Origin of the sequence: Micromonospora sp. NPDC048887 (assembly GCF_040649715.1) — a bacterium.
GTDB lineage: Bacteria > Actinomycetota > Actinomycetes > Mycobacteriales > Micromonosporaceae > Micromonospora.
In genome coordinates this window covers 71,296-183,515 of record NZ_JBEZGA010000012.1, presented here as the reverse complement: position 1 = coordinate 183,515, position 112,220 = coordinate 71,296, and the positions used below count along the sequence as shown (strand labels likewise).

General features: G+C 72.1%; 111 protein-coding genes and 3 tRNA genes (1 of these 114 running past the window's edge). 66 read left to right on the top strand and 48 right to left on the bottom strand.

The genetic code is table 11. The features are described from left to right. The 3 genes in view from AB0C17_RS19975 to AB0C17_RS19965 are tightly spaced (each overlapping or abutting the next) and all read right to left on the bottom strand, a layout consistent with a single transcriptional unit that may run on beyond the window. On the bottom strand, positions 1-1,133 hold the 5' portion of the coding sequence (locus AB0C17_RS19975) for an AAA family ATPase (RefSeq protein ID WP_357479777.1). 817 nt of this gene lie to the left of the window's left edge; the window shows 1,133 of its 1,950 coding nt (coding positions 1-1,133); its start codon is at positions 1,131-1,133; its stop codon lies beyond the left edge, outside the window. Further along, positions 1,130-2,497: a hypothetical protein gene (locus AB0C17_RS19970; RefSeq protein WP_357381868.1), complete on the bottom strand. Its 1,368-nt coding sequence runs from the start codon at positions 2,495-2,497 to the stop codon at positions 1,130-1,132. Before AB0C17_RS19970 ends, AB0C17_RS19975 begins: the two co-directional genes overlap by 4 nt. After that, on the bottom strand, positions 2,494-4,773 hold the full coding sequence (locus AB0C17_RS19965; protein ID WP_357479774.1) for a protein kinase: 2,280 nt from the start codon (positions 4,771-4,773) through the stop codon (positions 2,494-2,496). Before AB0C17_RS19965 ends, AB0C17_RS19970 begins: the two co-directional genes overlap by 4 nt. An 81-nt stretch (positions 4,774-4,854) precedes the next feature. On the opposite strand from AB0C17_RS19965, the gene AB0C17_RS19960 reads away from it, so the two are divergent. Together AB0C17_RS19960 and AB0C17_RS19955 are read left to right on the top strand one after the other, a co-directional pair. After that, complete coding sequence (locus AB0C17_RS19960) at positions 4,855-6,117, top strand: hypothetical protein (RefSeq protein WP_357381872.1); 1,263 nt, start codon at positions 4,855-4,857, stop codon at positions 6,115-6,117. Continuing rightward, positions 6,110-6,763, top strand: coding sequence for a 4Fe-4S single cluster domain-containing protein (locus AB0C17_RS19955; RefSeq protein WP_357479771.1), 654 nt, complete (start codon positions 6,110-6,112; stop codon positions 6,761-6,763). Before AB0C17_RS19960 ends, AB0C17_RS19955 begins: the two co-directional genes overlap by 8 nt. Positions 6,764-6,770: 7 nt before the next feature. Here the strand turns inward: AB0C17_RS19955 and AB0C17_RS19950 are convergent, their stop codons facing one another. Together AB0C17_RS19950 and AB0C17_RS19945 are read right to left on the bottom strand one after the other, a co-directional pair. Further along, on the bottom strand, positions 6,771-8,012 hold the full coding sequence (locus tag AB0C17_RS19950) for a hypothetical protein (RefSeq protein ID WP_357479768.1): 1,242 nt from the start codon (positions 8,010-8,012) through the stop codon (positions 6,771-6,773). Positions 8,013-8,098: 86 nt separating this feature from the next. Continuing rightward, positions 8,099-8,818: a hypothetical protein gene (locus tag AB0C17_RS19945; RefSeq protein ID WP_357381878.1), complete on the bottom strand. Its 720-nt coding sequence runs from the start codon at positions 8,816-8,818 to the stop codon at positions 8,099-8,101. Positions 8,819-8,853: 35 nt separating this feature from the next. Between AB0C17_RS19945 and AB0C17_RS19940 the strand changes: the two genes are divergently transcribed. Continuing rightward, positions 8,854-9,999 (top strand): OmpA family protein, encoded by a 1,146-nt coding sequence (locus AB0C17_RS19940; RefSeq protein ID WP_357479765.1) that lies wholly within the window; start codon positions 8,854-8,856, stop codon positions 9,997-9,999. Then, entirely contained in the window at positions 9,996-10,220 is a 225-nt protein-coding gene (locus AB0C17_RS19935) for a hypothetical protein (protein ID WP_357381882.1), read from the top strand. The genes AB0C17_RS19940 and AB0C17_RS19935 overlap by 4 nt, the downstream gene beginning before the upstream one ends. On the opposite strand, the gene AB0C17_RS19930 is transcribed toward AB0C17_RS19935, so the two are convergent. Beyond that, on the bottom strand, positions 10,193-11,242 hold the full coding sequence (locus AB0C17_RS19930) for a polysaccharide deacetylase family protein (protein ID WP_357381884.1): 1,050 nt from the start codon (positions 11,240-11,242) through the stop codon (positions 10,193-10,195). The genes AB0C17_RS19935 and AB0C17_RS19930 overlap by 28 nt on opposite strands. 376 nt (positions 11,243-11,618) lie before the next feature. Between AB0C17_RS19930 and AB0C17_RS19925 the strand changes: the two genes are divergently transcribed. After that, the gene (locus tag AB0C17_RS19925; RefSeq protein WP_357381886.1) at positions 11,619-11,843 is read left to right on the top strand and encodes a hypothetical protein; all 225 of its coding nucleotides are present in this window, start codon (positions 11,619-11,621) and stop codon (positions 11,841-11,843) included. Then, positions 11,834-12,250, top strand: coding sequence for a PIN domain nuclease (locus AB0C17_RS19920; RefSeq protein ID WP_357479762.1), 417 nt, complete (start codon positions 11,834-11,836; stop codon positions 12,248-12,250). Before AB0C17_RS19925 ends, AB0C17_RS19920 begins: the two co-directional genes overlap by 10 nt. A 325-nt stretch (positions 12,251-12,575) precedes the next feature. On the opposite strand, the gene AB0C17_RS19915 is transcribed toward AB0C17_RS19920, so the two are convergent. From AB0C17_RS19915 to AB0C17_RS19890, 6 genes are all read right to left on the bottom strand, one after another. Further along, the gene (locus tag AB0C17_RS19915) at positions 12,576-15,992 is read right to left on the bottom strand and encodes a DEAD/DEAH box helicase family protein (protein WP_357479759.1); all 3,417 of its coding nucleotides are present in this window, start codon (positions 15,990-15,992) and stop codon (positions 12,576-12,578) included. A gap of 39 nt (positions 15,993-16,031) precedes the next feature. Next, positions 16,032-17,231: a restriction endonuclease subunit S gene (locus tag AB0C17_RS19910; protein ID WP_357479756.1), complete on the bottom strand. Its 1,200-nt coding sequence runs from the start codon at positions 17,229-17,231 to the stop codon at positions 16,032-16,034. Continuing rightward, positions 17,228-18,799 carry a class I SAM-dependent DNA methyltransferase gene (locus AB0C17_RS19905; RefSeq protein WP_357479753.1) on the bottom strand — a complete coding sequence of 524 codons (1,572 nt, stop codon included), beginning with the start codon at positions 18,797-18,799 and terminating at the stop codon, positions 17,228-17,230. The genes AB0C17_RS19910 and AB0C17_RS19905 overlap by 4 nt, the downstream gene beginning before the upstream one ends. A gap of 392 nt (positions 18,800-19,191) precedes the next feature. Continuing rightward, positions 19,192-19,264: transfer RNA gene (locus AB0C17_RS19900), tRNA-Arg, on the bottom strand. A 36-nt stretch (positions 19,265-19,300) separates the two neighbouring features. After that, positions 19,301-19,391, bottom strand: a tRNA-Ser gene (locus AB0C17_RS19895). 377 nt (positions 19,392-19,768) lie between these two features. Next, entirely contained in the window at positions 19,769-20,026 is a 258-nt protein-coding gene (locus tag AB0C17_RS19890; RefSeq protein WP_357470832.1) for a hypothetical protein, read from the bottom strand. Between the two features lie 285 nt (positions 20,027-20,311). On the opposite strand from AB0C17_RS19890, the gene AB0C17_RS19885 reads away from it, so the two are divergent. Further along, positions 20,312-20,941: a hypothetical protein gene (locus tag AB0C17_RS19885; RefSeq protein ID WP_357470829.1), complete on the top strand. Its 630-nt coding sequence runs from the start codon at positions 20,312-20,314 to the stop codon at positions 20,939-20,941. 61 nt (positions 20,942-21,002) lie between these two features. Here AB0C17_RS19885 and AB0C17_RS19880 read toward each other — a convergent pair whose 3' ends face one another. Further along, positions 21,003-21,776, bottom strand: a complete 774-nt coding sequence (locus tag AB0C17_RS19880) for a CPBP family intramembrane glutamic endopeptidase (protein WP_357381894.1) — start codon at positions 21,774-21,776, stop codon at positions 21,003-21,005. 118 nt (positions 21,777-21,894) lie between these two features. On the opposite strand from AB0C17_RS19880, the gene AB0C17_RS19875 reads away from it, so the two are divergent. Then, on the top strand, positions 21,895-23,016 hold the full coding sequence (locus AB0C17_RS19875) for a globin domain-containing protein (protein ID WP_357479750.1): 1,122 nt from the start codon (positions 21,895-21,897) through the stop codon (positions 23,014-23,016). Between the two features lie 67 nt (positions 23,017-23,083). Here the strand turns inward: AB0C17_RS19875 and AB0C17_RS19870 are convergent, their stop codons facing one another. Then, complete coding sequence (locus AB0C17_RS19870; protein WP_357381898.1) at positions 23,084-24,613, bottom strand: peptide deformylase; 1,530 nt, start codon at positions 24,611-24,613, stop codon at positions 23,084-23,086. Positions 24,614-24,936: 323 nt separating this feature from the next. Between AB0C17_RS19870 and AB0C17_RS19865 the strand changes: the two genes are divergently transcribed. Next, positions 24,937-25,719 carry a hypothetical protein gene (locus AB0C17_RS19865; protein ID WP_357382292.1) on the top strand — a complete coding sequence of 261 codons (783 nt, stop codon included), beginning with the start codon at positions 24,937-24,939 and terminating at the stop codon, positions 25,717-25,719. 4 nt (positions 25,720-25,723) lie between these two features. Here AB0C17_RS19865 and AB0C17_RS19860 read toward each other — a convergent pair whose 3' ends face one another. Continuing rightward, the gene (locus AB0C17_RS19860) at positions 25,724-27,502 is read right to left on the bottom strand and encodes a hypothetical protein (protein ID WP_357470823.1); all 1,779 of its coding nucleotides are present in this window, start codon (positions 27,500-27,502) and stop codon (positions 25,724-25,726) included. 209 nt (positions 27,503-27,711) lie between these two features. Between AB0C17_RS19860 and AB0C17_RS19855 the strand changes: the two genes are divergently transcribed. Beyond that, complete coding sequence (locus AB0C17_RS19855; protein ID WP_357381903.1) at positions 27,712-28,416, top strand: class I SAM-dependent methyltransferase; 705 nt, start codon at positions 27,712-27,714, stop codon at positions 28,414-28,416. A gap of 53 nt (positions 28,417-28,469) precedes the next feature. Here the strand turns inward: AB0C17_RS19855 and AB0C17_RS19850 are convergent, their stop codons facing one another. Both AB0C17_RS19850 and AB0C17_RS19845 read right to left on the bottom strand, forming a co-directional pair. Continuing rightward, on the bottom strand, positions 28,470-29,003 hold the full coding sequence (locus tag AB0C17_RS19850; protein ID WP_357381905.1) for a YbhB/YbcL family Raf kinase inhibitor-like protein: 534 nt from the start codon (positions 29,001-29,003) through the stop codon (positions 28,470-28,472). A 40-nt stretch (positions 29,004-29,043) separates the two neighbouring features. Then, positions 29,044-29,733, bottom strand: a complete 690-nt coding sequence (locus AB0C17_RS19845; RefSeq protein ID WP_357479746.1) for a DNA alkylation repair protein — start codon at positions 29,731-29,733, stop codon at positions 29,044-29,046. Between the two features lie 360 nt (positions 29,734-30,093). Here AB0C17_RS19845 and AB0C17_RS19840 point away from each other — a divergent pair, with 360 nt between their 5' ends. Continuing rightward, positions 30,094-31,047, top strand: coding sequence for an ankyrin repeat domain-containing protein (locus tag AB0C17_RS19840; protein WP_357479743.1), 954 nt, complete (start codon positions 30,094-30,096; stop codon positions 31,045-31,047). An 89-nt stretch (positions 31,048-31,136) separates the two neighbouring features. On the opposite strand, the gene AB0C17_RS19835 is transcribed toward AB0C17_RS19840, so the two are convergent. Next, a tRNA-Ser gene (locus tag AB0C17_RS19835) sits at positions 31,137-31,223 on the bottom strand. 95 nt (positions 31,224-31,318) lie between these two features. On the opposite strand from AB0C17_RS19835, the gene AB0C17_RS19830 reads away from it, so the two are divergent. Both AB0C17_RS19830 and AB0C17_RS19825 read left to right on the top strand, forming a co-directional pair. Beyond that, entirely contained in the window at positions 31,319-31,858 is a 540-nt protein-coding gene (locus AB0C17_RS19830; protein WP_357381911.1) for an AAA family ATPase, read from the top strand. Positions 31,859-31,867: 9 nt separating this feature from the next. Then, a complete protein-coding gene (locus AB0C17_RS19825; RefSeq protein WP_357381913.1) occupies positions 31,868-32,842 on the top strand; it encodes an NAD(P)H-quinone oxidoreductase in 975 nt (324 codons plus the stop codon). 3 nt (positions 32,843-32,845) lie between these two features. Here AB0C17_RS19825 and soxR read toward each other — a convergent pair whose 3' ends face one another. Then, positions 32,846-33,298: a redox-sensitive transcriptional activator SoxR gene (gene soxR, locus AB0C17_RS19820; protein ID WP_013289249.1), complete on the bottom strand. Its 453-nt coding sequence runs from the start codon at positions 33,296-33,298 to the stop codon at positions 32,846-32,848. 46 nt (positions 33,299-33,344) lie between these two features. Between soxR and AB0C17_RS19815 the strand changes: the two genes are divergently transcribed. Next, positions 33,345-34,028: a transketolase gene (locus AB0C17_RS19815; protein WP_357381915.1), complete on the top strand. Its 684-nt coding sequence runs from the start codon at positions 33,345-33,347 to the stop codon at positions 34,026-34,028. A 14-nt stretch (positions 34,029-34,042) separates the two neighbouring features. After that, positions 34,043-34,918: a transketolase gene (locus AB0C17_RS19810; RefSeq protein ID WP_357382294.1), complete on the top strand. Its 876-nt coding sequence runs from the start codon at positions 34,043-34,045 to the stop codon at positions 34,916-34,918. Positions 34,919-34,987: 69 nt separating this feature from the next. Here AB0C17_RS19810 and AB0C17_RS19805 read toward each other — a convergent pair whose 3' ends face one another. The 6 genes from AB0C17_RS19805 to AB0C17_RS19780 all read right to left on the bottom strand — a co-directional run bounded on the left by AB0C17_RS19805 (position 34,988) and on the right by AB0C17_RS19780 (position 40,364). After that, positions 34,988-35,698 (bottom strand): glycosyltransferase family 2 protein, encoded by a 711-nt coding sequence (locus AB0C17_RS19805; protein ID WP_357470808.1) that lies wholly within the window; start codon positions 35,696-35,698, stop codon positions 34,988-34,990. A 79-nt stretch (positions 35,699-35,777) separates the two neighbouring features. Continuing rightward, a complete protein-coding gene (locus AB0C17_RS19800) occupies positions 35,778-36,365 on the bottom strand; it encodes a hypothetical protein (RefSeq protein ID WP_357479740.1) in 588 nt (195 codons plus the stop codon). A 58-nt stretch (positions 36,366-36,423) separates the two neighbouring features. Continuing rightward, on the bottom strand, positions 36,424-37,830 hold the full coding sequence (locus tag AB0C17_RS19795) for a HAMP domain-containing sensor histidine kinase (RefSeq protein ID WP_357479737.1): 1,407 nt from the start codon (positions 37,828-37,830) through the stop codon (positions 36,424-36,426). Next, complete coding sequence (locus AB0C17_RS19790) at positions 37,823-38,506, bottom strand: response regulator transcription factor (RefSeq protein WP_357381921.1); 684 nt, start codon at positions 38,504-38,506, stop codon at positions 37,823-37,825. The genes AB0C17_RS19795 and AB0C17_RS19790 overlap by 8 nt, the downstream gene beginning before the upstream one ends. Before the next feature lie 65 nt (positions 38,507-38,571). After that, positions 38,572-39,084 (bottom strand): hypothetical protein, encoded by a 513-nt coding sequence (locus tag AB0C17_RS19785; protein ID WP_357381923.1) that lies wholly within the window; start codon positions 39,082-39,084, stop codon positions 38,572-38,574. A gap of 107 nt (positions 39,085-39,191) precedes the next feature. Beyond that, positions 39,192-40,364 (bottom strand): acetyl-CoA C-acyltransferase, encoded by a 1,173-nt coding sequence (locus tag AB0C17_RS19780; RefSeq protein WP_357381925.1) that lies wholly within the window; start codon positions 40,362-40,364, stop codon positions 39,192-39,194. 98 nt (positions 40,365-40,462) lie between these two features. On the opposite strand from AB0C17_RS19780, the gene AB0C17_RS19775 reads away from it, so the two are divergent. Further along, positions 40,463-40,897, top strand: coding sequence for a PH domain-containing protein (locus AB0C17_RS19775; protein ID WP_357381927.1), 435 nt, complete (start codon positions 40,463-40,465; stop codon positions 40,895-40,897). A 3-nt stretch (positions 40,898-40,900) separates the two neighbouring features. Here the strand turns inward: AB0C17_RS19775 and AB0C17_RS19770 are convergent, their stop codons facing one another. Then, a complete protein-coding gene (locus AB0C17_RS19770; protein ID WP_357470793.1) occupies positions 40,901-41,842 on the bottom strand; it encodes a rhomboid family intramembrane serine protease in 942 nt (313 codons plus the stop codon). A gap of 25 nt (positions 41,843-41,867) precedes the next feature. Then, complete coding sequence (locus AB0C17_RS19765) at positions 41,868-42,398, bottom strand: peptidylprolyl isomerase (RefSeq protein WP_357381931.1); 531 nt, start codon at positions 42,396-42,398, stop codon at positions 41,868-41,870. Positions 42,399-42,482: 84 nt separating this feature from the next. Here AB0C17_RS19765 and AB0C17_RS19760 point away from each other — a divergent pair, with 84 nt between their 5' ends. Beyond that, positions 42,483-43,322 (top strand): hypothetical protein, encoded by an 840-nt coding sequence (locus AB0C17_RS19760; RefSeq protein ID WP_357381933.1) that lies wholly within the window; start codon positions 42,483-42,485, stop codon positions 43,320-43,322. 95 nt (positions 43,323-43,417) lie between these two features. Here the strand turns inward: AB0C17_RS19760 and corA are convergent, their stop codons facing one another. Next, complete coding sequence (gene corA, locus AB0C17_RS19755; RefSeq protein WP_357381935.1) at positions 43,418-44,566, bottom strand: magnesium/cobalt transporter CorA; 1,149 nt, start codon at positions 44,564-44,566, stop codon at positions 43,418-43,420. 339 nt (positions 44,567-44,905) lie between these two features. Further along, on the bottom strand, positions 44,906-46,000 hold the full coding sequence (locus AB0C17_RS19750) for a PLP-dependent aminotransferase family protein (RefSeq protein WP_357381936.1): 1,095 nt from the start codon (positions 45,998-46,000) through the stop codon (positions 44,906-44,908). 198 nt (positions 46,001-46,198) lie between these two features. Here AB0C17_RS19750 and AB0C17_RS19745 point away from each other — a divergent pair, with 198 nt between their 5' ends. After that, positions 46,199-47,077, top strand: a complete 879-nt coding sequence (locus tag AB0C17_RS19745; protein WP_357381938.1) for a 3'(2'),5'-bisphosphate nucleotidase CysQ — start codon at positions 46,199-46,201, stop codon at positions 47,075-47,077. Positions 47,078-47,178: 101 nt separating this feature from the next. Then, positions 47,179-48,723, top strand: a complete 1,545-nt coding sequence (locus tag AB0C17_RS19740; RefSeq protein ID WP_357381940.1) for a hypothetical protein — start codon at positions 47,179-47,181, stop codon at positions 48,721-48,723. Positions 48,724-48,781: 58 nt separating this feature from the next. Here AB0C17_RS19740 and AB0C17_RS19735 read toward each other — a convergent pair whose 3' ends face one another. From AB0C17_RS19735 to AB0C17_RS19720, 4 genes are read right to left on the bottom strand one after another with little or no spacing between them, the layout of a single operon-like run. Then, positions 48,782-49,696: a glycosyltransferase family 2 protein gene (locus tag AB0C17_RS19735; RefSeq protein WP_357381942.1), complete on the bottom strand. Its 915-nt coding sequence runs from the start codon at positions 49,694-49,696 to the stop codon at positions 48,782-48,784. Beyond that, complete coding sequence (locus AB0C17_RS19730; protein WP_357381944.1) at positions 49,693-50,694, bottom strand: sulfotransferase; 1,002 nt, start codon at positions 50,692-50,694, stop codon at positions 49,693-49,695. Before AB0C17_RS19730 ends, AB0C17_RS19735 begins: the two co-directional genes overlap by 4 nt. Further along, on the bottom strand, positions 50,691-51,266 hold the full coding sequence (locus AB0C17_RS19725) for a glycosyltransferase (protein ID WP_357470786.1): 576 nt from the start codon (positions 51,264-51,266) through the stop codon (positions 50,691-50,693). Before AB0C17_RS19725 ends, AB0C17_RS19730 begins: the two co-directional genes overlap by 4 nt. Next, positions 51,263-51,739: a UDP-N-acetylglucosamine--LPS N-acetylglucosamine transferase gene (locus AB0C17_RS19720; RefSeq protein WP_357381948.1), complete on the bottom strand. Its 477-nt coding sequence runs from the start codon at positions 51,737-51,739 to the stop codon at positions 51,263-51,265. The genes AB0C17_RS19725 and AB0C17_RS19720 overlap by 4 nt, the downstream gene beginning before the upstream one ends. Before the next feature lie 514 nt (positions 51,740-52,253). On the opposite strand from AB0C17_RS19720, the gene AB0C17_RS19715 reads away from it, so the two are divergent. From AB0C17_RS19715 to AB0C17_RS19675, 9 genes are all read left to right on the top strand, one after another. Further along, the gene (locus tag AB0C17_RS19715; protein ID WP_357479734.1) at positions 52,254-54,074 is read left to right on the top strand and encodes a Wzz/FepE/Etk N-terminal domain-containing protein; all 1,821 of its coding nucleotides are present in this window, start codon (positions 52,254-52,256) and stop codon (positions 54,072-54,074) included. Then, the gene (locus AB0C17_RS19710) at positions 54,071-55,078 is read left to right on the top strand and encodes a DUF3048 domain-containing protein (protein ID WP_357470783.1); all 1,008 of its coding nucleotides are present in this window, start codon (positions 54,071-54,073) and stop codon (positions 55,076-55,078) included. The genes AB0C17_RS19715 and AB0C17_RS19710 overlap by 4 nt, the downstream gene beginning before the upstream one ends. Next, positions 55,075-56,559 carry an O-antigen ligase family protein gene (locus AB0C17_RS19705; RefSeq protein ID WP_357381954.1) on the top strand — a complete coding sequence of 495 codons (1,485 nt, stop codon included), beginning with the start codon at positions 55,075-55,077 and terminating at the stop codon, positions 56,557-56,559. Before AB0C17_RS19710 ends, AB0C17_RS19705 begins: the two co-directional genes overlap by 4 nt. Next, positions 56,559-57,764, top strand: a complete 1,206-nt coding sequence (locus tag AB0C17_RS19700; RefSeq protein WP_357470781.1) for a hypothetical protein — start codon at positions 56,559-56,561, stop codon at positions 57,762-57,764. Before AB0C17_RS19705 ends, AB0C17_RS19700 begins: the two co-directional genes overlap by 1 nt. Before the next feature lie 17 nt (positions 57,765-57,781). After that, on the top strand, positions 57,782-58,645 hold the full coding sequence (locus AB0C17_RS19695; protein WP_357381958.1) for a sulfotransferase: 864 nt from the start codon (positions 57,782-57,784) through the stop codon (positions 58,643-58,645). Continuing rightward, positions 58,642-60,225, top strand: a complete 1,584-nt coding sequence (locus AB0C17_RS19690) for a polysaccharide biosynthesis C-terminal domain-containing protein (protein WP_357479731.1) — start codon at positions 58,642-58,644, stop codon at positions 60,223-60,225. The genes AB0C17_RS19695 and AB0C17_RS19690 overlap by 4 nt, the downstream gene beginning before the upstream one ends. Positions 60,226-60,253: 28 nt before the next feature. Further along, the gene (locus AB0C17_RS19685) at positions 60,254-61,186 is read left to right on the top strand and encodes a sulfotransferase (RefSeq protein ID WP_357381962.1); all 933 of its coding nucleotides are present in this window, start codon (positions 60,254-60,256) and stop codon (positions 61,184-61,186) included. Positions 61,187-61,328: 142 nt separating this feature from the next. Further along, positions 61,329-62,375, top strand: a complete 1,047-nt coding sequence (locus tag AB0C17_RS19680; protein ID WP_357479728.1) for a glycosyl hydrolase — start codon at positions 61,329-61,331, stop codon at positions 62,373-62,375. Positions 62,376-62,593: 218 nt separating this feature from the next. Beyond that, complete coding sequence (locus AB0C17_RS19675; RefSeq protein ID WP_357479726.1) at positions 62,594-65,650, top strand: malectin domain-containing carbohydrate-binding protein; 3,057 nt, start codon at positions 62,594-62,596, stop codon at positions 65,648-65,650. A gap of 92 nt (positions 65,651-65,742) precedes the next feature. On the opposite strand, the gene AB0C17_RS19670 is transcribed toward AB0C17_RS19675, so the two are convergent. After that, positions 65,743-66,135 (bottom strand): CBS domain-containing protein, encoded by a 393-nt coding sequence (locus AB0C17_RS19670; protein WP_013289279.1) that lies wholly within the window; start codon positions 66,133-66,135, stop codon positions 65,743-65,745. Between the two features lie 112 nt (positions 66,136-66,247). On the opposite strand from AB0C17_RS19670, the gene AB0C17_RS19665 reads away from it, so the two are divergent. The 4 genes from AB0C17_RS19665 to AB0C17_RS19650 all read left to right on the top strand — a co-directional run bounded on the left by AB0C17_RS19665 (position 66,248) and on the right by AB0C17_RS19650 (position 69,257). After that, positions 66,248-66,703, top strand: coding sequence for an NUDIX domain-containing protein (locus AB0C17_RS19665; protein ID WP_357381970.1), 456 nt, complete (start codon positions 66,248-66,250; stop codon positions 66,701-66,703). A 70-nt stretch (positions 66,704-66,773) separates the two neighbouring features. Beyond that, entirely contained in the window at positions 66,774-67,505 is a 732-nt protein-coding gene (locus AB0C17_RS19660; RefSeq protein ID WP_357479812.1) for a phosphocholine cytidylyltransferase family protein, read from the top strand. Continuing rightward, positions 67,493-68,560 carry an iron-containing alcohol dehydrogenase family protein gene (locus AB0C17_RS19655; protein ID WP_357479723.1) on the top strand — a complete coding sequence of 356 codons (1,068 nt, stop codon included), beginning with the start codon at positions 67,493-67,495 and terminating at the stop codon, positions 68,558-68,560. Before AB0C17_RS19660 ends, AB0C17_RS19655 begins: the two co-directional genes overlap by 13 nt. Continuing rightward, positions 68,535-69,257, top strand: a complete 723-nt coding sequence (locus AB0C17_RS19650) for a CDP-alcohol phosphatidyltransferase family protein (protein WP_357479720.1) — start codon at positions 68,535-68,537, stop codon at positions 69,255-69,257. Before AB0C17_RS19655 ends, AB0C17_RS19650 begins: the two co-directional genes overlap by 26 nt. 58 nt (positions 69,258-69,315) lie before the next feature. On the opposite strand, the gene AB0C17_RS19645 is transcribed toward AB0C17_RS19650, so the two are convergent. Beyond that, complete coding sequence (locus AB0C17_RS19645; protein WP_357381976.1) at positions 69,316-70,590, bottom strand: glycosyltransferase; 1,275 nt, start codon at positions 70,588-70,590, stop codon at positions 69,316-69,318. A 24-nt stretch (positions 70,591-70,614) separates the two neighbouring features. Here AB0C17_RS19645 and AB0C17_RS19640 point away from each other — a divergent pair, with 24 nt between their 5' ends. The 5 genes from AB0C17_RS19640 to AB0C17_RS19620 all read left to right on the top strand — a co-directional run bounded on the left by AB0C17_RS19640 (position 70,615) and on the right by AB0C17_RS19620 (position 76,077). Further along, positions 70,615-71,475 (top strand): DNA-formamidopyrimidine glycosylase family protein, encoded by an 861-nt coding sequence (locus AB0C17_RS19640; protein WP_357381978.1) that lies wholly within the window; start codon positions 70,615-70,617, stop codon positions 71,473-71,475. Between the two features lie 324 nt (positions 71,476-71,799). Then, positions 71,800-73,308, top strand: coding sequence for a sugar transferase (locus tag AB0C17_RS19635; RefSeq protein WP_357381980.1), 1,509 nt, complete (start codon positions 71,800-71,802; stop codon positions 73,306-73,308). A gap of 33 nt (positions 73,309-73,341) precedes the next feature. Further along, positions 73,342-74,565 (top strand): histidine kinase, encoded by a 1,224-nt coding sequence (locus AB0C17_RS19630; RefSeq protein ID WP_357381982.1) that lies wholly within the window; start codon positions 73,342-73,344, stop codon positions 74,563-74,565. Then, positions 74,562-75,329 carry a LytTR family DNA-binding domain-containing protein gene (locus AB0C17_RS19625; protein ID WP_357381984.1) on the top strand — a complete coding sequence of 256 codons (768 nt, stop codon included), beginning with the start codon at positions 74,562-74,564 and terminating at the stop codon, positions 75,327-75,329. Before AB0C17_RS19630 ends, AB0C17_RS19625 begins: the two co-directional genes overlap by 4 nt. A 49-nt stretch (positions 75,330-75,378) precedes the next feature. Beyond that, positions 75,379-76,077, top strand: a complete 699-nt coding sequence (locus tag AB0C17_RS19620; RefSeq protein WP_357479717.1) for a DUF5701 family protein — start codon at positions 75,379-75,381, stop codon at positions 76,075-76,077. Positions 76,078-76,119: 42 nt separating this feature from the next. Here AB0C17_RS19620 and AB0C17_RS19615 read toward each other — a convergent pair whose 3' ends face one another. Beyond that, positions 76,120-76,293, bottom strand: coding sequence for a hypothetical protein (locus AB0C17_RS19615; protein ID WP_357381988.1), 174 nt, complete (start codon positions 76,291-76,293; stop codon positions 76,120-76,122). 53 nt (positions 76,294-76,346) lie between these two features. Next, positions 76,347-76,898, bottom strand: a complete 552-nt coding sequence (locus tag AB0C17_RS19610; protein ID WP_357479714.1) for a Uma2 family endonuclease — start codon at positions 76,896-76,898, stop codon at positions 76,347-76,349. A gap of 310 nt (positions 76,899-77,208) precedes the next feature. Here AB0C17_RS19610 and AB0C17_RS19605 point away from each other — a divergent pair, with 310 nt between their 5' ends. The 5 genes from AB0C17_RS19605 to AB0C17_RS19585 all read left to right on the top strand — a co-directional run bounded on the left by AB0C17_RS19605 (position 77,209) and on the right by AB0C17_RS19585 (position 82,210). Beyond that, a complete protein-coding gene (locus tag AB0C17_RS19605) occupies positions 77,209-77,559 on the top strand; it encodes a hypothetical protein (RefSeq protein WP_354866788.1) in 351 nt (116 codons plus the stop codon). After that, positions 77,559-79,199, top strand: a complete 1,641-nt coding sequence (locus AB0C17_RS19600) for a cation acetate symporter (RefSeq protein WP_357381992.1) — start codon at positions 77,559-77,561, stop codon at positions 79,197-79,199. Before AB0C17_RS19605 ends, AB0C17_RS19600 begins: the two co-directional genes overlap by 1 nt. An 82-nt stretch (positions 79,200-79,281) precedes the next feature. Then, complete coding sequence (locus AB0C17_RS19595) at positions 79,282-80,046, top strand: ABC transporter ATP-binding protein (protein WP_357381994.1); 765 nt, start codon at positions 79,282-79,284, stop codon at positions 80,044-80,046. Beyond that, positions 80,031-81,719, top strand: a complete 1,689-nt coding sequence (locus AB0C17_RS19590; RefSeq protein ID WP_357381996.1) for an ABC transporter permease — start codon at positions 80,031-80,033, stop codon at positions 81,717-81,719. Before AB0C17_RS19595 ends, AB0C17_RS19590 begins: the two co-directional genes overlap by 16 nt. Then, positions 81,719-82,210: an SRPBCC family protein gene (locus tag AB0C17_RS19585; protein ID WP_357381998.1), complete on the top strand. Its 492-nt coding sequence runs from the start codon at positions 81,719-81,721 to the stop codon at positions 82,208-82,210. The genes AB0C17_RS19590 and AB0C17_RS19585 overlap by 1 nt, the downstream gene beginning before the upstream one ends. Before the next feature lie 21 nt (positions 82,211-82,231). On the opposite strand, the gene AB0C17_RS19580 is transcribed toward AB0C17_RS19585, so the two are convergent. After that, a complete protein-coding gene (locus tag AB0C17_RS19580; RefSeq protein ID WP_357382000.1) occupies positions 82,232-82,489 on the bottom strand; it encodes a hypothetical protein in 258 nt (85 codons plus the stop codon). A 56-nt stretch (positions 82,490-82,545) separates the two neighbouring features. On the opposite strand from AB0C17_RS19580, the gene AB0C17_RS19575 reads away from it, so the two are divergent. The 12 genes from AB0C17_RS19575 to AB0C17_RS19520 all read left to right on the top strand — a co-directional run bounded on the left by AB0C17_RS19575 (position 82,546) and on the right by AB0C17_RS19520 (position 94,393). After that, positions 82,546-83,079 (top strand): flavin reductase family protein, encoded by a 534-nt coding sequence (locus AB0C17_RS19575; RefSeq protein WP_357382002.1) that lies wholly within the window; start codon positions 82,546-82,548, stop codon positions 83,077-83,079. Positions 83,080-83,320: 241 nt separating this feature from the next. Then, entirely contained in the window at positions 83,321-83,689 is a 369-nt protein-coding gene (locus AB0C17_RS19570; RefSeq protein WP_357382004.1) for a DUF485 domain-containing protein, read from the top strand. After that, positions 83,667-85,340 carry a cation acetate symporter gene (locus AB0C17_RS19565; protein WP_357382006.1) on the top strand — a complete coding sequence of 558 codons (1,674 nt, stop codon included), beginning with the start codon at positions 83,667-83,669 and terminating at the stop codon, positions 85,338-85,340. Before AB0C17_RS19570 ends, AB0C17_RS19565 begins: the two co-directional genes overlap by 23 nt. Before the next feature lie 67 nt (positions 85,341-85,407). Beyond that, positions 85,408-86,385, top strand: a complete 978-nt coding sequence (locus tag AB0C17_RS19560; protein ID WP_357479711.1) for an NAD-dependent epimerase/dehydratase family protein — start codon at positions 85,408-85,410, stop codon at positions 86,383-86,385. Between the two features lie 74 nt (positions 86,386-86,459). Then, complete coding sequence (locus tag AB0C17_RS19555) at positions 86,460-87,707, top strand: LCP family protein (RefSeq protein ID WP_357382010.1); 1,248 nt, start codon at positions 86,460-86,462, stop codon at positions 87,705-87,707. 203 nt (positions 87,708-87,910) lie between these two features. Further along, a complete protein-coding gene (locus AB0C17_RS19550) occupies positions 87,911-89,122 on the top strand; it encodes an LCP family protein (RefSeq protein ID WP_357479708.1) in 1,212 nt (403 codons plus the stop codon). Positions 89,123-89,301: 179 nt separating this feature from the next. After that, positions 89,302-90,237: an LCP family protein gene (locus tag AB0C17_RS19545; protein WP_357479809.1), complete on the top strand. Its 936-nt coding sequence runs from the start codon at positions 89,302-89,304 to the stop codon at positions 90,235-90,237. Positions 90,238-90,265: 28 nt separating this feature from the next. After that, entirely contained in the window at positions 90,266-90,601 is a 336-nt protein-coding gene (locus tag AB0C17_RS19540; RefSeq protein WP_013289303.1) for a rhodanese-like domain-containing protein, read from the top strand. A gap of 16 nt (positions 90,602-90,617) precedes the next feature. Next, positions 90,618-91,409, top strand: a complete 792-nt coding sequence (locus AB0C17_RS19535; RefSeq protein WP_357479705.1) for a glycerophosphodiester phosphodiesterase family protein — start codon at positions 90,618-90,620, stop codon at positions 91,407-91,409. Between the two features lie 76 nt (positions 91,410-91,485). Continuing rightward, positions 91,486-92,940 (top strand): ATP-binding protein, encoded by a 1,455-nt coding sequence (locus AB0C17_RS19530; RefSeq protein WP_357479702.1) that lies wholly within the window; start codon positions 91,486-91,488, stop codon positions 92,938-92,940. 65 nt (positions 92,941-93,005) lie between these two features. Then, a complete protein-coding gene (locus AB0C17_RS19525) occupies positions 93,006-93,422 on the top strand; it encodes an ATP-binding protein (protein ID WP_357382299.1) in 417 nt (138 codons plus the stop codon). An 86-nt stretch (positions 93,423-93,508) separates the two neighbouring features. Next, complete coding sequence (locus tag AB0C17_RS19520) at positions 93,509-94,393, top strand: DUF5926 family protein (protein WP_357479698.1); 885 nt, start codon at positions 93,509-93,511, stop codon at positions 94,391-94,393. A gap of 10 nt (positions 94,394-94,403) precedes the next feature. On the opposite strand, the gene AB0C17_RS19515 is transcribed toward AB0C17_RS19520, so the two are convergent. Then, the gene (locus AB0C17_RS19515) at positions 94,404-95,618 is read right to left on the bottom strand and encodes an arginine deiminase (RefSeq protein WP_357479695.1); all 1,215 of its coding nucleotides are present in this window, start codon (positions 95,616-95,618) and stop codon (positions 94,404-94,406) included. Between the two features lie 162 nt (positions 95,619-95,780). Here AB0C17_RS19515 and AB0C17_RS19510 point away from each other — a divergent pair, with 162 nt between their 5' ends. The 4 genes from AB0C17_RS19510 (at position 95,781) to pheA (ending at position 98,705) form a co-directional block, all read left to right on the top strand. After that, positions 95,781-96,518, top strand: a complete 738-nt coding sequence (locus tag AB0C17_RS19510) for a hypothetical protein (RefSeq protein WP_357382025.1) — start codon at positions 95,781-95,783, stop codon at positions 96,516-96,518. Positions 96,519-96,662: 144 nt separating this feature from the next. Further along, the gene (locus tag AB0C17_RS19505) at positions 96,663-97,112 is read left to right on the top strand and encodes a hypothetical protein (RefSeq protein ID WP_013289310.1); all 450 of its coding nucleotides are present in this window, start codon (positions 96,663-96,665) and stop codon (positions 97,110-97,112) included. An 83-nt stretch (positions 97,113-97,195) separates the two neighbouring features. Beyond that, positions 97,196-97,738, top strand: a complete 543-nt coding sequence (locus AB0C17_RS19500) for a hypothetical protein (RefSeq protein WP_357382028.1) — start codon at positions 97,196-97,198, stop codon at positions 97,736-97,738. Between the two features lie 10 nt (positions 97,739-97,748). After that, positions 97,749-98,705 carry a prephenate dehydratase gene (pheA, locus tag AB0C17_RS19495; protein ID WP_357479692.1) on the top strand — a complete coding sequence of 319 codons (957 nt, stop codon included), beginning with the start codon at positions 97,749-97,751 and terminating at the stop codon, positions 98,703-98,705. 43 nt (positions 98,706-98,748) lie between these two features. Here pheA and AB0C17_RS19490 read toward each other — a convergent pair whose 3' ends face one another. The 3 genes from AB0C17_RS19490 to AB0C17_RS19480 all read right to left on the bottom strand — a co-directional run bounded on the left by AB0C17_RS19490 (position 98,749) and on the right by AB0C17_RS19480 (position 100,426). Beyond that, the gene (locus AB0C17_RS19490) at positions 98,749-99,468 is read right to left on the bottom strand and encodes an AIM24 family protein (protein WP_064448083.1); all 720 of its coding nucleotides are present in this window, start codon (positions 99,466-99,468) and stop codon (positions 98,749-98,751) included. Positions 99,469-99,563: 95 nt separating this feature from the next. Beyond that, complete coding sequence (locus tag AB0C17_RS19485; protein WP_262013027.1) at positions 99,564-99,908, bottom strand: metallopeptidase family protein; 345 nt, start codon at positions 99,906-99,908, stop codon at positions 99,564-99,566. An 89-nt stretch (positions 99,909-99,997) separates the two neighbouring features. Further along, the gene (locus AB0C17_RS19480; RefSeq protein ID WP_013289315.1) at positions 99,998-100,426 is read right to left on the bottom strand and encodes an OsmC family protein; all 429 of its coding nucleotides are present in this window, start codon (positions 100,424-100,426) and stop codon (positions 99,998-100,000) included. 117 nt (positions 100,427-100,543) lie between these two features. Between AB0C17_RS19480 and AB0C17_RS19475 the strand changes: the two genes are divergently transcribed. The 3 genes from AB0C17_RS19475 to AB0C17_RS19465 all read left to right on the top strand — a co-directional run bounded on the left by AB0C17_RS19475 (position 100,544) and on the right by AB0C17_RS19465 (position 103,080). Further along, positions 100,544-101,278, top strand: coding sequence for a hypothetical protein (locus tag AB0C17_RS19475; protein WP_357382034.1), 735 nt, complete (start codon positions 100,544-100,546; stop codon positions 101,276-101,278). Positions 101,279-101,446: 168 nt separating this feature from the next. Next, positions 101,447-102,268, top strand: a complete 822-nt coding sequence (locus tag AB0C17_RS19470) for an HAD family hydrolase (RefSeq protein WP_357382036.1) — start codon at positions 101,447-101,449, stop codon at positions 102,266-102,268. Continuing rightward, complete coding sequence (locus tag AB0C17_RS19465) at positions 102,268-103,080, top strand: HAD family hydrolase (RefSeq protein ID WP_357382038.1); 813 nt, start codon at positions 102,268-102,270, stop codon at positions 103,078-103,080. The genes AB0C17_RS19470 and AB0C17_RS19465 overlap by 1 nt, the downstream gene beginning before the upstream one ends. A 35-nt stretch (positions 103,081-103,115) precedes the next feature. Here the strand turns inward: AB0C17_RS19465 and AB0C17_RS19460 are convergent, their stop codons facing one another. After that, entirely contained in the window at positions 103,116-103,703 is a 588-nt protein-coding gene (locus AB0C17_RS19460) for a bacterial proteasome activator family protein (RefSeq protein WP_357479687.1), read from the bottom strand. A gap of 58 nt (positions 103,704-103,761) precedes the next feature. Here AB0C17_RS19460 and AB0C17_RS19455 point away from each other — a divergent pair, with 58 nt between their 5' ends. Continuing rightward, positions 103,762-104,589 carry an alpha/beta hydrolase gene (locus AB0C17_RS19455; protein WP_357479685.1) on the top strand — a complete coding sequence of 276 codons (828 nt, stop codon included), beginning with the start codon at positions 103,762-103,764 and terminating at the stop codon, positions 104,587-104,589. A gap of 48 nt (positions 104,590-104,637) precedes the next feature. Continuing rightward, a complete protein-coding gene (locus tag AB0C17_RS19450) occupies positions 104,638-105,861 on the top strand; it encodes an ABC transporter substrate-binding protein (RefSeq protein WP_357382042.1) in 1,224 nt (407 codons plus the stop codon). Positions 105,862-105,925: 64 nt separating this feature from the next. Here AB0C17_RS19450 and ddaH read toward each other — a convergent pair whose 3' ends face one another. Then, on the bottom strand, positions 105,926-106,759 hold the full coding sequence (gene ddaH / locus AB0C17_RS19445; RefSeq protein ID WP_357382043.1) for a dimethylargininase: 834 nt from the start codon (positions 106,757-106,759) through the stop codon (positions 105,926-105,928). Between the two features lie 59 nt (positions 106,760-106,818). On the opposite strand from ddaH, the gene AB0C17_RS19440 reads away from it, so the two are divergent. Next, a complete protein-coding gene (locus tag AB0C17_RS19440; protein WP_013289323.1) occupies positions 106,819-107,277 on the top strand; it encodes an Lrp/AsnC family transcriptional regulator in 459 nt (152 codons plus the stop codon). A 55-nt stretch (positions 107,278-107,332) separates the two neighbouring features. Then, entirely contained in the window at positions 107,333-108,289 is a 957-nt protein-coding gene (locus AB0C17_RS19435) for a zinc-binding dehydrogenase (RefSeq protein WP_357479682.1), read from the top strand. 6 nt (positions 108,290-108,295) lie between these two features. Here AB0C17_RS19435 and AB0C17_RS19430 read toward each other — a convergent pair whose 3' ends face one another. From AB0C17_RS19430 to AB0C17_RS19420, 3 genes are all read right to left on the bottom strand, one after another. Beyond that, positions 108,296-109,396, bottom strand: a complete 1,101-nt coding sequence (locus tag AB0C17_RS19430; RefSeq protein ID WP_357382047.1) for a hypothetical protein — start codon at positions 109,394-109,396, stop codon at positions 108,296-108,298. Positions 109,397-109,462: 66 nt separating this feature from the next. Next, positions 109,463-109,720 (bottom strand): DUF6457 domain-containing protein, encoded by a 258-nt coding sequence (locus tag AB0C17_RS19425; RefSeq protein ID WP_357382049.1) that lies wholly within the window; start codon positions 109,718-109,720, stop codon positions 109,463-109,465. Continuing rightward, on the bottom strand, positions 109,717-110,394 hold the full coding sequence (locus tag AB0C17_RS19420; RefSeq protein ID WP_357479679.1) for an NTP transferase domain-containing protein: 678 nt from the start codon (positions 110,392-110,394) through the stop codon (positions 109,717-109,719). Before AB0C17_RS19420 ends, AB0C17_RS19425 begins: the two co-directional genes overlap by 4 nt. Positions 110,395-110,637: 243 nt before the next feature. Here AB0C17_RS19420 and fdhD point away from each other — a divergent pair, with 243 nt between their 5' ends. Continuing rightward, the gene (gene fdhD / locus AB0C17_RS19415) at positions 110,638-111,489 is read left to right on the top strand and encodes a formate dehydrogenase accessory sulfurtransferase FdhD (protein ID WP_357382053.1); all 852 of its coding nucleotides are present in this window, start codon (positions 110,638-110,640) and stop codon (positions 111,487-111,489) included. Between the two features lie 65 nt (positions 111,490-111,554). On the opposite strand, the gene AB0C17_RS19410 is transcribed toward fdhD, so the two are convergent. Further along, positions 111,555-112,220, bottom strand: a 666-nt coding sequence (locus AB0C17_RS19410; RefSeq protein WP_357479676.1) for a DUF4192 domain-containing protein, incomplete at its 5' end; no start/stop codon positions are given.

Genomic DNA, 112,220 nt, shown 5'->3' with positions numbered 1-112,220 from the left:
ACGCCGGTCGGCCCGGCCAGGAACAGCACCCCGCGGGGCCGCTTCGCCGAGCTGGACGCCTGCGCCCCGGACAGGCCCAGCGCGGCGCGCTTGAGGATGTCGAACGCCTTCACCACGGCCGCCTCCTGACCGAAGATCTGGCCCGGGATCTCCCGCTCGCCTCGGACGATCTGTTCCCGGACGGTCTCCTGCCGCCACGGGTTCTCGTCCACGCCGATCCGGTAGATCTGGATCGCCTCGTCGAGGCGGGCGAACGGGATCTTCCGGTCCGCGCCCAGCCGGGCGATCTCCCGCATCGAGTGCAGCGTCATGTCGTCCGTGCGCTGCGCGAACCGGACCACGCCCGGGTCGGTCGCGGCGGGCGGATGAGGGGTGCCGGTGACGATCGGCGCGAAGTACCGGGCGGCCTTGATCCGGTCGGCCAGGCCGCAGTTGGACACGGCGATGGTGCGTACCCGTTCCATCCCGACGGTCAGCCAGGCCGGCAGGTCCCGCTCGCCCTCGGACAACCAGATGACCGGGTTGTAGAGGTCGGTCGGCCGCTCGGGCGGGCCGCCGAGGTGGGTCTCGGCGGTGGCCGCCAGCTTCTGGGCGAACAGGAAGAAGTCCCGCTCGACTCCCTCCAGCGCGGCCTGGCTGCGCGGGATCCGGGCCGCGTAGTCGATGACCAGGGCGGCCCGGGTGCCGGATGGATCCGCGGCCGGGGTGTCCTCGGGCTGCCGGTCGCCGGGGATGGCGTCGGCGTCGATCGGCGGCGGATCGGTCGCCCCGGCCACCCGCGCCATGCAGGTGCGCAACCGCTCAAGGGTCTGTTTCCGCCCGATCATGCGCCGGCCGAGGATCTGCTCGGCGGCCGCGCGCGCGTCCCGGTCATCGGGCGGATAGACGGTGACGCCGTCGACCTGGTCGGAGACGATCAGACAGCGGTAACCGGACGGTCGCAACGCCTGCCAGAGCACTTCGAGCAGGGGAACCGGACGGACACCGTCCGGGGTGGGACGTCGGGTCTCCGGCACCAGATAGAGATCGCGTACGTTGCCGTACAGGACGTACTGGGAGTGCACGGCGAGGGTCCCGGCCAGTTCCTGGGCGAACGACGGGAAGCCGGGCAGGAACTCGGACGATGTGCTCATCGATTCTCCTGGTTGGGGTCGATCTGTCGCAGGACGGGTTCGGGCACCTCGATCGGTGCGGGCGTGGCAGCCGACCGTGGATCGATGTCCACCAGGGCGCGAACCGGCTCGTCGGGCACGTGCACCCGGGCGGCGATGCCGCGCCGGCCCAGTTCCTCGCCGACGCGCCGCAGGCCGTCGTTGAGCTCGGCGCAGCGGACGGCTTCCCCGCCGGCTCCGGCGGCCACCTGGACCAGTTGCGAGTGCACCCGGCCGGCCTCGTCGAGCCACACGTCGGCGACGTGACCGCCCCGCCAGTCCGGCCGGGTCACCAACAGCGCGGCATGACGCCGCACCTGCATGCCGGTGGTGACCGAGTAGCCGAGCTTGCCGAACGCCTCGGCCACCCCCTCCAGCAGCCGCCGGCGGTCCAGCTCCACCTGCACCCGGTTCAACGCGTTCTGCGCATCCCGGCGATCGGCCGAGGTGAGGTCCGCCTCGCCGAGCACCACGGCTCGCAGCCGTTCGATCGCGTCGAAGCACGGGGGCCGCGGCGTACCGAAGTCGTTTATCACCTCGGCGACGAGCGGCTGCTCCAGCGCGGTCAGCAGATTCGCCGCCTCGCGACGGCGCGCGATGCGCGGGTTGAGATCCACGTCCACGGTCCGGGCGAGAGACTCCACGAAGGTACGCCCCATCGGGGAGTGCTTCTTCCGCTCCGCCTTCGCCGCCGCCTCCAGCGCCTGGATCCGGTCGTCCGACGTGGCGTCGGTGTGCAGGCGGCTCAGGATGGCGTCGATGTCGGCCTGCAACCGGCTCCCGTCGACCTTCGCCGGCGCCGGCGGTGCCGCGCTTTCGTGCCGCCCTCGCGAGGCGAGTACCGCCTGATAGCGGGCGAGCAGTTCGGTGGCGCTCGGCTCTCCCGCAGCGCCGGCGGCCATCCGGGACAACAGCTGCTGTCGCTCCCGTGCCGCCTCGGCCCGCTCGACCGCGGCCCGCGCTGCGGACAGCGCCTCCTGAGTCCGCGCCACCAGGCTCGGCGCGCCGGTCAGATGGCATCCGGTCAGATCCACCGGCCGGGGCAGGGCCAGCTGGACGCCCGCCCTCGCGGCGCGGGCGGACAGCAGGCGAAGGTCCTCATTGGTCCGGGCCACGGAACCCGCGGCCAGGTCCCAGAGTTGGGCCCGGATCTCCACGTCGTCCTGCGCGTCCGCCCTGCGCTCCATCTCTTCGCCGAATCGCTCCAGCGCCCGGCCGGTGGCCTCGGTGCCCGCCTGCGCCGCCCGGATCGCCAGCATCGCGGCCGCTCCGGCCCCGGCGGCAGCCAGCGCCACCGGGGCGACGATGAGGCCCACCGGCAACACTGCGATCTCTCCACCACTCATGAATCCGCTCCTTCTGCGGCCCGGGCCGGGCCGTCGTCGTTGTCTGACGGCCGGCGTCGCTCGGCTGCGGCGATCTGCTCCTCCTCGGCCGCCACCTGGCGGCGCCACGCCGCCCAGCGGCGCGACACCCACCCGAGGTGACCGATCGTCGTGGCGATCACCAGGTACTGCGGGAACAGGCTCGCCACCAGAGCGACCGCGGCCAGCGCCCCCAGCAGCGCCAGCGCCGCCGGGGCCCACGATCGCTGCATCCACCGGCCGAGCGGGCGCAGCACGATCGCACCCGCGCCAGGGATCGAGTACCGGTTGTGGAACCGGCCACCGATCTGGACGGCGAGGAGACTCTCGGCGAGCAGCGCGACGGAGAGGCAGCAGGAAGCGGCCACCCAGGCCAGGCCGATCACCCGGTCGTCGGCCCGGCCGGCGGCGTCGGCGCCGGTGATCGCCGCGACCCAGCCCACGGCGATCAGGCAGACGCCGGTCACCGCCCAGCCCAGGGCGACCGGCCGGTTCTGCCGGCGCGACCATTCCCGGAATGCGGCTATCGCGCGCGCGGACTCCTCGCCCAGCTCACGAACCTGGACCCGGTCGGCGATGGTCCGGGCGCGCGCGGTCGCGAGGTCGGCCAACAGCAGCGCCGCCCAGACCGTCTCGGGATCGTGGGCCAGGTCGGTGAACCACGGCACCTCCCAGGCAAGCTCCGCGTCGGTCCGCCGCGTCTCCTCCAGTACGGCGCGCAGGTCGTCCGGCTGGCGCAGTGCGACGCGCAGGCACACCGCCATCCGTTCCCGGTCGGTGACGGTGTCCCGCAGATGCCGCTGAGCCTCCGGGTCGGTCACCTGCCGCACCAGTTCGGGCCACTCCCGATAGGCGCGGCGCCAGGCCCGGTCCAGGTCGGTGAGGGCCTGACCGCCCTGCTCGCCGTCCTCCGGGGCCGACGTGTCGAACTCCCGCAGCAGCCGCCCGTTCCAGAGGTCACTGAGCACCTCGGCGTTGTCACCCTCGTTCGCCAGCGCCCGCTGGGCGATGGCGAGCAGGCCGCGGCGCGAGATGACGTGGTTGCGATAGACCGCTGGCCGGGCCGGATCGAGCGCGCGCAGGATCCGGAGCAGCCGCAGGTGCCCTGACTCCGTGGCCTCTCCGACGGCGGCCACCACCCGGCGGGCCTCGGCCGCGTCGTCGTCGCCGAACTGGCCGAGCCAGGCCGACAACCCGTCGAGCCCGCCGTCCCGCTCGACGATCGTCCGCACGGAATGGTTCCAGGCGGTCGTCATCGCCGTCGCCAGCTCGTCGCGCAGATGATACGAGCTGCCACGGAACCGGTACGGCTTCTCCGCCGCGTGCGGCGTCGACCCGGCCGAGGGTGCGGTACGGGGCGGCGCCGGCGCGCGGCGGGCCAGCCACAACCCGACCTTGGTGCCGCCCCAGCGGTCCGCCGGATCGGTCACCAGAAGCCCCTGGCACAGGGCGCGCAGCCGGTCGTCCGGCACACCGGAGACGTCTATCGGCCGGGTCTGCCCGAAGTGGCGCCGTACGTCCTCGTCGCTCAGTCCCTCGAACGGGTGCTCACCGGCGGCCAGCTCGAGGATCGTCAGCCCCAGGCCCCACCAGTCGGTCGCCGTGCCGACCTGTCCCAGGTTGCTCCACTCGGGCGGCTGATAGAAGCTGCTGATCGGCTCGGTCCACTCGGCCGCGCCGATCGGCCCGGCGATGCCGAAGTCGACGAGGGTCGCCTCCGACCCGTCGAGCATGACGTTGGCCGGCTTGACGTCGCGGTGCACGTACCCGTGACCATGCAGGTCCATCAGTGCCGCGGCGATCTGCCGCACCACGGGGGTGAGCTGGGCCAGCCCGAAACCGCGGGAATCCGCCCGCTGCCGCTCCCGCAGGGTCTGGCCCGGGACGAAGTCCATCACGCTGTAGTCGGCCTCGAACTCGAGGTGCCGGACCACCCGAGCATGCCGGCCGGCGAGGTAGTCGACCAGCCCCGGGTCGGGCCGGCGGGCGAGCTGGTGACGCTTGACGACCGCCTCGGTGCCGTCCGCGCGGACCCGTACGACGAACAGTCCCGGCCGCTCCAACCGCCGGAGCAGCTGGTAACGGGCGGCCAGCCGCACCGGCAGCCCGTCGGCGGGCCAGTCGTCCGGTCGGCTCCGACCGGCGTCCAGCAGCGTCTCGTCCAACGCGTCGCCGCCCCGCGCCGGCGGGAACAGCCTGGTCCGCCCCGCGTCCAGCAGGGTCTCGTCCAGCACGGCCGGTCGATCGGGCTGGCTCATCCGCCGCTCACACCTCCGCGCTCCGGTCCGCCAGAACTCTGGTGACCCACCAACCCCCGCCATAGAGGGAGTGACGGACCAGTGAGCTACGTGCAGCTGTGGGGCCGGCGTTTCGGCCAGGCCCTCACCGTTCTCCGCGACCCCGACGCGGGTCTGCTCGATCCGTTGCCCAGGCCCGCCGTCAACCCAAGGGTCGACGCCGCACAACTCGTCGCGCAGGCCAGGGAGAAGGGTCTGAGCGACGGCCGGCAGGCCCTGTACGACGGGTGGTCGTTCGGGCACGAGGGCGACCCACCGCACGCGGTGGGCGAGCCGAAATACGTCGAGACGCTGCGCCGGCTGCGCGACTCCGCCCTCAACGAGCTCCGTGACCGGCAGCAGAAGACCGCCGACCGGTTGGTCGACCTGCACCACACCGTGCGGGAGGCGGACCTGGCGATGCGGGCGGCCCGCGACCGGATGGCCCGGATCGCCACCCGTGACCAGCACGACGAGGACGACTCGCTGCGCGCCCACCTGCGCCGCCGGAACATCGACACCGACCGGCTGCAACTGCCGCCACTGAACAGCGAGGTGTGGGAGGGCGACGCGCCGCCGATGCGTCTGATCTGGCGGATCCTCGTCCTGATCTTCCTCGTCGCGGTGGTCTTCGAGATCGAGCACTACGTCGCCGGGGCGTACCTGCCGTTGACCGAGCTGGGACGGACCACGGGTCTGCTGCTCACCGGCGCGATCGCCGCCCTGACCGTCCTCGCGCCGCTGATGGCCGGGCAGCTCTTCCGCAACCGGCACGCGACCGGATTCGACCGGCTGCTGGCCCCGCTGACCTTCGTCCTGCTGCTGCCCACAATGGCGATCATCCTGGGCTTCGGACTGCTCGCCGCGAGCTTGTTCGACCGCGGCGTCACCGGCGGGGCACCGTTCGACGCCGCCACCGACCCGTCCCGCACGGCCGCGCTCGGGCTCACCCCGGCGACGCTGATCGTCGTCTTCGACGTGGTGCTGTTCCTGGCGTGCCTGATGGCGTACCTGTTGGGGCTCGCCCAGCCGCATCCGTTCCAGCAGGCCTTCGCCCGCAGCCGGCGGGTGCGCAACCGTACTCTCGGGGTGACCCAGCGGATGGGTAACCGGATCAACCCGGACTACCGGGCGATGACCACGATGGACGACGGGCCGGACGATCGGGACCCGGTGGTCGCGCCGGAACAGGAAGCGGCGATCAGGAACGCCTACCGCGCCGCCGAGGAGGCGTACTACCAGGGGTTGATCGAGGCGGTGGCGGATCCGACGTTCACCGAGGCCGTCATGCGGCATCGGCGAGAGCCGGAGCCGGCCGGTGAGTGAGCACCTGCGGCTGGCCCGCGCCCACTTCCCGGTGACCTCGCTGGGCTACGGTCACCGCCTGGTGCTCTGGGTGCAGGGCTGCCCGCTGGCGTGCCCCGGGTGCATCGCGAAGGACACCTGGGACCCCGAGGGCGGCGTCCCGGTCGATGTCGCGGACCTGCTCGGGGACGTCCGCCGGGCGGTCCTGGCCGGAGCCGACGGGCTGACCGTCAGCGGCGGCGAGCCACTGCGGCAGGCCGCCGCGGTCGGGTCGCTGCTCCGGGGCGTACGGGAGCTGGGCGCCGCCTTCGACGTGCTTCTCTACACCGGGTTCGAGCTGGACGAGTTGGACCCCGCGCAGCGGGAGACGGCCGAGCTCGCCGACGTGCTGATCACCGGGCGGTACGTCGCCACCGCCCCCACCGGGCTCATCTGGCGCGGCTCGGCGAACCAGCGGATGCACCTGCGTACGCCCTTGGCGCGCGACCGCTACACGGAGTTCGTCGAGTACGAGCCCGAACACCCGCCCATCCAGATCGAGGCCGACCGGGAAGGCCGGCTGTGGTGGGCGGGCGTTCCGAACCGTCCCGAGACCAAGCGTGCTCTCGACCGAGGACTGGCGGCGCTCGGCTACTCCGTCGAGTCGGCGAGCTGGCGCCGCCAGTAGCGGCACCTCAGTCCGTCTGGCTCGGCTCCCGCTGCGGCCCCGCGTCCGGCCCTGCGTCCGGCCTTGCGTCCGGGCCCGCGTCCGGCCCCGCGTCCGGCCCCGCGTCCGGGCCCGCGTCCGGGCCGGCGTCCGGGCCCGGCTCGGTGGGCTCGGTCACCGGCCGGCGCGGGCGGATCAGCCGACGCCAGCCCGACTCCGGCGGCGCCTGGAACCGCCGGACGAGCATCGCCGCCTCGGCTCGGACGCGCCGGGCCGCGGACTCGCACCGCTCGACCTCGACGATGTACTGCCGTTTGCGGCTGTCCCGCAGGTGGTCGAGTTGCTGGCCGAGGGTCCGCGCCTCGGCGACGTCGCGCAGCAGCGCCCCCTGCCGCGGCTGGGCCCGGCGGAGGCGCCGATCGCTGCGCCTGACCTGCCCGACCTCCTCGCGGGGCCGGCGATACCCCGCGGTGAACGCGATGGCCCCGGTGAGCAGATAGAGCAGGAGCAGCACCATGGCGCCCAGGCCCGAGCTGGGGTCGGTGGACTCCGTGGCACCACTGATGAACGAAGCCTGCGCGTCGTTGCCGGGCAGCGGGGGTGCGAAGAGGCGGAGGGCGAAGGCGCCCAGCCCCATCGAGAGCCACAGACCGAGGAGCGACCAGCCGGACACCGCGCGCCGGACGTTCCGTCGCTGCTCCCTGACGTGCTTGAACCCCTCACCGGCCCAGTGCGCGACATAGGTCGTGGTCACCGCCAGGGCGGCCACCAGCGGCCACACCCTCGCGTCGTTGAGAATCCGCTCGACGACCTGGTTGAAGGTGATGAGGTCCGCGACCATGGCGAACAGCAGCACGATGTAAAGAATCAACTGGCCGATCCACCCGCGACCGGCCAACTCGCCGACCTTGCCGGTCTGGTAGCTCGGTCCCGAGTCCTCCTCGCCGTCGGGACCGGCCGGTTCCGGGGTGTCACGCTGCTCGACGGCGCGGATCGCCCGCTGCTTCACGTACTCAAGCTCTTTGATCTTGCCGCCCCGGCCCTCCGACTCGTGGTCGAACTGGGTGACGAGGCCGTCGATCCGGGCCTGCAGGTCGCCCAGCTCGACCTCCTCGGCCGTGTGGTGGCGCAGGATCGCGGCCTTCATCTCGATCACGTGCGACTCGATGACCTCGTCGATCGCCTTCATCACACCGCCGTCGATGCCGAACGGCGCGACGGTTGCGAGGTGCCGCCTGACCCGGACCCTGAGCCGGTCTTCGTCGTCCATCGCCGGGACACGATGCAGGCTCAGTTGCCTGAGCCGCTTGGCGGTCCGACGCAACTCGGTACGGCGCTTCCATTCCTTTGGCGTCTTCACGACGAGCTCCCGGTGTCGGGGGAAGGGGACGATGTCTCGAGAACCCAGGTGGGAAGTTCAACCGGGGGGAGGGTGAGCAGCGGGTAGAGCGTCCGCCCGTGCGGGTGGGCCCGTGCCAGCGCCGCCAGATATTCGGCGGTACGCCGCTGGTACAGCTCTACCGCGCCGCGGGCGCGGGTGCCTGGACCGGAGGCCGCCGCCTGGTGCTGGCGCACCGCGGCGACCCGTTCGGCCCGCCGGCGGTCGACCTGGTCGCGGGCGCGGTCGAGTTCTTCCCGCGCTCGCGTGATCCGCCGGGAGCGGGCCACCTCCCGGCGGTGCCGCAACATCGCGTCCGACCAGCGCTGCTCCTCCCGGTTGCGGGGTAACAGCTCCTCATCGGTCAGCGGACGCCGTGCCGCCTCGACGCGCTGCTCGCACCGTACGACGTCCTCGCGAGCCCGTTCGAGCCGCTCGTCGCACCGGTCGAGCTCGATCGCCGCGGCCCGGCCCATCGTGAGGAACTCGGCGTGCAGCTCGTCGAGTTTCTCGTGCAGTTCGGCGAGCAGGACGAGCTGATACCCGACGGTGACGGTCTCCCCGGTGCCGGCCAGCTCCGCCTGGCGGCGCCGCACCTCGGCCAGGGCCGGGATGCCTTGCTCGCCGTCGTGCGTTCCCCGGTTCCGGTCCGCGCGGCGCAGCGCGGCCGGGTAGGACGTGTCGCTCGTGGCCACCATGTCCTGTGCTGACGGACGGTCCGTCAGCACAGGACATGACGACTCGCAAGTCTGCCCGAATCGCCGCCCTGGCACTGTGTGTGCCGCTGGTCGGTGCGATCGCCGGCTGCATCCCGCTGATAGGCGAAGAGTTCACGTTCAACTGTCCGCAACCCGCCGCCGCGGGCCTCGGCATCGCGGTCGGCGCCCGGGCCAACAGCCCCGCCCCGGCCCTGACCACCGACGTGCGCAAGCTGATCGTCGACACGATGAACGGCTGCGGCAAGATCACCACGATCCGGGTGGACGGGCGTCCCAGCATCGTCGACGACGCGGTTTTCGGCACCCAGGCGAAGACCAAGTCCAACTTCGCCATCGACCAGAAGGCGTTCCTGGACCGGGTCGGCGCGATGATCGCGAACGCGAAGGCAGGGGCACCAGAGGCGAATGTGCTGAAGGCGCTGAGCGTGGCGTCGGACGCGGCCGGCCCGGGCGGCACGGTGGTGCTCGTCGACTCCGGCGTGCAGACCACCGCCCCGCTCGACTTCCGCAGGAACGACCTGCTGTCGCGGCGTCCGGAGGCTGTCGCCAAGCTGCTCCGGCAGCAGCGTCTGCTGCCCGACCTCCGGGGCCGGAAGGTCATCATGACCGGCCTCGGCTACACGGCGATGCCGCAGGAGCAACTCGACGACCGCAACCGGTCGACCCTGGTGAACCTGTGGCGCGAGATCGTCCTCGCCGCCGGCGCGAAGGATCCGGTGATCGACTCGAGCGCCAACACAGCGGATTCCGCCGTGACCAGCCCGACCGTGAGCGTGGTGCGGTTCGTGGTCGGCGACATCCGGCCCGACTGCGACACGCTTGCGGTCTTCCCGGACAGCGGCGCGGTCGGATTCGTCCCCGACGAGGCGGAACTCCGTGATCCGGCCGGCGCCCGCAAGGTCCTCGCCACGTTCGTCGCGTTCCTGCGCGGTAACCCCACCGCGCAGGTAGTGGTCAGGGGATACGTAGCCCACTACGGCGCCGGCGACCTGTCCCAACGCCGCGCCGACCGGGTGAAGCGGGAGTTCGTCGCCCTGGGCGCCACCAACAGGATCACCGCGAAGGGAATGGGTTGGGGCCCGTACCCGAGCGTGAGTGCCCCTCCGGACGAACGGTACGACCAGAAGAACCGCATGGTCACGATCGAGGTGAGCTGTTGACCACCGTGGAACTGAGCGAGGCTGCGCCGGCCCCAGCGGCCTGGACGGACATCCCGAATGCCGGACCTCATCGACCTGGCCCGGCCTTCCTCACGGCGGTGGTGCCCGAAGCGAAGGGGCCGTCCCGGTTTCCCGAAACGGCCCCTCATCTGCTCGGGCGCCACGATCCCGTTCTGCGTCAGATGAGCGACGATCAGCCCGTGGTGCAGGAACGGATCTGAGCTCTGGCACCGCTGTTGCCGTTCATCATCGTGGTGAAGCCGAAGGTGTTGCCGCTGCCGTTGGACCGCATCGTCATCACGTAACCGGTGCTGTCCCAACTGGGGGAGCCGTTCCAGGTAGTGACGATCCGCTGCGGCGCGGTCACCGCCACGACCACCGTCCAGTTGCTGGCCCCCTGAACCGTCACCGACGTGTTGTACCGGTCACCCCAGACGTTGGGAGTCGTCGCCGTCGCTGTGCACCCGCTGGTGGGCGGTGGAGTGGTCGGCGTGCCGGTCGGCGGCGGAGTGGTCGGCGGCGGAGTGCCGTCCGGGGCCACCGCTCGGCCGGTGCTCGGTGAGATCATGCCCGGACAGAGGTTGCGGCTGCTCAGGTTGGCCATGATCTGCGGAATCGCGTCGCGGGTGTTCTGTATGCCGTCGTGCATCAGGATCACCTGGCCGGCCTGGAGGCGGCTGGCGTTGGAGACGATCTGGCTGACGCTGGCGCCGTTCCAGTCCTGGGAGTCGACGTCCCAGATCACCTGGCGCAGGCCAAGCGACGTGGCGACCGACTGAAGGGTCGAGTTGGTCTCCCCGTAGGGCGGGCGGAACAGCTGCGGCCGGACGCCGGTCGCCGACTGGATGGCTGAGTTGGTCTGGGCGAGGTCCGACTGCATCTGGCTCTGGCTCATCGAGGTCATGTGCGCGTGGTTCCAACTGTGGTTGGCCACCCACATGCCCGCGTCGACCTGGGCGCGCGCGGCGGACTGGTTGCTCTGCACGTTCTGCCCGACGTTGAACATGGTCGCCCGTACGCCGTTCGCGCGCAGCACGGAGAGCAGTGCGCTGGTGCTGCCGGTCGGCCCGTCATCGAAGGTGAGGCCGACGTACCCGTTGCAGACGGCGGCGCTGGACGGAGTGGCGGCGACCGCGAGACCGGCGGCGCTCAGCGCCACGGCAGAGGCGAGCACGGCCAACCGCGTGAGACGCGATGTTCGGGGGGTGGACGGGCGGCGGGAGCCGCCGATGCTGGAGTACATGCGCAGGTCCTCCTTGGGACGGGTGACACCTGACGACGCATGGCTTCAATCGACACAGGTTGATGTCGCCGTGTTCGGAGTATTGCAGCGGCGTTTCGAACAGGTCAATGATTTTCCGGAAGTTTTCCGGAAAGAGTCAGCCCCTAGTCAGTCGCCATGCATCCCGGTGCCGTGCTGTCCTTCGCTACCGTCAGCCTGGGGCAGCGCACGGCCGCTGGCCGACCTCCACGATCGCCTGGACGATGGTGCCGGCTCCCGTTCCGAGGTAGGCCGCGTTGCGTCGTTCCTGATCCGGCATGTGCGGTCAATCGCTTCGGATTCGTCTCACACTCACGTCACCGTGATATCGCGATAGCGCCACCTACGGAGGTGTCGAATGGCCAACATCCTCATCCGCGATCTCAGTCAAGAAGCGGTCGACCGCATCGACGCGGCGGCCGCCAGCCTGGGGCTGTCGCGCAACGAGTACCTACGCCGCAAGTTCGAGGAGAACATCATCCCCGCTGGCGACCGGACGGTCACCGCCGAGGACTGGCAACGGTCCGCAGAGGCATTCGCCGACCTTGCCGATCCCACGGTCATGGAGGCCGCGTGGCGGTGACGAGCTGGCTGATCGACAAGTCCGCGTACGTCCGGCTCCAACTCGGCCAAACGACCAACCGTGACCAGTGGAGCGCACGCATCAGCCGGGGGCTGGTCCGGCTCTCCACCATCACGCGCCTCGAACTCGGCTACTCGACGCGCTCCGGAGAAGCGGGGCGCCGACAGTTCGCCGCCCCACCGCTGTCACTGATGCCGATCGAACACCTCACACCCGCCATCGAGGACCGCGCACTGGAAGTACAGATGCTGCTCGCTGACCGTGGCCAGCACCGAGCGCCGTCTATCCCCGACTTGCTGGTCGCGGCGACCGCTGAGAAGACCGGCCTGACGGTCCTGGCCGTCGACGAGGACTTCGACCTCATCGCCGCGCTAACCGGCCAGCCGATCGAAACCCTGCCCAGCTGAGCGATGAGCCGGGCCTGTCGCGTTCGGCGTAAGCATGATCGACTCTGGCTTGTCCGGGGCGTAGCCTGTCAAGCCGGTGCGGGATTGAGTGGCCCGACGTTCCGCTTCGGCCCGGATGCGGTCGAGTGCGCTGACCTAGATTTATACGAATTTGCCCGAATTTGTATGTAGCATCTTCGACGGATCGTGACATCAGAGGGCGTTCCCCTCCCCCAGGCGCACCCATAGGTGCGCGATCAACCGGGGGACGCTGACGAAGCCGTGGGCGTAGGTCATCCTCGTCCTTGACCCCAGGCACTTTGCCCCTCAGCTTCGCTTCGAGGCACTACGCCACCTCCGCCTCAGGGGCGGCGGTGTCTCGGACAGAGTTGAGGATCGTGATCAGGCGGTCGACGTCGGCGGACGGGAAAATCGAGTCCGGCCCCTGCGGGGCGATGTCGCTGAACGGCGAATCGTAGAGCCGCTCGGGCTCCATGACCCCGTTCTGGGTCAGATGGGCGACGATCAGGTTCACGAAGTTGATCTGGCTCGCGGTGAGCGTCCGGCTGGTCAGCAAGTCACCGAACGCCTCGGTGGCGGCTTCCCGGTCGAGGCCGACCAGCGAGCGGATGAACAGGCCGAGCCCGTGGGCCGAGCGGCGGGCCTCGTCGATGTCCTCGGTGCCGCCGCCGCTGGCCGCCAGCATCCGCTCCAGCTCATCGAGGTCGGTCGGGGAGAGCTGCTTGTTGCGGCGCAGCTTCTGCAACGCCAGGTGGTCCTCGTGGGCGCGCAGGTACACCCGGGCCTTGGCGCGGAACCGCTCGAAGTCCGTGCCAATCTTGATGTCGTTCAGCGTAACGACGGAGATCTCGCCCAGCTCGTCGGTGAAGTCGGTGTAGACGATGGCCCGCTTGGCCCTCTCGATCAGCTTGACCAGCCCGCGTAGGCGGCGACGCATCAGCTCCAGCATCGGCAGGGTGACGTCCTGCCACCACTCGTCGCCGGCCACTTCGTCGAGGAGCTGCTGCTGGTCGCGGACCGCCGGGATGCTGGTCTGTTCCAGCAGCGTCGAGGCGATGTCCTGCACCTGCCGGCGAAGCCGGTCGTAGGCGGGTTCCACGTCGAGCTGGCCGAGCTGAAGGCGCAGCACCATCAGGTCGAACCGCTTGGCCGCCTCGTCTTCGTCCTTCACGGCGGTGGGCAGGCCGGCGAGGTTGCCGCCGATCTCGTCGACGGCCTCGGGGGTGAGACGGTGCCAGTGCTCGAAGTCGACGTAGTACTCCACCAGGCGCCGCTTGGGGCGGACGACGAAGTTGTCGAGGTGGATGTTCTCCACCCGCTGGTGGAGGTTGCGGGCGAGGTCCCAGCGCAGCGCCGCTTCGTTCTGCGTTCCGTCGGTCTCCGCCTCGACGCCGGTATCGGCCGGGCGGCGCTGGTCGAGACGGTAGATGAGTTCGAGCTGGGCCTTGAACAGCCGCTCGGTCAGCGACTCGCCCAGCTTGCCCTCGGCCGCCTTCGGGTTGTGGTTGAAGTACTCGAAGTTCTGGCAGAAGTCGAAGATGTAGAAGTTCTGCTTGTCCTGGCCGGGGCCGTAGAGGTCCTTGCAGAGCCGGGTGCCGCGGCCGATCATCTGCCAGAACTTCGACTTCGACCGCACGATCTTGAAGAAGACCAGGTTGACGACCTCGGGTACGTCGATGCCGGTGTCGAGCATGTCCACCGAGATCGCGATGTGCGGGTCCTTCTCCTTCTGCGAGAAGTCGTCGATCAGGCTCTGGGCGTACTCGGTCTTGTGGGTGATGACCCGGGCCAGGTGGCCACGGTGCATCGGGTACGCGAGGTCGAACCGCTTCTGGATGAAGTCGGCGTGGGCGTTGTTCTTGGCGAAGATGATGGTCTTGCCGATCCGGTCGCCGCCCGCGACGTGGTGGCCGTGGGTCATCAACGTCTCCAGCACCTTGTCCACGGTGTCGGCGTTGAACAGCCACTTGTTGACCGCGTCCGGGTCGACGCTGTCCGGCGGCCCGTCCTCACCCCAGTCGAGGGCGTCCCAGGCGTCCTTCTCCTCGTCGGTGAGGTCGTCGTAGCGGATGCCGTCGCGCTGAAACTTCAGGGGTACGGAGACCGCCCGCGGCGGGACGAGGAAGCCCTCGTTGACCGCGTCGTCGAGGTCGTAGTGGTCGGTGGGGACGCCGTCTTCGAGGTTGAACAGGCTGTAGGTGTTGCGGTCGATCTCGTTGCGCGGGGTGGCGGTGAGCCCGACCAGGAGGCTGTCGAACCAGGAGAAGATCGCCCGGTACTTCTGGTAGACCGAGCGGTGCGCCTCGTCGATGATGACCAGGTCGAAGTAGCCAGGCCCGAAGCGCCGCTCACCGCTCGCGGTCTCGTTGATCAGGCCCATCATCGTCGGGTACGTCGAGACGTAGACCCGGGCCTCTGCGGTCTTCTCCTCGACCAGGTTGACCGTGGCCGCATCGGGCAGGTGCGCTTTGAACGCGTTGGTTGCCTGCTTGACCAGCGCGTTGCGGTCGGCGAGGAAGAGCACCCGCTTGACCCAGTTCGCCCGCATCAGCAGGTCGACCAGGGCGATCACCGTGCGGGTCTTGCCGGCGCCGGTGGCCATCACGACGAGCGCTTGGCGCTGCCGCTGCGTCTCGAACGCCTCGCCGATGGCCCGGATCGCCCGGTGCTGGTAGTACCGCTCGACGATCTCCTGCCTGATCGGCACGTCCGCGAGCGGCTTGCGGCTGGCGCGGCGCCGGATCAGGAGTTGGAGCTCATCCTTCGTGTAGAAGCCCTGCACCGGCCGGGGAGGGTAGGCGGTGTCGTCCCAGAGCCAGGTCTCGTAGCCGTTGGTGTAGAAGATGACCGGGCGCTGGCCGTACCGCTGCTCCAGGCAGTCGGCGTACAGCTTGGCCTGCTGCTGGCCGACGGTGGCGTCCCGGCGGGTGCGCTTGGCCTCGACCAGCGCAAGCGGCTTGCCATCGTCACCCCACAGGACGTAGTCGACGAACCCGGTGCCCGTCGTGTTGGGCATGCCGGTGACCTCGAACTCGCGGTCCTCCGCGCGGTCGAGCCGCCAGCCGGCCTCCCCCAGCATCAGGTCGATGTAGAGGTCGCGGGTCTGCGCCTCGTCGTAGTCGTGATCGTCCGGTCGGGCCTCGTTGGCGGCCTTCGCGGCGGCGATCTCGGCGCGCAGCTTCGCCAACTCGGCGTCGAGGGTGGCGGACTTCTCCCGCTCGGCCGCCAGCGCTGCGTCCTGGGCAGCGAGCTTGTCAGCCAGCGACTTCAGCTCGGCCTGAGTCTGCTGCCGGACCTGCGACGGAATCGGCCGGGGGATCAGGTCCGGGTTGAAGGTCAGGGCGCTGGCCGGGACCTTGGCCTGGTCGCGGGTGTAGTGCCGGGCGATCCAGTACGTGACATGGAACAGCTCGCGAACAACCGGCACGGACTCCTTCGGCGTCACCGGCGTGCTCTTGTGAACGGCCGTGTTGCCCTGCTTGCGGATGATGTTCATCTTCGCCTGGAGGCTGTTACCCACCAGGTTGCGCAACGACGGCTCGTGGATCATCGCCGACAGGTCGTCCTTGTACGGCTTGGTGAGCGTGCCGTCGGCCTCGAAGAGCCAGGCGAGGGCAAGTTCGAGCGTGCGCCGGGCGTAGAAGCACGAGGCCCGCGGGTCGGCGACGGCCAGCCGCTCGGCCCGCAGGGCCTCGCCAAACAGTCCGGGCCACTCAGCCCGCAGAAACGCGAAGTTGCTCACGGCGGCAGATTCCCCTAATCGTCAACCGCGATCGTAGTCTTAGAGCTCACCACGATACGCGGCGTGCTGGAGCGATGCGAATAACTCGGCAAGGTCATCGATTTGGGCTTTCTGTTGCGCTTTAACCGCATCTACAACCGAAAGTCGATCAACGAACGAGCGCTGAAGCTCCATCGGTGGCACCGGAATCGGTGTTGATGCCAGCGACTTTTGATCAATTGTCGTCATCGTAGAGGTTTTAGACTTGGACTTGACAATCGATCGCATCGCGGGAATCCGGAGAGCCTGATTCACGTATGCCGGCAGGGATAGGTCGCTGTCCAGCCTGATTCGGATAATATGACACTCGAACAAGGCTTGATTGTCTGGCCCGGCATAAACATTAGGGTACGCAATTCCGTCGAAGTTAAGGGACGACCGACAGAACAGAAGGTCGCCTTGCGCGAGGCCGTACCTTTCCACATCAGCGCCCGTCGGTACGATACGGCGAGCGCCAGATAAATCGACAACGTTCCCTCGGAATAGGTTTTCCACCCAGGCCACGGGCAGTCCGCCAGAATCATCGGTGGAGTATTCCGCGCTTTTTCGGAAGAGTCCGTTGCTTGGATTTTCGCGAGCAAGAGCAGCCAGTGTGCTCTTCGCCCACCCTCGCGGGTTACCGACAGGGTCCCCGAACATGTCGAGGAAGATGGACTGGGAGAGGTCGTCGAGACGGGTGATGGCCTCGCGGCGCATGGCGCGCAACTCGTCCGCTCGATCCAGCACCTCCGCAATCCTCCGCTGCTCGTGAATGGGAGGAAGCGGGAGTGAAGAGTCATGGATGATGCGGTCAGACACAGCGGGGTAGCTGGCGCCTGTCGCCTTCCGCACCATGTCATTTACGAAATTTGGAGACCTGACCCAGTGGAAGAGGAAGCGGCCGTTGAGTTCTGCCCCCGGACGGAGAACACAGAAGCCGGTGGAGGCTGTAGCACCGTCTAGCTTCTGGGGCACTACGGCTACACCGTTGAGGTTGGGTCGGACGGTGGAGACCAGCACATCCCCAGCCCTAACGAGTTGCCTTGCCCGGCTTGGTGCTTCGCCCGTCGGTGTAGACCGTGCCCCCGTGATGACCTTACGGTCCTGATCCACGGCGCTTAGGTCGATGTAGTCGAACCGGCCGTCCTGCGATCGCTGAGGGTTCCACGTCGTGACCGGCTTGATGAGGTCGCGGAGCTTGCGATGCTTCGTCAGGCTCATGCGAGCAACGCCTTCAGGTCGGACATGCCCTGCTGGATCTCGGACTCTAGGCGTTCGAGATCGGCGAGGATCTTGAGTGGCGGCTGGTGCTCGATCTCCTCGTGCATGACCTCCTTGTAGCGGTTGAGACTGAGGTCGTAGCCCTGCTCGACGATATCGGCCTTGGGTACGCAGTAGCTCTGCTCGGTCCGCGCCCGCTGCAACTCGTCGCCGTTACGCCGGAACCACCGCGCCAAGGCGTCCGGAAGGTTGTTCTTCGCGTGCTCGTCGTCGGACAATGCCACGTCCGGCACCGGCCCGAGCTTTTCCGCCGGTAGCAGCGGGGTTCGCTTGTCGTCCAGACTCCAGCCGTCGGCGATGGCCTCGTAGAACCAGACGTTGTCGGTGCCACCGCTGTTGGTCTTCGTGAAGAGCAGAATCGCGGTGGAGACGCTCGAGTAGGGCTTGAAGGTGCCGCTGGGCAGCTTGATCACCCCGTCGAGCTTCTGGTCCTCGACGAGCACGCGGCGCAGTTCCTTGTGGGCCTTGCTGGATCCGAAGAGCACGCCGTCGGGCACGATGACGGCCGCCCGGCCGCCGGGCTTGAGTAGCCGGAGGAAGAGGGCGAGGAAGAGCAGCTCAGTTTTCTTGGTCTTGACGATCCGCTGCAGGTCCTTGGACGTGCTCTCGTAGTCGAGGCTGCCGGCGAAGGGCGGGTTGGCGAGGATCAGGGAGTACTTCTCCGACTCGTTGCTGACGTTCTCGCCCAGCGAGTCGCGGTAACGGATGTCCGGGTTTTCCACGCCGTGCAGCAGCATGTTCATGCTGCCGATCCGCAGCATCGTGCTGTCGAAGTCGAAGCCGTGGAACATGCTCTCGTGGAAGTGCTTCCGCTGCACCGCGTCGAACAGTGCATTCGGATGCGTTCGGCGGACGTACTCGCCAGCCTCGACGAGGAAGCCCGCGGTGCCGCAGGCGGGATCGCAGATCTCGTCGGTCGGCGTCGGCGCCATCATCTCGACCATCAGCTGGATGATGTGCCGTGACGTGCGGAACTGACCGTTGTGCCCGGCCGTGGCGATCTTGCCGAGCATGTACTCGTAGAGGTCGCCCTTCGTGTCCCGGTCCTCCATCGGGATCTGGCCGAGCATGTCGACCACGCGGGCGAGCAGCGCCGGGTTGGGGATGGTGAACCGGGCGTCCTTCATGTGGTCCGAGTACGTCGACCCGTCGCCGCCGAGCGTCCGCAGGAACGGGAAGACCCTCTCGCCGACGATCTCGAACATCTCGACCGGCGCGGTGCCCTTGAAGTGCGACCAGCGCAGGTCGTCGTACTTGCGTCCCTGCTCGTCGCAGCCCTCCGGGAAGATCCGGCGATCCATCGGCTTGCCCAGCCGGTTCGCCTTGTTCTCCTCAAGCGTGTGCAGGTCATCGAGCCGCTTGATGAAGAGCAGGTAGGTGATCTGCTCGATCACCTCCAGCGGGTTCGAGATGCCACCCGACCAGAAGGCATCCCAGACGCGGTCGATCTTGCTCTTCAGCTCACCGGTGATCACGTAGCTTCGGTCCCCACCCCGTCGTACTGTCAAGTCGACCTAGGCTAGTCCCGCCTCCCGCCCATCGTGATCGGACGTTGGGGCGAAGACTCCGCGAGCGGGGCACAGCAGCGTGGGGGCTATCCGGTGGCCCATCTCGCGGGCGCCTTGTCGTGCATGTCGCCATGTCGCGCCGGGTCTTGATCCCGGACGCGAAGCCCTGGAGCAGCGACCACCCGAGCATCTGACTCGCCGTCAGGCCCGCCACCACAAGTCCGCCAACTCCCACAGGCCGCAGCAACGATGCGGCTGGTGACTCTTGGCCGCGATCAGCCCGCTTCGTGCACCCATGGGTGCGCCTTGGGTGCACGGAAAAAACGCCCCCCGATCGCTATCTCTCGATAGCCGGAGGGCGTTTCCCCTGGTCAAACGCTTGTCAGACCCTGTGCGCCCGAAGGGACTCGAACCCCTAACCTTCTGATCCGTAGTCAGATGCTCTATCCATTGAGCTACGGGCGCCTGGTGCTCGGCCAGTCTACACAACCGGCTTTCGCGCGGAGACTCCGGGATTCGAACCCGGGAGGGGCTTTAAGACCCCAACCGCATTAGCAGTGCGGCGCCATAGACCAGACTAGGCGAAGTCTCCCTGGTGACCCCGAGGTCACCGCGCCCGAGGATACAGGGCCGTACCCGCCCGGGGCAAAGCGACTATCGGAACCCGCCCCCATGACCGTGTCTTGGTCGTGTGCCAGATCACGCCCACGGCTACGCTCCATCGGTATGCAGGAGCAGCCGCCGAGCGATCCGCCCCGTCGCGAGCCCGCCCCCAAGGCCCGGCGGAGCCGCTCCCCACGACCGACGTTCAGCCCGCCGCCCGCACCGGACCCCGCTGCGGAGAGCGCGACGAGCGACACACCGACGCCCAGGCGCCCGCGCCGGGCGGCGCCCACAGTCGTCTTCCAGCCGCCGACGCCGGCCGCCGACGCACCGCCGGCACCGCGCCCGCGTCCGGCCGCCGATCCTTCACCTGCCGATCCGGGTACGCCCGGCGAGCAGGCCGCCCCGGAGGCTGCTGGCAGCGGCCCGGATGCGCCGCCGGCAGACCAGGCCACTCCAGGGACTTCGACGACTCCTTCGGGTACGACCGCCGCCGAACGGACCGCCGCCGGAGACGGTGAGGAGCCGGTCCACGAGCCCCAGCCGGAAGCCGCGACGCCCGCGTCGAGCGCCGGGGAGGGCGCGCTCGCCACCGACGAGAGACCTGTCACAGCGGAGCAGCATCAGGCCACCGAACGTCCGGCCGAGGAGGAGGCGCCGAAGCGGACGCGCCGCGCTCCCGCAGCCAAGAAGGCCGCCCCGGTCGCGAAGAAGGCGGCTCCGGCGGTCAGGAAGGCCGCTCGGAAGGCGTCGCCGCCGAAGCGCGAGACGAAGGCCGCTCGGGCAGAGGTCACTGCCACCACCACCGCAGCCGACGCGGAGCAGTCCGACGAGACGACGCGCCGGCCGGCAACGCCCGCGGCCGTCGTCGGACAGGCGGCTGGACGACCTGACTCCTCGCGTACGCCGGTGGAGGGCTGGCGGGCGGTCGGGCCGAAGCTGCGCGACCACCCCGGGTTCGCGCCGGAGCTGCTGGCCCTTGCGGCAGTGGAGGTGCTCGGGCCGCGGGCCTCGGCCTGGGTGGAGCAGGTCCGGCGGGCCTACCCGGAGGCGGACGCCGACGGGGTGGCCCGGCTGGCGACCCGGCGGTTCGTCCGGATGGCCGGTACGGGTGGGGCGCTGGCGGCGGGCGCCGGGCTGTTCGCGCCGGTCGCGGAGCTGGCGACGGTGCTGTGGACGCAGGCGAACCTGGTGTTGCATCTGGCGGCGGCGTACGGGCGGGATCCGGCACATCCGGATCGGGCGGCCGAGCTGCTGGTGCTGACGTCGGTGCACCCGGACGACGGCACCGCGCGGGCGGCGTTGGCGGCGGCTCGGGCGGCGGACGCTCCGGCGGACGGTCAGTGGGGGCGGGTGGCGCAGGCGGCCTGGCGGCTGGCCACGCCGGTGGCCGCGCAGGCGGGTGGCTGGGTCGGGTTGCGGCTGGTCGCCCGGTTGCTGCCGGGTGCGGCGGCGCTGACGGCGGCGACCGGCGGTACGGCGGTGGCCGGGCGGGTGGCGGCGCGGGCTGTCGCCCGGTACCGGCCACCCCGCGCCTGACCGGCAGCGGCACCGAGCCCACCTCGCCTGATCGGCGGCGGGACGGCGAGGTGGCGACAGCCTAGAGCCAGTCGAACCAGGACTTCGGCAGCATCGCGTAGCCGACGAACGCGAAGATGTCGAGCAGCGTGTGCGCGACGATCAGCGGGGCGACCCGGCGGGTGCGCAGGTAGAACAGCCCGAAGATCACGCCCATCACCGCGTTGCCGACGAACGCCCCGAAGCCCTGGTAGAGGTGGTAGGAGCCGCGCAGCAGCGCGCTCGTGGCGAGCACCGCGCCGATCCGCCAGTTGAGCTGCCGCAGCCGGGTGATCAGGTAGCCGACCACGATCACCTCCTCCAGCACGGCGTTCTGCACGGCGGCGAGGATCAGCACCGGCACCGCCCACCACAGGTCCGGCAGCGCGGCCGGGACGAGCGTGGCGTTGAGCCCGAGCTGCGCCGCCGCCCAGAACAGCGCCAGCCCGGGCAGGCCGATGAGCGCGGTCAGGCCCGCGCCCCGGACCAGGTCGGAGCCGGGCCGCCGGAAGTCGACGCCGAGCGTCCGTGCCGGGTCGCCGGGGTCGCGCGCCAGCAGGTGTACGGCGAGCAGCACCGGCAGCAGCGCGAAGACGATCCCGAGCAGCTGGTACGTGAGATCGAGGTACGGCCGGGCCGACGCGGAGGTGTTCAGCGCGGCGGTCTGCTTGGACAGTCCCCCGGTCGCGGTCAGCTTGGCGATCAGCGAGACCAGCGCGTACACGGCCGACTGGCCGAGGGACAGACCGAGCACGAGCAGCGTCTCGGTGCCCAGCATCCGGCGGGAGACCGGGCGGGCCAGCTCGTCAACCGTCACCGGACCATGAAAGCACTTCGGTGATCGGGCCGGACGGTCGCACAGTCTGTGCGACCGGCGTACACGCTCCGTGGACATTCTATGGCTGCCGATCCGCCGTACGGAGGGAGCGTGCCCCGTGGAGAACTTCGCGCGGCTGCTGAAGGAGAGCTGGGCCCTGGTCGAGGAGGAGCGGGAGCGGCTCAGCGGTCATTTCTACGCCCGGCTGTTCCTCCTCGACCCGGAGCTGCGCAAGCTGTTCCCGGTGCAGATGAACGGGCAGGGGGACCGCATCCTGGAGGCCATCGTCACGGCCACCCAGACGGTGGGCGACCCGGAGAGCTTCGACGAGTACCTGCGCGCGCTCGGCCGGGACCACCGCAAGTACCACGTGGCGGCCGGGCACTACGCGACGATGGGCGTCGCGCTGCTCGACGCGCTGCGCAGCACCGCCGGGGACGGCTGGAACCTGGAGTACGACCAGGCGTGGCGGGAGGCGTACGCGAGCATCAGCGCGCGGATGCTCGCCGGCTCGGCGGCCGACGAGAACCCGCCGTTCTGGCACGCGGAGGTGCTGACGCACGAGCGGTACGGCCCGGACACGGCGGTGCTGACCGTGCGTGCGCTCCAGGATCCGCTGCCCTGGCTGGCCGGCCAGTACGTGAGCGTGGAGGTGCCCCGCTACCACCCGCGGGTGTGGCGGACGTACTCGGTGGCGAACGCGCCGAACGAGGAAAACGTGCTGGAGTTCCACGTGCGTACGCCGCCGGGCGCGGCCGGTTGGGTGTCCGGCGCGCTGGTGCGCCGCACCAAGCCGGGCGACCTGCTGCGGGTGGCCGCGCCGATGGGCTCGATGACGCTGGACCCGGACTCCACCCGGGATGTGCTCTGCGTGGCCGGCGGGGTCGGCCTGGCGCCGATCAAGGCGCTGGTGGAGGAGCTGACCCGGGTCAACCGGACCCGCTGGGTGCACGTCTTCTACGGCTCCCGCCGCCCGGACGAGCTGTACGGGCTGCCCGGCCTGGAGGACCTGGTGGCGTCCCACCCGTGGTTGTCGGTGACGCCCTCGTGCAGCGAGGACCCGGGATTCGGCGGCGAACTCGGTGAGGTCTCCGAGGTGGTCACCCGGTACGGCCCGTGGACCACGCACGACTGCTACGTCTCCGGCTCGGCGGGCATGGTCCGGACCACCCTGCGGGCGCTCGCCGCCGACGACGTACCGCCCGACCACATCCGGTACGACACGTTCGGCAGCCTCTGATCTTTCCTCCCCCCGAGCCGGGTCGCGTGCCCCCGCCCCCTGGGGCACGCGACCCGGCCCCCCGTTCTCAGTAGCGCCAGGGGTTTCCGGTCTCGCGGTACTCCTCCACCGGCACCAGCGGCACACCGGGCGCCATGCGGTCGACGTAGAGGCGCCCGTCCAGGTGGTCGATCTCGTGCGCGACCAGCCGCGCCATCGCGTACTCGAAGGACGTGATCACCCGGCTGCCGTCCCACAGGGCGTGTTCCACGTCGATCCGCAGCGGCCGGGGCACCAGGCCTCTGTGGTCGAAGAAGGAGAGACAGCCCTCGTACTGCTCGTCGGTCTCGGCGGCGGCGTCCACCACCCGGGGGTTGAGCAGCACCACCGGTTCGGCCGCGCGGTCGGCCGGGCGCACGAGCGCGGCGGACCAGCCGATGCCGAGCTGCGGGGCGGCCAGGCCGACGCCCTTGCTGAACGGGTGCAGCTCGTCCAGGCGGGCCAGCATCCCCGCGAGCCGGTCGATCACCTGCCGGGCGTGCTGTTCGTCGGCCGGGAGGTCGAACTGGCGGGCCCGCTGCCGCAGCAGGTCGTCGCCGCGCTGCACGATGCCCACCGCCCGCATCCGGTCGCTGGCCCGCACCCGGGCGCCACCGGTCGGCGCGCTGTCCGGTTCGGCGTCCGGCTCGGGGCTGCGGAACCGCCACTGCATCCGGTATCGGGCGTTCAGCGGCGGGTCGTCGGTCCCCCAGTCGAAGATCACCCGGTCGCCGTCCACCGCCCGCTGGATCGGGGTACGCAACGGCCCCTCCTCCGCCGACAGCGAGGTCTCCGCGCCCCACACCTTGGGGTCGAGGTCCGCGGGCAGGTCGAGCCGCACCGCCAGGTGCCGGGTGGGCAGGCGTACGGCCCGCTGGAACCAGGGGCCCCACTTGTCCCGGCCGACGCGGTACGCGTACTCGATGGTGACCCGGTCGCCGGGATAGAGCGGGAACCGTCCCTCGTCGTTCTCGAACAGCACCCAGATCTCCTTGAACGCGTCCCGGTCGTGCTTGGCCCGCCAGTGCATCGGCTCGCGTCCGTTTCCGTCGTCCCGGTAGGCGGTGAGCTGAAGCTCGGCGAAGGTGAGCGGGTGTTCCCGGTGGTGCCGGTTGGAGCGGCCCGGGTCGTTCGGGTAGCGGTCGACGGCGACCCGGACCAGGTAGCGGGTCACCGGTTCGGTGCCCGCGTTGTACAGCTCCCGGCGGATCGCGCAGTGGTAGCCGTCCCCGGTGTGGGTGAGCGTGGCCACCTCCTGTTCCACCACCAGGCCGGTGCCCGGCGGCAGCCACTGGCCGGGGACCGGGTCACGGTGCGCCGCGCCGGCCCGGCCGTGCCGCAGTTCGTCGTACTCCCGGAAGCGTTGCCAGATCGCGCCGCCGGCCTCCAGGACGGCCTCGGCCCGGCGGGCGAAGTCCTCGGTGGGGCGGTGCCGTCGCCCTTCGACGTGGCTGACGTAGGACGGGTCGAAGCCCATGAGCGTCGCCAGCTGCTTCTTGGACAGCCCTCGGCCGGTACGGTGCTGGGCGAGTGCCGTCGCGAACGAGTCGGCGGCACGCTCGATCGGTGAGGTCGTCATCAGCTTCCTCGTACGCGGGAAGACCATTTTCACGTTCAGTGGCCGAACGTGTACGGAAACTGCCTCGTATTCGACACTCACATTGACTTTTCAGCGACGTACGTCGATCATTACGTCGTCTGCCGCCGGGCTCCGGCGGCGTTTTTCGTCTCCCGGGCCGGGTAGTCCCCCGGCCGGAGCGGAGTGACCGGGACCTCCCCGCGACGCCCGGGACGCCACTTCCCCTCCCGCCCAGGGAGTGGTTAGGCTAGCCTTAGCTTTGGTCGACGGCCCGCGCCGACCGGCACGGCGAGCGGACAGGGGACGGCCAGGTGACTGCGGTGATGCCGGGGCGCGACGCCGCCACCCCGCTCGCCCCGGTGACAGCGACCCTGCGCGCCATGTTCGGCACCGACGACCTGCCCGGGCTCGCGCCCGGCCTGCTGGTCCACGACGAGCTGGACCGCTGGTCCCCGGCCACCCGGCTGATCGACGGCACGCTGCTGTCCGAGTTCCTGACCGCCGCCGGCCGCCGCTGGGGTGGCACCCCGCACGCCTGTGCCGCGCTGGCCTGGAAGTCCTACAGCTACTGGACCGCGCTGCCCGCCGTGCTCGGCTGGGCGTCCGCCCGCCGGGTGCCGCTGCTCGACGCGGCCGACGTGCTCGTGCACTTCGAGGACCACCACCAGCTCCTCACACTGGGGCTGCGCGCCTCGACGCCGGTGGCGGTGCTGCCCGGCGACCCACTGGCGCTGGCCGGCGCCCCGGGCGTACTGGTGGTCCCGGACGAGGCGGCGCTGCTCGGCGCGCTGCGCGCCTCACTGCTCGACGCCCACTTCGCCCCGCTGATCGCCGCCATCCAGGGCGAGGTCCGGATCGGCACCCGTACGCTGCTCGGCTCGGTGGCCTCCGGCATCGCGCACGGCATCCTGCGCGCGTCGGACGCGCTGCCGGGCTCGTCCACGGCGACCGTCGGCACGCTGCTCGACGCGCTCGACCTGAGCGACCTGATCGAGCTGGTGCCGGGCCCGGCCGGCGAGCCGACGGTGCAGCGACGCACCTGCTGCCTGGCGTTCACCCTGCCCCGGCCCAAGGTATGCCAGGGCTGCTGCGTCCGCCAGGCCTGACCGCTCAGCCGACCAGCGGCCGGACGTCCCACAACCACACCCCGCCGGTACGCCTCGGCGTGATCCCGCTCAGCTCCGTCATCGCCCGGCGCAGCGCCTCTGCCTGCGGCAGCCGGGGGTCGAGGATCACCGCCCCGGCTCGCCAGTGGCGCAGGTCGTCCACGGCGGCCACCCGGTCCTGCGGCGTGATCGGCGGCACCCCGTCGGTACGCCGTACCGTCTCGAAGAACGTGCTGGTGGGACGCGGCGGCGCGGTGAAGAGGGCGATCCGGTCCCCGCCGGGGCGGGTGTCCGGATAGAGGAAGTAGCCGCGCGCCAGCGGCATGTCCAGCCGGGTCTCGGCGGACCAGCGCAACGGGACCGCGTACGTGGTGTCGGGCAGCGGCAGCGTGACGATGCTCCGCCCGTCGGCGACGTACGGGCGCCAGGCGCCGGAGGTGACGAACGCCGGGGTCGGTTCGAGGCGCTTGGCGGGCAGCGGGGTCGGCAGGATCGGCACGAGCGCCATGGCGAGCACGGTGACGGTGGCGAACCGGATCTGACCGCGCGCGTCCGGGTGCCGCACGGCGAGCCGCCGGGCCCGGTCGGCGCCGAGCGCGAGCAGCACGCCGATGATCGGGGTGAGCGCCAGCGACCAGCGGGTGGGCACCACCGAGTGCAGGACCGGCAGGTTCTCCAGCGCGGCCCAGGGGCCGGGGATGCCGGTGTCCCGCCCGTCGTAGCGGATCTCCCGGCCGAGCGAGAAGAGGGCGAAGACGAGCCCGAGCGCGGCGAGCCCGAGCACCACCGCGTTGCGGCGCAGCCACCAGACCAGCGCGAGCACCAGGATCACCAGCGGCCAGCCGAAGAACGCGTTCTCCTCGGTGGCGTTCTTGACGAGCGGTTCGCTGCCCCGGGCGTCGCCCGCCACCGACTCCCGGGACCAGGCCACGTACGCGGCGAGGTCGGTGGAGTAGCCCCGGATCAGCGTGGAGAGCCCGCTGTACGAGCCGGGGCCGAAGAACTGGACCCAGAGCGGGTACGCGAGCAGCGCCCCGGCGACCACTGCGGCCACCGCGAGCCCGGCGGCGAACGGGCGGGCCGCCGACCGCAGCTCGGGCCGGCCGAGCGCCAGCGCGAGCACCACCACGCCGAGTCCGATGGCGGTCATCAGCAGGATCTCCAGGTTGAGGAACGCCTGCCAGACCACCACCAGGGCGAGAAGTAGGCCGTTGCGCAGCCACCGGCCGGGCTCGGCCAGCCGCAGCGTCCGCCAGATGATCAGCGGCACCACGAACTGGCTGACGATGTTGGGGTGCGAGTTGGCGTGCGAGACCATGGCCGGCGCGAACGCGCAGAAGGCCGCGCCGAGCCAGGCCGGGCCACGGGCCCCGACCACCACGCGGGAGAGCAGGAAATACCAGGCCACTCCGGTCGCGGCGAGCCCGAGTGTGAGGAAAATCAGGAATGACCAGCGCGGCCCGGCCCAGAGGGTTATCGGGGTGAGCGGTATGGATACGGATAATACGGACGTATTAGCCATCAGATTGACGACGTCCGGCACATTCATCCGGTCGGAGGTGAACGGATAGGCGAAATCAGTGACGACTCGCGCACCGTGCGCCATCATCCATTCGAATTGCGCCTGATCTGTCCGATTATCTCGAATGCCATTGCGGGGATCCACCCACAGGCGAGCCGTCACCCAGAGCGCGAGCAGCACGAAGCTGAGCACGGCCAGCGCGTCGATCCGCCTGCCCCGCCCCGATTTCGCCGAGTCCACGTCCGAATCCGGAGTAGTCATGACATTTCAGAGCGTAGTCACGGAATGGCGGTCAGGTGCGAGGTTCCGCAGACTCACGTAGTATGTGCCGGGTTCGCCGACCCGCCGATCCGACGCCCCTCCGGACCACAATTCGGCCCATCTGCGTCCCCCGATTTCCCCAACAGGCATCCAGATGGTTGACTCTGACGGTCCAGGCGCGGGTCAGTCATATCGTGAGGAATCGACGCATGGCAGAAATCACTGGGGATCAGCGCGTCCAGTCCGAGGTGCTCGAAGGCCTGGCGACAGCTGTCAACCACCGGCAGTGGTTCGTCGAGCTGGCGGTGCCCTACCTCGGTGACAACCCGATCGAGATCGGCAGCGGACTGGGCGACTACGCCTCCGCCTGGGCCGCACACGCGCCCCGGATCACCGCCACCGAGGCCGACCCCGACCGGCTGATCCAGCTCAAGGAGCGGCTGTCCGACCAGCCCCGCGTCGAGGTCCGCGAGATGCTGCTCCCGCACCACGAGCGCGGCGACTACAGCGCGGCCGTGTCCTACAACGTGCTGGAGCACATCGACGACCACGTCGGCGCGCTGCGCAGCATGCGGGAGCTGGTCCGCCCCGGCGGTGCGGTCGTCATCATCGTGCCGGCTTTCCAGTTCGCCATGAGCCCCGCCGACATCGCCACCGGCCACGTCCGCCGCTACACGAAGAAGACGCTCGCCGCGGCGATGACCGAGGCGGGCCTCACCGTCGAGCGGATCCACTACGCCAACGCGCTCGGACTGATCGGCTACTTCATGGCCACCAAGGTCTTCCGGCTGATGCCGAAGGAGGGCCCGATGGTCAAGGTGTACGACACCCTCGTCCTGCCGGTCACCAAGGCCGCCGAGCAGATCGTCCGGCCGCCCTTCGGCCAGTCCGTCTTCGCCGTAGCCCGCGTGTAAGGAAGGGCCCCTTGTTAACAGACGTCTGTTAACAAGGGGCCCTTCCTTACACCTCACTCCTTGATCTGGTACGTGGGGCGGATGACCGCCCGGGCCAGGGTGTGGAACGCCAGGTTGAAGCCGACGAACGCCGGGCTCGCCCCGGCGGGGATGTCGAGGCGGTCCACGTCCACCGCGTGCACCGCGAACACGTACCGGTGCGGGCGGTCCCCGGCGGGCGGCGCCGCGCCCCCGTAGCCGGTGTCGCCGTAGTCGTTGCGGACGCTGAACGCGCCGCCCAGATCGGCCTCGTCGACCCCGCTGGGAAGCTCGGTGACGGACGCCGGCACGTTCACCAGCACCCAGTGCCAGAAACCGCTGCCGGTCGGGGCGTCCGGGTCGAAGCAGGTGACCACGAAGCTCTTGGTCTCGGCCGGGAAGCCCGACCAGGACAGCTGCGGTGAGACATTCTCGCCGCCGGTGCTGCCGTGCGCGTACCGCGCGTCCATCGGCTCGCCGTTGTGCACGTCGTCACTGGTCAGGTCGAACGACGGCACCGTCGGCAGCAGCTCGTACGGGTCCGGGGCGATCGGTCGTTCCAGGGTCATCGAAACGGTCCTTCCGGGTACGCGAATGTCCTGCGCCCCTTCATACCCCGTTGTCCGCCCCGCCGTGCTGCCGGCGCACCATCTCGTTGATCCAGACCGGCGCGTACGGCGACGTGCAACCAGGCGGCGTCGGATAGTCCCTCAGCACACCGAGCCGCTCCCCGATCCCGATCGCGCGCTCCCGGTACGCCGGGTGCTCGATCCCGATCTGCGCCAGGCAGTGGTTCATCGCCCACTGGAGGCGCTCCGGCGCGCCCGCCATCTCCGCCTCGATCACATCGAGCAGACCAGCCAGGTCCAGCCCGTCCGGGTTCCGCGCCACCCGCTCGGTGGTCAGCGCCCAGCCGGCGCTCGCCACCACCGGATCCGGATCGGCCGACCAGGCCAGGCGCAGCGGCTCGGCGTGCGGGCTCTTCTTCACCACGTAGTTCACCAGCCAGTCGTGCACCTTCGGCGTCCGCGCCTCGCGCAGCATGGCGTCCAGCTCGTCCCGCCCGTACGCCTTCGGCCGGCAGATCAGCAGCGCCAGCAGCCGGGCCGCGCTGTCGCCGGTCGCCCACAGCTCGCGGGCCAGCTCCTGCTGCGTCTTCAGCCGCTTCGCGATCACCCGCAGCTTGCCCAGGTTGACCCCGTGGTCGTCGCCGTGGCGCTCGTTGACCGCGCGGATCTTCGGGTCGTCGAGCTCGGCCAGCTCGGCTGTCACCTCGGCCACCGTCGTCGTCTCCGCCACCAGGGCCTCCCGCCGTGTCCGTGTCCCGCAGCCTACGGCCGCACCCGGCGCTCCCGCTGTTCCGGCGCCCCGCCGTCCCTTCCCTTCGCCGCCCCGCCGCCGTCGCCCACATCCCGGCACCGCACATCCGTCGCGCTGGTCGCGACGCCGGGCTGACCGAGGGGCTACGCGACGTCGGACAGGCGGCAGAGCTCTCAGCGGGCCCTATCCCTGACGCGCTCAGGGCGCGGTGGTGGTTCCTGCCATCGACGTTTGCCCGGTACCCGGGTTTGCCTATACGTACCGCTTCGCGGGTCCGGCACGTGTACCCGTCTGTCGTCTCCTACTCTGACGCCTTCGGAGGGCATCGGGGAGGCATGGGTGACGGATGTCGATTGGTCGCGAATGGGGTACGGGTCGTGGTCGGACCTTGCCGTGGTGCGGGAACGGCTCGCGGCCGGCGCTGACCCGAACGCCCTCGTAGGCGGGCGCGGGCGGCCATTGCACCACGCGGCGCAGATGGGCTCGTCCGAGGTGGTGACGGAACTGGCCCGGGTCGTGGACGACGTGGACGCCGTGGACGACGGACGCACCGCGCTCTGGCTCGCCGTACATGCTGGCAAGCCCGCCAACGCCCGCGCGCTCGTGGCCGCCGGCGCGGATCCGGAGCTGCCAATGATGGCCGGCTGGTCACCGGCGCGGCTGAGCCTGGCCGGGGCGACGCCTGCTCTGTTCGACACGAGCGTGACGCTGACGGAGGCGGAGGCCGCCACGGTCGCAGAGGCGCGCAGGCTCATCGACGCGCTGGCCGATATCGACAGCGAAGGTATGAGCCTGTGCTGCGTGGCCGGGATCGACGCTACCAAGGCGGTGCGGCGTCTGGACGCCACGGTGATCGAGGATCAGATCGTCGTCGAGGACATGTGGGACGCTGACGAGGACGAGTCGATCCGGATACTCGGGGTCACAGACGTGCCGGGCGGCTTCGTCGTCAGCCAGCCCTGGGCGTACGGCGCATCAATGCCGTTGGTCGCGCTGCTGCTGTCGGCTGACACGGTGTGTTACGGCATGTACGTCAACCCCAAGAGCGGCAACCAGGGCGCGGCCGTGCACGATGGTGTCATCACCGGCTGGGGCCTGAACCCGGGCGGCGGCTGGTCTGAGGCGAACGCCTCCACGGCCGAAGTTCTGCGCGATTTCCTGTACCGGGGCCACGCCATCGAGTACTGCTGCGCCTACGCCGCGGTGCGCCCTGCCGACGCCCGCCCATTCACCGAGCCGGACCGGTGGGTGCGGCTGCCCGCCCGCGACTGGTGGGCAGTTTCGGTGAACTAACGGGACGAAGTGAGACTGACTCGCCATTCACGGAAGCGCCCCCGGCCAGCATTCGCGCTGGTCAGGGGGAGTTTGGCTGTCCAGGTGGGCGGAGGGTGTGGGATTCGAACCCACGAAGACATCGCTGCCTTACCGGTTTTCAAGACCAGCGCCATCGGCCACTAGGCGAACCCTCCCGGCACGCCCCCGAGGGGTGCGCGACCGGAACCAGTCTGCCACGAACCCCGTACCGGGCAAGCCGCCGTCCCACCTCCCCTGCGAGAATGGGTGCGTGTGGCAGAGCCCGGCAGTAGTGCTGATCAGCGGAATCATGGCGGCCGGCAAGTCCACAGTGGCCGAGTCGCTGGCCCGGCGGCTGCCCCGCGCGGTGCACCTGCGCGGCGACGTGTTCCGCAGCATGATCGTCAGCGGGCGGGCCGACATGACAGCCGAGCCCACCGACGAGGCGCTGCGGCAGCTCCGGCTCCGTTACGACCTGGCCGCCTCGGCCGCCGACCGGTACGCGGCGGCGGGCTTCACAGTCGTACTCCAGGACGTGGTGCTCGGCGCGGAGCTGCCAGCCATGATCGGCCGCATCCGGCACCGCCCGCTCGCCGTGGTGATGCTCGCGCCCCGGCCCGAGGTGGTCGCCGCCCGCGAGCGGGACCGGCCGAAGAACGGGTACGGCGACTGGCCGGTGGCGGACCTGGACGCCGGGTTCCGGGCCGACACGCCCCGGCTCGGGCTGTGGCTGGACACCTCCGAGCAGACCCCGGAGGAGACGGTGACGGAGATCCTCGCCCGCGCGTGGACCGACGGGCAGATCGGGTAAGACTGAGGCATGCGCGCGATCACGATCACGGAACCCGGCGGACCCGAGGCGCTCGTCTGGACCCAGGTGCCGGATCCGGAGCCCGGCCCCGGTGAGGTGATCGTCGAGGTGCGCGCGAGCGCGGTGAACCGGGCCGACCTGTTGCAGCGGCAGGGGCACTACCCGCCTCCGGCGGGCGCGTCCGCGTACCCCGGTCTGGAGTGTTCGGGGACGGTGCGCGCGCTCGGTCCCGGCGTGACCGGCTGGTCGGTGGGCCAGGAGGTCTGCGCGCTGCTCGCCGGCGGCGGGTACGCCGAACAGGTGGCGGTGCCCGCCGGGCAGTTGCTGCCGGTGCCGGCCGGGGTGGACCTGGTCGACGCGGCGGCGCTGCCGGAGGTGGCCAGCACGGTCTGGTCGAACGTGGTGGACCTGGCCCGGCTGGCCGAGGGGGACACGCTGCTGGTGCACGGCGGCGGCAGCGGGATCGGCACGTTCGCGATCCAGCTCGGCGTGGCGCTCGGCGCGACGGTGGTGACGACCGCCCGTTCGGCGAAGCACGAGCGGCTGCGCGAGCTGGGCGCCGCGCACACGATCGACTACCGCGAGCAGGACTTCGTCGACGAGGTACGCCGGGTCACCGGCGGCCGGGGCGCGGACGTGATCCTCGACATCATGGGCGCGTCCTACCTGCCCCGGAACGTGGCGGCGCTGGCGACCGGCGGGCGGCTCGTGGTGATCGGCATGCAGGGCGGGCGCAAGGGCGAACTCGACCTGGGGATGCTGTTGGCGAAGCGCGCGGCGGTGCACGCGACGGCGTTGCGGTCCCGCCCGGTCGAGGAGAAGGCGGCGATCGTCCGGGGCGTACGCGAGCAGGTGTGGCCCCTGGTGGAGGCGGGCCAGGTCCGGCCGGTGGTGCACGCCCGGGTGGACATGGCCGACGCCGCCGCCGCGCACCGCCTGGTGGAGACGAACGACCACCTGGGCAAGGTGCTGTTGGTCCGGTGAGGGTCAGCCCTGGCCGGGGCGCGGGAGCATGAGGCGCGGGCCGGGGCCCTCGGCGGCGAGCGAGTCCTCCGGGTTGTAGAGCGTGCAGCGCTGCAACGACAGGCAGCCGCAGCCGATGCAGCCGTCCAGGTCGTCGCGGAGCTTGCCGAGCAGCCGGATCCGCTCGTCCAGCCGGTCCCGCCAGGCGCGGGACAGCGCGGCCCAGTCGTCCGGTGTGGGAGTGCGCCCCGACGGCAGCGAGTCCAGCGCCGCCCGGATCTCCTCCAGCGACACACCCACCTGCTGGGAGATCCGGATGAAGGCGACCCGGCGCAGCTCGGTGCGGGCGTAGCGGCGCTGGTTGCCGCCGGTGCGGGCGGCGTGGATCAGGCCGAGCCGCTCGTAGTACCGCAGCGCCGAGGGGGCGACGCCACTGCGGTCGGCGAGCTGCCCGATGGTCAGTGTTGCTTCGTGCATCACACGGCCTTGAGTTGAAGTTCGCTTCAAGTCGGAGGCTATCGGTATGACGACCACCACCGCCAGCGACCTGGGCGCGCTCCTGGACCGGGTACGCGCCGGACGCGAGTTCGGCGCCAACGTGTACTCCACGCTCGACGTGCTCCAGGTGCTCTACGACCGGGTGCTCCGGATCACCCCGGCCACAGTGGCCGACCCGGACCGGGACCGCTTCCTGCTCTCCAAGGGCCACGCGGTCGCCGGGTACTACGCGCTGCTCGCCGCCCGTGGCTTCGTACCGCCCGAGTGGCTGGACGACCAGGGCGGCCCGGCGAGCCGCCTCGGCGACCACCCCGACCGCACGCTCGTGCCGGGCGTCGAGATCGGTTCCGGTTCGCTGGGCCACGGCCTCGGGCTGGGCGTGGGCACCGCGCTCGGGCTGCGGGCCCAGGGCCGCACCGAACCCCGGGTGTACGTGCTGCTCGGCGACGCCGAACTCGACGAGGGCTCCAACCACGAGGCGATCGCGTACGCGGGCGCGACCGGGCTGGGCAACCTGACCGCGATCGTGCTGGACAACCGCTCGGCCACGTACGGCTGGCCGGGCGGCGCGGCGAGCCGGTTCACGGTGAACGGGTGGAGCGCCGCCACCGTCGACGGGCGCGACCACGACGCCCTGCACACCGCCCTCACCGGGCACGACGAGCACCGGCCGCACGTCGTCGTCGCGGTCGTCACGGACGGGGAGTGACAATGACCAGCACCATGCGGGACGCGTTCGTGACAAGCACCGAGGAGGTTCTCGCCGATCCGCGTACGACAGTCGTGCTCGCCGACATCTCCGCCGCCGCGTTCGAGCCGGCCGCCGCCCGGTACCCGGACCGGGTGGTAAACGTCGGCATCCGGGAACAGCTGATGATCGGGGTGGCCGGTGGGCTGGCGCTGACCGGGCAGCGGCCGATCGTGCACAGTTACGCCCCGTTCCTGGTCGAGCGGGCGTACGAGCAGATCAAGCTGGATCTCGACCACCAGGACGTCGGCGCGGTGCTCGTCGGCATCGGCGGCTCGTACGACCGGGCGGCGGCGGGACGCACCCACCTCGGGCCGGCGGACGTGGCGCTGCTCGACACGCTCGACGGCTGGACGGTGCACGTGCCGGGGCACCCGGACGAGGTCCGGCCGCTGCTGCGTGACGTGGTGTGCGGGCAGGACTCGGCGTACCTGCGGCTGTCCGTCCGGACCAACGCGCGGGCGTACCCGCAGGCGGGTGACCTGCGTGTGGTGCGGGACGCCGGGCCGGGCGCGCCGCTGCTGGTGGCGGTCGGTCCGGTGCTGGACGCGGCGGTGGCCGCCGTCACCGACCGGCCGGTCACAGTGGCCTACACGCACCGGCCGCGCCCGTTCGACACCGCCGGGCTGCGGGCACTCGCCGGCACCGAGGTGATCCTGGTCGAGCCGTACCTGGCCGGCACCTCGACGCGGGTGGTGTCCGAGGCGCTGGCCGACCGGCCGCACCGGCTGCTCGCGCTCGGGGTGGGCCGCGGGGACCTGCGCCGCTACGGCAGCGCCGAGGACCACGAACGCTGGCACGGCCTGGACGCCGCAGGGCTGCGCCGCTCGGTCGACGCCTTCCTCACCTGAGCGTCCCGGACACGGCGGAACCCCGCGACCTCGGCTCGTGCCGGGCTCGCGGGGTTCCGTCGTTCAGGCTCAGTGCGCGGCGGCGGGACCGGCCGGGCGGCGGCGGGCGCGCTCGCGGGCCAGGATCCAGATCGCCTCGACGCCGTCCTTCCAGGTGATCTTCTTGCCCTCCTCGCGGCCCCGCGCGCGGTAGCTGATCGGCACCTCGTAGGGGCGGATCCGGCGGCGCAGCAGCTTGCCGGTGACCTCCGCCTCCATGCCGAAGCCACGGGAGCGGACCTGGAGCGAGCGGTACAGCTCCAGCGGCATCAGCTTGAAGCAGGTCTCCAGGTCGCCGATGTAGGAGTTGTAGAGGACGTTCGCGGCGAGCGTGACGCCCTTGTTGCCCATCACGTACCAGAAGCTGTACGAGCTGTGGCTGCCGAAGGTCCGATTGCCGTAGACGACTGTCGCCCGGCCGTCGAGCACCGGCTCCAGCAGGCGCGGAATGTCCTGCGGGTCGTACTCCAGGTCGGCGTCGAGGATGACCATGTACTTACCCTCGGCGCTGTCGACAGCCGTCTTGATGGCCGCGCCCTTACCGGCGTTGCGCTGGTGGGTGATCACCCGCAGGCGGGCGTCGTCGACCCGGCCGAGGATCTCGCCGGTGCCGTCCCGGCTGCCGTCGTCCACGACGACAAGCTCGATCTCGCAGGGGTAGTCGACGGCCAATGCCTGCTTGAGGGCATCCGCGATACGTTCTTCCTCGTTGTAGACCGGCATGAGGATCGAGAGCTTCACGGAATCTCCACGGAGGCGATGGCAGGTCGGGGCATAGCGTAGCCTGGCACATTGCTCAGGTCACGACAGGCCAGGCACTCTATTCCTGGCGAAGTGGCACCACCACGAGCCGGGCCACGCTCCTGTCGCCGTCCTTCGCGCCGGCCACCCCGACCGTCGTACCGATCTTGATGTCGGTCGATCGGATCGTGGTCCGCCGCTCGACCACCCGCAGCTTCTCGCCGAACGTCCACGTCACCGTGAACCCGTCGGTGGACTTGACGGTCATCGACCTGCCGTCGATCGCTGTCACCTCGCCGCGCTGGACCGCCACCGTCTTCGTACCGCCGTCCCTGGTCCGCACCACCGCCTCGCCGTGCAGCGTGCCGCGCCGCAGCAGCACCCGGGCCCGGTGGCGCTTGTGCCCCTCCTTCGCCCGCTCGCCCTTACCGTCCGGCCCGGCCTGGGGCGTGCCCGACGGCGCCGGCGCGGCGACCGGATCCACGTCCAGTTCGCCGGCGTCGACGCCGAGCGCGGCGAGCGCCTGCCCGTCTGCCCCCAGCGCGGCGCTCACCTCGACCGCGTCGCCGGACGCCGGTCCGGACCGGGCCGCGCCGCACCCGGCGAGCCCGAGCGCCGTGGCGGCGAGCAGTGCGGCGGCGCCGGTGACGATTCGCTGACGTGTCATCTGTGGTCCTCTCCTCACGGTGGTGGACCGAGCGTCCCGCACCGACGCGAGAGGACGGTCAAGCCGATGTTCGAGCCCGGTAAGGATCCGCGGGCACCCGGACCGTGAACGCGGCCCCGCCCTCCGGGGCGTGCCCCGCGGCGATGTCCCCACCGAGCCGCCGGACCAGCCCGGCGGCGAGCGCCAGGCCGAGCCCGCTGCCCACCTTGCGCACCCCCCGGTACCGCTCGTGCAACGCACCGCGCTCGAACGCCACCATCAGGTCGTCGTCGGTGAAGCCGGGTCCGCCGTCCCGGACCTCCAGCACCCCGCCGCCCGCCGGGCCCGCCGCCCGCACCGCGAGCACCACCGGCGCCCCCGGGGGTGCGACCCGCAGCGCGTTCTCCAGCAGCCCGTCCACCACCTGCCGGATCCGGCCCGGATCGGTGTACGCCGGCACCGGCTCACCCGGTGTCTCCAGCCGGAACGGCACCCCGAGCGCGGCGCACCGGCCGGACCAGGTGCGCTCCGCGTCGGCGGCGACCCGGCTCAGGTCGACAGGGACCGGTTCCAGCGGGAAGTCGACCGCTTCCAGCCGGGCCAGCGCCAGCAGGTCGCGGACCAGCCGGTCCAGGTGCTCGGCCTCGGCGAGCACGGTACGGCCGGTCGCCGGCACCGCGTCGGCCTCGATCACCCCGTCGGCCAGCGCCTCGGCGTAGCCGCGGATGGCGGTGAGCGGCGTACGCAACTCGTGCGAGACGGAGAGCAGGAACTCGCGCTGCCGTCCCTCACTCGTGGCGAGCGCGGCGGCCAGGCCGTTCAGCGCGTACGCCAGGTCCGCCACCTCGTCGGGCGGCTCGACCGGTACCCGGACCGCCCGGTCCCCGGCACGCAGCCGGGCGGCGGCCGTGGCGGCGGTACGGATCGGCCGGGCCAGCCGGCGGGCCAGCAGCGCCCCGGCGGCCGCCCCGGCGGCGAGCCCGGCGAGCAGCGGCAGCCAGAGCCCGCGCAGCACCTGCCGCCACGGTCCGGTGCTCCGGGCCCGGGTCAGCACCACCCCGTCCCGGCCGGGCAGCGCCCGCGCCTCGACCAGCCGGCGTTCCCCGTCGACCAGCCGCCGGCCGGAGACGTTCTCGCCGCCCGCCACCCGGGTCACGAGCGCTCTGGGCAGGCCCGGCCGGTCGGCCCGGCCGTCGCGGATCACGTACACCTCGATCCGCTGCTGGCGCAGTTGCCGCACGAGCCGGTCCCCCGCGCCGTCGCGCCGGCCGGCCGGCCGCACCCGGAGCACGTCGGCGGCGAGCCGCGCCTGGGCGGCGAGCGCCTCCTGGTCCCGGCGCTCCGCGCCGCGTATCGCCAGGGGCACCGCGACGAGCGCGGTGACAAGCACCGACACCAGCGCCACCGCGCAGGTGGCGAGCACGGCGCGGGCGGTGAGCGTCCGCCCGGGGCGGCGCCGCGTCGGCTCGTTCGGTTGTTCAGGCATCGGCGGCGTACCCGACGCCCCGATGGGTGCGGATCACGCTCGCCGCGCCGAGTTTGGCCCGTACCTGCGCCACGTGCACGTCGACGGTCCGGGTGCCGCCGTGTGCCGCGTACCCCCACACGCCGGCCAGCAGTTCCTCCCGGGTGAACACCCGGCCGGGGCGGGCCATCAGGTGGGCCAGCAGGTCGAACTCGGTGGAGGTGAGCTGCACCGGCGTACCGGCGGCGGTCACCGTCCGGCGGCCCGGATCGAGCGTGACGGCACCGAGCGTGCGGGGCTGACCGGCGGGCGTGCCGGCGGTGCGGCGCAGCACCGCCCGGAGCCGGGCGAGCAGTTCACGGGGGCTGAACGGCTTTGTGACGTAGTCGTCGGCGCCCAGTTCCAGGCCGACGACACGGTCCACCTCGTCGTCGCGGGCGGTGAGGAAGATGACCGGTGTCCAGTCGCCGTCCGCGCGCAGCCTGCGGCAGATCTCGGTGCCGGCCAGGCCGGGCAGCGCGATGTCGAGCACGCAGGCCACCGGGCGCAGGCGCCGCGCGGCGGCCAGCCCGGCCTCGCCGTCACGTTCCAGGTGTACGCCGAACCCGTCCCGGGTCAGGTAGAGCCGGACCAGGTCGGCGATGGCCGGCTCGTCCTCCACCACGAGGACGAGCCCGGGCGGGGCGGCGATGGTCACCGGCCCATGATGACCGACCGGTGGCCGCCCGGCCGGTCACCGAATGTTCGGATCCGGTAAGGACGTCAGCGGGCCGGTGCCGGACGCAACACCGAGGGCCGGGTGCCCGCCGGCTGGTCGCCGATGGTCGCCACCACCCGCTCGGCCGGGGTACGCAGGCGGGTCCGGAAGGCGTGGTTGAGCAGGGCGTCGAGCTGCCACACCTGCTTCGGGTGGTGGGTACGCAGGACGAAGCGCTCGCGTACCCCGTCGATCGCGGTGGCCGCCAGCTCCACGCGGTGCGCGCGGGCATCCGGGCTCCACGTCACGTTGCTCAGCTCGCGCAGTTCGGTGTTGAGGTGCAGGCGCAGCCGGTGCAGCACCCGGGTCTGCCGGGTGACCACCAGGCGGCGGTGGGTGAGCAGCATCAGGTAGTCGCCGCCGACCGGGTCGTCCGGGCGGCTGCATCGGGTGACCAGGATGGTCGCGTCGCCGGAACCGACGCACCGGCGGAACACCGGCATGTGCCGGGTGACGGTCTGGGTCGCCAGGCCGGTGTCGGCGGCGGCCGGAAGGAACGTTCGCGAGAACACGTCCATGTGAGGTGCAACGAGCCGATGACCTGGGGTGATATGGGTCACGGCCGATTTCTGGAACTTCCACACCTGCAAGTCGCACCAGCGGTGCGACTCCGCCGCCGGTCGGATCAGAGCAGCTCGACGATCGTGGCGTTGGCCATGCCACCGCCCTCGCACATGGTCTGGAGGCCGTAGCGGATGCCGTTGTCCCGCATGTGCTGGAGCATCGTGGTCATGATCCGGGCACCGGACCCGCCGAGCGGGTGACCGAGCGCGATCGCACCGCCCCGGGGGTTGAGCCGCTCCGGGTCCGCCTCGGTCTCGGCCAGCCAGGCCAGCGGCACCGGGGCGAACGCCTCGTTCACCTCGTACACCCCGATCTCCTCGATGCCCAGCCCCGCGCGGCGCAGCGCCTTCGCGGTGGCCGGGATCGGCGCGGTGAGCATGGTGACCGGGTCGTCGGCGGCGACCACGGCGGTGTGCACCCGGGCCAGCGGGCGCAGGCCGTGCCGGCTGGCCCACTCGGCCGTGGTGACCGCGAGCGCGGCGGCGCCGTCGGAGATCTGCGACGCGGACCCGGCGGTGACCACGCCGTCGGCGCGGAACGGGGTGGGCAGCTCGCCCAGCTTCGCCAGCGAGGTGTCGCGGCGGATGCCCTCGTCGGCGGAGAACTTGCCGCCGTCGGCGAGCGCCACCGGCGCCAGCTCGGCCTCGAACGCGCCCGCGTCCTGCGCGGCTGCCGCCTTCTCGTGGCTGGCCAGCGCGAACTCGTCGAGTTGGGTACGGGACAGACGCCACCGCTGGGCGATCAGCTCGGCCCCGACGCCCTGGTTGAACGGCAGTGGCGAGTCCTCGGCGACGCCCTCGACACCGCGGTAGCGCTCCAGGATCGCCGGGCTGAACGGCATGCCACCGGCGACGCTGGAACCCATCGGCACCCGGGTCATCGACTCGACGCCACCCGCGACGACCAGGTCGGCCTGGCCGGAGAGGACCGTCGCGGCGGCGAAGTGCAGCGCCTGCTGGCTCGACCCGCACTGGCGGTCGAGCGTGGTGCCGGGGACCGACTCCGGCCAGCCGGCCGCGAGCACGGCGTTGCGGGCCACGTTCCAGGACTGCTCGCCGACCTGCGACACGCAGCCCCACACCACGTCGTCGACCTGGCCGGGATCGATGCCGGTGCGCTCGGCGAGGGCGCGCAGCACGTGCGCCGAGAGGTCGACCGGGTGCACTCCGGCGAGGCTGCCCTTGCGCCGCCCGACCGGGGTCCGTACCGCGCCGACGATGACCGCGTCACTCATGTCTACTCCCCGGTAACCTCGCTTGCCCCGATAGTACGTGCTGACCCGACCGCCGTCCTCCCCCGGCGTGCGGCCGGGACGGCTGGCATGCTGGGCGGATGGATCCACAGTCACCGCCGGCCCGGCAGTGGCGGGTGCCGCGCGAGGTGCCGGTGCTCAAGGCGCTCGGCGCGCTCGGGCTCGTCGCTCTGGGGCTGGTCTTCGCCGGCGGTGACCCGGTCCGTCCGGGGCTGGCCGGGCTGGCCGCCGCCGGTCTGCTCGGCTGGGCGCTGCGCGACGTGGTCGCTCCGGTCCGCCTCGCCGTCGACCCGGACGGGCTCACCGTGCTGCGGGGGTTCGCGGGGCGACGCCGGCTGCCGTGGGACGCGGTGGAGACGATCCGGCTGGACCGGCGCAGCCGGCGTGGGATCACCGCCGAGACGCTGGAGATCGACGCCGGGGAGTCGCTGCACCTGTTCGGCCGCCGCGACCTGGACGCGCCGCTGGACGAGGTGGCGGCGGCGCTGACCGAGGCCCGCCCGACGGCGGGCTGACGCTCAGCCGAGCAGCGCGGCGGTGCGGACGAGGGTCAGGCCGATCAGCGCGACCAGCACGATCGCGCAGCCCGCCACCTGGAAGACGGTCCGCCGCGACCGTGGCGCGTACGCGAGGACCAGCGCCACCAGCGCGCCGGCCACCAGCCCGCCGAGGTGCCCGGCTACCGAGATGCTCGGCACGGTGAACGTGAAGATCAGGTTGATCACCAGGATCGGCACGATCGCCGAGGTGTCCCGGCCGAGCCGCCGCATGATCACGAAGATGGCGGCGAACAGGCCGAACACGGCCGTCGAGGCACCGGCCGTGAACCGGTTCGGCTCGGTGAAGACGTAGGCCGCGACGTTGCCGCCCAGCCCGGCGAGCAGATAGAGCGCCAGGAAGCGCAGCGGCCCGAGCACCGCCTCAAGCGTCCGGCCGAGCACCCAGAGCGCCCACATGTTCAGCAGCAGGTGCAGCACGCCGTAGTGCAGGAACATGGCGGTGACCAGCCGGTACCACTCACCGTCGGCCACCCCGCCGACGTGCCCGTCGGGGAAGCGCGCCAGGCCGAGCACCGCCCCCCACTCGGTGAGCGGGGTCCCGCTGCCCATCAGGCCGCCCAGACCGCCGCCGGCCACCGCGGTCCCGCTGCGGGCCGAGAGGATGGACAGCAGCATCGTCAGCACGTTCAGCGCGATCAGCGCCTTCGTGACGTTGCCCTGGCGGCCGGCGGCACCGCCACCGAAGGCGGTACGCGCCGGCCGCACGCTGCGGCGTCCCTCGGCGACGCACTCCGGGCACTGGTGGCCGACGGAGGCGTCCCGCATGCACTCGGTGCAGATGGGCCGGTCGCACCGGCTGCACCGGATGTACGTCTCCCGACCGGGGTGCCGGTAGCAGACCGGAGTGGTCGGCACCGGGCCCCCGGTGGCGTCGCCTGGCTGGCCGGAGCGCTCAGTCATGCGAGCAAAGGTACAGGTGTGCCGCTCAGGACTGCTTGCGCTCGATCTCGACCCGCTCGATCACCACGTCCTGGACCGGCCGGTCGCTCGGGCCGGTCGGGGTGTTGGCGATCGAGTCGACCACCTTCGCGGACTGCTCGTCGGCCACCTGGCCGAAGATGGTGTGCCGGTTGTTCAGGTGTGGCGTGGGCGACACCGTGATGAAGAACTGCGAGCCGTTGGTGCCCGGCCCGGCGTTCGCCATGGCCAGCAGGTACGGCCGGTCGAAGCGCAGCTCGGGGTGGAACTCGTCGGCGAACTTGTAGCCCGGACCACCGCGACCGGTGCCGGTCGGGTCGCCCATCTGAATCATGAAACCGCTGATCACACGGTGCGAGACGGTGCCGTCGTAGTACGGACCGCTGCCCGGCTGGCCGGTGCGCGGATCGGTGTACTCCCGGGTGCCCTCGGCCAGCTCCACGAAGTTGCGGACGGTCTTCGGCGCGTGGTTCGGGAAGAGCTCCAGCCGGATCGGGCCGGCGTTGGTGTGCAAGGTGGCGTAGACAGCCTCGGCCACGGGTACTCCTCACTCGTAGTTCAGTTCCTTGCGGATCCTCCCATGTGCCCGATCTGGCCATGCGGAGGCATTCGAAGGTGGAGGATGACGAAGGAACAACTCCCAGGAGGTGGGACCGTGTTTGGAATCGGGCGGCGAAAGACCCAGGGCCAGCTCGCCAAGGTCGAGTTGAACCAGGGCATCGGTCACCTGCGGCAGGCCGCGACGCACGCGGCGAAGGGTGCCGGCGCCACTGTCGGCCCGCGGGTCCAGGCAGCCCGGGTCGCCGTCGCGCCGACCGCGGTCATGGTCCGGGACCGGGCGTCCAGCGGCTTCGCGTCGACCGCCGCGGCGCTCGCGCCGGTGATGCTGGCCGTGCGCAACGCCCGGGTCGAGGCCGCCGGCAAGGCGTCGAGCGGCCGCAAGGTGATGGCCGCGAAGCAGGCCTCGGTGACGAAGAAGGCGAAGAACATGAAGGCCGGAAAGAAGAAGCAGCGCAGGTCGCGGGGCATGACCGCGGGCCTGCTGGTGGCCGGCACCGTCGCCGGTCTGGCCGGCGCGATGGCCATGCGCCGCCGCCGCGAGCAGCAGGAGTGGGCCGAGTACGACCCGACCGGCACGCTCGACACGACCGGCACGCTCGGCGCGAGCGGGCGGGACAAGCTGGAGCCGATGCGGGAGGACGTGGACACGATCGTGGTGGAGACCCCGGACGCGAGCGCGAAGGTGACGCAGGCCGGCCCGACCGGTGCCGGTTCCTCGGCGGTGGCCAAGGGCAGCAGCGCGTCGACCGCCACCTCCGGCAGCCAGCCGGTGATCCACCCCAACGACCAGGTCCCCTCCGTCGCCGAGGGTGCCCGGGACGTCACCGGCCGTCCGGCCGACGACATCACCAAGGCCGTGCAGGCCGGCAAGAACGCCGCGAAGGCCGGCGGTCGCCGCTGACCTCGTACCGTCGGATCAGCGCCGGCACGCGGGACACCCCGCGTGGCCGGCGCTTCCGCGTATACGGCGGCCGGGCCGGCGCGGAGTGACGATGGCTACAGCCAGCCGTTGCGGCGGAACAGGCGGTAGAGCGTGAAGGACGCCGCGAGCATCAGCGCCCAGACGCCCGGATAGCCGTACGTCCACTTCAGCTCGGGCATGTTGTCGAAGTTCATGCCGTAGATGCCGGCGATCGCCGTCCACACCGCACCGATCGCGGCCCAGGCGGCGATCTTGCGCATGTCGTTGTTCTGGTCGACTGTGACCTGGGCAAGCCGGGCCTGGAGGATCGAGTTGAGCAGGTCGTCGTAGGAGTTCACCTGCTCGACGGTGCGGCTGAGGTGGTCCTGCACGTCCCGGAAGTAGCGCCGCACCTCCTGCGGCACCGCGCGGTTGACCTGCGAGGTCAGCGTCATCAGCGGGCGCTGCAACGGCACCACCGCCCGCTTGAACTCGACCAGTTCCCGCTTCATCTGGTAGATCCGCTGGATCCGGCCGCTGCTCTGCCGGTCGAAGACGTCGGCCTCCAGCACGTCGAGGTCGTCCTCCAGCCGGTCGGCCACCTCCAGGTAGAGGTCCACCACCCGGTCGGTGATCGCGTACGCGACCGCCCACGGGCCGTGCCCCAGCAGATCCCGCTTCGCCTCCAGGTCGGCGCGGACCGGAGCCAGCCGGCAGGCGTCACCGTGCCGCACGCTGATCACGAAGTGCGGCCCGATGAAGAGCATCACCTGACCGGTCTCCACCACCTCGGAGTTCTCGGTCAGCTCCGCGTGCTCGCAGTAGCGGGCGGTACGCAGCGCCAGGAAGGCGATCTCACCGAAGTGTTCCAGCTTCGGGCGCTGCTGGGCCTTGACCGCGTCCTCCACCGCGAGTTCGTGCAGGCCGAAGGTGGCGGCGATCTCGGTCATCTCGACGAGGTCCGGTTCGTGCAGGCCGAGCCAGACGAAGCCGTCCCGCTCCTGCCGGGCGGCGGCCAGGGCGTCGGCGTACTGAGGGCGGCCGGGGCGGCGCTCGCCGTCGACGTACAGCCCGCAGTCGACGATCCCGCTGCGCTCCGGGCCGGCCGGCTCGGTCGTACGCGGGGAGCCGTCCGCGTTGAGGATGCGGGACATCGCGCGCACCGGGGCCGACCAGGCGCGGGGGCGTAGTGGCCGGCTGCTCTCGGCGCCGGCGGTTCGGTCGCGTGCCACCCGGTCCGTCATCTCTCGCCCCCTTTCCCTGAAGCTGCGGCTTGCAGGTTACGCCGACCGGCGGGAAGCGCAGCGCGGGCGCGGGAAGGGCCGGTTGCGACCGGCCTCACGCGGCGGCGCCGGGCGGGCCGGGCCGCGTCAGGGGGGTGAGGGGCGACACGGCCCACCCGGCACCCCTTGGGGGCGGGAGTGATGCTGGGCGTGCCGCCGGGCCCGGCCGGGTCGTGCCGGCGCACGGACCGGTCACCGGCAAAAGGTGAGCGGCACTCGCAGCATTGTGGGGGTGCCGGCCGGTCCGGCGGGAGAGCCGAACCGGCCAGCGGGGCCCTTTTGTCAGAAACCCGACAGAAATCAGCCGCGCACGGCGGCCATCGCCTCGGCGAGACGCCGCACACCCTCGTCGATCCGGTCGGCAGTCACCGCCGAGTACGCCAGCCGCAGCGCGTGCCGGCCGCCGTCGATCATGAAGTCGCTGCCCTTCACCACCGCCACCCCGCGCTCGGCGGCGGCCGGCGCGAGCCGGTCGACGTCGACGTCCTCCGGCAGCTCGACCCAGAGGAAGTAGCCGCCGTCCGGCTCCACGAACCGGGCCTCCGGGATGTGCCGGCGCAGCGACTCGGCCAGCACCGCCGACCGCTCGCCGAGCGCCGAGCGGACCGTCCGGATCGACTCCTCGATGGCGCCGGAGACGCAGAACTGGTGCACGATCGCCTGGGCCACCATGCCGGGCGAGATGTAGAGGTTGGTGGCCCGCTTGGCGATCGCCGCGATCAGCTCGGCCGGGCCCACCAGGTAGCCGACCCGCACGCCCGGGCAGACCGTCTTGGTGAAGCTGGAGGCGTGCACCACCACGCCGCGGGTGTCCATCGACAGCATCGAGGGCAGCGGCTCGCCCCGGAAGCGGATGTCCGCGTACGGGTCGTCCTCGAAGATCGTGAAGTCGTACTCGGCGGCGAGATCCAGCAGCTCACGACGCTTCTCCAGGGAGAGGGTCACGCCGGCCGGGTTCTGGTAGTTGGGGATCACGTGCGCCAGCCGCGGGCGTACCCCGGACTCCAGCAGCTTGCGCAGCTCGGCGGTGTCCAGGCCGTCCGGCTGGATCGTCACGCCGTGCACCTCGCCGCCCATCTGCTTGAGGTTGAGCAGCGTGCGGTCGTACGTCGGGCGCTCGACCACCACCGCGTCACCCCGGCGCACCAGGTGGTCGAAGAGGAACGCGTCGGCCTGCAACGAGCCGTTCGTGATCAGCACCTGGTCGGCCTCGACACCGTGCTTCTCGGCGATCCACTTCCGCAACGGCGGGTAGCCGACGGAGGTGCCGTACGCGGTGACCCCGGCGGGGTCGGCGTCGAAGGCGCGGACGGCGGCGGCCTTGAGCCCTTCGACATCGACGATGTCCAGCGAAGGCGCGCCACGGGCGAACGAGATCAGCTGCTCGGCGGTCATGCGCAGAGCCTAGGGCCTGGCTCGGCGGGTCCGACCGCGATACACGCGAAGTTCAACATGCGGGCGGCCGGCCGGGTCACCGGTGCGTCCGGAGGATCCGAGAACAGCTCGCACCTGTCTACGATCCGACGGACGCTGGCGCCGGTCCGACCGGACGCCGAAGGATGACGGGTCACGGCAGACCCGGGAGAACAAGGGATGGGGCTCGTGACCGAGGACGAGGCGGGACGGCTCGACGACCAGCGGTTCGCGCAGTGGCTGGCGGCCGAGGCCGGTACGGCGCTCACCGCGCTGCGGGACCGGCAGGGCTTCGCCGACCCGAAGGCGCTCAAGGACGCCGGCGACCGCGCGTCGCACGAGGTGATGACGGCGGCGCTGGCCAGGCTTCGGCCGGACGACGCGGTGCTCTCCGAGGAGGAGGCCGACGCGCGCCGCGCGTGGGCCGACGGCGAGCGCGCGCCCCGGCACGAGGCGGACCGGGTCTGGATCATCGACCCGCTGGACGGCACGCGCGAGTTCTCCGAGGCCGGACGCGACGACTGGGCGGTGCACGTGGCGCTCTGGCAGCGCTCCGCCGCGCCCGACGGCGCGCTGATCGCCGGTGCGGTCGGCATGCCGGCCCGGACCACAGGGGACGGAACGCAGCTCGTGCTCGGCACCGACTGCCCGCAGCCGAAGCCGTCCGACGGCCCGATCCGGATCGCGGTGAGCCGCAGCCGCCCGCCGGCGTTCGTCGGCGAGCTGGTCGAGATGCTCGGCGCCACCGCCGTCCCTATGGGCTCGGCCGGTGTGAAGGTCTGCGCGGTGGTGACCGGCGAGGTCGACGCGTACGTCCACGCGGGCGGTCAGTACGAGTGGGACAGTGCCGCCCCGGTCGCCGTGGCGCTCGGTGCGGGCATGCACGCGTCCCGGATCGACGGCTCGCCGCTGCGCTACAACCGCGCCGATCCGCGCCTGCCCGATCTGCTGGTCTGCCGGCCCGAACTGGCCGACCAGTTGCTCGACGCGATCGCCCGGACCGGGGTCGAGATGCCCGCTTCGACCGTCACCGGCAGGCAGGGTGAAGCGTTCGGCTGAGTGTCACGGTACATACGGCCGGGTGGATGAGGGTTATCGTCGGGCAGGGACGCATGACGATCTGAGCCCTCGACACGGGCCGCCGACAGCCAGGGAGGGTCATGCCGGTCGACCGAGAGCCGCACAATGCCTTCGGGCAGCCGACCGGCCTGTGGCCGGGTCAGGACATTCCGCGCCAGGGAGGCGGTCCTTCGCTTCCCTGGCCGGAAGCCGAGAGCACGCCGCCGCCGGCCCGTTCCGACGGTGACCTGCCCTGGCCCGAGCGGGACCGGCCCGACGCCGGTCACCCGGACGGGCCGGTACACGACACGACGAGCTGGGAGCCCGTGCCCGCCACGGCGAACGGCTGGGCGCCGCAGCGTGACGCGCACGACGACGCCTGGCCGGCGCAGGCCGGCCACGCCGGCTGGGCGCCGCACGACGAGCCCGGCCGGGCTGGCGAGGCGGGCTGGGCCGCGGGCACCGCGGCGACCGCCACCCTGACCGGGCCGCCCCCGGTGGACGTTCCGCACGGACCGGCCGCCGGTGGGCCGGGCCAGCCGCCCGCACCACCGCTCGTCCCGGCACCGCCGCCGTCGTCCGGCGGCTCCCGGCGGCGCTGGCGCGTCGCCCTGGCGGCGGCCCTGGCGCTGGCCGTGGCCGGCAGCGGGGTCGCGGTGGCCGCGCTGCGGCCCGACGCCGCGAACCCGCAGGCCGGCGAGGCACCGGGCGCGGTCGGGCCGGCGACCTCGATGGGCCCGGGCAAGCCCGGGACACCCGGCGCCTCTCCCGGCGCCGACCAGGGTCTCGGCGGCAAGCCCTCGGCACGTCCGTCGGCCTCCGCGAACGCCGGGCCGGGCTTCACCGGTACGCGACTGACGCTCCCGGGCGCCTCGATCGGTGTGCAGAACGGGGAGACCTTCGGCCAGGCGCTGGCCCGTTCCGACCGGACCTTCGGCAAGCTGCGGATGGCCCGGATCTTCTTCCCCGGCCTGCCGCCGGCCTGGTCCGGCAGCCGCGCCGACGTGGTGGACCGAACCGTCGTGGTGTCCTTCAAGGCGTCGCCGCAGGAGGTGAACACCGGCAAGTTCGACTCCCGCCTGGCCTCCTGGTTCGCCTCGATCCCGCGTGAGCACAACGTCTACTGGTCGTACTTCCACGAGCCGGAGGACGACGTCGAGCGCGGCGCGTTCACCACGGCGGCGTACCGGACGGCGTGGAAGCGGATCGCCGGCCTGGCCGACCGGACGGGCAATCCCAAGCTGATCAACACGCTGATCCTGATGTGCTGGACGCTCGACTCGAAGTCCGGGCGCAGCTTCGACGCGTTCTACCCGGGTGGCGACGTGATCGAGGCGCTCGGCTGGGACTGCTACAACTGGGGCAAGAAGTGGAAGCGGTACGCCTCGCCCCAGGAGATCTACGGCCCGATGATCAGCAAGTCGAAGGCGCTGGGCAAGCCGTGGGGCGTCGCCGAGACCGGCAGCGACCTGGTGCCCGGTGACGCGGGCACCGGCCGGGCGGCCTGGATCCGGTCGATGACGAACTTCCTCAACGGCCAGCGGCCGGAGTTCGTGGCGTACTACAACCAGACAGTCAGTCAGGGTGACTTCCGGCTGCTCGACCAGCCGAGCATCCAGGCGTGGAAGTCCTTCTGCACGGCCTGATCACAGCGGAACGACGACGGGCGGGCGACCGAGGTCGCCCGCCCGTCTCGCGTACGGCTCAGATGCCCCGGCCGCGCTTGTGCAGCGTGCGCAGCACCCGGTCGGCCTGCACCGCCCGGCTAGCCACGGCCAGCGCCAGGTAGGCGCGCGGCTCCTTCGGGTTGCGGGCCAGCGTGCGCCGGGCCCAGCGGACCGCGTCCCGCCGGTTGCCCATGGCGGCCTGCGCGAACGCGATCTGACCGGCCACCCGCGCCTCGCCGTGCGGCACCGTGGCGAACTCCGGGTAGCGGCGCAGCAGCCACTGCAACGCGGTCGAGATGGTCTCCCAGCGCTGCGCGAAGTAGGACCGCTTGTGCCAGCGGACCAGCACGTACGGGCTCTCCACGTTCACCAGCGGGGCGTACCGGGCGGCGCGGAGCAGGAACTCGTAGTCCTCCGCGTAGCTGCCCGGGATCTGCTCGTCGACCAGGCCGATCGCGTCGAGCAACGCGGCCCGGCGGATCAGGAACGTGGACGGGTGCAGCTCGGTGAGCCGGTCGCGCAGCAGCGCCTCCAGCGAGATCCGGGCCCGGTCCAGCGAACGGTCCACCGTACGGTCGTCGTAGCTGACCCGGATGCCGCAGCTCACCAGCGCGCCGTCCGGGTGCGCGTCGAGCGCGCCGAACTGGGCGGCCAGCTTGCCGGGCAGCCACTCGTCGTCGTCGTCGCAGAACGCCACCCAGTCGCCGACGGCCGCCTCGATGCCGGTGTTACGCGCACCGGCCAGCCCGGCGGTACGGGTGTTCGTGATCACCCGGACCCGCCGGTCACCCCGGTCGGTCTCCAGCGACCGGTCCGGCTCGGACTGGTCGTAGACCACGATCGCCTCGATCAGGCCCGGGTGCGCCTGGCTGAGGATCGCGTCGAGCGCCGCACGCAGCAACTCCGGACGGTCCCGCGTCGGTACGACGACCGAGATGCTCGGCCCACTCATGCTCTCTCCACGGACTCGTCGGATCCCCGCTGGCCCAGATAGCCGTAGCGGACCCGCAGGGGAAGCGTGGCCAGGCTGACCACGGCACGGCTGCGGCGCGGCAGGCGGTCCCGCCACGCCTCGTCCCGCCGCACGGTCAGCGGTCCGCCGCTGAACCGCAGCGGGTTGCCGGCGACGCTGTGCGCGCGGAACGGCGCGGCGGGCTCGGGCGCCGCGCCGGTCCCGTCGGCCCCGGACAGGATGCGCAGCGCCGCCGGGTCGTCCGGCAGGCCGGCGAAGTCCCGTACCCGGCGTACGGTGCCGGCCGGGTCGGCGGTGAAGTCCTCGTACCGCAGCCGCAGCACCTTCGCCCGGGAGGCGAGCAGGTGGAACGCGGCGTTCTGCGCGGTCCACAGCTTGCTCACCTCGAACGGCGAGAAGGTCGGCATGAAGTCCTCGCCGTCGACCACCTCGGGGCGGCGCACCTGCTTGCCCCACGAGTAAGCCACCGCCCGGCTGTCCCGGACCAGGTGCAGCACCCGCAGGTCGAGCCCTTCGGCCCAGCGCAGCGCGAAGGCGAGCGAGGCGTGCTTGCTGGAGTCGACCACCACCCGCGCGCCGGTCGCCGACAGCGCGGCCCGGTAGATCCGGGTGTACAGGTCGGCGTATCGGCGCACGTCGGCCAGCTGGTCCGGCGGGAGCGCGTCCTTCGCGAGCCGGGGGATGTGCCGGGTCCGGTCGACCCGGTCCTTGAGGGCCAGCACGTCGTCCCGGTCGACGGCGGCCCAGCCGCCGAACGCCTGGTCGCCGACCTGCCGCCAGAACGGGCAGGCGGTGAACCGCTCACCGCAACCGCACCGCTCGTCCGCGCCGAGCGCCCGTTCCCACAGGTGCACGACCTCACCGACGGCGCACACGTCGGCACTCTGCGCCAGCAGCAGCTCCAGCAGCGTGGAGCCGCTGCGGCCGAGACCGCCGACGAAGAGGACCCGCGGCGGCGCCGGATCCGGGGCGCTCATCCGCGACGTCCGACGGCTCGCTGCCGTACCCGGCGGGCCACCAGCTCGTCGATCACGGCGCCGACCCGGGCGACCGCCTCGGCGCGCGGGTCCGGGCGGTTCGGGTCGGCGGCCAGCACGAAGCGGCTCGGGTCGGCCAGCCCCTCGTCCAGCGCGGCGACCAGCTCGGCCTCGGACTCGCACAGCCGCACCATGCCCGCCGCGCCCAGCCGGCGGGAGAACAGCTGCTGGTGGTTGTCGACGTGCTCGTCGTGCGTCGGGTCGCGGGGCACCACGATCGGCAGGTGGCCGTTGCGCCGGGCCTCGGTGATGGTGGCCGGGCCACCGTGGCTGACCACGAGCGTCGACTCCGCCATCGCCCGCTGGAGTTCCTCGTGGCCGAGGAACGGGGTGGCCTCGGGCAGGGCCGGGGTGCGGCTGTGGCCGTACTGGAGGACCAGCCGGACCTCCGGCCGGTTCGCGTGCCAGCGCTCCAGCCAGCCCACCAGCCGGTCGAAGCGGTGCACGTCGGTGCCGACAACGACGAGCACGTACGGCGTCGCGGAGCGCCGGTCCCGCTGCCGGGGGATCACAGGAGGTTCCCCACGACAGTCGCCTCCGGGTACATCCGGCGCTGCTCGTCCCACTGCACGAGCATCGCGGAGAGGAAGGGGCGGCAGAGCCGGGCGGTGAGGGTCGCGCTGTCGATCCGGTCGTACACCTCGATGTAGACCGTGGGGATCCGGCGCATCCGGGCCGCCACCACGAACGGCAGGGCGACCCCGGCGCCGGTGGTGACCACCGCGTCGACCTGACGCCGGCGGATCACCTTCAACGCGAGGAACGCGTTGCGTACCAGGTTCTTGACGTTGCGTGTGGTGGGGTGATGCGCCCAGACCACGTCCTCACCGGCGAGCAGCGAGCGGGCGTCGGGGGTGTCGAACGTTACCCACGCGCGGCGCCGATCCCGGTACCACGGTTCCAGGGCCAGGAGCTGGGCCAGGTGCCCGCCACTGGAACCCACCAGCAGGACCTGCCCCGAGTCCTCGGTTGACCCGCTCACCACAGACTTCCTCCCGTACGCGGACGACCGCGTCCGGAATTTTGTGAATGCCCCTCGGACGCGTCCTGACAACCTACTGGCGCGGCCATGGGCAACTGAAGGGGCCATTGGACGGATACTGACGCGCCGGTCGGCTCACTCCTCGATTCCCGTCACTGGGACATGCACCGATTGGCCACTGTCCAGGTCAGCCCGGTTCGCCCGGGACGCCGGGCCGGGCCACCGGGAGAAAGTGAGATGTGTCAGGATTCCGTCACCGCTCCGCACGAGAGCCGTCGGTGACGCCGGCTGTCCGGGGGCAGGTCGGGCCCGACACCGGGAAACCCGCCGAATGGTCAGCGCCGATCGACCATTTCTACGCGGGCTGCCCACACCCGGGCAGGCTTACCGGAACGTGAGCAGACTTTCCCTCGCCGTTCGGATCGGGGACACTCAAGGCCACGGTCAGGTCCAGCTGCGCCGTGGACTGCCCGGCTCGGTCGAAAGGGAGCGACAGACTCTGATGCCCTCACCCCATTTGGCCGAGAGCGACGCTGACGGTCTTGCCCTGATGGCCTACCTGGGCTGGCTGCGCCGCCGCTGGTGGATCCTGCTGCTCGCCGCGGCCCTCGGTCTTGGTGGTGGGCTGGCGCTGAGCCAGATCCAGGAAGCGCGCTACACCTCGACCACCTCGCTGCTGGTGCGCCCGCTCGGCTCGGGCGCGGAGAGCAACCCCAACGCCAAGGTCAACCTCGACACCGAGGCCCAGGTGGTCCGCTCGCTCGTGGTGGCCGAGCGGGCCAAGACGCTGATGAAGGTCGACACCGGCGCGGATCAGCTGGTCAAGTCGGTCACCGTCAAGGTGCCGCCGAACAGCCAGATCCTCCAGGTGGTGTACGAGACGAACAGCCCCGAGGGCGCCCAGTCGGGCTCGCACGCGTTCGCGCAGGCGTATCTGGACCTGCGCAAGGCCACCGCGCAGAAGACGCTGGAGAACGAGACGAACGCGCTCAAGCAGCAGATCGCCGCGTTGAACAAGGAGCTCAGCGCCGTCGCCGGGCGGATCGCGGCGGCGCCGTCCAACTCGCCGGAGCGGGAGCGGGCCGAGGCCGAGCGGAGCGTCCTGACCAACCAGATCACCGGCCTGAACAACCGGCTCAGCCCGCTGGTCTCGGCCGGCTCCGACCCGGGCGAGATCATCTCTGACGCCCGGCTGCCCGATTCGCCCAGCTCGCCGAACCGCACGCTCAACCTCGCCAGCGGCATGGGCGCGGGTCTGCTGCTCGGCATCGTGCTGGCACTGGTGCTGGACCGGCTGGACACCCGGATCCGGCGTGGCCGCGACATCTCCGACCGGGTCGGCCTGCCGCTGCTCGTCGAGCTGCCGTCGCGGACGCCTTCGCTGGCCGTCCTGCCGCCCACGCACCGGGTCTCCCGCGAGCTGGGCCGGCTGCGCAACGTGCTGCTGTCCGCCGTGCCCGAGCCGGCGCAGGGCGGACGCGGCCGCCAACTGCTGCTCTGCGACGCCTCGGCCGGCACGGCCGCCGGGTTCGTCGCCGCCAACCTCGCCGCCGCGTACGCGCGCACCGGCCAGCAGGTCGCGCTGATCACCACCAAGCCCGACTCGACGGTGGCCGCCATCACCGGCGTGGCCGAGGGGCGGCACAACCTGGCCTCGGTGCTCCGCCGCGACGTCCCCCCGCTCAAGGCGCTGGCGCCGGTGCCGGGGCTGGGCCAGCTCCGCGTGCTGGTGCCGGGCGACCTGGACGCGGAGGTCGAGCTGCCGGTCGCCGGTCTGCTGGAGATCCTGCACGAGCTGTCGGCGCGCTTCGACCACGTGATCATCGAAACCGCGCAGCCCACGTACGCGGTGGAGGCCCAGGCCCTGGGCCGGTACGTCGACGCGGTGATCATGGTGGCCGAGGCGGGTAAGACCCGGAGCGGCGAGATCACCGCCGCCCTGCAGCAGTTCGAGCAGGTGAACGCGCCGGTGATCGGCGCCGTGCTGGCCCCGCGCCTGCCCGCCCCGGCGGGCGACGCCGCCCGGCCGGCGCCCTCGGGCGGGTCGAGCGCGCCGGCGACCCCGGCGGCACCGGCGAACCGGCCCAAGCCCCGGCCGAGCCCCGGCCCGTCCGCCGAGTCGACGATGGTCCTGCCGCGCATGCAGTCCTCCCGCCCCGCCCCGGCGAAGCCGGCTCCCGGCAAGGCCGCCCCGCCGCCGCCTGCCCCACCCGCCCAGGGCAGCCAGGGCCGGCCGGGTAAGCCGGCCCCGCTGAACGGCACCGGCGGCACGTACCGCTCCCGGGGCGACGGCGACGGTCGCAGCTACGCCCTCGACTCCGGCGAGGACCTGGGGTGAACCGCCGGCAGATGCTCCGCGCAGCCCTCGCCCCGGCCGTCGTCCTCGGCGTCGGCACGGGATGCAGCGAGCCCGAGCCCAAGCCGGGCAAGATCCAGGTGGTGGACCCGGGCGACGTCACCGCCTCGCCGTCGGCGGCCAGCGCCTCGCCGAGCCTGCCCACCGGCCCGCTGACCGGTAAGCCGGTGAGCACCCCGGCCGCGGCGGCCCGCCAGGCGGTCGCGGTGCCGCTGCGGGTGAGCCCCGCCACCACCCCGGCCGGCCTGGAGGCCGCCGACCTGGTGTACGCCGAGTTCGCCGAGTCCGACACGCTGCACCTGACCGCCGTGTTCCACTCCAGGGACGCCGCCAAGATCGGCCCGGTCACCGAGATCCGGCCGGTCGACATCCGCTCGCTGTCCGTGCTGCGCCCGTTCGTCGGCTACGACGGCGGCCCCACCGGCTTCCTCACCCAGTTCGAGAACTCCGACCTCGACGGCGTCACACCCGACGACGACAGCAAGGTCTTCTCCGGCGACTACACGTCGACGGCGGCGCTGCTGAAGGCCGCCCCGAAGGGCGGCCAGCCGCCCACCCCGCCGATCGACCACGCCGGTGAGGGCGACGCGCTCGCCGTCCGCGACGTCGCGCCGGCCACCGAGCTGACCGTCACCGTCGCCGGTGGCCCGCCGATGGTCTGGCGGTACGACCAGGCGAAGTCCGTCTGGGCCGGCAAGGTCGGCAAGGTCACCGTGACCGCCGCCTCCGTCATCGTGCTGACGATGGAATACCGCACGCTCGACGTACGCAAGCCATCCCCGCGCTCGCTGCCCTCGGCGAACGTCTTCGGTGAGGGCGCCGTGCTCGCCGTGTCCGGGCCGAACAGCGCGAAGGGCCGGTGGCGCAAGCCTGGCCTGGGCATGGTCTGCACGTTCGCCGACACCGGCGGCGACCTCCTGCGTCCGCAGCCCGGCAACGCGTGGGTGATCTACGCGCCGACCACCGCCAAGGTTTCCGTGAAATGAGCACCGCCACCCCGCCCCGCACCGCGCGCGGGACGGTCCCGGTCGGGGCGGTCTCGCCGCCCGGCGGGAACCGCCTCCGGTCGGTGACGGTACGGCCGGAGAGCTGGTCGTGGCGGCTGCCGACGGCATGGCCGCTGATCTCGCTCTTCCTGCTGTACCCGCTGTGGTGGGTGCTCGGCGTGTCGAGCTTCGTCTTCGTCATCTTCGCCGTGCCGATGGTGGTGCAGATGCGCCGGCGCGGCCCGGTCCGGGTGCCGCCCGGCTTCGGGATCTGGATGGTCCTGCTGCTCTGGGTGTTCCTGTCCGTGCTCACGCTCGACCTCACCGCGCCGAACACGCTGCCCCCGGGCGGCAGCGGCAAGTACATCGGCTGGGGCATCCGGCTCGCCAACTACATCGCGATGACAGTGACCATGCTCTACGTCTACAACCTGCGGGAACGGGAGCTGTCCCAGCGCCGGATGGTCCGGCTGTTCGGGTTCATGGGCGTGGTCGTGGTGCTCGGCGGCTGGATCGGCTCGCTCTTCCCGAACCTCACGTTCGTCGCGCCGCTGCGCTTCGTCCTGCCCCAGTCGATCGCCGGCCACCCGTACGTCTCCTCGCTGATGGAGATCAAGTTCGCGCAGGTCCAGCAGGTGATCGAGGGGGAGGCCAGTTCACCCCGCCCGTCCGCGCCGTTCACCTACACGAACTCGTGGGGCGAGAACACCGCGATCCTGCTGATCTGGCTGATCGTCGGCTGGGTCGTGCTGGGCAAGCCGCTGCGCCGCACCGCCGGGGTGGCCATCGCCCTGGCGGCGATCTTCCCGATCGTCTACTCGCTGAACCGCGGCCTGTGGATCGGTCTGGGTATCGCCGCCGCCTACGTCGCGCTGCGGCTCGCGCTGCGCGGCCGGATGGTGGTGCTCGGTGGGCTCGCCCTCGCGGTCGGGCTGATCGGGGTGCTGATCGTCGCCACACCACTCGGCCGCACCTTCGACGAGCGCCTCCAGAACGGGCACAGCGACGACATCCGCACCACGCTGTCCCAGGGTGCGGTCGCCGCGGCGAACCACTCGCCGATCCTCGGGTACGGCGGCAACCGGGCACTGATCGGCAGCAACCGGTCCATCGCGATCGGCAAGTCCGAGGACTGCAAGCAGTGCGGCAACCGGGAGCTGGGCAGCAACGGCCAGCTCTGGGCGCTGCTCGTCGGGCAGGGCTGGGTCGGCGCGATCTGCTACAACGCCTTCTTCGTCTACGCGATCTGGCGCTACCGGCGCGACCACAGCGCGATCGGGATCGCCGGCACGCTCGTCCTCATCCTCATGCTGTTCTTCCAGTTCACCTACGGGGTGATGGAAGCGACGCTCGCCTACGCCCTGATCACTGTCGCCCTGCTGGCCCGTAACGACCGGATACGCCGGTCGCTCGCACCGGCGGCACCGCAGGGCACGATCGCCGGGCTACGGGCCCGACTGGAAAAGACCGGTGACCGCTGATGGTGTTCCGCGTACCCCCGGACGGCGACGGCCGCGCCGCGTACCTCGGTGACCTGGCCGGGCTGATCTGGCCCGCGCCGGCCGAGCCCAGCCTGCGGCGCGGCGGCGCCGGCTGGGTGGTGGTGCCCTCGGCGGCCCGCCCCCGGCTGCTGGTGCCGACCGGCTCGGGCCGGGCTGCGGCGAGCGCGGTCCGGCACTCCACCGAGGCGGTCGGCCGCAAGGCCAAGCTGGTCCGGCAGGGGCTGGCCACCGCGTTCCGGCTCGGGCTGGGCCCGCTCGTGTTCCGCGACCGGCTGGTGGTCGACGGCGGCGGGCTGGACGCCTACCTGACCGAGGTGCTCGGCGAGCCGGCGCTGGTGAGCCTGCACATCGGGCCGGCGCGGGCGAACCGCAAGCCGGTGCTGCAACTGCTCGCCCCGGACGGCCGGGCCCTCGGTTACGCCAAGCTCGGCGTTGACCCGCTGACCCGTGCCCTCGTGTACGCGGAGGCCGACGCGCTGCGCCGCCTCGCCGAGGTGCCGCTCGGGCCGGTGGTAGTGGCCGGGGTACGCCATCACGGCGACTGGCACGGCCACGCGCTGCTGGTGCAGGAGGCGCTGCCGGTACGGCTGCCCCGGGCGACCCCGGCCGCCGCGGAGGCGGCCGAACGCGCCGCCATGGTGGCGGTCGCCGGCTGTCTCGGCGTACGCAAGCAGTCGTGGGCGGGCAGCGGGCACGCGGCCCGGCTCACCGCCGCGGTGGACGCGCTCGGGCCCCGGCCGGAGGCCGGGCGGCTGCGCGCGGCGCTGAAGTCGGTAGCGGACGCCGACCCGGTGGTGGCCTTCGGCGCCTGGCACGGCGACTGGAACGGCGGCAACAGCGCGGTGCTCGCCGACGGCCGGGTGCTGGTCTGGGACTGGGAACGGTTCGAGGCGGACGTGCCGGCCGGATACGACGCGCTGCACCTGGCGGTGCAGGGCGCGATGAGCCACGACGGGGTGGAGCCGGTCGAGGCGGCCCGGGCGCTTGTCGCCGGCGCCGGCGCGACCCTGGCGCCGTTCGACCAGACCGGTGGGGGCGCCGATCTGGTCGCTGTGCTCTACCTGGTGGAGCTGGCTACGCGCTATCTGCGCGACCGGCAGGCGGAGGCGGGTGCGCGGCTGGGGCACGTCGACACCTGGCTGCTGCCCGCCGTGGAGGAACACCTGGCCCGCCGGGCCCGGTGAGAGTGAGGAGTGGGGACGTGACGGTGGCCAGGGAGCAGGCGCTCCGCGCGGTGAAGTCGGTGAGCCGGACGGTCGGTCGATTGACCGCCGGCTCACGGATGGTGCCGGGATTCCTGATCGTGGGGGCGCAGCGCTGCGGCACCACCTCGCTGTTCAAGACTCTCTCGCAGCATCCCGGTGTGCTGCCGCCCGCGTACCACAAGGGCGTGCACTACTTCGACATGGACTACCACCGGGGCATGAGCTGGTACCTCGGGCACTTCCCCACCACCGGCAAGGCCGAGGCGGTGAAGGCCCAGATCGGGGTACGCGGGATCACCGGCGAATCGAGCCCGTACTACATGTTCCACCCGCTGGCCGGGCAGCGCATCGCCCGGGACCTGCCCTCGGTGAAGCTGCTGGTGCTGCTGCGCGACCCGGTGGAGCGGGCCTACTCCGCGCACTCGCACGAACTGGCCCGGGGCTACGAGACCGAGGCGGACTTCGAGCGGGCGCTGGCGCTTGAGGAGTCGCGTACGGCGGGCGAGCGGGAGCGGATGATCAGCTCCGCGTCGTACGCCAGCGAGCACCTGCAGCACAACGCGTACCTGGCGCGGGGCCGCTACATCGAGCAGTTGGAGCGCCTGGAGGCGCTCGTCGGCCGGGACCGGATGCACGTCATCGACAGCGACGACTTCTTCGCCGACCCGCGTCCCTCCTTCGACGCGGTCTGCGACTTCCTCGGGCTGCCCCGCTGGGCGGACATCGCGTTCGGCAAGCACAACTCGCGCTCGCGTTCGCCCATGTCGGCGGAGCTGCGGACCCGGCTGGAGGACCACTTCGCGCCGTACGACGAGCGGCTGGCGACGTGGTGGGGACGCGTACCGTCGTGGCGGCGGTGACCCGGGCGGACGCCGGCGGCACCCCGACGCTCACCGCACCGGCCCCCGGGCCGGGCGCGGGACTGGGCGGCGCGGCCCGGCAGGGCTTCGCCAACCTGGTCGGGGTCGCGCTGGCCGCGGTGGCCGGTTTCGGCCTGAACATCGTCATCGCCCGGGGCTGGTCGGTCGGCGAGGCGGGCATGTTCTTCGCGGCCACCAGCGCGTTCATGATCGCCGCCTCGGCGGCCCGGCTCGGCACCGACGTCGGCACCGTCTACTTCGTCAGCCGCCAGCGCACGCTCGACCGCCGCGACCAGATCCGGGGCACGATCCTGGCCGGGTTGCTGCCGGTGCTCGTGGTCGGCGCGGTGCTCGGGCTGGCCGGCTGGCTGGCCGCACCGGCGCTGGCGCGGGCCACCATGCCGGAGGCCGGTCCGGAGGCGGTGACCGCGCTGCGCATCCTGCTGGCGTTCGTGCCGCTGGCCGCGCTCAACGACTACGCGCTCGCCGCCTGCCGTGGCTTCGGGCAGATGCGCCCGCTGCTGACAGTCGAGCGGCTCGGCCGCACGCTCGTGCAGTTCCTGGCCGTGGCCGTGGCGGCCTGGCTCGGCCTGTCCGCCACCGTCGCGCTGCCGCTGGCCTGGGTGGTGCCGTACCTGTTCGCCGCGGTGGTCGCGCTGCTCTGGCTGAGCCGGCTGGTCGGCCGGGCCGGACGGCAGGTGACCCGGCCGGTGCCGGCGCGCGAACTCGTCGGGCCGTTCTGGCGGTTCACCGGCCCTCGCGCGATCAGCAGCCTGGCCGCGATCGTGGTGCAGCGGCTGGACATCGTGCTGCTCAGCGCGCTGCGCGGGCCGGCGGACGCGGCGATCTACACGGCCGCGACCCGGTTCCTGGCGCTGGGTCAGCTCTCCAGCGTCGCGCTGTCCAGCTCGGTGCAGCACCGGCTGGCCGCCGCGTTCGCCCGCGACGACCGGGCCGAGGCTCGCCAGCTCTACCAGGCCGCCACCGGCTGGCTGGTGCTGCTCTCCTGGCCCGCGTACCTGATCTTCGCGGCGTTCGCCACGCCGATGCTGGCGCTGTTCGGATCCGACTACGGCGACGGCCGCCGGGTCGTGGTGCTGCTGGCGCTGACGATGCTGCTGGCCACCGGCTGCGGCATGGTCGACATGGTGCTCAACATGGCCGGGCGCACCGCGTGGACGTTCTACAACGCGATGACCGGCACCGTGCTCAACGTGGTCGGAAACCTGGTGCTCATCCCGCGTTACGGCATCCTCGGCGCGGCCCTGGCCTGGATCGTCTCCATCCTGGTCACCAACCTGGTGCCGCTGACCCAGCTCTGGTGGTCGATGCGGCTGCACCCGTTCGGCGCCGGCACCCGGGCCGCGATGGCGCTGGCGGTGGTCACGCTGGGCCTGCCGCTGGGCGCGGCGAGCCTGCTCGGCGCCGGTCCGCCGGTGCTCGCGCTGGTGACCGCCGCCGGTCTGGCCGCGTACCTGGCGGGCGCCTGGCGCTGGCGGCGCACCCTGCACCTCGACGCGCTGCGCGCCCTGCGCCGTGGCCGCAACCGGGCCGGGGCGGACCCGGCCGCCCAGTCCTGACCGATTCTGCGCACCGATGGGATCTTCGATGACAAGCGACTCCCCCCTCGCCCCGCACTCCGGCCTGTCCGCCGTGAAGGCCGCGAAGCTCGCCGCGGTCGGGCTGCTGGCGGACCGCAAGGAACGCCGCGAGCTGGAACGGCCGGTCGAGGCGGGTGGCCGCCGGCTCACCCTGAAGGTGGAGCGGCCGATCTTCATCCTGGGCGCCCCGCGTTCCGGCACCACGTTCCTCGGCAGTTGCGTCGGCGCGCTGCCGGACGTGTCGTACCACTTCGAACCGCGGCTGACCAAGGCGGTCGCCCGCTGTGTCTACGAGGGAAGCTGGACGCCGCAGCGGGCCGCCCGCTACTTCCGCGGCTACTACGGCGCGTTGCTCGCCGCGTCCGGACACGGTGGACTGCGTTTCGCCGAGAAGGACCCGGAGAACTGCTTCATCGTGCCGTTCCTGACCGAGGTGTTCCCGGACGCAGTGTTCCTGCACGTCTACCGGGACGGGCGGGACGTGGCCGTGTCGCACGCCGAGCAGCCCTGGCTGAACGCGGCGTCCACCGGGAGCGGCCGCAGCGGCCGGGGCGGCACGCCGTGGGGGGCCGCGCCCCGGTTCTGGGTGGAGCCGGAGCGGCGCGAGGAGTTCACGCAGGTCTCCGACCTGGGCCGGTCGGCCTGGATGTGGCGGCGGTTCACCGGCAGCGCGCTCACCCAGCTCGCCGAACTGCCGGCGGACCGGGTGCGGCACCTGCGGTACGAGGACGTCGTCACCCGCCCGGCGGAGGCGGCCGAGACCGTGGCCGACTTCCTGGAGGTCGGAGACCCGGCCGGGCGGGAGGCGCTGCACGCCCGCTTCGCCAAGGCGCGGCCCGGCTCGGTGGGCCGCTGGCGGCAGCGACTGACCGAAAAGGACCTTGCCGACGTGATGGCTCAGGCCGGACCGCTGCTGGCGCAACTCGGCTACCCCGCCTGAACGCCGCGTCACGGGTAGAGTGCCAGGGGTCGCCCGCCAGGCCCGGCGTGCCTCTCCGCCCCCGCGGATCGTCAGGGCCTCATGCCGTGGCCGGCGACCGTCCTGGGGAGAGGTTGCGGTGGTACGACGGTTACGACTGACGATGGCTGCCGTGCTGGGCCTGGCCCTTCTGGCTCCGGCGGTGGCGGCCTGTGACTCCGGTTCCGAGCGGTCCGACGGGACGGCGACGACGGCGGCGCCGCCCCCGCCGACAGTGACACCGCGGACCGCTCCGGTCCGCACCACCGGGCGTGGGCCGGAGCCGCCGGCGGAGGGCGCCTGGCTCGGCACCTGGGTCAAGCCGCAGAACCACAACGCCGCCGGGCGGGCCGCGGCGTTCGACGCGTTCAACCAGGCGGCCGGCGGCAAGCTCGCCATCGCGCACATGTTCCACGAGTGGAACGAGCCGTTCCCGACCAACACCGAGAAGATGTTCCAGTCCCGGGGCAGGCTCCAGATGATCTCGTGGCAGGGCACCGACACCCGGTCCACGGTCAGCGGCGTCTACGACGCGCTGATCCGGGAACGCGCGAAGGACGTCAAGGAGTTCGGCGTTCCGATGCTGCTGCGCTACCGGTGGGAGATGGACCGGCCGAACCTGGCCGCGAGCATGCACTCACCGGAGGACTACGTCGCCGCCTGGAAGCACGTCCGCGGCATCTTCACCGAGATGGGCGTCACCAACGCCGGGTGGGTGTGGTGCCCGCACGCGGACGGGTTCGCCGAGCCGCAGCGCCGGGCCGCCGACTACTACCCCGGCGACGACCAGGTCGACTGGCTCTGCGCGGACGTCTACCCCAGTCCGGAGTGGAACAGCTTCTCCAACCGGATGGACCACTTCATGGCGTTCGCCAAGAAGCACCCGCGGCCGGTCATCATCGGCGAGTACGGCCTGACCCAGGACGGGCGGCCGGGCCAGCGCGCCGACTGGATGCGCGAGGTCGGGCCGTACCTGAAGAAGCACCCGCAGATCAAGGCGGCGGTCTATTTCGCGGCCCGGCAGACGGAGAAGCCGATCTACGACAGCACGTTCGGCGACGACCCGGAGAGCGAGAAGGTCTTCCGGGAGATGGCGACCGATCCGTACTTCCAGGCGCCCCTGCCAGACCTGAGTGTTCCCTCAGGGCAACCCTCCGTGTCCACCAGGTGATCGTCGCTCGTCTTTTCGTGTGACCCGGGCCGTTTCCTCGGCCAAAAAGGCCGAACCCGGGTGGACGGGCGATGCCCGAATGCGAGAAGGTATTGCTCTCACGTCTGCGGTCGGTCGAGTGACGCCCCGCCTCATGTCGGCACCGACCACGATCGCAGCGCCTCCGACGTTTCCCCCCGGAGTAGCCTGTGGCTTCCTCGATCCTGAGACACCGCTCGGTGTCCGCCTTCGGCGCTGCCGTGCTCGGCATCGCCACCTTGTTCACACCGGTGCCGGCGCTGGCCGCGCCGGCCTCGGCACCCGCGCCCGACCACAGCACGATGGTCGGCGAGGTGCCCTCGGACAAGACGCCGAACATCAACGACGGCAACGTCGTGGCCATCTACGACGCCGGTAGCAAGGTGATCGTCGGCGGCTCGTTCACGAACGCGCAGAACCGTGGTTCCTCGCCCACTCCGGTCGACCGCCGCGGGCTGCTCGCCTTCGACAAGGCGACCGGCAAGATCGACAACGCGTTCGCGCCGGTGCTGGACAACGACGTCACCGCCATCATCGCCGGCCCGACGCCGGGCACCGTCTACGTGGCCGGCAAGTTCAACAAGGTCGGTGACAAGAACTTCCGCAAGCTGGCGCTGCTGAACGTCGCCGACGGCACCCCCGTCGACGGGTTCAAGGGTCCGGCCTTCAACGGCACCGTCAACGACATCGCGCTCGTCGACGGTCACCTGCTGGTCGGCGGCATCTTCACCACGGCGACCGCGACGATCAACCGCAACGGGCTGGCGTCGCTGAACCCGACCACCGGCGCGGTGGACGACTACCTCACCGTGTCGCTCACCGAGAACCACAACTGGACCCCGACCAACAACGGCGCCTCGGCCGGTGTCGGTACGGAGAAGCTCACCGTCTCCCCGGACGGCAAGCACCTCGTGGTGATCGGCAACTTCAAGAAGGCCGACGGGGTCGTGCACGACCAGATCGTGCGGATCAACCTGGGCGCGAACTCCGCGACCGTCGCCGACTGGAACACCGACGGCTACTCCGCGGCCTGCAAGTACACCGCGTTCGACTCGTGGGTGCGCGACGTCCAGTTCTCCCCGGACAGCAAGTACTTCGTGGTGGTCACCACCGGCGCGTCGTACCCGGGCACGCTCTGCGACTCCGCGGCCCGCTGGGAGACCGCGGCCACCGGCGACGGCCAGAAGCCGACCTGGACGAACTTCAGCGGCGGCGACACCTTCCTCTCCGTCGGCATCAGCGAGAAGGCCATCTACGTCGGCGGTCACTTCCGCTGGTCGAACAACCCGCTCGCCCGCGACAAGGCCGGACCGGGCGCGGTGCCGCGGGCCAGCATCGCCGCGCTCGACCCGGTGAGCGGCCTGCCGCTGTCCTGGAACCCGGGCCGCCACCCGCGCGGCTACGGCGTCACCGAGATGCTGGTGACCCAGGAGGGCCTCTGGCTCGGCAGCGACCAGGAGTACATCGGCAACTTCGACTACCAGCGCAAGCGGCTCGCCTTCTTCCCGCTGGACGGCGGCAACGCCCCGCACTCGACCAGCACGAAGGGCCTGCCGGGCAACGTCTACCAGGCCGGTCGGGCGGCGCAGACCGAGGTGCTCTACCGGGTCAACGCCGGTGGTCCGGCCATCCCGGCCACCGACGGCGGACCGGACTGGGCGGCCGACAGTGCCACCGAGCCCAGCCCGTACCACAACACCGGCAACCAGGTCACCAGCTACACCACGAACGCGACGTTCGACCCGACAGTGCCGGCGAGCACGCCGGCCACGCTGTTCAACACCGAGCGGTGGGACGAGTCGACCGCGCCGGACATGCAGTGGGACATCCCGGTCGCGGCCGGCACCCGGGTCGACGTCCGGATCTACATGGCCAACCGCTGGTCCGGCACGAGCAAGCCGGGCGCCCGCAAGTTCGACGTCAGCATCGACGGCGTGCTCAAGCTGAACGACTTCGATCCGGTCGCCGCCGCCGGCGGCACCGACCGCGGCACCATGCAGTCCATCTCCGTGGTCAGCGACGGTGTGGTCGACATCGACTTCGGCCGGGTGCTCCAGAACCCGCTGCTGCACGGCATCGAGATCGTCAAGACCGCGCCCACGCCGGACGCCTCCGACGTGCTCTACCGGGTGAACGCCGGTGGCGACCAGCTCGCCGCGCCGAGCGGCCCGGCCTGGGCCGCGGACACCGCCGCCGCGCCGAGCACCTACCACAACGCCGGCAACCAGGTGACCAGCTACACCACGAACGCCTCGCTGGACGGCACGGTTCCGTCGGGCACGCCGGTCGAGCTGTTCAACTCGGAGCGGTGGGACGAGTCGCCCGCGCCGGACATGCAGTGGGACTTCCCGGTCCCGGCCGGCACGCCGGTGCAGGTGCGTCTCTACCTGGCCAACCGCTGGGCCGGCACCGCCACCGCCGGCAAGCGCAAGTTCAACGTGACCATCGACGGCGTGGTCAAGCTGAGCAACTTCGACCCGATCGCCGCGATCGGCGCCACCAACCGGGGCACCATGCGCGCGTTCCCGATCACCAGCGACGGCAACATCGACATCGACTTCGGTCGCGTCCTGGAGAACCCGCTGGTGCAGGGCATCGAGATCGTCAAGCTGCCCCCGGTGCCGCCGTCCACCACCGTCGACAGCATCACCAAGCGCACGTACGACGGCTCGACCTCGGTCGGCAACGCGATGTCGGTGCCGAACGCGGACAACACCCGCTGGTCGGGCGTCAAGGGCGCGTTCTGGGTCGGCGGTGACCTGTTCTACGGCGTGGGCGGCGACCTCTACAAGCGCTCGTTCGACGGCAGCGAGTTCGGCACGCCGAAGAAGCTGGACCCGTACCACGACGCCAAGTGGGACCTGGTCGTCACCGGCTCCGCGCCGGAGGGCTCCACCTACGCCGGCATGACCGGCAACTTCGCCGCCGAGCTGCCGAACGTGACTGCGATGTTCTACTCCAAGGGCCGGGTCTACTACTCGCTGGCGGGTCAGAGCACGCTGTTCTGGCGTGGCTTCGCGCCGGACACCGGCACCGTCGGCGCCGAGCGCAACACGGTCACCGGCACCACCGCCTTCGCCGACGCGGGCGGCCTGTTCCTGGACGGCGACACGCTCTACGTCGTGTCCCGGAGCAACGGCAACCTGTCCACGATGGCGTGGTCCGACGGCGTGCCGACCGGCTCCGCCACGCTGCGCAGCGGCCCGTCGGTCGACGACGTGGACTGGCGCGGCACCTCGGTCTTCGTCGGCCCCTGACGGGCGGGCACGACCGAAACAGCACGACGATGGCCCGGCCGGTATCGGCCGGGCCATCGCCCTTTCTCCGGCGCCTGTCGCGCCGGACCACATCAGGTACGGGTCGGCGCGTGCTCTCCCGCCCAGACCCGCATCAGGTCCCGTACCGAGATCACTCCCGCCACCTCCCGGCCGTCGAGCACGACCAGGTGCCGGAATCCGCCCCGGGCCATCGCCGCGGCCGCCTCCTCGACCGTCCAGTCCGGGCCGGCGTAAACGACGTCCCAGGTCAGGTGCGCTCCGGTGCGTTCGACATCCGGGTCGAGCCCGGCGCCGATCGCCTTCAGCACGTCGCGTTCGGTCATGATCCCCACTCCTTCGGAGTCCGGGTCGATCACGACCGCCGACCCGACACCGCGGGCCGACATCATCCGGGCCGCCTGCCGGAGCGTGTGCTCCGGCCCGACCACGAGTACCTCGCTGGACATCGCTTCCCGTACCTGCATCACACATCACCCCTGTGGGACGGCGACTGAGTACGGACATGGTGGGCCATCGATGCGTACCGGGACAAGAACGGGCATCGCCGGAGACGGCGCGGATGGCTACTGTCGGAGGGTGCCCACCGAGCCCCTCCGCTGCGCCGGCGCGCTGATCGTCGACGACGACGGCCGCATCTTCATCCAACGCCGATCCCCCGAACGACGCCTCTTCCCGAACTGCTGGGACATCGTCGGCGGCCACCTCGAACCGGGCGAGGAGATCGACGACGCGCTGCGCCGGGAGGTCACCGAGGAGACCGGCTGGGCCGTCTCGCACGTGCTCGGCCTGGTCGGCGAATACCGGTACACCGCCGACGACGGGCTGACCCGGGTGGAGACCGACTTCCTGGTCCGGGTGGACGGCGACCTGAGCCGGCCCCGGCTGGAGGCCGGCAAGCACACCGAGTTCCGCTGGCTGGCGGAGTCGGAGGTCGCGCTGCTCGACGAGCACCGGGACGTCAACGACGGGCTGATCCGGCGGATCGCCGAGGACGGCTTCGCGGCGCTGCGCTCGATCGGGCTGACGGGCTGAACCACTGCGGGTCGGTGGCCGACGATATCCTCGCCGGGTGGAATCGGGTCGAGAAGAGGAGCGTGTCGGCATGATCGGGATGGTGCTCGCCGCCGGTGCGGGGCGCCGGCTGCGGCCGTACACCGACACCCTGCCCAAGGCCCTGGTGCCGGTCGACGGGGAGACCACAATCCTCGACATCGCGCTGCGCAACCTCGCCGAGGTGGGGCTGAACGAGGTCGTGATCGTGGTCGGCTACGCGGCCGACGCGGTGCGGCAGCGCCAGGCCGCCCTGGAGGAGAAGTACGGCGTCACGATCAGCCTGGTGCACAACGACAAGGCCGAGGAGTGGAACAACGCGTACTCGCTCTGGCTGGCGCGGGAGCACTTCTCCCGGGGTGTGCTGCTCGTCAACGGCGACACGGTGCACCCGGTGAGCGTGGAGAAGACGCTGCTGGCCGAGCGCGGTCCGGGCATCCTGCTCGCTGTGGACACGCTCAAGCCGCTGGCCGAGGAGGAGATGAAGACCACCTTCGACGCGGCCGGCCAGCTCACCCGCATCACCAAGCTGATGGACCCGGGCGAGGCGTACGGCGAGTACATCGGCGCGACGCTGATCGAACCGCAGGTGGCGGTGCCGCTCGCGGACGCGCTGGAGGCGACCTGGCGGCGTGACCCGAACCTCTACTACGAGGACGGCTACCAGAAGTTCGCCGAGCGCGGGGGCGAGGTACGGGCGGCCCCGATCGGTGACGTGTCCTGGGTCGAGGTCGACAACCACGCCGATCTGGCCCGGGCGCGGGAGATCGCGTGCCGCTACTAGCCCGCAGCGTCCTCACCCCGCTGCACATCGACGTGCGGCGGGGCGCGGTGGCCGACCTGGCGTCGATCCTCTCCGACGGGCGGATCTCCGCCGGTGGCGACGTCGCCGTGGTGGTCGGGCCGGGGCAGGGCGAACGGATCGCCGAGCTGATCCGGCCGTCGCTGCGCTCGGCCGACGTGTTCACGGTGGCCGGGGGGACGCTCGACGCCGCCGACGACCTGGGGGCGAAGCTGCGCACCCGGTCGTACGACGCGGTGGTCGGCATCGGCGGCGGCAAGACGATCGACGTGGCCAAGTACGCCGCAACCCGGCGCGGTCTGCCGATGGTGACGGTGGCGACCGCGCTGGCGAACGACGGCATCGCCTCGCCGGTGGCGAGCCTGATCACCGAGGGCCTGAAGGGCTCCTACGGCGTGCACATCCCGATCGCGGTGATCGTGGATCTGGACTTCGTGGAGGCCGGGCCGGAGCGGCACAACCGGGCCGGCATCGGCGACGTGGTGAGCAACATCAGCGCCCTGGCGGACTGGGACCTGGCCCGGCGAGTACGCGGTGAGCCGGTCGACGGGCTGGCCGCCTCACTGGCCCGGGCCGGCGCGGAGGCGGTGCTCAACCACCCGGGCGACATGAACGACGACGCGTTCGTGACGGTCCTGGCCGAAGCACTGATCTCCAGTGGGCTCGCCATGGCCGTCTGCGGCACCAGCCGTCCGTCCAGCGGCGGCTGCCACGAGATCATGCACGCGATCGACGCGCTCTTTCCCGGCACCGCCTCGCACGGCGAGCTGGCCGGGCTCGGCGCGCTGTTCTGCACGTTCCTGCGCGGCGACGAGCGCCGGTTCGCCGAGATGGCGGCCTGCCTGACCCGGCACGGACTGCCCCGGCTGCCCGCCGAGGTCGAGCTGACCGACGACCAGTTCGTCGAGGCGGTGCAGTTCGCGCCGGCCACCCGGCCGGACCGCTACACGATCCTCGAACACCTCACGATGTCGGCTACCGAGACTCGGGAGCGGCTGGCAGACTACGCCGGTGCCCTCCGCGACCACATTGGCTGAGCCCCGTCCCACCGTCGCCGACTTCCACCGGGTCAACCGGGGAGGCGGCCTGTTCAGCGAGTCGATCAGCCAGTGGATCGGGGCGGCGTTCGCGCTTGCGGCCCAGCGGCTGGGGCTGCGCCCGACCGCGCTGACGCTGACCAACCTGGTGCTGGGGCTGGCCGCCTCGGTCACTGTGGTGGCGCTGGCCGACGAGGTGGCCGCCGGCACCGTACCGGCCTGGGCAGTGGGGCTGTTCGCGCTGGTCGCGTGGCAGATCGCGTACGCGCTGGACTGCGCCGACGGGCAGCTCGCCCGGGTGACCGATCAGCGCAGCGCGGCCGGTGCCCGGATCGACGTGCTCTGCGACGTGGCCGCCCAGATCGCGCTGGTGGCCGCCATCGGCGCGACAGCCGTGGCGCAGCGCCCGTCCACGCCGGTGTGGCTGGTGGCGGTGTTCGCGGGCACCTGGATGGTCAACCTGGTGACGTCGGTGATGCAGGCCGGGCCGAACGCGGCGAGCATGGTCACCTCGACCTCGCTCCCGGTACGCCTGGTGAAGCTGGTCCGCGACTACGGCGCGGTGATCTTCGTGGCCGGCCTGGTGCTGGCCTTCGCGCCCGCGCTGGCGTTCTGGCTGATGATCGCGTTCACCGTGGTGAACGGCGGCTTCCTCCTGGCCAGCATCGCCTTCTCCGCCCGCGCCTCCCTGCGGTAAGGAAGGGCCCCCTATTAACGCCTCGTGCATAAAAAGGGGCCCTTCCTAACACCTGGGCTCAGCGCGCGGGACGGCCTCCGGGAGCGGCCAGGCCGGCGTACACGTCGATCAGGCGCTTGGTGATCACGTCGGGGTGGAACGTGCGCTCGTAGCGGCCGCGAGCCGCCGGGGCCAGCGCGGTCGCCTCGGCGGCGGCCAGGGGCAGTGCCGCCGCCAGCGCGTCGGCCTCGGGCGCCACCACCCAGCCGGCCTCGCCGCGCCGCACCCCGGACGGCAACGCGACCCGACCGTCGCCCGGCGCCGCGGTGGCCACCTCGGCCGGTCCGGTCCCGGCGGGCTCGCGCGGCCCGTCCGCGCCCACCAGGTACGGGATCCCGCCGAGCGCGGTGCCGAGCACCGGACGACCGGCCGCCAGCGCCTCGATGATCACGGTGGGCAGCACGTCGTGCCAGGTGGAGGTGGCCAGCACCACGGAGCTGTCGGCAAGCGCCGCGCGTACCCCGGAACGGTCGAGCTGGCCCAGGTAGAGCACGTCGGGCCGTTCGGCGGCGGCCGCCTCGGCGAGCGGACGCAGCTCGCCGTCACCGGCGATGCGCAGCGGGCCGAGCGCGCCCACCGGATGCCGCCGCCATGCCGCGAGCAGCAGGTCCAGGCCCTTCTCCGGGCTGAGCCGCCCCATGAAGAGGAAGCCGTTGCCGACCGGCGCCGGGGTGCCCGGGTCGGGCACGGCGTTCGGCTTGACCACGATCCGGTCGTCCGGGATGCCGTAGTCGCGCAGGTGGTCGGCGACCGCCGTGGTGAGCGCGATGTACCGGTCCACCGACTTCCAGGTGGGGCGGTGCACGGCGAGCGTGGTCGCCATCAGCGCGCTCTGCACCCGCGAGTTGCGGTAGCAGCGGTGCACGATCGCCGGCACGCCCAGCGTCCGGCCCCGGCAGTCCTGGCAGATCACGCCGTCGCGGAAGTAGAGGCCGGAGGAGCAGACCTGCCGGTAGTTGTGCACCGTCTGCACCACCGGCACCCCGCGCTTGTGCGCGGTCCGCACCACCCAGGGCGAGAGCAGAGGGTACGGGTTGTGCAGGTGCAACACGTCCGGCCGGTGCTCGGTGAGCAGGCGGTCGAGGTCGTGCTGGGCCTTCGGGGCCCAGATCGGCGAGATCGGCAGCAGCGCCTTGGCCGGCTTGGACATCGACGGGATCTCGTCGGAGCTGCGCAGGAACGGCAGCACCTCCACGCCGGCGGCGGTGAGCTGGGCGATCTCCGCGTCGACGATGGTGTTCTCGCCGGAGGGCTGGGCTTCCCGGTACCGGTTGTGCGCCACCACGATTCTCACGGGAAAGAAGGCTACCGTTGGACGATGCCCGAACTACCGGAGGTGGAAGCGCTCGCCGGTTACCTGCGCGAGCGTGCGGTGGGCCGCCGCGTCGAGCGGTTCGAGGTCGCCGCGATCAGCGCGCTGAAGACGTACGACCCGCCGCCGAGCGCGGTCACCGGCCGGGCGGTCACCGGCGCGGGCCGGTACGGCAAGTTCCTGGACGTCCGGTTCGACGAGGGACTGCACCTGGTGGTCCACCTGGCCCGGGCGGGCTGGCTGCACTACCGGGAGGCGTTCCCGTCGGCGGCCCCGCTGCGACCGGGCAAGGGCCCGATCGCGGTGCGGGTACGCCTCGACGACGGCTCCGGCTTCGACCTGACCGAGGCGGGCACCCAGAAGAAGCTGGCCGCCTACCTGGTCACCGAGCCGGCGCAGGTGCCGGGTGTGTCCAAGCTCGGGCCGGACGCGCTGGAGGCGGACCTGCCGACCTTCGCCGAACGGCTGCGCAGCCGACGGGGTCAGGTGAAGGGTGTGCTGACCGACCAGTCGGTGCTGGCCGGCGTCGGGAACGCGTACTCGGACGAGATCCTGCACGCGGCGCGGCTCTCGCCGTTCGCGATCACCGACCGGCTCACCGACGATCAGCTCGCCGGTCTGCACGCGGCGACGCGCGCGGTCCTGGGTGACGCGGTGCGCCGGTCGATGGGGCAGCGGGCCGCCGAGCTGAAGGGTGAGAAGCGCTCGGGCCTGAAGGTGCACGCCCGCAAGGGACTGCCGTGTCCGGTCTGTGGCGACACCGTGCGGGAGGTCTCGTTCGCCGATTCGAGCCTCCAGTACTGCCCCACCTGTCAGACCGGCGGCAAGCCGCTGGCTGACCGAAGGTTGTCCCGCCTCGTACGGTGAGTAATGGCATTCGCCGGTTACCGAGCGGAATCGGCCCGCGATCACCGAAGGTCCGGTCCGCCCCTCTACCCGAGCCGTCATCCATCGGTATAGTGGCTCGGTCCCCGGCTTCACAACTGATTCGGAGCCGGCCAGATCTCACCGAGCACCAGCGGAACGGCTTCCTCGCGGGGGCCGGTCCGGGCCGGGCCCGCGTGGGAGACTGGGACGGTGAGCGACCCGGGCCCTCACGCCGAGTGAGGACGCGGGTCATGCGGGAGGACATGGGTTGAGGTGACGACAAGCCTCCAGCGCCCGGTAACCGAAAGAGGCCGGAGCAAGAGCGTGCGGCACGTCGACAGCTTTGAGATCCAGCCGCCGACTCCGCCGTCGCACAACGGCGTGCCCCGGTCGGCGTGGGCCCGCGCCCGGCGCCGGGTGTCCCGGTGGCACCGGCCCTACATCTTCTTCTTGCTGCTGCTCGACTTCGGCGCGGCCGCGCTGGCCAGCTTCCTGGCCGTGCAGATCTTCGAGCAGGCCGACTCCGGCTTCCGCAACTCGCCGCAGGCCTGGTTCTACACCGTGGCGTTCGTGCTCCTGCCGCTCGGGTGGCTGCTCTTCCTCTGGGGCAACCGGGCCTACGACCGGCGCTACCTGGGTCTCGGCCCGGACGAGTTCAAGCGGGTGACCCGGGCCGGCGTCGCGGTGGCGGCGGCGGTCTCGTTCATCGCCTTCGCCACGAAGACCTACTCCCTGTCCCGGTGGACTGTCGGCTTCGCGCTGCTCGGCGCGATGCTGCTGATCCTGCTCGGCCGCATGATCGCCCGGGCCTGCCTGCACGCGCTGCGCCGCCGCGCCGGCCACGCCGGGCACCGGATGGTGCTCGTCGGCACGCTCCCGGAGTGCCTGGAGGTCTACACCACGGTCACCCGGAACCCGTCGGTCGGCCTGGTGCCGGTGGCCATCCACCTCACCGACGGGTACGCCGCCGCGCGCGGCCTGGAGACCCCGGTGCCGGTGTACGCGGGCCGCGACGTGCTGGCCCTGGTGCGGGAGGTCGGCGGCGACACCATCGCGGTCTGCGGTTCGGCCAGCGCCGAGCCGGGCGAGCTGCGCCGGCTGGCCTGGCAGCTGGAGGGCTCCGGTGTCGACCTTGTGGTCGCACCCCAGCTCACCGACATCGCCGGTCCCCGGGTGCACATCCGCCCGATCGAGGGCCTGCCGCTGCTGCACGTCGAGGAGCCGACCCTGTCCGGGCCGGCGCTGCTGGCCAAGAACCTGATGGACCGGGTCGCCGCCGGGCTGGGCCTGTTGCTGCTGGTCCCGCTCTTCCTCGCCATCGGCCTCGCCATCCGCATCTCCGACCCCGGGCCGGTCTTCTTCCGTCAGCCCCGGGTCGGCCACGAGGGGCGGACGTTCCGGGTCTGGAAGTTCCGCACCATGTACGTCGACGCCGAGGAGCGGCTGGCCGGCCTGGTCGACCGGAACGAGACCGACGGCATGCTGTTCAAGATGAAGCAGGACCCCCGTGTCTTCCCGGTGGGCCGCTTCCTGCGGGCCACCTCGCTGGACGAGCTGCCCCAGTTGATCAACGTGCTCTGGGGCGAGATGTCGCTGGTCGGCCCGCGCCCGCTGCCCGCCGACGACGGCGACTTCCTCGGCGACGTCCGGCGCCGCCTGCTGGTCCGGCCGGGCATGACCGGCCTGTGGCAGGTCTCCGGCCGCTCCGACCTGTCCTGGGACGAGGCGGTCCGGCTCGACCTCTACTACGTCGACAACTGGTCGCTGGCGTACGACCTGAGCATCCTGTGGCGGACCGTCGGCGTGGTGCTGGCCCGTAAGGGCGCGTACTAGCGCTATCGGGCCGGCACCCGGCAGGATCGCTGCGTGGGTGGCAACCTCTCCGCCGTCTTCGCCGTCGTCTCGCTGGTCACCGCGCTGGCCGCGGCGCTCTGGGCGGTGCTGCGGCTGCGCGGCCGGCGGGGCATCGCCACCGCCACGCAACGGGCCACGTACGAGGTTCTGCACACCGCGGGGCTCGCGGCCGAGCCGCTGCGGGCTGGCCTGACCGCGGCGGACGCGGCGAAGGCCGTACGCCATCTGCGGGCCCTGGTGGGTGCGGCCGGGCTGGCGCTGACGGACCGGGACGCGTTGCTCGCGATCGACGGGCAGGGGGCGCACCACGGCGACCAGCTGGTCGCGGCGGCCCGGCGGGCGGCCGACAGTGGGCGCTCCACGGTGCTGGGCGAGTCGGAGCTGCGCTGCGACCTGGTCGACTGCCCGGTACGCGGCGCGGTGGTGGCGCCGCTGCGCGCGGACGGGCGGGTGGTCGGCGCGTTGGTGGCGGTGGCCGACGAGCGGCCGGCGCCGGGTCTGGTGCAGGCGACGCTGGAGACCGCGCACTGGGCCGGTGACCAGCTCGCGCTGGCCGAGCTGGAGTCGTCGCGGGAGCGGCTGGCCCGGGCCGAGGTACGCGCGCTGCGCGCCCAGATCAGCCCGCACTTCATCTACAACGCGCTCACCGCGATCGGCTCGTTCGTGCGCACCGACCCGGAACGGGCACGGGAGCTGATCCTGGAGTTCGCCGAGTTCACCCGCTACTCGTTCCGGGCGCACGGCGAGTTCACCACGCTCGCCGAGGAGCTGCGCTCGATCGACCGCTACCTGACCATCGAGCGGGCACGCTTCGGCGAGCGGCTCCAGGTGCGCCTCCAGATCGCGCCCGAGGTGCTGCCGGTGACGCTGCCGTTCCTCTGCCTCCAGCCGCTCGTGGAGAACGCCGTCCGGCACGGGTTGTCCCGCAAGCCGGGCACCGGCATGGTGAGCATCGAGGCCCGGGACGCGGGCGCCGAGTGTCACATCACGGTGGAGGACGACGGGGTGGGGATGGATCCGACGACGCTCACCGCAGGCATCGCCGAGGTGTCCGGCGCGGCCGGTGACCCGGCCGACGACCCGGGGCAGCACGTCGGCCTGTCGAACGTCGACGAACGGCTCCGGTCGGTCTTCGGGGACGGGTTCGGCCTGGTCGTGGAGACCGGCCTGGGTTCGGGTACGAAGGTCAGCATGCGTGTGCCGAAGTTCCACCCCGGGGTACGGGTGTCGTCATGACAGTCACCGGCACCGGGTTCCTGCGGGTGCTGGCGGTGGACGACGAGCCGCCCGCGCTGGACGAGCTGGCGTACCACCTGCGCGCCGACCCCCGGGTGGCCCGGCTGCACACGGCCGGCGACGCGACCGAGGCGCTGCGCGTGCTGCGCGACGACGACGTGGACGTGGTGTTCCTGGACATTCGCATGCCGGGGCTGGACGGCATGGAGCTGGCCCGGGTGCTGCGCCGGTTCGCCCGCCCGCCCGCGATCGTGTTCGTCACCGCGTACGACGACGGCGCGGTGGACGCGTTCGACCTGGGTGCCACCGACTACGTGCGCAAGCCGGTACGCGCCGAGCGGCTGTCCGAGTCGCTGCGCCGGGTGATCGGTTCCCGGGTGGTGGCGTCGCATCCGGCCGCGCTGGCCCGGGCGGAGGAGGATCCGACCATCCCGATCGAGCTGGCCGGCACCACCCGGATGCTGCCCCGCTCGGCGGTGCGGTGGGTGGAGGCGCAGGGCGACTACGCGCGGCTGCACACGGCGGAGGGGTCGCACCTGGTCCGGGTCTCGCTGGCCACGCTCGCCGAGCGCTGGGCCGATGCCGGGTTCGTCCGCATCCATCGCTCCTATCTGGTGCAGCTGCGGCTGATCGCCGAGCTGCGGCTGGTCAACTCCGGCTACGTGGTGGTGATCGACGGGTCGGAGCTGCCGGTGAGCCGCCGGCACACCCGGGAACTGAAGGACAAGCTGGTCCGCGCCGCGAAGCAGGACTGGAACCGCTGAGGGCCGGGTTCGCGTCCGGCGGCTCGCCCTCGCCCGACGCTGGCGTACAATGTACGGCAGACCGTACGACAGCATGGGGGACCGCATGTCCGACGCCCGCTTCGACGCCGCCACCGAATTCGACAGCCAGCTCGACCGCCTCGTGCGGCTCGGCTACCCGGCGCTGGCCGGTCAGACCGAGGAGGAGTTCCGCGCGCTGCTCAGCCCACTGCGCGACGCGGCCGTCACCGGTGCCGCCGGGCTGGCCGCCCCCACCGACGCGCGCGTGCCGTTCCTGCTGGTGACCACGCGGGAGCTGGTGCCGGTACCGGAGCGAATCGCGCTCACCACGCTCGCCGGCAAGCGCAAGACCGGTGTCCTGGACCGCAACTTCCCCGCCGACGACCTGCCCACCTTCCACCCGATCAAGGAACTGGAGGTGCCGGCCGGTCCCGCGTACCTGCTCTTCGACGTGGACCGGGGCGAGGAGTACCGCAACGTGCCGCCGTCCGCGGCGCTGGAGGACATGACCACGAAGGACCGGCTGCCGATCACCATCGACGAGGGACTGGCGTTCGTCACGCTGCACCCGGCGGCGCTGGCGAGCAACAGGTGCTTCTCGCTCGTCGGATCGCGCTGCCGCGACCGGCGGGTGCCGGCGCTCTGGATCAGCCAGGGTGCGCCGAAGCTCGGCTGGTGCTGGTTCGGCAACCCGCACACCTGGCTCGGCTCGGCGACCGCCAACCCGGTACGGGTGGGGCTGGACTGAGCGGTGGCCGGGGCGGGCCGACACCGTCCCGCCCCGGCACGGTCAGGAGGACACCAGCAGGATCCGCGTCCAGACCTGTCCGTCAGGCGTGAGGACCAGATGGTCCGCCTCCCGGGCCTCGCTCAGGTCACCGGTCACCGCGTAGAGCTGGACCACCAGCCGGCGGAAGGACCCCGCGTAGAGCTCCGCGATCAGATCACCGTCGGGCACTGTCACCCCCTCTCCCCACCTGTCCACTTACGGGACGGCGGGAAGGTTCCGGGGTTCTTTCAGAAGATCTCGCCGACCGGCAGGACGAGCGGGAACGGCCGATCGGCGCGGTACACGTCGGCCGTGGAGAGCACTGCGGACTCGCGGTAGCGACCACCGACGTTCTCCAGAACCGTCACGGTCTCCTTGCGCGGCTCCACGAGCCAGTAGTTCGCGATGCCGGCCACGCCGTACTCGTGGCGCTTGAGCACCAGGTCACGGCCGGCGTTGCCGGGCGAGACGACCTCGACCACGAGCAGCACGTCGGCCGGGGTGAGCGCCGGGCCTCCACGCTCCAACGCCTCCTCGCGGGCGACGAAGACGTCCGGCACGAAGTAGGACGAGCGGTTCGCGCTGACGCCGACGTCCTGCCCGACGAGCAGACCGGGCGGCGCCTGCCGGTCGAGGAGGCGACGGAGACGGTTGGCGATCGCCCCGTGGCGGACGTCCGCGTGTGGGGACACGAGCAGGCTCCCGTCGAAGATCTCGTAGTCCTGACCGTCCTCGGGGAGATCCTGGAGGTCGTCCACCGTCCAGACGTCGCCGCTGCCGGGCCGTGCCGGGCTGGTCACTGTCACACCTCCTCTCTACCGGCTCACCCTGACACCCCGTCCGGTCGTCCACAACGACTCCGCGCCATCCACCGGGTTATCCACAGGCGTGAAGCGTTATCCACAGGTTGTGCACAGGGCTCGGAATTGTGCCCTTGACATTCCCGCTGAGCGGGCGAGACTGCCGGGGGTGACCGGAGCCGAGGAACAGCACCCTCCGGGCCGGGCCGCCGAGGCCGCCCCGGTTCCGGGCCCTCGCACGTCCCGCACGCCCGGCCATCGCGAGCCGGAAAGCGGGCCACAGCCGGCCGCCGCGCCGAAGCGGACCCGGATCGTGCTGGCCGAGGTCTCCCGGGTGGGCAGCCCGGCCGACCGCGCCCGCTCCGAGCTGACCCAGCAGACCCCGGTCGGCGAGACGCTCGTACGTGGGCTGATGCGCGCCCAGCTCTCCCTCGCACTGCGGCTCAGCCTGCTGGTGCTGATCGGGCTCGGCGGCCTGCCCTGGCTGTTCGCCATCGCGCCCACCGTCGGCCGGGTGACGGTGCTCGGGGTCAACCTGCCGTGGCTGCTGCTCGGCGTCGTGTCGTTCCCGTTCCTGATCGTGGTGGGCTGGGCGTACGTGCGGCTGGCCGAACGCAACGAGCAGGACTTCGTCGACCTGATCCGACGGCCGGAACGCTGATGTCGAACGACTACGTGGTCCCGGCGATCGTCGCCGTCACACTGGTCACCGTCGGCATCGGCTTCTACGGGCTGCGGCTGGCCCGGACCACCTCGGACTTCCTGGTCGCCTCCCGGGCGGTGAGCCCCACCTGGAACGCCGCCGCGATCGGCGGGGAGTACCTGTCGGCGGCGAGCTTCCTCGGCGTCGCCGGGCTGATCCTGAAGTACGGCGTGGACGTGCTCTGGTACCCCGTCGGCTTCGCCGCCGGATACCTGGCGTTGCTGCTGTTCGTGGCCGCGCCGCTACGCCGCTCCGGCGCGTTCACGCTGCCCGACTTCTGCGAGGTGCGGCTCGGCTCGCGCCGGCTGCGGACGCTCGCCACCGTCTTCGTGATCTTCATCGGGTGGCTCTACCTGGTGCCGCAGTTGCAGGGCGCCGGGCTGACGCTCGCCACGCTCACCGGCTCGCCGTACCCGCTCGGTGCGCTGCTCGTCGCCGTCGTGGTGACCGCGAACGTGGCGCTGGGCGGCATGCGGGCGATCACCTTCGTGCAGGCGTTCCAGTACTGGCTGAAGCTCACCGCGCTCGCCGTACCCGCGATCTTCCTGGCGTTGCAGTGGCAGGCCGACGCCCGCCCGGCGGTGACCCCGCCCGACGGGCCGACGTTCCGGACCGCGACCACAGTGGTGGTCGAGCACCGCGCGACCCTCACCCTGCCCGACGGCGACATCCGGGAGGTACGCCCCGGCGACCGCATCGAATTCGCCGCCGGTGACCCGGTGCCGGAGGTGTCCGGCGCGGCCAACGGCGCCACCGAATGGCTGCTGCCGGACACGGCCGGCGAGGACGACCGCGGGCTGTTCGCCACGTACTCGCTGATCCTGGCCACGTTCCTCGGCACCATGGGCCTGCCGCACGTGCTGGTCCGCTTCTACACCAACCCCGACGGCGCCGCCGCCCGCCGCACCACGCTCGTGGTGCTGGCGCTCGTCGGCGTCTTCTACCTGCTGCCCACCGTCTACGGCGTGCTGGGCCGCGTCTACACCCCGCAACTGCTGGTGAGCGGCCAGACCGACGCGGTGGTGGTGCTGCTGCCCGGTGCGGCGCTCGGCGACGGCACCACCGGCCGGCTGCTCGCCGCGCTCGTCGCGGCCGGCGCGTTCGCGGCGTTCCTCTCCACCTCGTCCGGCCTGCTCACCAGCGTGGCCGGGGTGATCTCCACGGACGTGCTGGGGCGCGGCTCGGTACGCGGCTTCCGGCTCGCCACTGTGATCGCCGGGGCGGTGCCCGCGGTGCTCTCCCTGAACGTCTCCGGGCTCGACGTGTCGCAGGTGGTCGGGCTGGCGTTCGCGGTGGCAGCGTCGAGTTTCTGCCCGCTGCTGGTGCTCGGCATCTGGTGGCGTGGCCTGACCGACCTGGGCGCCGCCGCCGGGGTGCTGGTCGGCGGCGGCGCGGCGGTCGGGGCGGTGCTGCTCACCGTGCTCGGCCCGCCGCTGACCGGGTGGCCGGCCACGCTGACCACCCAGCCCGCCGCGTGGACGGTGCCGCTGGCGTTCACGGTGATGGTGGTGGTGTCGATGGCGAGCCGGCGGCGTCTTCCCCGCGACGTCGGCGCCACCATGCTCCGCCTGCACACCCCGGAGTCGCTGCGCCTGTGATCCGCGCCGTACCTCTCAGGGATGACGCGAGATCATCCTGCCGCCCGAGCAGCCGCTGGCCGGAGCCCGATACGGTCGGACCATGACCGATCAGCACGCGGCGCTCTCCCTTCGCGGTCTGGCCAAGCGCTTCGACACCAAGGTCGCGGTGGCGGGCGTCGACCTCGCCGTGCCGACCGGCTCGTTCTACGGCCTGCTCGGCCCGAACGGCGCGGGCAAGACCACCACCCTCTCCATGGCCGTCGGCCTGCTGCGGCCCGACGCGGGTGAGGCGCGGGTGCTCGGGTACGACGTCTGGGCCGACCCGGTGCGCGCCAAGAGCCTGCTCGGTGTGATGCCGGACGGCGTACGCCTCTTCGACCGACTCAGCGGGGCGGAGCTGCTGGCGTACCACGGTCTGCTGCGTGGCATGGACCCGGCGGTGGTCGACCAGCGGGCGGCGGAGCTGCTCGACGTGCTGGCGCTCTCCGACGCCGGCCGCACGCTCGTGGTCGACTACTCGGCGGGCATGAAGAAGAAGATCGGGCTGGCCTGCGCGCTGCTGCACGGTCCGCGCCTGCTCGTGCTGGACGAGCCGTTCGAGGCGGTCGACCCGGTCTCGGCGGCGCTGATCCGCGACATCCTGCACCGGTACGTCAGCGGTGGCGGCACGGTGATCTTCTCCAGCCACGTGATGGAGGTGGTCGAGCGGCTCTGCTCCCACGTCGCGATCCTGGCCGAGGGCCGGATCAAGCAGGTGGGCACGCTGGCCGAGGTGCGCGGCGACCGGTCGCTGGAAGACGTCTTCGTGGAGGTGGTCGGCGGCCGGACCGCGACCGGCGAGGAGCTGTCGTGGCTGTCCCGGTGACCGTCCCCGAGCGGCCGGCCCGGCGCGTGTCACCCTGGCACTTCGTCCGGCTCAAGCTGCGGGTGCTCGGCAACAACTTCCGGGGTCAGACCTGGCGGATCGCACTGTTCGTCCTCGGCCTGCTGTTCGGGCTCTGGTTCGCCGCCGTCGGGTTCTTCCTGCTCGCCGCGCCAGGGCTGGCCGACGAGTCCCGGTACGCGCTGATGGTCTCCGCCCTCGGTGGTGGCCTGCTGACGCTCGGCTGGCTGCTCCTGCCGCTCGTCTTCTTCGGCGTTGACGAGACGCTCGACCCGGCCCGGTTCGCGCTGCTGCCGCTGCCGCGCCGCACCCTGGTCACCGGCCTGCTCGCCGCCGCCCTGGTCAGCGTGCCGGCCCTGGCGACGGCGATCACGGCAGCCGGGCTGGTGGTCACCGCCGGTGCGCTCGGCGGCTGGGCGGCCGCCCTGGCCGGCGCGCTCGGCGTGGTCGTCGGGCTGCTCGTCTGCCTGGCCGGCGCCCGCGCGCTGACGAGCGCGTTCGCCACCATGCTGCGCTCCCGCCGGGTACGCGACCTGGCCGCCGTGCTGCTGGCCGTGCTGGCCGCACTGCTCGGGCCGCTGCAGTTGCTGGTGCTCGCGGCGGTACGGCAGACCGACTGGGGCCGGCTGGACGGTGTGGCCCGGGTGGTCGGCTGGACGCCGTTCGGCGCACCGTGGACCGTCGGTCTGGAGGTGGCCCAGGGCCGGGCCGGCGCGGCGGTGGTGAAGCTGCTGATCGCGCTCGCGACGCTCGGCGTACTCCTGTTCTGGTGGTCCCGGTCGCTGGAGACGGCGATGGTGGGCGCGGCGAGCAGCGGCCCCGCGCGGACGCCGCGCGGCGTGACCGGCGGCGCGGTCACGCAACTCTTCCCCCGCGCGGTGGGCTGGGCCCGGCGGGACCGGTTCGGCGCGCTCGTCGCCCGCGAGTGCCGCTACTGGTGGCGGGACGCCCGGCGGCGGGCCAACCTGATCACCGTGGCCGTGGTCGGTGTGTTCGTGCCGCTGATGGTCAACCTCGGCGGCGTGTCGTTCACCACCGAGGGCGGGGCGGAGTTCGGTGGCGGTGATTCCTCCCCGGCGCTGGTCAGCCTTTCCATGATCTTCGTCGGGGCGCTCGCGTCGTTGACGCTGGCCAACCAGTTCGGCTTCGACGGCAGCGCGTACGCCGCGAACCTGGTCGCCGGGGTGCCCGGCCGGGTGGAGCTGCGGGCACGGATGGCCGCGTTCTCGATCTACGTGCTGCCGATGCTCGTCGCGATCGCGATCGCGCTGGCCGTCATCCTCGGCCGGCCCGGATGGCTCGGCGTCATGGGTGGCGCGTTGATCGCCTCGTACGGCTGCGGGCTCGCGATCAACGCGTACGTCTCGGTGTTCGGCGCCTACTCGCTGCCCGAGTCGAGCAACCCGTTCGCCATGAACAGCGGTGCGGGTTTCACCAAGGGCCTGCTCACCCTGGTCTCCATGGTCGTCTCGGCGGTGGCGGCGGTGCCGTTCGTGGTGGCCGCCGCGCTGCTCGGCGACGTGTGGCTCTGGCTGGCGCTGCCGGTCGGCCTGGCGTACGGCGGGGGCGCGGCACTGCTGGGGGCGTACCTGGCGGGGGACACACTCGATCACCGGCAGCCGGAGCTGCTGGCCGCTGTCACCCCGAGGCGCTGATGCCCGTCGTCGAAGCGGTCACCACGGTCCCGGTTCCCCCGGAGCTGGCGTTCGCCGTCTCCCAGACCACCGCCCCGGTGCGGTACCGCTGGGATCCGTTCGTCCGCGAGCAGCACTTCGTCGACGGCGCGACGCGGCCCGGGCGGGGCGTGCGCACGTACACCCGCTCCCGGCACGGCCTGGTCATGGTCAGCGAGTACGTCTCCTGGTCACCGCCGACGAACGTCGGCATGAAGATGGTGCGCGGACCGTGGTTCTTCGAGCGGTTCGGCGGCGGCTGGCGGTTCGCGCCCGGCCCGGATCCCGGCACCACGCTCGCGACGTGGCGGTACAACTTCCGCTGCCGCCCCGCGTTCCTGCGCCCGGTCGCCGAGCGGATCGGGCAGTGGTTGCTCGGGCGCGACATCCGCCGCCGGATCGCCGGGTACGCGGCCGGCTGCGCCGACCCGGAGGTGCTGGCCGCCGCCCGCCGGCTGCTCGCCGACGACTGATCCGCGCGCCCCCGGCCGCCGTCAGGCGGTGCGGCGCATCACCGCGTAGACGGCGGGACCCTCGGAGAGGGCGAGCACGTTCACCAGATCCCAGCCGTAGTTCGACAGGTGCTCGACCGCCGCCAGGAGCAGCGGTAAGCCGCTTCTGCCCCACCTGTGCCGGGTGACGATCATCAGGTGCCGGTGCGGATAGGCCCGGAGATCGACCTGGCCGCCGAGGACGGCGTCGGCGTCGACCGTCCGTTCCTGGGCGATCTGGTGCGGGGGGATCAGCGACATGCCCGGCAGGGTAGGCGCCGGCGTCGAGCCGCGCCCGGGCCGGACCGGGCGGCACAATGTTTCACGTGAATCCAGAGCCGGGCGCGCAGATCCATTCCACCGACCCGTTCGCGGCGCCGGCCGCGCAACGTTCACCGGTACGCCGGCTGCGCGGGCGGCTGGCCGCCCCGGTGACGCTCTGGACCGCGCCCGGCCCGGCCGGGCTGACCGTCTCGTCCACGCTCGTCGCCGAGGGCGAGCCGGACCGGCTGCTCGGGCTGATCGATCCGGAGTCGGACCTGTGGGCGGCGGTCGAGGACGCCGGGCGGTTCGCGGTGGCCGCGCTGGGCCCGCGGCACCGGCAGCTCGCCGACCGCTTCGCCGGGCTGTTCCCGTCCCCCGGCGGCCTGTTCGCGCTGGACGCCTGGACCGAGACGCCGTACGGCCCGGTGCCGGCCGACGCCGGTGGGTGGGCGGGCTGCCGCCTCGACACCGCCCGGGAGTACGGCTGGAGCCTGCTGATCGAGGCGACCATCGAATCGGTGGATCTGCCCCGGGACACCCCTCCGTTGCTCCACTACCGAGGCCGCTACCACGACCTCCCCGGCTGACCCCCCCCCGGCTCCGTCGATCATGAAGTTGACGGCGCTCGGCGTCCGATTTGTCGCCGTCAACCTCATGATCGGCCGGGTGGGGGTGACCGGTTAGCGGAGTGATGTGGGTCACTGGGCGCAGTGGGGGTGCCGTTCGGCGCAACCGTTCACCGCCGGGCGGCGGAGCCTTCCGGGGCCGGGAGCGCGCTCTCTACGGTGCGCGAAACTCCCCACGCCTTGCGAAGGTGGTGATCCACAGATGTCCACGGACACACCCGCGTCCGCACCCGCCGAGTCGGCGGCGGAACGGTACCTCGCCGTCCAGCGGTCGGACGAGTTCGCCGGGTTGCGGCGCACGCTGCGCGGCTTCGTCTTCCCGATGACCGTCGCGTTCTTCCTGTGGTACGCGCTCTACGTCATCCTCTCCGCGTACGCGCGGGGATTCATGGGCACGAAGCTGATCGGCAACATCAACGTCGCCCTGGTCTTCGGCCTGCTCCAGTTCGTCTCCACGTTCCTCATCGCCTGGTTCTACTCGCGGTTCGCCAACCGCCGGATCGATCCGGTCGCCGACCGGATCCGCGACGAGATGGGGGAGGTGACCCATGAACACGGTCCTCGCGGCTGAGGCGGGCAGCACCACCGCCCGGAACCTCACCATCACGCTGTTCCTGGTCTTCGTGGCCATCACGCTGGCGATCACCGTCTGGGCCAGCCGGCAGACCAAGACCGCCACCGACTTCTACGCCGGCGGCCGGTCCTTCTCCGGCTTCCAGAACGGCATGGCGATCGGCGGCGACTACATGTCGGCCGCGTCGTTCCTCGGCATCGCCGGCATCATCGCGCTCTACGGCTACGACGGCTTCCTCTACTCGATCGGCTTCCTGGTCGCCTGGCTGGTGGCGCTGCTGCTCGTGGCCGAACTGCTGCGCAACTCCGGCCGGTACACGATGGCTGACGTACTCGCGTTCCGGATGCGGCAGCGGCCGGTGCGGACGGCGGCGGCGGTCTCCACCATCACCGTGTCGATCTTCTACCTGCTGGCCCAGATGGTCGGCGCGGGCGCGCTCGTCGCCCTGCTGCTCGGCATCAAGCCGGACACCACGTTCCTCGGCATGGACGCCGACACCGCCAAGGTCGCCACCATCATCATGGTCGGTGCCCTGATGATCATCTACGTGACGGTCGGCGGCATGAAGGGCACCACGTACGTACAGATCGTCAAGGCGTTCCTGCTGATGGGCGGCGCGCTGGCGATGACGCTGCTGGTGCTCGCCAAGTACAAGTTCAACCTGTCCTCGCTGCTCGGCGACGCGGCCAGCGCCTCGGGCAAGGGAGCGGCGTTCCTCGAACCCGGGCTGCGCTACGGCGTGGAGACACCCGGCGACGCGCTGAAGACGTTCTACAGCAAGATGGACCTGCTCTCGCTGGGCATCGCGCTGGTCCTCGGCACGGCCGGCCTGCCGCACATCCTGATCCGCTTCTACACCGTGCCGACCGCGCGGGCGGCCCGCAAGAGCGTGCTCTGGGCGATCGGCATCATCGGCACCTTCTACCTGCTCACCCTGGCGCTCGGCTTCGGCGCGGCGGCGATCGTCGGCGGGTCGGAGATCACCGCGCAGGACAAGGCGGGCAACACCGCGGCGCCACAGCTCGCCGAGAAGCTGGGCGAGCAGTTCCTCGGCGGGGACCTGGGCGGCGCGACACTGCTGGCGATCATCGCGGCTGTCGCGTTCGCCACGATCCTCGCGGTGGTCGCCGGGCTGACCCTGGCGTCGTCGTCCAGCCTGGCGCACGACTTCTACGCCAACGTGATGAAGAACGGGCAGGCGTCGGAACGGCAGGAGGTGACTGTCGCCCGGGTCTCCGCGCTGGTGATCGGCGCGGTCTCGATCGTGCTGTCGATCTACGCGCAGAACCTGAACGTGGCGTTCCTGGTCGCGCTGGCGTTCGCGGTCGCCGCGTCGGGCAACCTGCCGGCGATCCTCTACAGCCTGTTCTGGAAGCGGTTCAACACCTCGGGCGCGGTCTGGGCGATCTACGGCGGCCTGCTCGCCGCCGTGGTGCTGGTCTTCTTCTCGCCGGTCGTCTCCGGCGTGCCGACGGCGATGTTCCCCGACCACGACTGGCACTGGTTCCCGCTGTCGAACCCGGGCATCATCTCGATCCCGTTCGGCTTCCTGTGCGGCTGGCTCGGCACGATCCTGTCGAAGGAGAGCGACGAGGAGAAGTACGCGGAGCTGGAGGTGCGCTCGCTCACCGGAGCCGGCGCGCACTGATCACCACCGTCGAGCGGGGTCCCTGCCTTACGCGGGGGCCCCGCCTCGCGTGTATAGGCTGACCGCCATGAAGGTCGCTCCCCGCTTCGGTACCGGACACCGCATCCTCGTCACCGGCGGCGCCGGTTTCGTCCCGTCACACCTGGTCGACCGGCTCGTCGAGCGCGGCTGCACCGTCGTGGTGCTGGACAACTTCGTCACCGGGTCCAAGGACAACGTGGCCCACCTGCTGGACAAGCCGACCTTCACCCTCGTCGAGGCGGACATCTCCGACGGCCTGCCGCAGCACCCGGCGATGGCCGAGCGGTTCGACGCCATCCTGCACATGGCGTCCCCGGCCAGCCCCACCGACTTCGAGAAGCTGCCGGTGGAGATCCTCCGGGTCGGCTCGGTAGCCACGCTGGCGCTGCTGGAGCGGGCCACCGACGACGGCGCGCGGTTCCTGATGGCCTCCACCTCCGAGGCGTACGGCGACCCGAAGGAGCACCCGCAGCGCGAGACGTACTGGGGCAACGTCAACCCAATCGGCATCCGGAGCGTCTACGACGAGGCGAAGCGGTTCTCCGAGGCGGCCACCATGGCCTACCACCGCAGCCGGGGCACCGACACGGCGATCGTGCGGATCTTCAACACGTACGGCCCCCGGATGCGACCGGACGACGGCCGGGCCATCCCGACGTTCATCTCCCAGGCGCTGCGCGGGGAGCCGATCACGGTGCACGGCACCGGCAACCAGACCCGGTCGATCTGCTACGTCGACGATCTGGTGCGCGGCATCCTACTGCTGCTGGACTCGACCGAGACCGGGCCGATCAACTGCGGCACCGAGCACGAGATGTCGATGCGGCAACTGGCCGAGACGATCGTGTCACTCACCGGAAGCACATCCGAGGTGAGCTACATCACTCGCGCTTCCGATGACCCGGAGATGCGCCGCCCGGACCTGACCCTCGCCCGCGAACTGCTCGGATACGAGCCGAGCGTCACGCCCGAAGACGGCCTCCGACGCACCATCGAGTACTTCCGCGAGCGTCTCGGGTACTGAACCCGCCGAGGACCCGGCTGACATCGGCGCGCGTACGAGGGCGTCGGTGGCCCGGCCGACCTACCCTCGGTTACATGTCAGCGACCTCGTCTGCCGGCGCCCCGCTCCCCCGACACCTCAACCGGGGCGCGGGCCGCGCCCCGGTTCCCGGCTCCGGCCGGGCTGCCACCGGGCGTGCCCGGCCCTCGGAAACCAGGTGGTACCCCGCGCACGACGAGGCGCCCCGCTCCGGCGGTCCCGGCGGCCCGGCGGGCCCGGCCGGTCCCGGTGGTCCGGGCGGCGGCGGTCCGGGTGGGTCCGGCCGCCGTGGTCCCCGGCCGCGCTGGGGGCGCATCGGCCTGGTGGCCGGCGTGGCGGTGCTGGTGCTGGCGCTGCTCGGCGGCCTCGGCGCCTGGTTCTACGCCCGCAACCTGGACGACGACCTGGCGCGTACCGACCCGTTCGCCGGGATCACCGGGGGACGGCCGGCCAAGCAGGTCGAGGGCGCGTTCAACATCCTGCTCGTGGGCAGCGACTCGCGGGACCCGGACGCCCCTGTCGACGGCTCGGGCAAGTGGCGCGCGGACACCGTGATCGTCATGCACATCCCGGCCGACCACAAGAGCGCCTACCTGGTCTCGGTGCCGCGCGACCTGTACGTGCCGATCCCGGAGAGCGCCGGCGCGTCCTGCGACTCCGGCTCACGCAACAAGATCAACGCGGCGTTCGCGTTCGGCGGCCTGCCGCTGGCGGTGAAGACCGTGGAGTGCTTCACCGACGTACGCATCGACCACGTCATGGCCATCGACTTCGGCGGCTTCAAGGAGGTCACCGACGCGCTGGGCGGGGTCGACCTCAAGGTGGAGCGGACCATCACCTCGATCCACAAGCCGTACCGGACGTTCACCAAGGGCGTGAACCACATGAACGGCGCCGAGGCGCTGGACTGGGTCCGGCAGCGCAAGCAGTTCCCGGACGGCGACTTCGCCCGGATGCGGCACCAGCAGGAGTTCCTGAAGGCGCTGATGGACAAGGCGGCGAGCACCGGGACGCTCACCAACCCGAAGAAGCTGAACGACTTCCTCAAGGCGGTGACCGCCGCCGTCACGGTCGACCAGGGATTCTCGTTGACCGACATGGCAGTGCAGTTCCGCAGCCTGCGGGGCGAGAACCTGACGTTCGTCACCAGCCCGCACCTGGGCGGCCAGACCATCGACGGCCAGTCGGTGGTGGTGTCCGATCGGGAGAAGGCGCTGGCGATGTACAAGGCGATCGCCGCGGACCGGATGGCCGAGTGGATGCAGGCCAACCAGAAGGGTTCGGGCGACAGCGCGGGCGGCTGACGCCGGCACGGCACGACCTGTGTCGCGTGCTGGATCCTCGCCACCACGGAGGCCAACCGCCGACCGGCTCCTTACTCCTGCCCGTTCGGCCACACCCCGAGGATGTTGGCCGGGATTGACGGGAATTGCCGCCCGACGAGGTCGCAGAAACGAGAACCAGTACGTAAAGTGGTCCCGCCCCCGATCACCGAGCTGGAGCACGCATGTCGGTCCAGACCAGCCGTCGCACCCACTCACCGGCACCCGGGTCATCCGGGCGGGTTCCTCCGGTCATCCCCACACAGCCCGGTTCCGGCGGTCGCGGTCCCGGCGGTGGCAAGAAGAAGCGCACGAAGCGCAAGGACCCGCTCTGGGCGAAGCTCACGCTCGTGCTCGGCGCCGTGCTGATGGTGACGAGCGGCGTGGCGATCGTCGGCAGCAAGGCGGTCATCGGCCAGGCCACCAACAACATCGCCCAGCGCAACCTGCTCGGCGAGGCGGGCAAGACCGAGGCCGAGGGTGGCAACAACCTCGAAGGCCCGATCGACATGCTGCTGCTCGGCGTGGACGCGCGGGCCCGCTGGGCCGCCGACGACGTCCGGGCCGACACGATCATCGTGCTGCACATCCCGGCCAGCCACGACCAGGCGTACCTGATCTCGATTCCGCGTAACACCGAGGCGCACATCCCGGCGTCCAGCAACGGCTTCAAGGGCGGCACCGACAAGATCAACGCCGCCTTCCAGATCGGCGCGCGCAACGGCGGCGGCTGGGAGGGCGGCGCCCAGATGATGGCCAAGACCATCAAGGGGATGACCGGGATCAGCTTCGACGGCGCCGCGATCATCAACTTCGGCGGCTTCAAGAACGTCATCGACGAGCTCGGCACGGTGCGGATCTGCGTGACCGAGGAGGTCTCCTCCCTGCACATGTCGTACGTCGACGGCAAGCCGATGTGGAACGCGGACGCCAAGAAGACCGGCAAGGCGCGCAAGCCGGTGACGTACAAGAAGGGTTGCCAGGAGATGGAGGGCTGGCAGGCGCTGGACTACTCCCGGCAGCGCAAGACCCTTCGCAACGGCGACTACGACCGCCAGCAGAACCAGCAGCAGCTGATCAAGGCGATGGCCAAGAAGGCCTCCGAGAGCGGCACGCTGACCAACCCGATCAAGCTGAACGGGCTCATCAAGGCGGCCGGCAAGGCGTTCGTGCTGGACACCGGCGGCGTGTCGATCGAGGACTTCATCTTCACGATGAAGGGTGTGACCGGCAACGACCTCGTCACCCTGCGGACCAACGGCGGCACCTTCAACGGCAACGGCAACAACCGCGAGGTGCTCAACCAGCTCAGCATGGACATGTTCCAGGCGGTCAAGGACGACAAGCTGGCCGAGTTCGTGGTGAACAACCCGGACGTCCTCTCCACCCGTAAATGACGCTCTGACCTGCGCGAAAGCGATACCGGTCGGCCGATCCCCCCGTAGCCTGACGTGAGCGGGTCTCATGTCGCGGCTACGGGGGGATCGTCACGTCCAGGCCAGCACGGAACCGACGCGGGCGGGGTGGACCCGCCCGCCGGGCCCGGTTCCTGCTCGGCGCCGGGCTCGCCCTGGTACTGCTGGCCACGCTCGGCGTCGCCGGTCTGCACTGGCTCACCTCGCGCTACGACCGCACCGTCGCCAAGGAGCAACTGCTCGACCCGGCCGCCCGGAAGAAGCGGACAGACCTGGACGGCGCACTCAACTACCTGCTGATCGGCTCGGACCACCGGCCCGGCGCGAGCCCGGAGGACCAGCGCTCCGACAGCATCCTGATCGTGCACGTACCGGCCGGGATGCGGCAGGCGTACCTGATCTCCGTGCCGCGCGACCTGCTGGTGGCGCTCCCCGCCGCGCCCGGATTCCCCGGCGGCCAGGACAAGGTGAACGCCGCGTACGAGCACGGCGGCGGCGGTGAGGGCGGCGCGCGGCTGCTCAGCACCACCCTGAGCCGGCTCACCGGGATCCGCTTCGACGGCGCGGCGCTCGTCGACTTCTCCGGCTTCAAGCAGGTGATCGACCAGCTCGGCGGCATCCGGATGTGTGTGGACACGCCGGTGCGCTCGATCCACACCCAGCACCAGTTCGACGCCGGCTGCCAGCAGATGGACGGCGCGCGGACGCTGGACTACGTACGGCAGCGCTACGACCTGCCCGGCGGCGACTACGACAGGCAGCGGCACCAGCAGCAGATGCTGCGGGCGATGGTCGACCGGGCCGGCCAGACGCGGCTGCGCGACGACCCGGTCAAGCTGGACCGGGTGCTGCGCGCGGCGGGCGGGGCGCTGACCGTGGACACCAACGGCGTACCCCTCGGCGAGCTGCTGTTCGCGCTGCGCGGCCTGCCCGCGGACGCCCTGCGCGGGGTCCAGGTGCCCTCCTACCCGCAGACCATCGACGGCGTCTCGTACGTGGTGCTCGACGACGGTGGCGCCGGGCTGTTCGCCGCGCTGCGCGACACGCGGGTGCCGCAGTGGGCCGGCGCGAATCCGCGCTGGGTCAACCGGCTGTGAGCGGCTCGGGCGACTAGGCTTGGTTACCGTGTTCGGAGCCTCACTACCCAGCGTCCCCGCGTCGGCCGTGCCCGACGACGTCTACCTGCTCGACGTCCGGGAGGACGACGAATGGGCCGCCGGCCACGCGCCGGCCGCCCATCACCTGCCGATGACCGAGCTGCCCGCCCGGATCGCCGAGATCCCGCAGGACCGCGACGTGGCGGTGATCTGCCGCTCGGGCGGACGGTCCGCCCAGGTGGTCGGTTACCTCATGCGCAACGGCTGGGACCAGGTGCGCAACGTCGACGGAGGGATGGGCGACTGGGCCGCCGCCGGCCGTCCGGTGGTAACCGACGACGGGCAGCCGGGCCGGGTCGCCTGAAGTCGGTGACGCGTCCGTGACCGCCCCCCTGGTCTTCGCCCATCGCGGCGCCTCGTACGACCTGCCGGAGCACACGCTCGCCGCCTACCTGCGCGCCCTCGACGAGGGCGCGGACGGGCTGGAGTGCGACGTCCGGCTGACCCGCGACGGGCACCTGGTCTGCGTCCACGACCGCCGACTGGACCGCACCAGCAACGGCCGTGGGCTGGTCAGCGCGCGTACGCTCGCCGAGCTGGAGGCGCTCGACTTCGGCTCCTGGCACCGCGCCGCGACGCTCGCCGAGGACGACGTGCGGCTGGACGAGTCGCACACCCGGCTGCTCACGCTGGAACGGCTGCTCGACGCGGTGCTGGCCGCCGGGCGGCCGGTCCGGCTGCTGGTCGAGACCAAGCACCCGTCGCGCTACCGGGGCGACGTGGAGCGGCGCCTGGTCGAGATGCTGCGCCGGTACGGGCTGGCCGAGCCCCGCCCGGACGATCCGGTCCAGGTGACCGTGATGTCGTTCTCGCCGCTCGCCGTACGCCGGGTCCGGGAACTCGCGCCGGCGCTGCCCACGGTGCTGCTGCTGGAGGTCCTGCCCCGCCTGCTGCCGCTGGGCCGGCTGCCGTTCGGCGCCCGGATCGCCGGTCCCGGCGTGGATCTCGTCCGGGCCCGCCCGCGCCTGGTCCCCGCGCTGCGCGCCGCCGGCAATTCGGTCTACGTCTGGACCGTCAACGAGCCGGAGGACCTGGAACTCGTGCTGGAAGCGGGCGTGGACGGGGTGATCACGGACCGGCCGGCCCGCGCGCTGGCCCGGTTGGGCCGGTGAGTCCCGTCGATCGGTACGGGGGACGGTCGACCGGCCGGGGGTGTCCCGGACGCGGACGGCGCGGCACACTCGGGACATGCCGGAGCGAACCGACTACCCCGCCTTCATCGCCGGCCACACCGCAGTGATCAATATGATCAACTCCGGCGAGTCCGGTCTCGCCGTGCTCACCCGACTCCTCGGCGAGGTCCAGCCGGCGGTCGGCGCGGCCGGCCTGGTCTTCGTGGAGTTCACCCCGGCCGGCGGACGGGTCGTCGCCGCGACCGGCAGCGCCGAGTTCGTCCTCGGCCGCCCGCTGCCCGCCACCGACCCGGCCACCGTCTGCCTGCTCGCCGGCCCGCCGGTACGGGAGGTCCGGGTCGACGCGATCCCCGGTGCGCTCGCCGACGAGGTCGCCGGCCGGGGCCTCTGCCGGATGATCGTGGCGCGCGCCGAGATCGGCGGGCTCACCGTCGGCAGCCTGCACGCGCTCTACCCGCTGGGCGAACCGCTGCAACCCTCGCAACGCGCCGTCATCGGCTACATCGCCGCCTGCGTCGCCCACATGTACGGCGACCAGACCGGCCTGCCCGTACACGGGGACGGCCCGGTCGTGGCGGCGCTCGCCGACGGCCTCGCGGTGGTGGACCGGGACGGCCGGGTCCGGCTCTGGAACCCGGCCGCGGTCGAGGTGACCGGCCGGCCGGCGGACGAGGCGCTGAGCCGCCCGCTGCCGTTCCCGCTGCCGCCGCCCGGCCAGGTGCTCGACCACCGGCTGCCGGACGGCCGCTGGCTGCGGATCACCTCCGGCGAGCTGCCCGGCCCGAACGCGCTGCGCGTGGTCACCTTCCGCGACACCACCGACCAGCAGCGGCGCGACCACGACCGGGACCTGTTCGTCGCGGTGACCAGCCACGAGCTGCGTACCCCGGTCACCGTCATCAAGGGGTACGCGGACACGCTCACGGACCACTGGGACTCGCTGAGCGACGGCGACCGCAGGCAGGCCGCCCGGATCATCGGCCAGCGCGCGAACGAGCTGGCCCGCCTGGTCGACCGGCTGCTGACCGCCGCCACCGAGAACCGTCCCGGCGGTGAGCCGGCCGCGCCGTTCGACCTGGTCGACGCGCTGCGCGCGGCGGTGACCGACCTGCCGGCCGACGTCCGGCACCGGGTCGTGCTCGACCTGCCCGCCGACCTGCCGAAGGCGCTCGGCGACCGGCACAGCCTCGCCACTGTGCTCACCGAACTGGGCACCAACGCCGGGAAGTACTCGCTGCCGGACACGCCGATCGAGATCACCGCCGAGGCGAACGAGCGGACCGTCTCGTTCCGGGTGGCCGACCGGGGCATCGGCATCCGCCCGGAACACGTGGAGCGGGCCTTCGAACGGTTCTGGCAGGGGGAGTCCGGCGACCGCCGCCGCTATCCCGGCGCCGGGCTCGGCCTCTATCTCGTCCGCCAGATCGTTGAACAGCAGAATGGATGGGTATCCCTCCGGCCCAGAGCCGGTGGCGGTACGGTCGCAGAGGTGCGGCTGCCCCGGGGCTGACCCGGGGCGCTCACGGGCGGGGAAGGAACGACGTGTCGACTGGTCCGGCCGAACGGTCGTGGTGCGTGGTGGTGCCCCACGACGCCACCGGCGCGCGCCTGGCCCGGCACCGCCTCGCCGACGAGCTGACCGGCGTCGTACCCCCGGTCCTGATGGCCGACCTGGTCGCGGTCCTCGCCGAACTGGTCGGCAACGCGGTCCGGCACGCCGACGCCCTGCCCGGCGGCGTGGTGCGGGTCGCCTGGCGGCTGCGCCCGACCGAGCAGGGGCCGAGCATCGAGCTGCGGGTCACCGACGGCGGCGCCGGCGCCGGCCCGTGCATGCGTACCGCCTCGCCGGACGCGGCCGACGGGCGTGGGCTGCACATCGTCGCCGGGCTCGCCAGCGGCTGGGGGGTGGAGCGCGACGGTCTGGGCCAGAGCGTGTGGGCCCGGTTCGACCCGGTCCCGGCGCATCGGACGGACCTGGTCGCCGCGGGCTGACCGGCGCGACAGCCGGGTCCGGCCCCCACCGCCGGGGCCCGGCATCTAGGCTGTCTCGCCATGGGCGAGCGGAGCGGAGCGGGCGCATGAGCAAGCGTCGGAAGAACCAGCGGGCCGTCGAGGCCACCCCGAAGCGGGAGAAGGTGCGCGACGTCTTCGTGCCCCGGCCGTTCGAGGGCCTGGCCGACGAGCCGGAGTGGATCGCCCTGCGCGAGCTGGTCCCGGCCGCGTCCGCGCCGCTGCGGCTGACCCCGGAACTGATCGAGGAGTACGGCGACCGGCCGGTCACGCTGGCCACCGTGCTGCCGATGGCCGCCCCGGCGATGACCAAGCCGGACGGGCGGGTCTTCATCGGCCTGCAGCGGCACCAGCAGTCCGGCGACGTCTCCCGCGACCTGGCCGACGCGCTGATCTCCGCGCTGCGTACCGAGCCGGGCGGCCAGGTGAGCGTGCCGCCGCTGCCCGGGCCGGGCCCCCGCCTCCAGGACATCCTGGTGGACGGCCCGCTGGAGATCACCATGCACGACGGGTTCGACTTCTGGCTCGACCCGGGCGCTGCCGACGACCCGAACGTGCAGGCGTCCCTGGAGCGGGCCAACTCGGCGATCTACCCGACCGTCAAGCTGGCCGCCGCGCGGGCCGCGTACTGGTGCCAGGTGCCGGAGAAGGCCCACGTGCGCCTGGTCCTGCCGGACGACGAGGACACCGCGCTGGACGCGCTGTCCCGGCTCGCCGCGGCGGGCGCGCTGACGCTCGGCGACGACACGAAGTTCGCTGGCATGTTCCGGGCGCACGGGCGGCTGGCGCCGGTCTGGGACCTGCCGGAGGACACCCCGGCCGCCGAGTGGGAGGCGCCGGTGGCGGAGTTCGCCAAGCGCTACGCCGAGGCGGTCGCGGAGCGGGAGCCGCTCGACGCGGCCGGCCGCCGGGCCCGCCAGGGCCTGCTCGGCCGCCAGCTGACGCTGCGCTGACGTCTCCGGGTCAGGCGGCCCCGCCCTTCTCCCGCACCAGCGGGCAGGACATGCAGCGCGGGCCGCCCCGCCCGGAGCCCAGTTCCGACCCGGCGATGGCGATGACCTCGATGCCGGCGCGTTCCAGTTGCGCGTTGGTCTCCACGTTGCGCTCGTAGCCGACGCAGAGCCGGGGCGCGAGCGCGAGCGTGTTGTTGCCGTCGTCCCACTGCTCGCGTTCGGCGGTGACCGGGTCGAGGCCGGTGTCGATCACGCGAAGCTGGTCGAGGTCCATCGCATCGGCGGCGGCCCGCAGGAACGGCGCCGGCCCGTCGACCCGCAGGTCGTCGCCGTCCGCGCCGGCGATGACCGTGTACGCGGACAGCTCGTGGGCGACGTTCGGGTACATCAGCACGGCGTCCACGTCGACCATCGTGCAGATCGTGTCCAGGTGCATGGTGGCGCGTTCCTGCGCGATCGGCACCACCAGGATGGTGTGTGCCAGTCCGGCCGCGAACACCTGCCGGGCCAGCCGTTCCGCACCGGCCGGGGTGGTGCGCTCACCGACACCGACGGCGAGCACTCCCGGCGCGAGCAGCAGCACGTCGCCGCCCTCCAGATGCTCCAGCCGGGGGTGGTAGACGAACTCGGTGCCGGCGAAGCGCGGGTGGTAGCGGTAGATGGCGTCGGTGAGCGTGGTCTCCCGCCGCCGGGCCGGCATGGCCAGGCTGGTCACACCGACCCGGTCGCCGATCCAGACCGACGAGTCGCGGGTGAACAGCAGGTTCGGCAGCGGGTCGATGACGAAGTCGTGCCGGTTCATGAGCGTCCAGACCAGACCGCCGGGGCGGTCGGCGCCGATCCGCAGTTCCTCGTGGGCGAGCCCGGCGGTGAGCACGTCGGCCAGCCCGGCCGGGTCGAGGTACGTCAGATGGTCGGCGACCCGGCGCCGCAGGGTGTGGCCGAGCCGGCGGGACCGCAGCACCTGCTCGGTCAGCTCGGCCCGGGCGTCTGCCACGGCGAGCGTCTCGACCAGCAGGTCGACCAGATAGAGCACCTCGACCCCACGGGACCGCAGCGCCGCCGCGAACGCGTCGTGCTCCTCCTGCGCGCGTCCCACCCATGGGATAGCGTCGAACAGGAGACTGTCGTTGTTGCGTGGGGTGAGGCGGGCCAGTTCCGGTCCCGGGCGGTGCAGCAGCACCGTCCCGAGTCGGGCGACTTCGCTGTCCACATAGTGGGTCACTCCCGCAGCCTAGGGCAGGCTTGCGCAGCATCCGGAAAAGAAGTGTGAATGAATATGGCATTCATCCGCACTCACTCCGGCGGTCCAACTTGCCGAGCCCCCGGGGGCGCAACGTAGGGTAGTGGAGACATAACTTCGAGAGACCTTTTGCCGGAGGTCGCGATGACTGTCTTTCCCGCTCGTCGAGCCGTACCGAGCAGGGCACTGCCGCCCCGCACGGTGCCGCACTCCCGGGTCGAGCCCACCTCGGTGCTCGAGCCGGCCCGACCGACTCCATTGGAGTGGGCCCGGCGTCGCCGGGCGGAGCGGGGGGCCCGCCGGTTGGAAGCGGCAGGGGCCCGCGCCCTGGGCCAACTCGACCACCTCGGTCCCGCCTGGCACGTCATCGAGTGGCCCCGGACGGATCCGGCCGACATGCTGCTCGACCGCGACGGCGACGACCGGGCCGGGTTCCTGGCCATCGGCCCGAGCGGCCTGTTCGCGGTCACCATCGCCGACCACGGCCGGGCCCGGGTGCTGGTGGCCGGAGACGTGGTCCAGATCAACGGCAAGCGCCCGCCGTACGTGGCGGAGGCACGCCGGGACGCCAAGCGCGCCAGCAAGGCCCTCTCCGACGCGGTCGGCCTGCCGATCCCGGTCACCCCGGTGCTGACGTTCGTCGGCTCCGGGGTGATCAGCGTCTACGGCCTGCCGAAGGACTGCCTCATGGCCACCCACCGCGAGCTGGACCGCCTGCTCGTGGCCGGCGGGAACCGGATCAGTCCGGCCACCGCCGAGAAGCTCTCCCGCGTCGCCCAGGCGCCGGCGACCTGGTTCAACGGCACGTACCGTCCATCCGCCGACTACCGGTGGTATGACGAGGGCCGAACGGCCGCTGACAAGCGGGCCGCCCGCCGGTAACGTCTCCGGCGACGCCACGCGGCCCCCGGCACCGCCCCCGACTGGTTCCGTCGGTCCGCGCCGTCGCCGGCCGCCCGGCAGCCGATGCTTCCGCCGCACCGACCGGCTAGCGTGGACAGACCGTCGGTGTACATAGGAGGCGCGGTGGCCCACGTCGAACTCTCACTCTCGGAAGTGTTCGCGCCCGCGGCATCCACCGAGCAGGAGTCCGACAACTTCGGGCAGTGGTCCGGCATGGTCTCCCGGGCCGCCGAGCCGTGCCTGCTGATCGACGCCGGCACCACTGTGGTGGCGATCTCCTCGTCCGGCTGCGACCTGCTCTGCCTGGGCGCCCCGGAGGACGTCATCGGCCTGCCGCTGCTGGAGGGTGGCCTGCGCCTGGTCGACTTCACGGCCAGCCCGAGCGAGCTGACCGAGCAGGAGACCGACAAGATCCCGCCGTTGCTGGCGCTGCACTCCGGGCGGCTCGCCCGCGGCCTGCTGCGCGTGCAGGGGCCCGGCTCCGACGCCGGCCGGACGGTCGACGCCATCTCCACGCCGGTGCTCACCGACGGCGCGGTGGCCGGCTCGCTCACCTTCCTCTCCGCAGTCTGACCGGCGACGAGAGCCACGCCCTTCACCCGGGCCGGTCATCATCCTACGATGGCCTCGGCCCCACCACACGACGACACCCCTCGATGCCCGAGGACGCCCCCGTGCCCCGCACCCCACAGCCCCGACGCCGCCACCGCCCGCTGGCGCTGCTGACGCTGCTCGCCCTCGCCGCCTGCGGCACACCACCCGAACTGCGCGCACCACCACCCGCCGCGGCCACGCCCGTACCGGCCCCGACGGCGTCCGCCACGCCGACCCCGAGCGCCACCCCCACCCCACCGGCGCCCGTCCTCCCGCCCACGCTCTCCCCGTCCGTGCCGTCGTCGGCGGTGCCCTGCCGGGGGCGGCCCTCCGGCGACCGGATCGTCGCGCTGCTGCGCGGCTCCGCAGGCGTGCTGCCCCGCGACGTCCGGGTCACGGTGGCGACCGGTCCGCTCTGCGCCGACGGTTGGCAGTACACCGTGCTGACCGTCCCCGGGCACGAGGAGTTGCAGGTGGTCACGCGCGGCGAGACCGGCACGCCGAGGCTGGTCACCGCCGGCACCGACGTGTGCGGCATCGAGGTGCGGACCGTGGCACCGGCCGGCATCCGTACCCTGGCCTGCGACGGCACGCCGGGTGCGTAGGCTGGTCGGCATGCCGGGAACACCGCCGACCCGCTTCGTCTACCTGGGCCCCGAGGGCACCTTCGCCGAGCAGGCGCTGCGCACGGTGCCCGCCGCCGAGCGCGGGGACCGCACACCCGCCCGCAGCGTCGGCGAGGCGCTCGACGCGGTACGCGCCGGAGAGGCGGACGCGGCACTGGTGCCGCTGGAGAACTCCATCGGCGGCGCGGTCGGGGTGACGCTCGACGAACTGGTCGAGGGCGACCCGCTGGTGATCACCCGCGAGGTGGTCCTGCCGGTGGAGTTCGTGCTGGCCGCCCGCGCCGGCACCACGCTGTCCGACGTCCGCGCCGTCGCGGCCCACCCACAGGCGTCCACCCAGTGCCGGGGCTGGCTGCGGGAGCACCTGCCCGACGCCACAGTGGTCGACGTGCTCTCCAACGGCGCCGCCGCGGCCGGGGCGGCCGGTGGCGAGTACGACGCCGCCATCTGCGCCCCGATCGGCGCGAGCCGGCACCGGTTGGCGGTGCTCGCCGACAAGATCGCCGACCACTCGGACGCGGTGACCCGGTTCGCGCTCGTGGCCCGCCCCGGGCCGCCCCCGCCGCCCACCGGCGACGACCTCACCTCGCTCGCGGTGTTCCTCGCCCACGACCGGGTGGGCGCGCTGCTCGCGGTGCTGATGGAGCTGGCGGTACGCGGCGTGAACATGACCCGGATCGAGTCCCGCCCGACCGGCGAGGCGCTCGGCCGCTACGTGTTCTTCCTGGACTGTGCCGGGCACGTCGCCGACGTACGCCTCGGCGAGGCGTTGCAGGGGCTGCGCCGGGTCTGCGCGGACGTTCGGTTCCTGGGGTCGTACCCCCGGCACCGCTGGAGCACGGCGGCGGGTGACCAGCAGACGCCGGTGCCGCCGGGGCTCACCGACGCCGACTACGCCGACGCGGCGGCCTGGGTGGCCCGGCTGCGGGCCGGTGAGCTGAGCTGACCGGCCCGGGGCGACCTCGGCGGACGCCCCGGGCACCGGGCGGTCACTGCAACAGGCCGCCGAGCACGCCGCCCTGCTGCTGGGAGCCGCTGCCGGCCACCGGAGGCTCCTCCGAGGGCTGGACCACGACGAAGCCCTGACCGGCGAAGCTCATCGTGAACGCCTCACCGGTGCTGCGGCCGAGCAGCGTGCCGAGGCCGAGCTGCTCGGCGCGGTGGTAGCCGGTCTGGAGGTTCGCCGACCAGCAGACGGCCGCCTGCGGGTCCACGTACGTCGGGGCGTCCACGTTGAGCACCACCGGAGTGCCCTTTGTGGTGATGGCGATCCGGCCGTGGCCGGTGAAGACGCAGTTGAACAGGCCGGACGAGGACGCGAAACCGGCACCGCCGACCATCTTGATGTCGTACTGGAGCGTCGAGTCGAACGCCAGCACGCTGGAGCCGTTGATGGACAGCGCGTCGCCGGGCTCCAGGTCGATGACGTGCACGTCCTTGGCGAAGTCGGCGAGGAAGACGTCACCGCGCCCGGAGACCTTCATCAGCGGCACGCCCTCACCGGTGAGCCGCTGCTTGATGAACTTGCCGATGCCGCCGGAGCCGAGCGCCTGGAACTGCACCTGCCCCTGGTAGGCGACCATCGAGCCGACCCGGGCCATCGCCTCGCCGTTCAACTCGATCTTCAGCATCTTGGAGTTCTGCAACCGCATGCCCGGCTGCTGGGACTCCTTCTCAAGGTTCTCCGCGGAGAACAGCGCGCTGCGCATGGGTTTTCCTCCTGCATCAGGATCTGCCTGATCCGCAGGTTAGGGGACCGGCGCAACCGCCGGGATCAGCCGGGCGGGGACGTGCCGGAGGCCGGTCAGCCCCAGCCCAGGGCGTGCAGGCGCTCGTCGTCGATGCCGAAGTGGTGGGCGATCTCGTGCACCACTGTGATCGCGACCTCGTCGACGACGTCGTCGTCGGTGTCGCAGATCGCCAGGATCGGGTTGCGGTAGATCAGGATGCGGTCGGGCAGCACGCCGGAGTAGTCCCAGCCGCGAGAGGTGAGCGCGTGCCCCTCGTACAGGCCGAGCAGGTCCTCACCCGGCGGCGGGTCGTCCTCCACCAGGATGACCACGTTGCTCATCAACCCGAGCAGTTCCTCGGGTACCTCGTCGAGCGCCTCGCCGACCAGTTCCTCGAACCGGTCCCGGCTCATCTCCACGGCCACGCGGCCCGGTCACTCCCTCCGGATCGGGCACACCGCACGGCGAGGGCGTCCCGCAGGACACCCCCGCCGTGCCGTACGCGATGTCAGGCCAGACGGGCGTTCAGCGTGATCTGCGCGCCCGGCGACAGCAGCCGGGAGATCGGGCAGTTCTCCTTGGCCGCCTCGGCGAGCTTGGTGAACTCGGCCTGGTCGATGCCCGGAACCTGCCCCACGGTCTCCAGGTCGATGCGGGTCACTGTCATGCCGGCGTCGGTCTTGTCGAAGTGCACCTTGGCGGTGGTCTCCACCGCCGTCTCCTGGGCGCCGGCGTCGGCGAGCTGCTTGGAGAGGGCCATCGAGAAGCAGCCGGCGTGCGCGGCGCCGATCAGCTCCTCGGGGTTGGTGCCCTCGCCCTCCTCGAAGCGCGACTTGAAGGAGTAGTTGCCGGACAGGCCGCCCTTGCCGGTGCGGACGGTGCCGGACCCCTCGGTGAGGTTGCCCTGCCAGCGAGCGGATGCGGTACGGATAGGCATGGCACCGACGCTAACCGAAAGCGGGCCGCACCGCACCGGACCTCGGGTCGCGATCCCGGCCGGCGGGCGCGGGCTGTGCCATGATTCGACCCAGGCCCGCGTACGGGAAGGGTGGCCATGTCGCAGGATCTCCCCGTTCCCCGGCAGGACAAGCGGATCCCCATGCAGGACAACAGGTCCGACGACACCACGATCGTCGAGTGGGGCGACGCCGAGCCGGAGTCGTCCGGCCGGGCCGGGCGCTCGCTAGCCGCGCTGAGCCGGGACCGTCGCCTGCCGACGGTGCTCACCGGGCTCGGCGCGGTGGCCGCTGTCGCCTCGCTGATCGGCGAGTGGCTGGTGATCGCGGTGCCGGCCGAAGTCCGGGGCGGCGAGACACCCACCCGGCTGACGAACGGCATCTCCGACATCGGCGGGTTCGGGACGGCGTACCTGGTGGGTGTGCTCGGGCTGTCGGTGGCGGTGGCGCTGGCGCTGCGCGGCACCCCGGCGGTACGGCAGCAGGCCCGGCTGGCCGGGCTGGGTCTTGCCGCGGGCGTGCTCGGGGTGCTCGTCGCGACCGCCGCCTCCCTCGAACAGATCGCCCGGCGCATCCTGTTCTTCGTCGGTGAGCAGCGCCTCCAGGTCGAGCACGGACGCGGCCTGGTCAGCGCGTTCGTCGCCGTCGCGCTGCTGGCGGGCGCGCTGTACCTGGCCGGCCGGGCGGCCGGCGGTGTGACCGGCGACGCGGAGCCGGACGGGGAGCGGCCCGGCCGTGGCCGCCGGGCGGACGAGGACGATCTGCCCCCCGCCCCGGCGGACCTGACTGTGCAGCCCACGACGCCGTTCGCCGACCCCGACCGGTCCCGCTGAGCCAAGCCCCGGCAGGGCGTACGCCGGCCACCGGGGCTTCGCCGCCGATTCGCCGGAAAGCCGTGGTTGCCGCCCGTCGCGCGAGATACGGTTGCTGCCCGCCGTCCCATGGTCGCGGCACCGAGGACCTGGTCGGCCGGCGTGACGGCGGCGGGCGAAGGAGGAACCATGACCCGCCCGGGACTGCCCAAGCTGATCGCCACCGACCTCGACGGCACGCTCGTCCGCAGCGACGAGACCGTCTCCGCGTACACCCATCGGGTGCTGGACCGGGTGCGGTCCGCCGGGATCCCGGTGGTCGGCGCGACCGGCCGCGGACCGCGCCTGACCGAACTCACCCGCAACGACATCCGGGCCGCCGACTTCCTGGTGATGGCCGGCGGCGGCCGGGTGGTGGACCAGAGCGACCCCGAGGGGCCGCTGGTGCTGCGCGACGAGCGCCTGCCCGGTGAGGTGCTGGCCCGGATCCTCACCGACCTGGAGGCGGCGGTCGGTCCGCTGACGGTGATGGTGGAGGCGTCGGACGAGCACGACGCGCCGCTGTGGGGCGACTACCACCCGAGCTGGCCCTACCCGGACCGGTTCGAGGCGCGCAGCCGGATGGAGTGCCTGTCCTGCGACGTGATCAAGGCGTTCGCGCGGACCGCCGACCACCACGTCGACGAACTGCTGGCGGCGGCCCGCGCGGTCGTGCCACCGGAGGTTGCCACGCTCACCCAGGCCGGGCTCGGCTTCATCGAGATCTGCCCGCCGCGCACGGACAAGGCCAGCGGGCTGAGCGTGGTCGCCGAGCGGCTCGGCGTGGACCCGGCCGACGTGCTGGTCTTCGGCGACCAGCCGAACGACCTGCCGATGTTCGGCTGGGCGGGGTGGGCGCGGGTGGCGGTGGCGAACGCCCACCCGGAGGTGCGCGCCGCGGCGGACGAGGTCACCCTGCGCAACGACGACGACGGCGTGGCCGTCTACCTGGACCGACTACTGTCCCGGTGATGCAGGAAACCCCTCGCCTCGTCGCCAGCGACATCGACGGCACGCTGCTGCGCGACGACCGGACGCTCAGCCCGCGTACCGCCGCGGTGCTGGCCCGGGTCGCCGCCGCCGGCACACCGGTGGTCCTGGTCACCGGCCGTCCGATCCGCTGGCTCCAGCTCGTGTACGAGCAGCTCGCCGAGCCGCTGCCGGCGATCTGCGCCAACGGCGCGGTGGTGTACGACCCGGACACCGACCAGGTGCTGCGGGCCGACCCGCTCGCCCCGGAGTTGCTGGCCGAGGTGGCCCGGCGGCTGCGGGCCGAGGTGCCCGGCGTGAGCCTCGCCGTGGAGATCGTGGACAGCCGGCAGATGCGGCACGAGGCGGACTACCCGCTGCGCTGGGACGCCGACCACGACGCGATCCGGGCAGTCGAGTCGCCGGAGGAGCTGCTCGCCGCGCCCGCGGTGAAGCTGCTGGCGCGGGCCGGTGAGCAGGACCCGGACGTCTTCGTGCGGGTGGTGGCGGGCGCGCTGGAAGGGCTGGCCGAGGCGACGCACTCGTCGTACAGCGGGCTGATCGAGATCTCCGCCGCCGGCGTGACGAAGGCGGCCGGCCTGGCCTGGTACGCGGAGCGGCTGGGCGTCGACGAGCGGGACGTGCTGGCCTTCGGCGACATGCCGAACGACGTGCCGATGCTGGCCTGGGCCGGGCGGGCGGTGGCGGTCGCCAACGCCCACCCGACCGTACGGGAGATCGCACACGAGGTCACCGGGCCGAACACCGAGGACGGTGTGGCGGCGTACCTGGAGAAGGTCTTCGGGGTGGACTGAGCGGCCGGGGCGCCTCACGCGCCCCGGCCGGCGGGTCACAGGTACTGGCCGGGCGCGTGGCCCTCGGCGCTCCCGGGCATCCCGGGCATGCCCGGGATCACGCCGCCCGGGCCGCTGGGCAGCGCCTGACGGCCGGAACGCATCTGCTCCAGCTGGACGCGGGCGGCCATCTGCTGGGCCACGAGCGCGGCCTGGATGCCGTGGAACAGCCCTTCCAGCCACCCCACGAGCTGGGCGTGCGCGATGCGCAGCTCGCCCTCGCTCGGCGTCTGCTGCTCGGTGAACGGCAGGGAGATCCGCTCCAGCTCCTCGCGCAGCTCGGGGGCGAGGCCCTCCTTCAGCTCGACGATCGAGCGTTCGTGGATCTCCCGCATCCGGTTCCGGCTGGCGTCGTCCAGCGGCGCGGCCTTCACCTCCTCCAGCAGCTGCTTGATCATGCTGCCGATCCGCATCACCTTGGCCGGCTGCTCGACCAGGCGGGTCGGGTCCTCGCCCTTGCCCTCGTCGGTCTGCACCGTGCCGACCGGGCGGCCGTCCGGCCCGACCACCACCACGGTGCCGGGGATGCCATCGTTGCCCTGTTCGTCGTGTCCGGCAGAGTGCGCTTCGGTCATGGCACCCATCTTTACCCACGCGAACCAGGTGCACGCGGCCGGACCTCCGGGGCGCTACCGTCGCCGCATGCTCTCCGACCCGCGTGAGGTGCTGACCCGCCCGTCCCCGCCCCCGAATGCCACAGTCGCCTACGGCGACCACCCGGACCAGTGCGCCGACCTGCGCCGGCCGGCCGGCGACGGGCCACCCCGGCCGCTGGTGGTCGTGGTGCACGGCGGCTTCTGGCGGGCGGAGTACGACCGTAGCCACACCGGTCCGATGGCGGCGGCGCTCGCCGCGCTCGGACACCCCGTCGCGCAGATCGAGTACCGCCGGACCGGCCGGCCGGGCGGTGGCTGGCCGCACACGCTCACCGACGTCCGCGCCGGGATCGCCGCGCTGCCGGAGCTGGCCGCCGCCGCGCTGCCCGGCCGGGTGGCGCCGGTGCCGCCGATCCTGGTCGGTCACTCCGCGGGCGGGCACCTGGCCCTGTACGTGGCCGCGCAGGCCCCGGAGACGGTCGGCGGGGTACTCGCGCTGGCACCGGTTGCCGACCTCGCGCAGGCGTACCGGCTGGACCTGGACGGGGGTGCGGTGGCCGCGCTGCTCGGCGGCGGCCCGGAGGAGGTGCCGGACCGGTACGCGGCGGCGGATCCATCGGCATTGGTGCCCGTTCGCACACGTACGGTAGTCGTTCATGGTGAGGCGGACGTCCAGGTCCCGGTGGCGATCAGCCGGTCCTGGGTGGCCGCCGATCGGGCCGCCGGCGGCTCCGCCACGCTCGTTGAGCTGCCCGAATGCGAGCATTTCGGACTCATCGCCCCGGGCTCCACCGCCTGGCCCCTGGTCATCAAGGCGTTGCGGTCGCTTCACGATGATCTTCAAGGCATTGACGCAGCGTCGCCGAGCAGGTAGAACGCCGAAGGGGTGTGCACCATGGCCACCCCGTCGGGAAGGAAATCGGTGGCACAGATGAACCGCAGGCGGGCGCTGCAACTGCTGGCCGCGCTGGGTACCACCGGACTGGCGGCGGGCTGCGGCTCCGGTGACGACGACTCCGGAGAGCAGGCCGGATCCGGCAGCCCGATCAAAGTCGGGCTGATCGTGCCCGGCAGCGGGGCGAACAAGGCCATCGGCGACGAGATCACCAACGGCTTCCAGCTCTTCCTCAGCATGCGCGGCCAGCAGATCGCCGGCCACCCGGTCACGCTCGTGACCGCCGAGGAGGGCGACACCGCCGCCACCGGCAAGGCCGCCGTCGACCGGCTGCTCAAAGAGGGCGTGCTCGCGCTCACCGGCGTGGTCAGCCCGACCGTGATGACCGGGATCAAGGACGCCGTCGAAGAGGCCCGGGTGCCGCTGCTCGGCTCCAACGCCTCCCCGTCGACGCTCCAGGGTGTGGTCTACATCTGGCGCACGTCGTACGTCCTGACCGAGCCCGGCGAGGCGCTCGGCGAGTACCTGCGCCAGAAGCTGGACGCGTCGAGCCGGATCGCCATCTTCGGCACCCGCGGCCCGGGCAGCCAGGACGTCGTCGAAGGGCTGCGGCGCGCGTACGAGCGGGGCCGCCGGCTCACCGAGGACCCGATCTTCACCGACGACGACCCCAACCCCTCCCGGACGCTCTACTCCGGGCCGATCCGCAAGGCGCTCGGGCGCAAGCCGGACGCGGTCTTCTGCCACTACTCCGGCGCGCAGGCCGTGCAGTTCGTCAAGCAGCTCTACGCCCAGGGCTACCGGGGACCGATCTACGCCCCCGGGTTCCTCACCGAGGGCACCGCGCTCGACCAGCTCGACGACGGGGAGAAGGGCCGCGAGCGCAAGCTGATCCAGTCGTACGGCATCGAGACCGCGCTGAACTACTCGGCCGACCTCAACAACACCGCGAACCGGATCTTCGCCTCCGCGTACCGGAAGACGTTCAACTCGGCGCCGACCACGTACGCGATGGCCTCCTACGACGCCGCGCTGGTGCTGGACAAGGCGATCCGGCTGGCCGGGGCTAACCCGTCGCCGCAGCAGGTCAACCTGGCGCTCGGCAAGATCGGTCAGGTGGACAGCCCGCGCGGCACCTGGCAGTTCAACCAGACGCGTACCCCCCAGCAGAAGTGGTACCTGCGCCGGGTGCAGACCGACGGCCGGCTGCTCTCCAACGTCGTGATCAACGAACTGGCCACGCTGGGCTGACCGGCGCCCGTACACGTCGAAGGGCGGTCTCCCCGCGGGGAGACCGCCCTTCGTCCGCGCCGGCTCAGTGCCGCAGCTCGGCGACGCAGCACTTCACGCTGCCGCCGCCCTTCTTCAGCTCGGCCAGTTCCACTCCGACCGGGTGGTAGCCGGCCGCCTTCAGCGTGCCGGCCAGCCGGGTCGCCTCGTTGTTCAGCACCACGTTGAGCCCGTCGCTGACCAGGTTCAGGCCGAACGCCAGCGCGTCCTCGTCGTCCGCGACGATCGCGTCCGGGAAGAGCTGGGCCAGCACCTGCTGGCTGGCGTGGGAGAAGGCGCCCGGGTAGTAGACGATGTTCTCGTCGTCGATCGAGGCCAGCGCGACGTCCAGGTGGTAGAAGCGCGGATCGACCAGGTGCAACGAGACCACCGGCCGGCCGAGCGCCTCCTGCGCCTGGGCGTGCGCGGCCGGCTCGGTCCGGAAGCCGTAGCCGGCGAGGATCAGGCCGCCGTGCGCGTCCGGCAGGTACGCGAAGTCACCCTCGCCCTCGTTCGTCTCGCTCGGTGCGATGAACCGCCAGCCCCGCTCCTCGTAGAACGCCCGGTGCGCGGCAGCCTCGGCGGACCGCTGCTCGTGCTTGAACCGGGCGCCGTAGGCGGTGCCGTCGACCACGAAGGCGCCGTTCGCGGCGTAGACCATGTCCGGCAGGCCCGCCTCGGGGGTGAGCAGGTGCACCTCGTGCCCCAGCCCGACGAGCGTCTCCCGCAGCCGGTCCCACTGCTTGACCGCCAGGTCGGCGTCGACCGGCGTGGTCACGTCCATCCACGGGTTGATCGCGTATTCGACCGTGAAGTGCTCGGGCGAGCACATGAGATATGTCCGCTTTCGCGGGACTCGCTGCTGGTTCACGGTCACCAAGAGTAGGTACGGTACAACTTTGGTAACAGCCAAAAGCATTGCTTCCGGGGAGCAGAACGTTGCAGATTGACGCGGTTGACCAGCGAATCATTGCGCTACTCGTCGCGGATGCTCGCGCCTCGTACGCGGACATCGGCAGCCGGGTGTCACTCTCCGCCCCCGCCGTCAAGCGACGGGTCGACCGCCTCCGATCCGCCGGGGTGATCCGGGGGTTCACCGCCGTCGTCGACCCGGCCGCGGTCGGCTGGACCACCGAGGCGTTCGTCGAGCTGTTCTGCGCCGGCCGGACCACACCGGCGCAGATCGGCGCCGCCGCCCGCCGGCATCCCGAGGTGGTCGGCGCGTACACCGTCTCCGGGGAGGCGGACGCGCTCGTGCACCTGCGCGCCGCGGACATCTCCCACCTGGAGGAGGCGCTGGAACGGCTGCGCGCCGAATCGTTCGTCACCTCGTCCCGCAGCACCATCGTGCTCTCCCGGCTGGTCGAGTCCCCGGGCGTCGGGCCGTCCACCCCTTGACCTCAACCTCGCTTCATGTCGTGCACTCGTGTCCGGCGGAAGACGAGGAGGCGGTATGCGTGCGGTGTGGCTGCGGGAGTTCGGCGGACCGGAGGTGCTCGTGCCCGGGACGGCACCCGACCCGGCACCCGGACCGGGCCAGGTGCTCGTCGACGTGGCACACGCGAACATCACGTTCGTCGAGACGATGTTCCGGGCCAGCGGCTTCGGGCCGTTCGGCGCCGAACTGCCGGTGATCCCCGGCAACGGGGTCGGCGGCACGATCACCGCGCTGGGACCGGACGCCGACCCGGCGCTCGCCGGCCGCGTCGTGGTCACCGCCACCGGCGGCACCGGCGGGTACGCCGAGCGCGTCGTGGTCGACCAGGCCGCGCCGGTCCCCGTACCCCCGGGGTTGCCGCTGGACGCGGCGGTGGCGCTGATGGCCGACGGCCGGACCGCCCTCATGCTGGCGCGGGCTGCCGGGCTGCGGCGGGGTGACCGGGTCCTGGTCGAGGCGGCGGCCGGTGGCGTCGGGTCGCTGCTCACGCAGTCGGCGGCGGCGGCCGGGGCGACGGTGGTGGCCGCCGCCGGTGGCGCCCGCAAGGTCGACCTGCTCCGCGCCGCCGGCCTCGACGTGGTGGTCGACTACCGGCAGGCCGGCTGGACCGACCGCGTCCGGGACGCCGTCGGCGCGGTCGACGTGGTGTTCGACGGCGTCGGCGGGTCGATCGCCCGGGAGGCGTTCGGCCTGCTGGACCGCGGCGGGCGGATGCTCAGCTTCGGGCTGGCCGGCGGCACCTGGGCGGACATCCCGGCCGAGGCGGCCGCCGCACGCGGCGTCACGCTGCTGAGCCCACGACCCGGCCCGGACGAGCTGCGCGCCCTCACCGAGGCGGCGCTCGCCGAGGGCGCCGCCGGACGGCTGCGCCCCCTGATCGGGCAGCGCTTCCCGCTGGACCGGGCCGCCGCCGCGCACGCCGCGATCGAGGCGCGGGAGACCGTCGGCAAGACCCTGCTCGACGTACGCTGATCCGGCTCAGAGGTACATGCCGGTGCGGTGGTCCTCGGCCCGGGCCGGCTTGTCGCCCTCGCCGAAGAAGCGCTTGCCGCCGAACTCGCCGTGCAGACGGTCGTCCAGCTCGTCGGCGAGACCGGTCATCACCTGCACCGCGAGCATCAGATGGGTGGCCTGGAAGTTGCGGCCGAAGACCGGGATCGACGCCCACACCGTGTCGTCGGCGCAGTAGAGCCGGCCGATCGGCATCCGGTTGGTCAACTCGGAGAGCTTCACATACAGGCGCTCGGTCGGCTCGACCTCGGTCAGCACCGGCGAGAAGACGTCCACCAGCGGCGGGTTGTCCCGCACCCGGACGAAGACCATGGCCGACCCGGCCCGGATGTTTATGTCACCGTCGGAGTCGACCTGGAGCTTGTCGGACGTGGACTTCAGCATCGTCGACACGACGGTGCGGACCCGCTCCGCCAGCGCCAGCACGTCGTTCTCGCCGGCCTGGGCGGCCGCCGCCGCGGCCAGCGCCTCGTCCAGGTCGGCCTCGACGTCGCGGTCCGGGCCGAACTCGCTGCGAGCGGTGCCGAGCGGTTCCACAGGCAACGGCTCACCCTCGGTGTCGTGCACCAGGTAGACCAGGAAGGCGGGATGCGGGGCGCCGTAGACGTCGCGCAGCGTCCGGGACAGCACGGCGGCCAGCCGGGTCGCCTCGTCGGCGCCGCAGTCCAGCCCGAACTGCTCGCCGGAGCCCGGCACCACACCCGGCGGTGACCAGCCGAGCGCCACCATGTCGGCCACCGCCGCCCGGTCCAGCCGGTAGCCCTGCGGCAGCGTGGCGTTGCCGACCGCGCGGGCCGAGAGGCGTCCCTCCTCGCCGGCGTCCACGCTCACCGAGTAGACGGCGTCCCCCGTGCCCGAGGCGGTCGGGTCGAGCGTCACCTCCAGATGCCCGCCCGTGGGCAGCCCGCGCAGCCGGTCGGCGAGCGCCCGGGCGAACTCGCGCCAGGCCTCGGTGACCTTGGCGCGGAGATCAGCAGTGGTCGGCTCGTCGAGCAGGATCGGCTCGTGGTGCTCCGGCGTGGCGCCGGTGGCGTGGTGCTCCGGCGCCGAGGGGTGGTCTGCCGTCATAGATCGCCTCCGTCCGTTCCCGCCACCCTACCCAGGCGCGAGGGGGACCGAATCCCGCGCGAGGCGCTATTCCTTCGGTGTGGAACCGCCCAGGTCCACCGGCCAGGAGCCGGCCAGGGCGATGAGCCGCTCGGCCGCCGCGGCCGGGTCCGCGCCGCGCCCCACCGCCACCCCCAGCAGGTACGCGGTGACCGGCGCACCGGGCCGGACCACCTGGTGGGCCACGTCCCGGGCCACGTCGAGCACTGCCGACACGGGCACCCCCGCCGGGTCCAGGTCCAGTTCGGCGCAGACCGCCGTCACCCAGTCGTCAAGCACCGTCATCTCGTCCACTCCTCCGCCCGGCGTACGTCCTCGTCAGTGTCGCAGTCGAACCAGGGCGGCGGCCCTGAGCCGGACCAGGACACCTCCCGTACCGGAACCCCGGCGAGCAGCCCGCGTACCGGCGCACCGTCGAGCGAGCCGTCGCGCGTCGCGGCGAGCCGGTCGAGGGCGGCCCGCAGAGCGGGCACCCGCCAGAGGGCACAGAGGTGCTGACGGCGGCCGTCCCCGTCCACATAGCAGGCGAGCGCGACGGCGGGCCCATCCAGCGCCTGCCGTCCGGCGGCCAGCGCGTCATCCGGCCCGGCGATCAGGGCGTCTTCCGGCCCGGCGGTCGGGGCGGCGAGGGCGCGTCGCAGCTCGGCCACCGCCGCGGCGGTGAGCAGCGGCAGGTCGGCGGCGAGCAGGGCGACAGTCGTCGTACCCGGGTCGAGCAGCGCCAACCCGGCCGCCGTGGCGGCCACCGGACCGCCACCGGGCGGCTCCTCCCGGGTCGTCCGGACTCCACTGGGCACCGGGCCGGACGAGCCGACCACGATCCGCTGGTCCGCGTCGGTCACGGCGTCCAGGACCCGGTGCAGCATCGGCCGGCCGCCGACCGCACGGGCCGGCTTGTCCACCCCGCCCATCCGCCGGGCCGCGCCACCGGCGAGCAGGATCGCCGCGTACCCCGTCACCGCCTCACAGTAGCCACAGCCACAACCGCCGCTTCCCCACCCGGGCCGGCGCCCGGCGTTGTCCGGCGTTCATCGACTGTTCCTCACCGAAGTGGTGGGGAATCCAGGCCTCCGGTACCGCCACTTCACCGAACTGGTATCGATCATCGGGCCGAGGGCTGGCCGGGGCCGGCCGAGGGCCGGGGAAGGCGGGAAGACCTGGGGCGACGTGCGGGCGGCGGGGTGCCCGGGGAGGATGGCGGCATGGGACGGGCGACGGATCGGCGTGGTGTGCTGCGGATCGACCTCGGCGCGGCCGGGGACGGCAGGGGGCGGATCCGGCGGCAGGACACCCTGGCCGTGGAGGAGCCGCTGGAGATCCGCGTCGGTGCGGCCGGTCCGGGCCGGCGCCGGCCGCTGGCGGTGACGATGCGTACGCCCGGCGACGACCTGGACCTGGCGATCGGCTTCCTGCTCACCGAAGGGCTGATCCGGTCGGCGGAGGACGTGCACACCGCGCAGCTCTGCGCCGGGGTGGAGACCCCGAACACCTACAACGTGGTCGACGTGGTGCTCTCGCCCGGCGTGCCCGAGCCCGTCACCGACCCGTCGCGCAACTTCTACACCACCAGCTCGTGCGGCGTGTGCGGCAAGGCGAGCATCGAGTCGGTGCGGACCCGCTCGCAGTTCCCGGTGCGGGACGACCCACTGGTGGTCACCGCCGAGCTGCTGGCCGGGCTGCCGGACCGGCTGCGCGCCGCGCAGCGTGCCTTCGACCGCACCGGCGGCCTGCACGCCGCCGGCCTCTTCACCGCCGACGGGGAGCTGGTCGTGCTGCGCGAGGACGTCGGGCGGCACAACGCGGTGGACAAGGTGCTCGGCTGGGCCACCCGGGAAGGGCGGCTGCCGCTGGCCGGGCATGTGCTGCTGGTCTCCGGACGGGCCAGCTTCGAACTCACCCAGAAGGCGTGGATGGCGGGTGTGCCGCTGCTCGCGGCGGTGTCCGCGCCCAGCACGCTCGCGGTCGAGCTGGCCGAGGAGGCGGGGATGACGCTGGTCGGCTTCCTGCGCGGGCCGACAATGAACGTCTACACCGGCGCGGCGCGCATCGGCTGACCGCTCACCGGGGCGTGCGTCTCGGTGCTGACCGCTCAGCGGGCGCGCACGGCGGCGGGTGGCGGCTACCGGCGTGGCCGGCGTCGGCGGCGTCGCAGGACCGCGCCGTCGTCGGAACCGGGCCACCCGTCCAGCGCGGACGGGGCGACTCCGCGCCGGAGCGCCTCGTCGAGCAGCACCGCGAGCGAGTAGCCGGGGTGGGCGGACAGCACCCGTTCCAGGGCGACAGCCGCGAGGGCCCCGTGTCCGGCTCGCCAGGCGGCGAACGCGAGCAGACATCCCGGCGCGGCGGTCAGGTCCGGCTCGGCGCGTCGCAGCACGTCCGTCCAGAGGCTGATGTCGTCGTCCCGGCCATCGGTGCGGGACCAGGCGTGGTCGCGCACCGCCACGTGGGCGAGGAGCACCGTCAGCCAGGCCACCTCGTCGTCGTCCAGCCGCTCGCCGCGCCGCTGCCTGCGGAACGCGGCTCGCACAGCCGCCGTGCCCGCCGTCCGCACGGCCCGACGCTCACCCCCCGATCCGGCTCTGTCCGCCGGAACCGACGGCTCGCCGCCCGGACCCGCACCCTCGGCCGGAACCAGCGACACCTCGTCCGGCGCGGGACCGTCCGCCAGGACCGGCGGCTCCCCGTCCGACGCGGGACCGTCCGCCAGGACCGGCGGCTCCCCGTCCGACGCGGGACCGTCCGCCAGGACCGGCGGCTCCCCGTCCGACGCGGGACCGTCCGCCAG

Coding starts and splice junctions, on each gene's coding strand:
- AB0C17_RS19970 (WP_357381868.1), bottom strand. CDS start 2,497: ATGAGTGGTGGAGAGATCGCAGTGTTGCCGGTGGGCCTCATCGTCGCC.
- AB0C17_RS19965 (WP_357479774.1), bottom strand. CDS start 4,773: ATGAGCCAGCCCGATCGACCGGCCGTGCTGGACGAGACCCTGCTGGAC.
- AB0C17_RS19950 (WP_357479768.1), bottom strand. CDS start 8,012: ATGGACGACGAAGACCGGCTCAGGGTCCGGGTCAGGCGGCACCTCGCA.
- AB0C17_RS19945 (WP_357381878.1), bottom strand. CDS start 8,818: ATGGTGGCCACGAGCGACACGTCCTACCCGGCCGCGCTGCGCCGCGCG.
- AB0C17_RS19940 (WP_357479765.1), top strand. CDS start 8,854: ATGACGACTCGCAAGTCTGCCCGAATCGCCGCCCTGGCACTGTGTGTG.
- AB0C17_RS19930 (WP_357381884.1), bottom strand. CDS start 11,242: ATGTACTCCAGCATCGGCGGCTCCCGCCGCCCGTCCACCCCCCGAACA.
- AB0C17_RS19925 (WP_357381886.1), top strand. CDS start 11,619: ATGGCCAACATCCTCATCCGCGATCTCAGTCAAGAAGCGGTCGACCGC.
- AB0C17_RS19910 (WP_357479756.1), bottom strand. CDS start 17,231: ATGAGCCTGACGAAGCATCGCAAGCTCCGCGACCTCATCAAGCCGGTC.
- AB0C17_RS19890 (WP_357470832.1), bottom strand. CDS start 20,026: ATGCTGCTCCGCTGTGACAGGTCTCTCGTCGGTGGCGAGCGCGCCCTC.
- AB0C17_RS19870 (WP_357381898.1), bottom strand. CDS start 24,613: ATGACGACCTCACCGATCGAGCGTGCCGCCGACTCGTTCGCGACGGCA.
- AB0C17_RS19865 (WP_357382292.1), top strand. CDS start 24,937: ATGCCGGGGCGCGACGCCGCCACCCCGCTCGCCCCGGTGACAGCGACC.
- AB0C17_RS19860 (WP_357470823.1), bottom strand. CDS start 27,502: ATGACTACTCCGGATTCGGACGTGGACTCGGCGAAATCGGGGCGGGGC.
- AB0C17_RS19855 (WP_357381903.1), top strand. CDS start 27,712: ATGGCAGAAATCACTGGGGATCAGCGCGTCCAGTCCGAGGTGCTCGAA.
- AB0C17_RS19850 (WP_357381905.1), bottom strand. CDS start 29,003: ATGACCCTGGAACGACCGATCGCCCCGGACCCGTACGAGCTGCTGCCG.
- AB0C17_RS19825 (WP_357381913.1), top strand. CDS start 31,868: ATGCGCGCGATCACGATCACGGAACCCGGCGGACCCGAGGCGCTCGTC.
- soxR (WP_013289249.1), bottom strand. CDS start 33,298: ATGCACGAAGCAACACTGACCATCGGGCAGCTCGCCGACCGCAGTGGC.
- AB0C17_RS19815 (WP_357381915.1), top strand. CDS start 33,345: ATGACGACCACCACCGCCAGCGACCTGGGCGCGCTCCTGGACCGGGTA.
- AB0C17_RS19810 (WP_357382294.1), top strand. CDS start 34,043: ATGCGGGACGCGTTCGTGACAAGCACCGAGGAGGTTCTCGCCGATCCG.
- AB0C17_RS19800 (WP_357479740.1), bottom strand. CDS start 36,365: ATGACACGTCAGCGAATCGTCACCGGCGCCGCCGCACTGCTCGCCGCC.
- AB0C17_RS19795 (WP_357479737.1), bottom strand. CDS start 37,830: ATGCCTGAACAACCGAACGAGCCGACGCGGCGCCGCCCCGGGCGGACG.
- AB0C17_RS19785 (WP_357381923.1), bottom strand. CDS start 39,084: ATGGACGTGTTCTCGCGAACGTTCCTTCCGGCCGCCGCCGACACCGGC.
- AB0C17_RS19780 (WP_357381925.1), bottom strand. CDS start 40,364: ATGAGTGACGCGGTCATCGTCGGCGCGGTACGGACCCCGGTCGGGCGG.
- AB0C17_RS19775 (WP_357381927.1), top strand. CDS start 40,463: ATGGATCCACAGTCACCGCCGGCCCGGCAGTGGCGGGTGCCGCGCGAG.
- AB0C17_RS19770 (WP_357470793.1), bottom strand. CDS start 41,842: ATGACTGAGCGCTCCGGCCAGCCAGGCGACGCCACCGGGGGCCCGGTG.
- AB0C17_RS19760 (WP_357381933.1), top strand. CDS start 42,483: ATGACGAAGGAACAACTCCCAGGAGGTGGGACCGTGTTTGGAATCGGG.
- corA (WP_357381935.1), bottom strand. CDS start 44,566: ATGACGGACCGGGTGGCACGCGACCGAACCGCCGGCGCCGAGAGCAGC.
- AB0C17_RS19750 (WP_357381936.1), bottom strand. CDS start 46,000: ATGACCGCCGAGCAGCTGATCTCGTTCGCCCGTGGCGCGCCTTCGCTG.
- AB0C17_RS19745 (WP_357381938.1), top strand. CDS start 46,199: ATGGGGCTCGTGACCGAGGACGAGGCGGGACGGCTCGACGACCAGCGG.
- AB0C17_RS19740 (WP_357381940.1), top strand. CDS start 47,179: ATGCCGGTCGACCGAGAGCCGCACAATGCCTTCGGGCAGCCGACCGGC.
- AB0C17_RS19735 (WP_357381942.1), bottom strand. CDS start 49,696: ATGAGTGGGCCGAGCATCTCGGTCGTCGTACCGACGCGGGACCGTCCG.
- AB0C17_RS19730 (WP_357381944.1), bottom strand. CDS start 50,694: ATGAGCGCCCCGGATCCGGCGCCGCCGCGGGTCCTCTTCGTCGGCGGT.
- AB0C17_RS19705 (WP_357381954.1), top strand. CDS start 55,075: ATGAGCACCGCCACCCCGCCCCGCACCGCGCGCGGGACGGTCCCGGTC.
- AB0C17_RS19700 (WP_357470781.1), top strand. CDS start 56,559: ATGGTGTTCCGCGTACCCCCGGACGGCGACGGCCGCGCCGCGTACCTC.
- AB0C17_RS19685 (WP_357381962.1), top strand. CDS start 60,254: ATGACAAGCGACTCCCCCCTCGCCCCGCACTCCGGCCTGTCCGCCGTG.
- AB0C17_RS19680 (WP_357479728.1), top strand. CDS start 61,329: ATGGCTGCCGTGCTGGGCCTGGCCCTTCTGGCTCCGGCGGTGGCGGCC.
- AB0C17_RS19670 (WP_013289279.1), bottom strand. CDS start 66,135: ATGCAGGTACGGGAAGCGATGTCCAGCGAGGTACTCGTGGTCGGGCCG.
- AB0C17_RS19660 (WP_357479812.1), top strand. CDS start 66,774: ATGATCGGGATGGTGCTCGCCGCCGGTGCGGGGCGCCGGCTGCGGCCG.
- AB0C17_RS19640 (WP_357381978.1), top strand. CDS start 70,615: ATGCCCGAACTACCGGAGGTGGAAGCGCTCGCCGGTTACCTGCGCGAG.
- AB0C17_RS19625 (WP_357381984.1), top strand. CDS start 74,562: ATGACAGTCACCGGCACCGGGTTCCTGCGGGTGCTGGCGGTGGACGAC.
- AB0C17_RS19620 (WP_357479717.1), top strand. CDS start 75,379: ATGTACGGCAGACCGTACGACAGCATGGGGGACCGCATGTCCGACGCC.
- AB0C17_RS19600 (WP_357381992.1), top strand. CDS start 77,559: ATGTCGAACGACTACGTGGTCCCGGCGATCGTCGCCGTCACACTGGTC.
- AB0C17_RS19595 (WP_357381994.1), top strand. CDS start 79,282: ATGACCGATCAGCACGCGGCGCTCTCCCTTCGCGGTCTGGCCAAGCGC.
- AB0C17_RS19585 (WP_357381998.1), top strand. CDS start 81,719: ATGCCCGTCGTCGAAGCGGTCACCACGGTCCCGGTTCCCCCGGAGCTG.
- AB0C17_RS19580 (WP_357382000.1), bottom strand. CDS start 82,489: ATGTCGCTGATCCCCCCGCACCAGATCGCCCAGGAACGGACGGTCGAC.
- AB0C17_RS19575 (WP_357382002.1), top strand. CDS start 82,546: ATGTTTCACGTGAATCCAGAGCCGGGCGCGCAGATCCATTCCACCGAC.
- AB0C17_RS19570 (WP_357382004.1), top strand. CDS start 83,321: ATGTCCACGGACACACCCGCGTCCGCACCCGCCGAGTCGGCGGCGGAA.
- AB0C17_RS19565 (WP_357382006.1), top strand. CDS start 83,667: ATGAACACGGTCCTCGCGGCTGAGGCGGGCAGCACCACCGCCCGGAAC.
- AB0C17_RS19560 (WP_357479711.1), top strand. CDS start 85,408: ATGAAGGTCGCTCCCCGCTTCGGTACCGGACACCGCATCCTCGTCACC.
- AB0C17_RS19555 (WP_357382010.1), top strand. CDS start 86,460: ATGTCAGCGACCTCGTCTGCCGGCGCCCCGCTCCCCCGACACCTCAAC.
- AB0C17_RS19550 (WP_357479708.1), top strand. CDS start 87,911: ATGTCGGTCCAGACCAGCCGTCGCACCCACTCACCGGCACCCGGGTCA.
- AB0C17_RS19530 (WP_357479702.1), top strand. CDS start 91,486: ATGCCGGAGCGAACCGACTACCCCGCCTTCATCGCCGGCCACACCGCA.
- AB0C17_RS19520 (WP_357479698.1), top strand. CDS start 93,509: ATGAGCAAGCGTCGGAAGAACCAGCGGGCCGTCGAGGCCACCCCGAAG.
- AB0C17_RS19510 (WP_357382025.1), top strand. CDS start 95,781: ATGACTGTCTTTCCCGCTCGTCGAGCCGTACCGAGCAGGGCACTGCCG.
- AB0C17_RS19500 (WP_357382028.1), top strand. CDS start 97,196: ATGCCCGAGGACGCCCCCGTGCCCCGCACCCCACAGCCCCGACGCCGC.
- pheA (WP_357479692.1), top strand. CDS start 97,749: ATGCCGGGAACACCGCCGACCCGCTTCGTCTACCTGGGCCCCGAGGGC.
- AB0C17_RS19490 (WP_064448083.1), bottom strand. CDS start 99,468: ATGCGCAGCGCGCTGTTCTCCGCGGAGAACCTTGAGAAGGAGTCCCAG.
- AB0C17_RS19480 (WP_013289315.1), bottom strand. CDS start 100,426: ATGCCTATCCGTACCGCATCCGCTCGCTGGCAGGGCAACCTCACCGAG.
- AB0C17_RS19475 (WP_357382034.1), top strand. CDS start 100,544: ATGTCGCAGGATCTCCCCGTTCCCCGGCAGGACAAGCGGATCCCCATG.
- AB0C17_RS19470 (WP_357382036.1), top strand. CDS start 101,447: ATGACCCGCCCGGGACTGCCCAAGCTGATCGCCACCGACCTCGACGGC.
- AB0C17_RS19465 (WP_357382038.1), top strand. CDS start 102,268: ATGCAGGAAACCCCTCGCCTCGTCGCCAGCGACATCGACGGCACGCTG.
- AB0C17_RS19460 (WP_357479687.1), bottom strand. CDS start 103,703: ATGGGTGCCATGACCGAAGCGCACTCTGCCGGACACGACGAACAGGGC.
- AB0C17_RS19455 (WP_357479685.1), top strand. CDS start 103,762: ATGCTCTCCGACCCGCGTGAGGTGCTGACCCGCCCGTCCCCGCCCCCG.
- AB0C17_RS19435 (WP_357479682.1), top strand. CDS start 107,333: ATGCGTGCGGTGTGGCTGCGGGAGTTCGGCGGACCGGAGGTGCTCGTG.
- AB0C17_RS19430 (WP_357382047.1), bottom strand. CDS start 109,396: ATGACGGCAGACCACCCCTCGGCGCCGGAGCACCACGCCACCGGCGCC.
- AB0C17_RS19425 (WP_357382049.1), bottom strand. CDS start 109,720: ATGACGGTGCTTGACGACTGGGTGACGGCGGTCTGCGCCGAACTGGAC.
- fdhD (WP_357382053.1), top strand. CDS start 110,638: ATGGGACGGGCGACGGATCGGCGTGGTGTGCTGCGGATCGACCTCGGC.